This is a genomic window from Streptomyces flavidovirens DSM 40150 (assembly GCF_000429085.1).
In the GTDB taxonomy this organism is placed as follows: domain Bacteria; phylum Actinomycetota; class Actinomycetes; order Streptomycetales; family Streptomycetaceae; genus Streptomyces; species Streptomyces flavidovirens.
This window is the reverse complement of sequence record NZ_AUBE01000013.1, coordinates 115,343-208,071: the sequence shown is the minus strand read 5'-3', so window position 1 is coordinate 208,071 and position 92,729 is coordinate 115,343. Positions and strand designations below refer to the sequence as shown.

Below are 92,729 nucleotides of genomic sequence, written 5' to 3'. Positions count from 1 at the left end.
ACGGGGACGGTCACGACGTTGATCTCACTGCCGTCGCGCGGGCTGATCTCGAGCACCTGAACGAATAGTCGGTCGCGCTGAAAAGCTGCGCCACTTACGTTCACCTTGAGCTGGAACTGGCCGTGTTCGCCACTTCCGCCACCGACCACGAAGTGTCCGCTCACTTCGTCATGGCCCTCCCCGATCCGATAATTTAGGGTAGCCTCGAATCCAGTTCCGATACCTGCGATCAGAATGGGATTGCCGACCAGGTCGAGTAGTCGCGGCTGGTCGATGCGATTAGTCATGGAATCTCCCAAGCACCCAGGCATGGTGACACGCTGCCAGTTTCGACTGCTCCCCTTCAGTAGTCAAGAGCCACCGTGTGGATAGCGAAGGGCGAAAGCTAGGCACTGGTGCCCGTAAAGCTGTTCATCCAGTGGGCTACGTAGTTGCACAGGCCCCTGCGTCTCTGCGGATGAATAAGCCCGCTGCCGCATGCTCGAGCTGCTGCTAAAGGGCGTCCTACGATTCTAGACGTGGTGGCTCTGTACGTGTCGAGACCTCACGTTCAACGGTCAGCCGGAAACGTGCGGGCCGTTCACCGAGCGGGCCGCCGCAGCGCGGACAGCGGTGTCGGGCACGGGTCACTCCTCGGGCTGCTCGCGGGCAGACTTGAGGATCAGGTTCCAGGTCGGGCGGGAGTAGGTCCTCTCCGTCTGCTCTGGAGCTGCGGGATCAGCTCGGCGTTCGTCGCGCCAGGGTTCGCCGCGATGGCCTGGCGTGCAAGCGCCAGCCGCTCGTCTCCTTGGTAGGGGTAGGCCAGTCCGCGGCGGCCCTTGGGGCGTCCGCCGGCGTGACCGCGGCCTTTCCGGTCCGCGAGGTACTGCCACAGCCTCCAGCGCTTCCACTTCGGGCGCCGCCGGGTCGGAAGCTCGTCCCAGTCGTCCGGTGCCGGCCACCCCTCCGGCGGGTTCTTGACGTAGTGGGAGACGGTGGTGGAGCCGGCGAACTCGGGGAACGCCTCGGCGAGGATGGCGGCGTGCGGTTCACCTCCGCTCGCGCGGAGAGCACGTCCTTGTCGGGGGTTCCCATCACGCCACCGCCGGTTCACCTCCGCTCGCGCGGAGAGCACGCCTCGGTGGTGGCGTGAAGGGTCTGGCCCTTCGGTTCACCTCCGCTCGCGCGGAGAGCACCCCGGTTCGGTGTCGAGGCGCCGTCCGATGACCGGTTCACCTCCGCTCGCGCGGAGAGCACGCCCGTAGGGCCTGTTGCGAAAGTGAGTAGTGAGATTCTCCTGGCTACGGAGCTGGGTGAGCCTTCGTTGTTGGGCGCGCTCCTGCTGCGCTGAGGATTTCGGCAGTGTCGGGGTGGGGGCCATTGTCCGCCCAGTCCAGCGGGGACCAGCCTGCGCCGTGGTTTTCGCGGAGGGTGGGATCGGCGCCATGCGCCAACAGTTCCCGGACCGTTGCGGTGTGTCCCCAGCAAGCAGCTGCGCACAGCGGTGTGCCCTCCGAGCCGGGGCCGCTGCTTTCAGTGTCAGGGGAAGCCCCGGCCTCCATGAGCAAGCGGGCCACCTCGGCCTCTCCCTGCACCGAAGCCAGGTACAGAGGAGTAGTGCCGTCAGTGTTCCTTCTCTCCGGACTTGCTCCATTGCGCAGCAGGGTCTTTGCGCTCCTGGCGTCACCTGACAGGATTGCCTCGAAAAGGCGGTGGGAGAGCTTCTTCTGCTGTCGCTTCTTCATAGCCGGTGAGGCTAGCGATCATGGGTAGGCCAGACCCACTCATATCCATTCGTTGATCATTGCGACCAGCACAGTGGCCTCGTAGCGGACGGCGAGCTTGTCGTATCGCGTGGCCACGGCCCGATGGCGCTTGAGGCGATTGATGCCGCACTCGACGGCGTGCCGCTCGCGGTAGTCGCTCTTGTCGAACTTCGGAGGCCGACCGCCCCGGGAGCCGAGCTTGCGGCGGTTGCGGATCCGGTCCGCCGGGACCGGGATGGTCGCCTTGATCCCGCGTCTGCGCAGGTAGGTCCGGTTGCGGCGGGAGTCGTACGCTTTGTCGGCCCGCACCCGGTCCGGGCGCCTGCGAGGCCGCCCAGGGCCGAGTCGGGGCACCCGGATGGCGTCCAGGACCGGCTCGAACTGCGGGGAATCGCCCCGCTGACCGGCCGTGATCACGATCGAGAGCGGCTTCTGCCCCTGCTCGACAGCGAGGTGGATCTTTGTGGTCAGCCCGCCTCGGGAGCGTCCAAGACCGTGGCCCGCCGACTCGACGGCGATGCCGCCGGGCGGCTCCTTTTACAGGTCCCCCTTTTCGCCGCCCCGGCGGCGTGCTGGTGGGCCCGGCAGACGGGGGAGTCGACGTTCACGTCCCAGGTGATCAGGCCCTTTGCGTCGGCCTCGGCCTGGAGCCGGGTGACGATCCTGGCCCAGGCCCCATCGCGCTGCCAGCGTCGGAAGAGGTCGTAGACCCGGTCCCAGGGCCCGTAGCGTTCTGGCACATCACGCCAGGGGGCACCGGTCCTGGTCCGCCACCGTATGCCGTCTATCAGCTGCCGCCGCGTCCACACCGGAGGACGGCCCGGCCTGATGCCCTGCGGCAACAACGGCTCCAGGCGGGCCCACTGGCTGTTCGTCAGATCACTACGCCCCACAAGCGCGATCATCCACGACCAAGATCCACTTTCGCAACAGGTCCTAGTCGGGTGCTCTCCGCGCGGGCGGAGGTGAACCGCACGGGATCGAACTCACCATGCTGCGGCGGGTGTGCTCTCCGCGCGGGCGGAGGTGAACCGGCACTTGTCCAGCCTGGCCAGGCACTTGAATAGCGCTCTCCGCGCGGGCGAAGGTGAACCGCCGGATGGAGCGGGACTAGGACCTGTCCCGATTCGTAATTAATCTCCTGAATATACCTTCGTGGCATGGTCAGGTCCGATAGACCGCCTTATGTGACGCGTGTGCAGCTGACCGACCCGGAGTGGGAGTGCATCGAGCCATACCTGCCGATCAGCGACTACGGCCCGTGCCCCGAGCGGCTGGGCAGCAGTTCAAGGACGTGATCTGGCGGTTCAAGACGGGCAGGCAGTAGCGGGAGATGCCTACGGAGTTCGGCGCCTGGTCGACCGTGGCGCAGCCCCGTTGGCTGGGGCTCCCCGTGAAAATCAGGGATGGGCAGCAGTCAGGGACGCATGTCCCGTTGCTGCACTTCCTTGAGAACCGCCGCCACGGTGGCGAAGTCGTTGTCCACGTGGAGCACCGTGTGACCGTGATGGACCGCTGTTGCACACACCAGGAGGTCGATGGCTCCGGCGGCACGGTGCTGCGCTCGCTGGGTGAGCTTGTACTGCGCGGTGTCGACCCAGCGCCACGCGCTCTTGGGAACCGGCGAGAGATGGCAGAGATCATCCACCTCTTCGGCCAACTCGTCCCGATGGGCCGGGCTTGTGGCCGAGTAGAGGAACTCCGCCCTCGTGGGCTCGCAGATGTTGAACACGCCGGCGGCGATGTGCCCCTCCCAGGGCCGCAACGCTCCCGGTGTACGGAAGAGATACCAGAGGGCAGACGTGTCGAGAAGGTACGTGATCACTCGAAGGCTGCCCGCCGGGCACGCTTGGCCGCCGCATGCGCCGCAGCCGCAGCCTCGAACTCGCCCCGCTCACCCCGCGCGGCCAGCTTCTCGGCAGCCTCCAGCCGCTTGACGCGCGCCACGTAGTCCCGCAGAGCCCCGTTGACCGTCTCCTTCTTCGTCGAGGTACCCATGAGCCGCATCGCCTCGGCCAGCGCCTCGTCATCGAGATCGACCTGGGTCACAGACATACCAGCCACCCCTCACCACAAGTACATGATGTACATAGCTATGATACGTCACCAACATTCGCGGCGCCAGCTCATTGCGCACGAGACAGACCAGGTGCGGAGGGGGGCGATGTTGCGCCGATGCGGTGGGGTTGGGAAGGGAGTGCGACGTCTTCCTCAACGTCCGTGGGACCGTTCCACAACGCCGCCACAGAGACGTCACCGCAAAGCCCCAGGTCAAAGCCGTGCAGGGCTCGTCTTCGATGGGCGAGGACGCTCGTTCGCCGCACCTCCGTGAGGCGGACGCCACACGCCAAACGCCCCCGAAAAACGCGTTTCCCCAGGTCAGAACGTTTCTGCCCGGGGGCGCTGGGTGGGGCGGGTGGGACTCGAACCCACGGCCGACGGATTATGAGTCCGCTGCTCTAACCGGCTGAGCTACCGCCCCTTACGGCGCGTCGCGCACATTTGTGCGCGCCGTCTGCCGCAGCATAGCCGCTCATACGATCTCCTGCCTCGGGTGGTCGGCTACGCCTGCCCATGAGGACTGCGCTGCCGCCTGCGCGGTTGCAGCAGATACGAAAAAGGACCCCTGAGGGGCCCTTCTTCTTGCCGCTCCCCCGACTGGACTCGAACCAGTAACCCTCCGGTTAACAGCCGAATGCTCTGCCAATTGAGCTACAGGGGATCGCGCTCCCCCGACTGGACTCGAACCAGTAACCTGCCGGTTAACAGCCGGCTGCTCTGCCAATTGAGCTACAGGGGATTGCTGCGTTGCACCGAACGAACCCACCGGATGGCGTCCCGAGGGGCGTGTGCTCGCTGCGACACATACATTAGCGCAAGCAGGGGGGTGCTCCGCCAATCGGTATCGCCCCCGACTGATCAAGGGTGTCCGCGGGTAGGCGGCCAGCACAGCCCCACGGTCCCGAATCTTCCCCGGCACCAGGGGACCGCCGACGCAAGAGAAGGGTGACAGCCATGCGCTACCGGCTCACATTCATCGCCGGACTGGCCCTCGGGTACGTGCTCGGGACCCGCGCCGGGCGCGAGCGTTACGAGCAGTTGAAGAAGTCCGCACGCCAGGTCGCCCAGAACCCCGCCGTGCGCAACGCCGCCGAGTCCGCCGCCCACAACGGCCGCGACTTCGCGGGCAAGGCTCTCCATACGGTCAGCGACAAGGTCGGGGACCGGATGCCCGGCTCCGTGACCGAGCGCGTGCGCTCACTGCGCGAGCGCGGCCAGAGCGGCGAGGCCGACGACTGGGGTACGACCAACACCTAGCCGGCCCCGGCCCCCGGCCCAGCCCCGTACCCGGGCGCGGCACGTCCCCGGTCCCGGATGCGGCAGAATCTGGGGCATGGGGATAGTCGCCGGCTTGGACAGTTCGTCTGGTTCTACGCGCATCGTCGTGTGCGACGCGGATACGGGTGCCGTGCTGCGGCAGGGTTATGCCCCGCACCCCGTGGAGGCGAAATCGACCGAGGCCGATCCGCAGGTGTGGCTCCTCTCCCTGGGCGAGGCCGCTGCGGGCGGGTTGCTGGAGGGCGTGCAGGCCATCGGCGTATCCGCCCAGCAGCACGGCATGATCCCGCTCGACGCCCACGGTTCGGTGGTACGTCCCGCGCTGCTCGGCAATGACAAGCGGGCCCAGGTCGCGGCCGCCGATCTCGTCGACGCGCTCGGCGGGCGTCAGGCCTGGGCCGAGGCCGTCGGGTCCGTGCCGACGGCTCCGCAGCCGGTCGCGAAGCTGCGCTGGCTGGCGCGCAACGAGCCCGAGTCCGCGCAGCGCACCGCCGCCGTGATGCAGCCGCACGACTGGCTGGTCTGGCAGCTTCTCGGGCGGCCGGCTCGGCGGACCACCGACCGGGGCGCGGCGTCCGGGACGGGTTACTGGTCGGCCGTGACCGGGTCGTACCGGCCCGATCTGGTCGAGCTGGCGCTGGGGCACCATGCCGCACTCCCCGAGGTGCTCGGCCCCTCCGAGGCCGCCGGGACCACTCCCGAGGGGCTGCTGATCTCCGCCGGGACCGGCGAGACGATGGCTGCCGCCTTCGGGCTCGGGGTGGCGGCCGGGGACGCCGTGGTCTCGCTCGGGGCCTCGGGTTCCGTGATGGCCGTGCATCACGAAGGGCTGGCCGATTCGAGCGGGCTCATCACGTCGTTCGCCGACGCCACCGGGATGCATCTGCCGGTCGTGCACACGCTCAATGCCGTACGGGCGCTGCGCGGCACGGCCGATCTGCTGGGGACCGATCTCGACGGGCTTTCGGAGCTGGCGCTCAAGTCGTCGCCGGGCTCGTACGGGCTCGTACTGCTGCCGTATCTCGAAGGTGAGCGTACGCCGCAACTTCCGCACACCGCCGGGACGCTGAGCGGGCTGCGACGCGAGTCGATGAAGCCGGAGCATCTGGCGCGGGCGGCCTTCGAGGGCATGCTGTGCTCGCTGGCCGATGCCATGGACGTACTGCGGGCGCGGGGCGTGGAGGTGCGGCGGGTGTTCCTGCTGGGGGCGGCCGCCGAGCTGCCCGCCGTGCAGGCCGCGGCTCCCGCGATCTTCGGTACGCAGGTGGTCGTGCCGCAGCCCGCCGAGTACGCGGCACTCGGCGCGGCCCGGCAGGCGGCGTGGGCGCTCGGGGTGGCGCGGGGCACGCTGGCGCCGCACTCCCCGCCGGCCTGGCAGGGCGCGGCGGCGCAGGTACTGGAGCCGGGTGACGAGCTGGCGGTGGGGCAGGCGGTCCGGCAGCAGTACGGGGCGACGCGGGATCAGATCCATCCGGGAGCGTTCGGCGCCTGAGGCAGCGCGTCGCGGGGGGTGCCGGGCGAGCTGTGTGGGGAGCTTCGGGGCTTGACCCGGTGATGGGTTAATCCCTTGGAATTACCGGGGCCGGGTGTCGGAGGATGGGGCGGACCCCGATCTTGCCGACCCCGAGAGACTCCGCGTGCTCATAAGACTCCTACGGGCCCATCTCGGCCCGTACAAGAAACCCATCGCCCTGCTGGTGCTGCTGCAACTGCTGCAGACATCCGCCACGCTCTACCTGCCCACCCTCAACGCGGACATCATTGACAACGGTGTCGTGACCGGGGACACCGGCTACATCCTGGAGTTGGGCGGCATCATGATCGCCGTCAGCGTCGTCCAGGTGGTCTGCAACATCGGTGCCGTCCACTACGGCGCGCGGACCGCATCGGCGCTGGGGAGGGATGTGCGGGCGGCCGTCTTCGCGCGCGTGCAGAGCTTTTCGGCGCGGGAAGTCGGGCAGTTCGGAGCTCCCTCGCTCATTACGCGTACGACCAACGACGTCCAGCAGGTCCAGACGCTGGTGCTGATGGCGTTCACGCTGATGGTGTCGGCGCCGATCATGTGCGTGGGCGGCATCGTCATGGCGCTCGGGCAGGACGTGCCGCTGTCGGGTGTGCTGCTGGCGGTCGTGCCGGTACTCGGGATCTCGGTGAGCCTCATCGTGCGGCGCATGCGGCCACTGTTCCGGGCGATGCAGGAGCGGCTCGACACGGTCAATCAGGTGCTGCGCGAGCAGATCACCGGCAACCGCGTGATCAGGGCATTCGTACGGGACGAGTACGAGAAGGGCCGCTTCAGGGAGGCGAACACCGCACTGACGGACGTGTCGCTGTCCTCGGGTCGGCTGATGGCGCTGATGTTCCCCATCGTGATGACGGTCGTGAACGTCTCCAGCATCGCGGTGGTCTGGTTCGGCGCGCACCGGATCGACAGCGGCGGCATGGAGATCGGTGCGCTGACGGCGTTCCTCGCGTATCTCATGCAGATCGTGATGGCTGTGATGATGGCCACCTTCATGTTCATGATGGTGCCGCGCGCCGAGGTGTGCGCCGAGCGCATCCAGGAGGTGCTGGACACCGAGTCGAGCGTCGTACCGCCGGCCAGTCCGGTACGGGAACTGCGGCGGCACGGGCAACTGGAGCTGCGCGGCGCGGAGTTCCGCTATCCGGGCGCCGAGGAGCCGGTGATCAGGGACATCGACCTGGTGGCCCGCCCCGGTGAGACGACGGCGGTCATCGGGTCGACGGGCAGCGGGAAGTCGACGCTGCTCGGGCTCGTACCGCGGCTGTTCGACGCGACGGGCGGGGAGGTGCTGGTGGACGGGGTCGACGTTCGGACCCTCGATCCGGTGCTGATGGCGAAGACCGTCTCGCTGGTGCCGCAGAAGCCTTATCTGTTCTCCGGGACGGTCGCCACGAATCTGCGGTACGGGAAGCCGGACGCCACGGACGAGGAGTTGTGGCACGCGCTGGAAGTGGCGCAGGCGCGGGAGTTCGTGGAGGGGCTGGACGACGGGCTGGACGCGCCGGTCGCGCAGGGCGGTACGAACGTCTCGGGCGGCCAGCGGCAGCGGCTCGCGATCGCGCGGACGCTGGTGCGGCGGCCGGAGATCTACCTGTTCGACGATTCGTTCTCGGCGCTCGACTACACGACCGACGCGGCGCTGCGGGCCGCACTGGCGCGGGAGACGGCGGACGCGACGGTGGTGATCGTCGCCCAGCGGGTGTCGACCATCCGCGACGCCGACCGGATCGTGGTCCTGGACGAGGGCCGGGTGGTCGGTACGGGACGCCACCACGAGCTGATGGAAAACAATGCGACGTACCGGGAGATCGTGCTCTCCCAGCTGACGGAGGCTGAGGCGGCATGAGCGGGCCCGGTGGACGCATGATGGCCGGCGGCGGCCCGGCCGAGCGGTCGATGGACTTCAAGAGCTCGGGGAAGCGGCTGCTGCGGCAGTTCGCTCCCGAGCGGGTCACGTTGTGGTGGATGCTCGCGGCGTGCGTGCTGAGCGTCGCGCTTTCGGTGATCGGGCCGAAGATCCTGGGGCGGGCGACCGACCTGGTCTTCGCGGGGGTCGTCGGCCGGCAGATGGAGGACGGCGGCAGTAGAGGACAGGTCGTCGAGGGCCTGCGGGAGAAGGGCGACGACGGGCTCGCCGACATGCTCTCCGGGGTCGGCTTCACCCCCGGTCGGGGCATCGACTTCGGGGCGGTCGGCGACGTACTGCTGATGGCGCTCGCGGTGTATGTGGGCGCGGGGCTGCTGATGCTGGTGTCGACGCGGCTGTCGATCCGGGTCATCAACCGGACCGTGTTCCGGATGCGCGCGGACGTGCAGGCGAAGCTGTCGCGGCTGCCGCTGAGGTACTTCGACCGGCAGAAGCGCGGCGAGGTGCTCAGCCGGGCGACGAACGACATCGACAACATCTCGCAGACCATGCAGCAGACGATGGGCCAGCTCATCAACTCGCTGCTGACCATCGTGGGCGTACTGGCGATGATGTTCTGGATGTCGCCGCTGCTGGCGCTGGTCGCGCTGGTGACCGTACCGCTGTCGGTGGTGGTGGCGGCGAAGGTCGGCAAGCGGTCGCAGCCGCAGTTCGTGCAGCAGTGGAAGACCACGGGCAAGCTGAACGCACACATCGAGGAGATGTACTCCGGGCACGCGCTGGTGAAGGTCTTCGGGCGGCAGGAGGAGTCGGCGGAGGCCTTCCGCGAGCAGAACGACGCGCTGTACGAGGCCGGGTTCAAGGCGCAGTTCAACAGCGGGATCATGCAGCCGCTGATGTTCTTCGTGAGCAATGTGAACTACGTGCTGGTGGCGGTGGTGGGCGGGCTGCGGGTCGCGTCCGGCTCGCTGTCGATCGGTGACGTGCAGGCGTTCATCCAGTACTCGCGGCAGTTCTCGATGCCGCTGACGCAGGTCGCCTCGATGGCGAATCTGGTGCAGTCGGGCGTCGCCTCGGCCGAGCGGATCTTCGAGCTGCTCGACGCGCAGGAGCAGGAGCCCGATGGGGTGGGCGCGGAGGGTGCCGTAAGCGGGTCGTTGGATCCGCAGGGGCGGGTCGCACTGGAGAAGGTGTCTTTCCGGTACGAGCCGGACAAGCCACTCATCGAGAACCTCTCGGTCGTGGTCGAGCCGGGGCAGACGGTCGCGATCGTCGGGCCGACGGGTGCGGGCAAGACGACGTTGGTGAACCTGCTGATGCGGTTCTACGAGGTGACGGGCGGCCGGATCACTCTGGACGGTGTCGACATCGCGAAGATGAGGCGGGAGGACCTGCGTTCGGGCATCGGGATGGTCCTTCAGGACACCTGGCTGTTCGGCGGGACGATCGCCGACAACATCGCGTACGGCGCTTCGGCGGCGCGGCACGTCACGCGTGAGGAGATCGAGGAGGCGGCGCGGGCCGCCCATGCGGACCGTTTCGTACGGACGCTGCCGGACGGGTACGACACGGTGCTCGACGACGAGGGGTCGGGGGTCAGCGCGGGCGAGAAGCAGCTGATCACGATCGCGCGGGCGTTCCTGTCGGATCCGGTGATCCTGGTGCTCGACGAGGCGACGAGCTCGGTCGACACCCGGACGGAGGTGCTGATCCAGAAGGCGATGGCGCGGCTGGCTCACGGTCGTACGAGCTTCGTGATCGCGCACCGGCTGTCCACGATCCGGGACGCGGATGTGATCTTGGTGATGGAGAATGGGTCCATTGTTGAACAGGGGACGCATGACGAGCTGTTGGCCGCGGGGGGCGCGTACGCGCGTCTGTACGCGGCGCAGTTCGCTCAGGCGGTAGCGGAAGTGGACTGACTGATCATGACAGAGAACACGGGGAACACGGGGAAGCCGGACCCGGGCGCGGGCGCGGAGACGGGCTCGGGCTCGGGCTCGGGCTCGGGCGCGGCGGACTCTAAGGGGCACGTCTCGGGCGTCGCTCTCGGGCTGTCGCTCGGGATGACGTTCGGGGTGGCTTTCGGGATGCTGCTGCTCGACAACGTCGCGACCGGGATCGCGTGCGGCATGTGCATAGGCATGGGGATCGGAGCCACGGTCGACGCGCGCAGGAAGAAGGCGAAGGACGACGCGGCCCGCCTGGCCGACTGACCGGCCGGTGTGAGCGGACGGCGCCCGGCGCCCGGCCTGGTTGGTGGCCGGGCGCCGTTGTCAGTCCAGGTAGCCGCGGAGCTGGTCGGCGAAGGCGTGGTCGCGCAGTTTGTTGAGGGTTTTCGATTCGATCTGGCGGATGCGTTCGCGGGTCACGCCGAAGAGGCGGCCTATCTCCTCCAGCGTGCGTGGCCTGCCGTCGTCCAGGCCGTACCGGAGCTGAACGACCTTGCGTTCGCGCTCGCCCAGCGTGGAGAGCACGGCCTCCAGGTGCTCGCGCAGGAGGAGGAACGCGGCCGATTCGACGGGCGACGCGGCGTCGCCGTCCTCGATGAGGTCGCCGAGCGCCACCTCGTCCTCCTCGCCCACGGGCGCGTGCAGCGACACGGGTTCCTGTGCGAGGCGCAGGACTTCGCTGACGCGCTCCGGGGTGAGTTCCAGGTGGGCGGCGACCTCCTGCGGGGTCGGTTCGTAGCCGCGCTCCTGGAGCATCCTGCGCTGGACGCGGACGACACGGTTGATCAGCTCGACGACATGGACCGGGACGCGGATGGTGCGGGCCTGGTCGGCGAGCGCGCGGGACATGGCCTGGCGGATCCACCAGGTCGCGTACGTCGAGAACTTGAAGCCGCGGGCGTAGTCGAACTTCTCGACGGCGCGGATGAGGCCGAGGTTGCCCTCCTGGACCAGGTCGAGCATGGTCAGGCCGCGGCCGACGTAACGCTTGGCGACGGACACGACGAGGCGCAGGTTCGCCTCGATCAGGCGGCGTTTGGCCATCCGGCCCATGACCACGAGTCTGTCGAGGTCGACGGCGAGCTGGGAGTCCAGGTCGGGCGTGCTGCTGAGCTTGGCCTCGGCGAAGAGGCCGGCTTCGACCCGGCGGGCCAGGTCCACTTCTTCGGCCGCGGTGAGGAGGGGGATGCGGCCGATTTCGCGCAGGTACTGCCGGAAGAGGTCGGAGGACGGGCCCGCTGTGTCGGCGCGAGGGTTGCGGCGGCGCTCGGACGCGTCCGGTGTCTCGGGGGCGTCGGGCGGGTCCTCCACGAGGACTTCGACGTCGGCCTCGGCGTCGACGAGGACCTCGACGTCGACGCCGGTTTCGGCCTCGGCGTCGACGAGGACTTCGATGCCGGGCTCGGCCTCCGCCTCGGCTTCGCCGACGACGGCGGGTTCGGCCAACGTCTGCGTCTGGGTCTGGGTCTGCACGGGGGCGACCTCCAGGGTGATCGCTGCCGGTTCGGGGGCGTGCGGCAGCGGGACGGGAGCGGCGACCGGGCCGCCGTCCGTCCCGTACACGATGAGCGGATCCGCGGGTGTGTGAGGCCCACTGGGCGTGGGCCGGCCGCGCTCCGAGGACTCAGGCACCGCCACTCAGTGTGGGGTACGACACATCGCCGCCACGAGGGGCGTGCGGTGACTTTTTGAGTCCGGTCCGTTACCGGAGGGGGGCCGCTGCGCGCAGCTTTCCGCTCCCGCCCCTTCCCGACGTTGGGGCTCCGCCCGGACCCCGCTCCTCACCCGCAGGGCGTCAGAGTGCCGCCGCGCCGTGGTTGCGCAGGGACTGGGCGTACTGCTGGAGGACCCACAGCTCGTTCTGTACGGCGGCGAGTTGCTCCGGGTCCGCGTGCGGCCCGCCGAGGCGGGCCAGGGTGCCCTGGACGTCCAGGATGCGGCGGTCGACCGCGCGCAGGCGGACCCGGATCAGCTGCTCGCCTGCGTAGATCTCGTCGACGCTCTTGCGCATGATCGGCTCGACGGCCAGCTCGGTGACCAGCGCCCGCACCGTGTCGTTGGGCGCCGCCTCGCGGACCTGCGCCAGGTAGTCGGAGGCGTTCTGCGCGCCCTGCTCCGCGCCGCCCGCCTCCTCGATGACCTGGCGTACGGCCGCGTACGGCGGGGCGGTGAACTCGTCCGCGCCGTACGCGTCGAACGCCGGGGAGACCAGCTCGGGGCGCTGGAGCGCGAGCTTGAGCAGCTCGCGTTCGGTGCGGTGCGCGGGACTGCGCAGGTTCAGCGCGGGGCCGGAGGGGTGGGAGGGGGCCGCGTCGTACGAGGGCGTCGGGCGGCGGCCCGGCGGTGCGGCGGGGCCGCGGCCGCCCCGGTCGCGCGCCCAGCGGGCGAGCTGCGCGACGCGCTTGACCACGAACTGGGTGTCGAGGATGCCGAGGATGCCCGCGAGCTGAACCGCGGACTCGTGCTGGATCGCGACGTTCTTGATGTTGGCGACGATCGGCGCGGCCTCGTCGAGCGCGGCGGCCCGCCCCGCCGGGGTTTCGAGGTTGTGCCTCGACACGACATGGCGGATCGCGAACTCGAAGAGGGGCGTACGGGTCTCGACCAGGGACACCACCGCCGCGTCACCCTTGGCGAGGCGCAGATCGCAGGGGTCCATGCCGCCCGGCGTGATCGCGATGGAGGTCTCGGCGGCGAACTTCTGGTCGTCCTCGAACGCGCGCAGTGCCGCCTTCTGCCCCGCCGCGTCGCCGTCGAAGGTGAAGACGACCTCGGCGGAGGCGTTGTCCATGAGGAGCCGGCGGAGGATCTTGATGTGGTCGCCGCCGAACGACGTGCCGCAGGTGGCGATCGCGGTGGTGACGCCGGCCAGGTGGCAGGCCATGACGTCGGTGTAGCCCTCGACGACCACCGCCCTGCTGGTCTTCGCGATCTCCTTCTTGGCCAGGTCGATGCCGTACAGGACCTGGGATTTTTTGTAGATCGCCGTTTCGGGGGTGTTCAGGTACTTCGGGCCGTTGTCGTCGTCGCGCAGCTTGCGCGCGCCGAAGCCGACGACCTCGCCCGTGATGTCGCGGATCGGCCACATCAGGCGGCCGCGGAAGCGGTCGATGGGGCCGCGGCGGCCCTCCTGGGAGAGGCCGGAGAGGGTCAGCTCCTTGTCGGAGAAGCCCTTGCCGCGCAGATAGCGGGTGAGGTGGTCCCAGCCGGCCGGGCTGTAGCCGACGCCGAAGTGCTCGGCGGCGCTCTGGTCGAAGCCGCGCTCGGCCAGGAACTTGCGGCCGATCTCCGCCTCGGCCGAGTCGAGCTGCTCGACGTAGAACTGCGCGGCGGCCTTGTGCGCCTCGACGAGGCGGACGCGCTCGCCGCGCTGGTGCGTGGGGTTGTAGCCGCCTTCTTCGTACCGCAGGGTGATGCCCGCCAGGGCGGCGAGTCGCTCGACCGTCTCGGAGAAGGAGAGATGGTCGATCTTCATCACGAAGGCGATCGTGTCGCCGCCTTCCTGGCAGCCGAAGCAGTGGAAAAGACCCTTGCTCGGGCTGACCTGGAAGGACGGGGACTTCTCGTCGTGGAAGGGGCACAGGCCCTTCAGGTTGCCGCCGCCGGCGCTGCGGAGCTGGAGGTACTCGGAAACAACGGCGTCGATCGGGACCGCGTCCCGGACCGCCTTCACGTCGTCATCGTTGATCCTGCCTGCCACGCGTGAAGTGTACGGCGGTGCTCGGACACTCCCGTCAGCCCAGCAGGGAGGTCAGCTCCACGACGGGGTTGCCGAGGGCTTCGGGGTCCACCGGGGCCCCGGAGCGGATCAGCGCCTGCACGGTTTCGGTGACGTCCCACACATTCACGTTCATGCCGGCGAGCACCCGGTTGTCCTTCAGCCAGAAGGCGATGAACTCCCGCTTCCCCGCGACGTCGCCGCGGATGACGACCTGGTCGTACGTGCCGGGAGGCGCCCAGCCGGAGTACTCCATCCCCAGGTCGTACTGGTCGGAGAAGAAGTAGGGGATCCGGTCGTACGAGACGTCCTGGCCCAGCATCGCGCGGGCGGCGGCCGGGCCGCCGTTCAGCGCGTTGGCCCAGTGCTCGACGCGCAGCCGGGTGCCGGTGAGCGGGTGCTGGGCCGCGGCGACGTCGCCGGCCGCGTAGATGTCGGGGTCGGAGGTGCGCAGCGCCGCGTCCACGGCGATGCCCCCGCCGTGCGCGCGGTCGACGAGGGTGAGACCGGCGGCCTCGGCGAGCGCGGTGCGCGGGGCGGCTCCGATCGCGGCGAGGACGTCGTGGGCGAGGTGCTCCACGCCGTCGTCGGTGCGGGCGGCGAGGACCATGCCGTCCTGGCCGGTGATCTCGGTGAGGCGGGCGCCGAAGTGGAAGCGGACGCCGTGTTCGCTGTGCAGGTCGGTGAAGAGCTGGCCCAGTTCGGGGCCGACGACCTGGTGGAGGGGGGTCGGCTCGGGTTCGACGACGGTGACCTCGGCGCCGTAACCGCGCGCGGCGGCCGCGACCTCCAGGCCGATCCAGCCGGCCCCGGCGATGACGATGTGCCCGTTGTCGCGGCCGAGGGACGCCAGTACGCCGCGCAGCCGGTCGGCGTGGGCGAGGCGGCGCAGGTGGTGGACGCCGGCGAGGCCGGTGCCGGGGATGTCGAGGCGGCGCGGTTCGGCGCCGGTGGCGAGCAGCAGCTTGTCGTAACGGACGGCGGTGCCGTCGCCGAGGCCGACGGTCCTGGTCTCGCGGTCGAGGTACACGACGGACTGGCCGAGGTGCAGCTCGATGTCGGCCTGGGCGTACCAGCCGGGTTCGTGGACGAAGACGCTGTCGCGTTCCTCCTTGCCGGCCAGGAATCCCTTCGACAGGGGCGGGCGTTCGTAGGGGTGGTCGCGCTCGTCCCCGATGAGGATCACCCGGCCGGTGAACCCCTCACTGCGAAGGGTTTCGGCGGCTTTCGCCCCCGCCAGTCCCCCACCGACGATGACGAACGTCAGATCTGCGTCGACCACTTGGTGCCTCCTCTGTGCCTGCCCACACGCTACGTCGCCGTCTTCGAGCGTCCCGCACAGAGCGTGATGGGGGAAGAGGGGGTGTGCCGTGGGCGTGTCGCACCGGTGGCCCGGAGGTGGCGGGCGGGGGTGAGGAAGAGGTGGCCGCGGCCGTCTCCCCCGTTGACAGCCCGCAGCCACCACGGGACAAGGGTCACGCCGATGTGGACGTCAGGCGGGGCTTTCGTGCACAACGCAAAGGGACCGTGCGGTTCCGGTGACTGGTGACTACGCTCGCTTCTACGTACGCACGGGAGTTGCGACAGCGGACAGGGCGCTGGGCAGGGCGCTTGGCGCGGACAGGGCGCTGGGCCAGGGTGCTTGGCGCGGACAGGGCGCAGGACACGACGCGGCGTGGGGGGCGCATGCTACGCATCCACTTCACCACCGAGGATCTGAACCGGCTGCGGGTGGCCGCGCGGCCGGACCCGCTGTGGGAAATCGTGAACAGCCTTCACCTGCTGCAGAACCGGCAGGGTGCGCTGGTCTTCGACCCGTGGCGGCGGGAGGTCCGGGCGGCGATCGCCCGCGCGGGGCTTACCCGGACGGTGGCGTCGCTGAGCCGGCTGTGCCCGTGCGCGGCGTACCTCCCCGACTTCCTGACGCCGGGCCGGGGCATCCCCGACCTGGAGACCGGCCTGGACCAGGTCCTCTCCACTCCTGCCTCCAGGATGAGGGCGGAACTCGGGCAGCTCTTCGCGGGCGGCCCTGTGCCCCCGGTCGCCCGGCGGCTGGCGGACGGAGACGTGGAGGCGCTGGAGCGGCTGGGCGACGCGCTGCGCCGTTACTACGCGGTGGCGGTGGAGCCGTACCTGGACGTGATCAGGTCGGCGGTGGACGCCGAGCGTCCGGTGCGGGCCGAGGCGGCTCTGTCGCAGGGGCCGCAGGGGCTGCTGTCCACGTATCAGGATTTCGCCTGGCGGGACGACGGGGTGCTGGAGACCGGGTACCCGGTGGACAAGGAACTGGAGCTGCGCGGGCGGTCGTTGACGATGATCCCTTCGTTCTTCTGTATCCGGCACCCCGTCGCGCTGGCCGACGAGGAGCTGCCGCCTGTGCTGGTCCACCCGGTGACGCCGGATCCCGGATGGCTGGCCCTCGCCCGTGGGCAGGAGGCGGGGAACCCGGGTGTGCGGGCGGCCGGTCTGCCGGTGGCGCAGCTCATCGGCCACACCAGGGCGGCCGTGCTGGAGGTGCTGGGGCGGCCGATGACGACGACGCAGCTCGGCGGCGTCCTGCGGCTGGCGCTGTCCACGGCGAGCCGGCACGCCACGGTGCTGCGGGAGGCGGGGCTGGTCGTCTCGGAGCGGCGCGGCAGCCGCGTCCTGCACCGGCGGACCCCGCTCGGTGACGAAATCATGAACGGTGGCCCCTTGCGGCCGTGAGCCGGGCGTGCAGGGACCGGGCGGCGGCGTCCGTGAAGCACGCGATCTGGTCGACGATCACGCGTTTGCGGGCCCTGTCGTCCGGCGCGGCGGCGAAGAGTGCGCGGAACTGGGGATCGAGGCCCTCGGGGGCGCGGGCCGTGAGCGCCTCGGCGAGCTCCGCGATGACGATGCGCTGATCCGCGCGCAGCCGCTCCTGTTCGTCGCGCTGCATGACGTACCGGTCGGCGACGGCCTTGAGGACGGCGCACTCGTGGCGGACCTCGCGCGGAACGACCAGCTCGGCGGCGTACCTCGTGAGCCTGCCCGTTCCGTACGCCTGGCGGGTCGCCCCCTCGGCGGAGAGGCAGAAGCGGCCGATGAGCTGGCTGGTCGCGTCCTTCAGCCGGGCCTGGGCGACGGCCGACCCGTCGTAGCCGTGCGGCCACCACTCCTCGTCGAGGAGGCGGTCGAGGGCCGCCGCCAGCTCGTCCGGACTGGTCGTCTCCGGTACGTATCTGCCGATCGCCACCGCGAAGATCTCCTGGCGCTCGGGCTCGGCGAACAGGCAGTTGGGGTCGAGGTGGCCGGCGTGCAGGCCGTCCTCGAAGTCGTGCACCGAGTACGCCACGTCGTCGGACCAGTCCATGACCTGGGCCTCGAAGCACTGGCGGTGGGCGGGCGCGCCCTGGCGGACCCAGTCGAAGACGGGCAGGTCGTCCTCGTACACCCCGAACTTCACCGAGCCGGGGTCGGTGGGGTGCGCGCCGCGCGGCCAGGGGTATTTCGTGGCGGCGTCGAGGGCGGCGCGGGTGAGGTTGAGGCCGACGCTGACCATCTCGCCGCTCTCCGCGGAGGGTACGAAACGCTTGGGCTCCAGGCGGGTCAGGAGGCGGAGCGACTGGGCGTTGCCCTCGAAGCCGCCGCAATCCTTGGCGAAGTCGTTGAGTGCCTGCTCGCCGTTGTGCCCGAAGGGCGGGTGGCCCATGTCGTGGGAGAGGCAGGCGGCCTCGACGAGGTCCGGGTCGCAGCCGAGGGCCGCCCCCAGCTCGCGGCCGACCTGGGCGCATTCGAGGGAGTGGGTGAGGCGGGTACGCGGGCTGGCGTCCCAGACCTGGCTGCTGGAGCCGGGCGTGACCACCTGGGTCTTGCCAGCGAGGCGGCGCAGCGAGGCGGAGTGCAGCACGCGCGCGCGGTCGCGCTGGAAGGCGGTCCTGCCGGGCCGTTTGTCGGGCTCGGTGGCCCAGCGCTCGGTGGCGGCGCCGTCGTAGAGGGCGTCGGCGGGCTGGGGAGTGCTGTGCGGGGTGCTGTGCGGGTTGTTGGTGGACTGTGCGTTCGTGGGCTGTGCGTTCGTGTGCGGGGCTTCGTGCGCTGTGCCTTCCATGCACCGACAGTAAACGCAGGCAGTGACAGCCGGGGCTCAGGCGGAGGCCAGTTGACGCCGGGGCGCCGGGGATCGGGTGGCGAGAGCCTGGTCGTAACGGAGCAGGAGGAGCCGTGCCAGGGCCGGGTGGGTGCCGAGCGGCGCGGACGCGATCCAGGGCGCGGCGGCGGCGCTCTGCGCGGCGAAGCGGCCGGGCGCGGTGAAGTACGAGGCGACGGCTGTGCGGTGGCGGCCGCGCGCGGCGAGGGCGCGCAGGGCTTCGGGGACGGTCGGGGAGGCGGCGGACGCGTAGGCGGGGACGACGGGGACTCCGCCGAGGCGTTCGCTCAGCATCGCGGCGGTGCGGCGGGTGTCGGCGGCCGACTGCGGGTCGCGGGAGCCGGCGGCGGCGAGGACGACGCCGCTGCCCCGGTCGGTGGCGTCGGAGGTGCGCCAGCCGGCCTCGGTGAGGCGGGCGTACAGCGCCTCGACCAGGAGCGGGTGCGGGCCGAGCGGGGTCGCTATGCGGATGCGCAGGTGGGGGGCGGTAGCGGCGGCCTGCGGGAGGTCCTGCTTGACGTGGTAACCACGGCTGAGCAGCAGCGGTACGAGCACGGCCGCGCCCGGACCGATGTCCGCGAGCGTGTCGGGCAGCAGCGGCTCGTTGAGTTCGATGTGCCCGAGCCGTACGTCGAGACCCGGGCGCAGCTCGCGCACGCGTTCCAGCAGCGTGGTGACGGTGCGCAGCGCCATGGGGTCGCGGCTGCCGTGGGCGACGGCGACGAGGGCGGGCGGGGACGGAGGGCGGGGCGGGTGCGTGAGCGGGTGCGGGTGGGGGTGCGGGGGCGGTGTCATCGGACGGCGGGTTCCGTTCAGGGAGACGTGCCTCAGCTGCGTGCCGAGCTGGGTGGTGATGCGGGTGAGCAGTTGCGCCGTACTGTCGAGCGGAAGTGACTCGCGGTGTGCTGCCGACTCCGTCATGAACCGATACTGCCGGGCGCAGGTTGCAGCCTCGTTGCGCGAGCGTGACGGGTGTTTTCGGTGGCCTCACCGGGCGGATGGGGCCGGTGTCAGGCGGACCTTTCCTTCCCCACCCCGCCCCTTCCCGCAACCGGGGCCGAGAGCCGGCGCGCCCGGGGAAGGGGCCTGCGCCCCCGTCGCTACACCCCGAACAGCTCCCGGCACGGCTCCAGCCCCGCTACCTCCACCGGCACCCTTCGGTGCGTCTCCCAGTCCTCGCGGGTCAGGCGCAGCCGCAGCACCGTCCTGGCTTCGCCCCGTACCGACTCCACCAGCAGGCCGTCCGGCCGGTAGCCGAGCTTCTCCGACACCCGGAGGGAAGAGGCGTTGTCTGTCATCGCGCCGGACGTGACATGGCGCGCCCCAAGGCCCTCGAAGGCCAGGTGCAGCATGGCCGCCCGCATCTCCGTACCGATGCCGCGCCCCTGGTGTGCCAGCCCCAGCCAGGAGCCGGTCTCGCCTTCCCTGGTCACCGGGAAGTCGTCAGTCATCAAGTCCTGCCGTCCGACGGTCTTCCCCTCGCACCGTACGGCGAGGCTGAGTGTCCACTTCTCCGGCCGCCACTCGGCGATGGTGCCCAGTACGTGCTGGAAGGTCGCCCGCGCCCGGTCCTGCGGCGACCCGTCGGTCCACGGCACCGAGAACGGCATGGACGCCTCGTCGTGTACGCCGTCGGCCGCGACGCGGGCCAGCTCGTCGAGCACCTCGCCGTCCGGAAGCGTCAGTTCCAGGCGCGGAGTTGTGATCCGTAGTCCGTACAGGGGCCAGAATTGTCTCGACATGGCGAAAGCATTCCAGTCGGGGGCGGGCAACAGCATGCGAATTTCCTGGGGCAGTGCATGGAGTAAAGCGCGGGGCCGGGCACAGCGGTGGGCGGGCGGTCGGCTGAAACGCCCGCGCCTCATACCCCGCACCCGCCGCGCCCAACGGCGTACCGTCCAGGCCTTCATGCTCACCACCGTGTTCGCGCTCGCGCCCGCGACCTGGCTGCACGCCGTCGCCGACAGCCGGGTCAGGACGACGGCCGACGCCCCCGCCCGCGACGTGGTCGTCGTCTTCGGGGCGGGCCTCTGGCGGGGCGGCCCGTCGCCGTACCTGGCGAACCGCCTCGACACCGCCGCCGAGCTGTACCGGGCGGGCAAGGCGAAGGTCGTGCTCGTGACCGGGGACAACAGCCGGACGGAGTACGACGAACCGGACGCCATGCGCGCCTACCTCGTCGCGCGAGGCGTGCCCGACAAGCGCATCGTCAGCGACTTCGCCGGCTTCGACACCTGGGATTCGTGCGTACGGGCCAAGAAGATCTTCGGGGTGGACCGGGCCGTGCTGGTGAGCCAGGGATTCCACATCCGCCGGGCGATCGGGCTGTGCCGGGCGGCCGGCGTCGACGCGTACGGCGTCGGTGTCGACGCCCGGCGCGACGCCACCTGGTACTACGGCGGCGTACGGGAGATCCTCGCGGCCGGCAAGGCGGCGCTCGACGCCGCGACCGAACCGGATCCGCAGTTTCTGGGGCGCCAGGAACCCGGTGTGGCTGAAGCGCTGGCCGAGGCGTCGGCCGGCGCGTCGGCGCGCTGACAGACCGACGGCCGCCGGTGTGCCGAGAAGCGCTCAGCCGGCGGTGGACGGCCGGGACGGCCGGGACGGCCGGGATCACGGTCAGGCACCTCGCCGGCAGTAGCAGCCGTCGCCACCACCATTGGCACCTCACCGCACAGAGGGAGCGACGCGGAGCCAGGCGTACCGGAGGCGTAACACCGGGCGCCCGTCGCCGTAACACCGCCGCCGCATGCTGACGGCATGCCCCGCACCTCCCCCGCCCCGTCCCCCGCACCGCCGTCGACCCCCACCCCCACCCACTGCCCGTACTGCGCGCTCCAGTGCGGCATGAACCTGCGCGCCGCCGCCCAGGTCAGCGACGTGGTGGAAGTCGTCGAGCGTACGGACTTCCCGGTGAACCGGGGCGCGCTGTGCGGCAAGGGCCGTACGGCGCCCGCTGTGCTCTCCTCCCGGGTGCGCCTGACCGAGCCACTGGTCCGCCGCCCCGCCACAGGCAGGCTCGAACCGGCCACCTGGGAGGAGGCCCTTTCAAAGATCGCGGAGGGGCTCGGTCGTACACAAGAGGCGTACGGCCGCGACGCGGTCGGGGTCTTCGGAGGCGGCGGACTCACCAACGAGAAGGCGTACGCGCTCGGCAAGTTCGCCCGCGTAGTCCTGTCCACGTCGCAGATCGACTACAACGGCCGCTTCTGCATGTCGTCCGCCGCCGCCGCCCACCAGAAGGCCTTCGGTCTTGACCGGGGCCTGCCCTTCCCGCTGGAGGACATCCCGCGCACGGGCTGCGTGATCCTCGTCGGTTCGAACCTCGCGGAGACGATGCCGCCCGCGCTGCGCTACCTCACGGAGCTGAAGGAGAACGGCGGCAAGCTCATCGTCGTCGACCCCCGCCGCACCCGCACCGCCGAACAGGCCGACCTGCATCTCGCGCCGCGCCCGGGCACCGACCTGGCGCTCGCGCTCGGACTGCTGCACATCGTCGTGGCCGAAGGCCGTACGGACGACGCCTTCATCCGTGACCGTACGACCGGCTGGGAGGAGGCACGGTCGGCCGCGATGGGGCACTGGCCCGAACTCGTCGAACGCCTCACCGGCGTCCCGCTCCCCCAGCTCCGCGACGCGGTACGGATGTTCTGCGACGCCGGGACCGGCATGGTCCTCACCGCGCGCGGCCCCGAGCAGCAGTCCAAGGGCACGGACACGGTCGGCGCCTGGATCAACCTCTGCCTCGCCACGGGCCGCGCCGGCCGTCCCCATTCCGGTTACGGCTGTCTCACCGGCCAGGGCAACGGGCAGGGCGGCCGCGAGCACGGCCAGAAGGCCGACCAGCTGCCCGGCTACCGCAAGCTCACCGACCCGGCCGCGCGCGAGCACGTCGCGGGGGTGTGGGGCGTGGACCCGGACAGCCTGCCGGGACCGGGCCGCAGTGCGTACGAACTCCTCGACGCGCTCGGCGGTGACATCAAGTCCCTCCTGCTGATGGGCTCGAACCCGGTCGTCTCGGCGCCCCGCGCCGCCCACATCGAGGAGCGCCTGCGCGCGCTGGACTTCCTGGCGGTGGCGGACGTGGTCCTCTCCGAAACGGCGGCACTGGCGGACGTAGTCCTCCCCGTAACCCAATGGGCGGAGGAGACCGGCACCACGACGAACCTGGAGGGACGGGTCCTGCTGCGGCGCAAGGCGATCGACCCGCCGCCCGGTGTACGTACGGACCTGGAGGTCATGCACGCGCTCGCGGCGCTGCTGGGCCACGAGAAGGGTTTCCCCGTCGACCCCGAGGAAGTCTTCGACGAGCTGCGCCGCGCGTCGGCGGGCGGCCCGGCGGACTACTCGGGCATCTCGTACCGCCGGATCGCCGAGGAGGACGGCGTCTTCTGGCCGTGCCCGGAGGGGGGTGCGGGTACGACACACCCCACCGAGGACCACCCCGGTACGCCCCGGCTCTTCCTCGACCGCTTCGAGACTCCCGACGGGCGCGCCCGCTTCGTCCCCGTCGTACACCGCCCGGCGGCGGAGGAACCGGACGCCGAGTACCCGCTCCTCCTCACCACCGGCCGGGTCGTCGCCCAGTACCAGTCCGGCGCCCAGACCCGCCGCGTCGACGAACTCAACGCGGCCGCGCCCGGCCCGTTCGTGGAACTGCACCCACGGCTCGCGCAGCGCCTGGACGTGTCGGAGGGCGACCGGCTGGCGGTGGTGTCGCGGCGCGGGCGGGCGGTCGCGCCGGCCAGGATCACGGACTCCATCCGCTCGGACACGGTCTTCATGCCGTTCCACTGGCCGGGCGAGGGCCGGGTCAACACCCTGACGAACCCGGCGCTGGACCCGACGTCACGTATGCCGGAGTTCAAGGTGTGCGCGGTACGGGTCGAACGCGCGCAGAACTGACCGGGGTCACGGGCCGCTGTTCTCCGGAATGGCGGTCTCCTGCTCCACCCACGCCAGATACTCCGCGCTGCCGCGCACCACGGCCGTAGCGATGATCTCGGGCGTCTCGTAATCGTGCGCGTCCTTGAGGTGCGCCTCCAGATCGGCGTACCGCACGCCCGCCGTCTTGAACACCACCTGCCACTCCTCGGCGGTCTCCGTCGCGCCCTCCCACCAGTAGACGGAGGCCACCGGCCCGATGACCTGCGCACAGGCGGCCAACCTCGCGTCGACGGCATCGCGCGCGAGCACCAGCGCCTTCTCGCGGCTGTCGGTCATGGTCAGTACGGTCAGCCATTCGGCCACGGTCACTCCCTGCTCTCCATTGCTCATCACGCCGCGAAAGCGAATTCCACCTCGGGCCGCCCCAGCTCGAACCAGAGCAGTTTCCCGCCGAGCCCGGCCCCGACGGAAAAACCACCCCAATTGTCGGCACAGAGCTGCACGAGCAGCAGCCCCCGCCCACCGGTGGAACCGTCCGGCTCCGGAACGAGCGGCAACAGCCCCGGCGGTTTGTGGAAGGGGGCGGGGATCACGGGATTGGTTGACCCGCAGCCGCCGCCCCTTGTCCATGGACCGCATGCGCAGGGAGGCGGGGCCGTCGGAGTGGCGATAGGAATTGGTGACCACCTCAGAGGTCAACAGCTCTGCGGTGTCGAGCAGTCCGCTCATGCCGTGCCCGGCGAGAACGGCCCGCAGAGTCATCCGCGCGACGCGCGCAGCCCGCGGATCGTGCGGCAGGTGAAGGGCGTACGCCCAGGGCTCGGGCGAGGATACGGTGGCCATGGAAATCCCCTATGGAAGGACGGAGTTGACCCCACTCACACGCGGCACCACGCGGTGGCAATGCCGCCCTGGTCGGGGCGGTGCGCTTCCGGGATCGCGACGCCTGACGGCGAGTGGCTTGCGTCACACCATAGAGCGCCCAATGAGATAGTTCTCATCGATTCAAAGGAATGCTTGCCAACCTGCCCCTTGTGGGTGACACGGCAGCATGCGTGCACACGAAGAGGGGAGCCTCATGACACCCAGCACCGCACCAACTCTGCGCCAGCGGCGTCTTGGTGCCGAGCTGCGCAAACTGCGCGAGCACGCCGGCCTGACCGCCACCGCGGCCGCCACTCTCCTCGGCGTCAACCAAGCGCGAATCAGCAGCATCGAAGCCGGTCGCTACGCCGTCAGCGCCGACCGGGTTCGCGCCTTCGCCAGCGCCTACTCATGCGGAGACGACCAACTCGTCGAGGCTCTCGCCGCCATGACCGGCGGCCGCAAGCGCGGCTGGTGGGACGAGTACCGGGAGTACCTTCCTGCCGTATTTGCCGACCTTGCGGAGCTGGAGTGCTACGCAACCGAGTTGAGAGTGGGGCTGGTGATCCACATTCCGGCGCTGCTCCAGACGCCGGACCACGCCCGCGCACTGTTCAACACCGTCACGCCACCCCTGCGACCGTACGAAATGGAACACCGCATCTCCCACCGCATCAAGCGCCAGGAGATCATCTATCGGGACCCTCCGGTTCCGTACACCGCGAACATCCACGAAGCCGCCCTTCGCATGGGGTTCGGCGGCCCCACAACGGCACGAGCCCAACTCAACCACCTCATCGCGATGAGCGAGCGCGACAACATCACCATCAGAGTGATCCCCTTTGGCGAAGCGACCTTCCCGGGCAACGGCCAGTCCATCGACTACGTCGCCGGCCCCGTGCCGCAGCTCGACACTGTGCAACTCGACGTACACCACGGCTGCGACTTCCTCGACGCCGAGGCCAAGCTGGTGAAGTACCGCTCAGTTCTGGACCGCATGCAGCACAGCGCTTTGAAGCCGTCTGCGTCCCGCGATTTCATCCACCGCATCGCACAGGACATTTGAGGTGGGAGCCACCATGTCGACACCGCACTGGCAGAAGTCCTCCTACAGCGGGGACAGCTCCAACTGCCTCGAAATACGCGCCGATCGGCAAGGCGTCAAGCTGCGCGAGAGCGACGACCCGGCGGTCGTCCTCACCGCCACCACGCAAAGTGTGCGCCAGCTCGTACTGGGCCTGAAGACCCACGGGTTCAGCCCCCGTTCCGCCGACGCCTGAAAGGGGCCCGGCATGCCGACCGCTAGCGTATGGCAGAAGTCCTCCTACTGCGCGGAGGGCAACGCCTGCGTCAACATCGCCTCCGCCCCCGACGGAACCGTCCTCCTGCGCGAGAGCGACAACCCGGCGGTCGTCCTCACCGCCACCACCGAAGAGCTCCGGCATCTCATACTCCGTCTGCGGCCAAACCCCTCAGAGCTGTGACGATTCGGAGACGGATCAGCTTGGAATCCGTCGCTGGCGTCAGCCGGTGTACGGGCGGAGGGACTTGGCGTCTCGTAGGGCGTGTGCCCACCAGGTGAGCTGGTTCAGCAGGGCCTTGGCGGCGGTGTTGGGGGCGGACGGGTCCTTGTGCTCACCGTCCTCGTCGAAGTGGGTCCGGGCCCCGTGGAAGCTGACGGTTTCGCGGATGGTGGTGGCGTGCATCTCGGCGAAGACCTGGCGCAGTTGCTCGACCGCGCGCAGGCCGCCCGACATGCCGCCGTAGGAGACGAAGCCGACGGGCTTGGCGTGCCATTCGCTGCCGGTCCAGTCGATGAGGTTCTTGAGGGAGGCGGGGAAGGAGTGGTTGTACTCGGGGGTGAGGACGACGAACGCGTCGGCGGCGTCGAGGCGGGGGGAGACCTGTGCCAGGACCGCTTTGACCTCGTCCGACGGGTTGAAGGAGAGGGCGGTCGGCAGGTCGATGCCGGCCAGGTCGATCACATCGATGTCGAGGTCGTCGTGCCCGGCGGTCCTGGCGAGGAACCAGTCGGTGATGACGGGGGCGAAGCGGCCCTCGCGATTGCTGGCGACGATGACGGCGACCCGCAGCGGGGCGGGGGCGTCGGAAGGGGCGTTGACCTGGGCGGATACGTGCGTCGTAATGTCCATGCGGCAAGACTGGTACCTCAACCATGGTTGAGGTCAAGCTGTACGCGCGGGGACATCTCCCGACTCGCGTGCCGCCTCTACGGTGGTCGCATGACCACACCTCCCGCATCCGCCGCTCCCCACATCGAGGTCGACGGCCGCAGGGCCACCACGGCGGACGACCTGCTCGTCCCGGCCCTGTACGGCGGTTACGCCCACTTCACCGCGATGCAGGTCAGAGACCGTGCCGTGCGCGGACTGCGCCTGCACCTGGCGCGACTCGACGCCGCCACCCGCGAGGTGTTCGGCGCCGGACTCGACGGGGAGCTGGTGCGCGAGCGGGTGCGGCACGCGCTCGACGGGGCCGGGGTGCACGACGCCGCGGTGCGCGTGTACGTGTTCTGGGCGCCCGAGGCAGAGGCGGCCACCCTCATGGTCACCGTCCGCCCGCCCGCCACCATGCCGCCGACGCCGCGGGCCCTGATGTCGGTCCCGTACGAGCGTCCCTTCCCGCACCTCAAACACCTGGGCAGCTTCGCCCAGACCCACTACGGCCGGCTCGCGCGGAACGCGGGCTTCGACGACGCGCTGCTGACCGGTCCGGGCGGGGTCGTCACGGAGGGTGCGATCACCAACATCGCCTTCTACGACGGCACTTCGGTCGTCTGGCCCGACGCGCCGTCGCTGCACGGCGTCACCATGGCCCTGCTCGAAGCCCGCCTCCCGGAGTACGGCCTGATGTCGGTGCGGGGCCCGGTGACGCTGGACGGTCTCGGCGCGTACCGGGCCGCGTTCGTCACGAACGCGCAGGGCATCGCCCCGGTGCGGCGTATCGACGACACGGAGTTCGCGGTCGACGAGGAACTGATGAAGACGGTCATGTCGGTGTACGAGGCGACGCCCTGGGACCGCGTCTGAGGCGGCCCCGGACACCCCAACCGTCACCCATTCGGTGCGCAGCGCGGGGTGGACTGTCCAGCCTGCCGCCGTCCGGGTGCTGACCTGGGTGAACGCGGCTCGGGCCCGGCGTGGCGCCTGGTGGCGGCGGGCCATCTGAGCCGGCTTCAGCAGGCGCCGGGCGCGTACGGCCACTTATCTCGGGAGGGAGTGCCGTACCGACGCTTCCGGGAGGATCACCATGCGCCCTGCTTTTCTGCTGACCGGTACCGCGCTGGCGGCCGCCGTGATCGGCCTCGGCGCAGGTCCGGCGTACGCCGAGAACGACACGCCGCAGCACACGCTGGAGGTGTATCCGGCGACCGCGGGCCCCGGCGCGGCCGTCACGGTGAACACCACCGCCTGCGGCTCCGACAGCGGTGGCACGGGCGACGCCAACTCCGTCGGGGCGGGCGACTTTCCGCTGCGGCCCGGCACCGACAAAGAGGTCGTCACCGGGCAGTTCACGCTTCCCCCGGACGCCCCGGACGGAACCCACGACATCGTTGTGACCTGCGACAACGGCGACACCGCCGAGGGAACCCTCACCGTGACCGCCGGTCCAACGTCCGAGTCGACCCATCCTGAGTCCACCCATCGCGAGACGACCCGCCACGACCCGGCCCACCACGACCCGGCCCACAAGCCCACGCACCCCACGGGCCACGTCAAGACCGGTGTCGGCGGGTCCGCGGGCTCCGACACCACCCAGATCGCGGCGGGCGTGGCCGTACTGGCCGCGACCGCCGTCGGCGGTACCTGGCTCCTGCGTCGCCGGGCGAGCGGCACACGGGAGCGCTGACGGGGGCCGGCCGCTGCCGCCCCGTACCCGTACCGCCGGAAGTTCCCGTGCCTCCGCCCTGGCCCCGAGCCGGGCGGGGGCACGCGGGGCGTACGCCCCCGGAACGGGACGGAACCGGCTGGACTGAAGGGGATCAACGATGACGGACCGGCGTACGAAGGGCGGGCTCGTCGCCATCGCCGTCTGCACCGGCCTCTGGCTGATCCAGAACGGCGCCGCGGGCCAGGACCCGCCCCGGCCGTCGTCCGCCGAGGCGTTCGCCGCCGGTTCCGAGCACGTCCCGAGGAGCACGGTGCCGCCGGTGCCACCGCTGCGGCCCTCCGAGCCCGTACGGATCCGGATACCCGCCGTACACGTGGACGCACCCGTCATGCGGCTCGGCCTCGCCCCCGACGGAAGTCTCGACGTACCGCCGGCCGGGAACCGCAACCTCGCCGGCTGGTACGAGGACGGCACCCCGCCCGGCGCCGAGGGCACGTCGGTCATCGCCGGGCATGTCGACAACGCGCGGGGCCCGGCGGTCTTCTACCACCTCGGCGCGCTGAAGAAGGGCCACACCATCGAGGTGGTGCGCAAGGACAGGCGTACCGCCGTCTTCACCCTCGATGCCGTCGAGGTGTACGACAGCGAGGACTTCCCGGAAGAGCGGGTGTACGCCGCCTCCGGGCAGGCGGAGCTGCGGGTGATCACCTGCGGCGGAACGTTCTCCGAGAGGACCGGCTACCGGGGGAACGTGGTGGCGTACGCGCACCTCACGGCGGTGCGCTGAGCGGCTGGGGCGAAGTTCGTCGCTGCCGGCGATTCCTGGTGTCCTCTCGGCGGACGACCGTCCGCTGCCCGCGTTATCGGCGCCCTGCACGTGTGCGTCTGTCGACTCCCGCATTGTCTCCATACACTGACGCGCATGGCATGCCGCATCAGTGAGCTGGTCATCGACGCCGCCGACCCCGACCGGCTCGCCGCATTCTGGAGCGAGGTCCTCGGCTACGTCGAACTCGGCCGGGAAGACGACGGAAGCATCGAGATCGGGCCGCCCGACGCCGGTTTCGGCGGCCCGCAGCCCACCCTCATCCTCAACCCCAGCAGCGCCCCGCGGACCGGGAAGCTCCGACTGCACATCGACGTCAACGCCACCGACCGCGACCAGGACGCCGAGCTGAAGCGGCTGCTCGCGCTCGGCGCCCGGCCCGCCGACGTCGGCCAGACCGGCACCGAGAACTGGCACGTCCTGGCCGACCCGGAAGGCAACGAATTCTGCCTGCTGCACACCCGGCTCCAGCCCCTCTGACCACGTGCGCACCTGCGTGCGTCTGCCTCCGCCTCCGCCTACGCCGGCCTACGTCCACTGATCGAAGGCCAGCTTCGCGACCAGCGAGAAGACGACCACCAGCAGCACCCCGCGCACGAACTCGCTGCCCTTGCTGAGCGCCATCCGCGCGCCCGCCATCGCGCCCGCCAGGTTGAAGAGCGCCATGAGGGCGGCGAGCTGCCACAGCACCGTTCCCTGGTAGGCGAACATCGCGAGCGCACCGGCATTGGTGCAGACATTGACGATCTTGGCGTTGGCGGAGGCGGTGACCAGGTCGAGGTGGAGCACGGCGGTCAGCGCCAGGACGAGGAACGTGCCGGTGCCCGGTCCGAAGAGGCCGTCGTAGAAGCCGATGCCGCCGCCGACCAGGACGATCGCGGTGACCGTACGGGCCCGGGTGACCGGCGTCTTCGTGTCGGCGGCGGCGCGGCCGAAGGAGGGCCGCAGGAGCACGAAGGCCGCGACGGCGAGCAGCACCACCATGATCACCGGACGTAGTACGTCGCTGCTGATCCCGGCGGCGAAGAACGCGCCGGTCATGGAGCCGACGAGGGCCGCGAGGCCGATCCGTACCGCCGTCCCGACCTTCACCGGCGCCTTGCGCAGGTACGTCACCGCGGCGCCCGAGGTGCCGACGATCGCCACCGCCTTGTTGGTACCGAGGATGTGCGCGGCGGGCACGTGCGGCAGGCCCAGCAGCAGCGCCGGCAGGAGCAGCAGCCCTCCACCGCCCACCACCGCGTCGATCCATCCGGCCGCGGCGGCGGCGATGCACAGGACAACGAGCGCGGTCAGCGATATGTCGGGCATGATCGCGACCCTAGGGAGGGGATGGGTGTGGCGTCCATCGATCCCTGGAGAGTTGAGCGACATCTGAGGTTCCGGCGGCCGGCACCAGACCGGCTGAAGCACCCCCGGCCGGACAGGACCCGCAGCGCGGCCCCGGCCCCGGCCCCTCACAGCGCGGTACGCGTGACGCTGAGCGCAGTGTTCCCCGCGGGAAACAGACGGGATGCGGTCGGGTAACACCGCCCCCGCACGCTGCAGTCATGAGCAAGGACATCGTGGTGATCGGCGGCGGGACGGCGGGTGCCCGGCTGGCCCGGCAACTGACCCGCCGGACCACACCGGCGGCCGCGTCGTCGGTGCGGACGACGCCGGTGGCGACGCCGGCCGTCACCGTCATAGGTGAGGAGGAGCACGCGCCGTACAACAGGGTGCTGCTTGCCGAGGTCCTCGCCGGCCGTTACGGCCCCGAGGTCATCGCGCAGCCGCAGACGCCCGTGCGGCGCGGGGTGCGGGTGGTCCGTATCGACCGTGTCGAGCGGGTGGTGCAGTGCGACGACGGAAGCGTCGTCCCGTACGGCACGCTGGTCCTCGCGACCGGCTCCAACCCGGTCCTGCCGCCGCTGCGCGGCCTCGGCGCCGACCTCCCCGACGGCGTTCACCCCTTCCGCACGCTGGACGACTGCCTGGCACTGGCAGCCGCCGTACGCGAAGGCACCCGCGCCGTCGTCATCGGCGGCGGCCTCCTCGGCGTCTCGGCGGCCCGCGCGCTCGCGGAACGCGGCGCTCAGGTCGTGCTGGCCCAGCAGGGCGAATACCTCATGCAGCGCCAGCTCGACGCGGAGGCCGGCGAGTTGCTGCGCGGTCACCTGGAGACGCTCGGTGTCGAGGTCCACACGGAGTGCCGGGTACGTGGCCTGCGCTGCGAGGCCGGGGAGGGGGCCGCCGGGACCGTGCGGGCCGTCGAGCTCGCCGACGGCTACGCTCTCGACGCGGACCTGGTCGTCCTGGCCTGCGGTGTACGCCCCCGAGTCGGCCTCGCGCAGGCGGCGGGCCTGGAGGTGCGCCACGGCATCGTCGTGGACGACGAGCTGCGCACCTCGGACCCGCACATCCGCGCCATCGGTGACTGCGCCGAGCACAACGGCCGCGTATACGGTCTGGCGGGCCCCGCCCTGGAACAGGCCGACACCCTGGCGGCACTGCTGCTCACCCCGCCGCCGGCCGCCGCACTCGCAGGCCCGCCGTCGAGTCACGCCGACGCCACCGAAGCCGAGGCCGCCGCGGCTGCGGTGTCCGCCGGGCTCGTAGCGGCGGTCACCGGTCCCGCGAGTGCTTCCCTGCCCCGCTACACCGGCACCCGCGCCCTCACCCGTCTCACCCTCAACAGCCGCGGCACCGGCGTCGGCGCCGGGCCGCTCGACCTCGCCGCCTTCGGCGAGACCAATCCGCTCCCCGGCGACGACGTCGTCCGCCTCGCCGACGCCACCCGTGGCGCGTACCGCAAGGTCGTCGTGCGCGGGGACCGGCTGATCGGCGGCATCCTGCTGGGCGATCTCGGCGCCGTCGGCGAACTTGCCCGTACCTGGGAGGGCGACGAGCCGCTCCCCTCCACCCCGTTGTTCCACCTGCTTGGAGGCGCCTGAGATGTCCACACCACCCACGATCGTGGTCGTCGGCCACGGCATGGTCGGCCAGCGCTTCCTGGAGGCTCTCGCCGAGCGGGGCGTGACCGAGAAGGCGCGTGTCGTCGTCCTGTGCGAGGAGCCCCGGCCGGCGTACGACCGCGTGCAGCTGACCTCGTACTTCTCGGGCCGCACCCCGGACGAACTCGCTCTCGGCGAGCCCGGCTTCATGGAGCGGCACGGCATCGAGCTGCACCTCGACGACCCGGCGACGGCCATCGACCGCGAGGCGCGCACGGTCACTTCGCGCGCCGGCCGGACCTTCGCGTACGACGCGCTGGTGCTCGCCACGGGTTCGTATCCCTTCGTACCACCCGTTCCCGGGAAGGACGCGGAAGGCTGCTTCGTCTACCGCACCATTGAGGACCTCCTCGCGATCGAGGCGTACGCGAAAACAGCGCGTACGGGAGCGGTCGTGGGCGGCGGACTGCTCGGTCTGGAGGCGGCGGGCGCGCTGAGCGGTCTCGGACTCGCCACGCACGTCGTGGAGTTCGCGCCCCGCCTCATGCCCGTCCAGGTCGACGAGGGCGGCGGCGCGGCTCTGCTCCGTACGATCGAGGGCATGGGGCTGACGGTCCACACGGGCGTCGGCACGCAGGCCGTCACCACGGACGACGCCGGCGCGGTCAACGGCATGTCCCTGTCGGACGGGTCGACGATCGAAACCGACCTTGTCGTGTTCTCGGCCGGCGTACGGCCGCGCGACCAGCTCGCCCGCGACTGCGGTCTGCCGGTCGGCGAGCGGGGCGGCATCGCCGTCGACGAGCAGTGCCGTACGTCCGACCCCGCCGTCTTCGCGATAGGTGAGTGCGCCCTGGCGTCGGACGGCCGGGTGTACGGGCTCGTGGCGCCCGGTTACGAGATGGCGGAGACGGCCGCCGAAGCGATCACCGGGACGCTCGCGGGAGCGTTCGCGGGAACGGCCGAAAGCGCGAACCGGGCGTTCACCGGTGCGGACATGTCCACCAAGCTGAAGCTCCTCGGTGTGGACGTGGCGTCCTTCGGTGACGCGCACGGCCACGCGGAGGGCTGCCTGGACGTCACGTACTCCGACTCCCGTTCCGGCGTCTACAAGAAGCTGGTGGTGAGCCCGGACGGCACGCTGCTCGGCGGTGTACTGGTGGGCGACGCCGACGCGTACGCGATGCTGCGACCGCTCACCGGTTCCGTACCGCCCGTCGCACCGGAACAGCTGATCGCACCGGCCGGTGGCGGCCAGGTCACCCTCGGCCCGTCCGCCCTCCCCGACGACGCGGTGGTCTGCAACTGCCACAACGTCACCAAGGGTCAGGTGACCGCCTGCTCCACGCTCCCCGAGGTGAAGAAGTGCACCAAGGCGGGGACGGGCTGCGGAAGCTGCGTGAAGCTGATCGGCCAGCTCCTTCCGCAGTCGGGCGACAAGGGCCTGTGCGGCTGCTTCCCGCACACGCGCTCCGAGCTGTACGAGATCGTCCGCACCCTGCGCATCACGTCGTACGCCGCGCTCCTCGACTCGCACGGCCGTGAGGAGGCCCGCGGCGGCGACGGCTGCGAGGTCTGCAAGCCGACGGTCGGCTCGATCCTCGCCAGCCTGAGCAGCGGCTACATCCTCGACGGTGAACAGGCCGCCCTCCAGGACACCAACGACCACTTCCTCGCCAACATGCAGCGCAACGGTTCGTACTCGATCGTGCCGCGCATACCGGGCGGCGAGGTCACCCCCGAGAAACTGATCGTCATCGGCGAGGTGGCCCGCGACTTCGGGCTCTACACGAAGATCACCGGTGGCCAGCGCATCGACCTTTTCGGCGCCCGCGTCGACCAGCTCCCGCTGATCTGGACGCGCCTGGTGGACGCCGGCTTCGAGTCGGGCCACGCCTACGGCAAGGCCCTGCGGACGGTGAAGTCCTGTGTCGGACAGACGTGGTGCCGGTACGGCGTCCAGGACAGCGTCCGGATGGCCATCGACCTGGAGCTCCGCTACCGGGGCCTGCGCGCGCCGCACAAGCTGAAGTCGGCGGTCTCGGGATGCGCGCGGGAGTGCGCCGAGGCACAGTCCAAGGACTTCGGTGTCATCGCCACGGCGAACGGCTGGAACCTCTACGTCGGCGGCAACGGCGGCGCGACCCCCCGGCACGCCGATCTCCTCGCCCAGGACCTGTCGGACGCGGAACTCGTGCGGCTCATCGACCGGTTCCTGATGTTCTACATCCGCACCGCCGACCGCCTGGAGCGCACGTCCACCTGGCTGGAGCGGCTGGAGGGCGGCCTGGACCACCTCCGCGACGTAGTCGTCCACGACTCGCTGGGCATCTGCGAGCAGCTCGAAGCCATGATGGCCACCCACGTCTCCGGCTACCGCGACGAATGGGCCGAGACCATCAACGACCCCGAGCGGCTGTCCCGGTTCGTTTCGTTCGTCAACGCTCCCGACGCGCCGGACCCGTCCGTACGGTTCGTTCCCGAGCGCGACCAGATGAAGCCGGACCTGACCGTTCTCACCCTCGAAGGGACCCGTGCCGGATGACCCTGCAACTGCGCATCGACGACTCCTGGTTCACCGCCTGCGATCTGTCCGCCCTCACACCCGGGCGCGGTGTGGCGGCCCTGCTCCCCGACGGCCGCCAGGCGGCGCTGTTCACGGACCGCGCGGGGCGCCCGTACGCCATCGACAACCGTGACCCGTTCTCCGGCGCCCAGGTGCTCTCCCGTGGTCTGACCGGAACCGCGAACGGCCGTCCCTTCGTTGCGTCGCCGCTCCTCAAGCAGCGCTTCGACCTGGAAACGGGGCACTGTCTGGACGACGAGACGGTCACGGTGCAGACGTTCGCGGTACGCGTCGGAGCTAATTGACCAATCGTTCCAGAACGGCTAGCGTTCCGGACGTGGCCCGGACCAAGGAATTCGACCCCGACGCCGCACTGCAGGCAGCTCTGGAGCTGTTCTGGCGGCGCGGTTACGAAGCGACGACCATGGCGGACCTCGTCGACCACCTCGGCATCGGGCGCGCCAGCATCTACGCCACGTTCGGCAACAAGCACGAGCTCTACCTGAAGGCGCTCGACCGGTACGCCGACACCCGCAACCCGCGCCTGCTCGGCGAGCTCTCCCAGCCGGGCCCCGCACTGCCGGCCGTGCGCGCGGTGCTGCGGCGGTTCGCCGCCGAGGCGGCCTCCGACAAGGAACGGCTGACCGGCTGCTTCGTCACCAACACGGCCGCCGAGCTGGCCCCACACGACGACTCGGCGGCCCGCCGGGTGGAGGTCAACTGGGAGCACCTGGAGACCCTGCTGCACTCCGCGCTCGTACGGGCCCAGGCGCAGGGCGAGCTGCCCGAGGACCGTGATCCGCGGGCGCTCGCCCGCATGCTGCTCGTGCTGATGCAGGGCCTGCGGGTCGTCGGCAAGGCCTCCAGCGACCCGGCCCGCGTGCGGGACGCGGCCGAACAGGCACTGACGCTTCTCGACTGACCGGCCCAACGACACCACTGACCACTTTGAAGGCGCCCTCAGGGCGTCTCTTTTACGCCCGAATAACAGAACGATCGTTCAAGTAAAGGACGAACCTCATGACTGCTCGCTTCTCCGGCAAGACCGCCCTCGTCACCGGCGCTGGCTCCGGCCTCGGTCGCGCCATCGCTCTCGCGCTCGCCGCCGAGGGCGCGAACGTCGTCGTAGCGGGACGCCGCGCCGCGCCCCTCGACGAGACGGTCGCCCTGGCAGGGCAGGCGGGCGGCACCGGCACCACGGTCGCGGTCACCGCCGACGTCAGCCGTTCCGAGGACGTGAGGGCGCTCGTTCGCGAGAGCGTCGAGCGCTTCGGCAGCCTCGACGTCGCGGTGAACAACGCCGGCGTGTTCCGGGGAGGCGGCCCCGTCGCCGAGCTGTCCGAGAGCGACTGGCGCACGCTCCTCGACATCAACGTCACGGGCGTACTGCTGTCCATGCAGGCCGAGATCGACGCGATGCGCTCCCAGGAGGACGGCGGCGTGATCGTCAACATCTCCTCCAACCTCGGCGCGCACCGGCGCATCCCCGGCGCCGCCGGCTACATCGCCTCCAAGGCCGCCGTATCCGCCCTCACCCGCGCAGCCGCCATCGACCACATCCAGGACGGCGTCCGGATCAACGCGGTCAGCCCCGGCGCCTCCGCCACCACCATGTCGCTGCGCCCCGGCGAGAGCGACGCCGAGCGAGCCGTCCGCATGAAGGACGAGTCTCCGCTCGGCCGGATATCGACGACCGGTGAGGTTGCCGCCGCCGTGCTGTATCTGGCTTCCGCCGACGCCGCGTCCGTCGTCGGAAGTGAACTGGTCATCGACGGAGGCGCCTCCGCCTGACGCGTTGTCCGGTCGTACGCTGACCCCATGACGACTGGCTGGAAAGCGAGCGACATCCCCGACCAGAGCGGTCGTACGGCCGTGGTCACCGGGGCCAACAGCGGCACCGGACTCGTCACGGCGCGCGAACTCGCCCGCCGCGGCGCGCGGGTGGTTCTCGCGTGCCGCAGCGAGCAACGCGGCAAAGAGGCCGCAGCGCGGATCACCCGCGAACTGCCCGAAGCACTGGTCGTTTTCACGCCACTCGACCTGGCCGACCTGTCCTCCATACGGGACTTCGCGAGTTCGTACGCGTACGACCGCCTCGACCTGCTCATCAACAGCGAGCGCGGGTACCGGCGCTGGATCGCCTACGGCCGGTCCAAGACCGCCCACCTGCTCTTCACCCACGAGCTGGCCGGGCGGCTCGCCACGGCAGGCTCCGACGTCATCGCGGCAGCGGCCCACCCCGGCTACGCCGGCACCAACCTCCCGACTCGTTCACGGGGCCGAAGTTCCAGGGCTGGCGGGGCGCGCCCACGAAGTCGTGGCGCGCGACGTGGACGACAAACGATGTGGCGAGCGAACGGCTGTGGGTGGCTTCGGAGCAGCTCACGGGCGTGACGTACGAGGGCCTCACCTCATGAGGCCCTCCTCGTCACTTCGCCTGCCGCTCCTCCTGCTCCTGCTGCTCCTGCCGCCCGGTGTCAGCCCTGCTGACCCTCGACGGCCGACGGGTCCATCCAGATGACCTCCCACGTGTGACCGTCGGGGTCCTGGAAGGAACGGCCGTACATGAAGCCGTGGTCCTGGGGCTCGTTCGCGGGGGAACCGCCGGACGCGAGGGCGGTGTCCGCCATCTCGTCGACCTTCTCCCGGCTCTCGGCGCTGAGGGCGAGCAGCACCTCTGTGGTCCTGCTCGTGTCGGCGATCTCCTTCTTGGTGAACTCCTTGAAGCGCGGCTCGGTGAGCAGCATGGCGAAGATGGTGTCGCTGATCACCAGACAGGCCGTCTTGTCGTCGCTGAACTGCGGGTTGAACGAGAACCCGAGCTTGCCGAAGAAGGCCTTCGTGGTGTCGAGGTCCTTGACCGGCAGGTTCACAAAGATCATCTGAGGCATGAGCTGTGTCTCTCTTCTGTCGTCTCTCGTCGTTGCCATGCGCAGGGGTAGACCCGGAGGCCACACGAAACTCATCGCTCGAACAGAAAATCGCAGAAAGTTTCCGTCTTGCGGGTGCGCCACGCCCGTCCTAGCGTCGGCGCCATGACCAGCTCCGCCGGTTCGGCCGGTTCCGCCGGCAAGAAGATCACCGAGAAGCTGTCGGCCGATGCGCTGAAGGCGTCCACCGGCCGGGACTGGGACGCCTGGTTCGCGCTCCTCGACGCGTGGGGCGCCACCGGGCGCGGCCACACGGAGATCGCCCGCCACCTCACCGAAGATCTCGCGGTGGACGGCTGGTACGCCCAGTCGATCACGGTCGGGTACGAACAGGAACGCGGCCTGCGCCAGGTCGGCCAGTCCTCGGCCGGTGACTGGCAGACGAGCGGCAGCAGAACGGTCGAAGCGCCGGTCGCGCGCTGCGAGGCCGCCTTCACCGATGAGGATGTACGCCGCCGATGGCTTCCCGGCAGCGAGTTCTCGCTGCGTACGCACCGCGCGGGCAAGACCCTGTCCGCCGACTGCGCGAGCGGCCGGCTCTCCGTCTACTTCACGCCGAAGGGCGAGTCGAAGACGCAGGTGTCACTCGTCCACACCAAGCTCGCGGACGCGGCGGAAGTGGCGGCGTACAAGGCCTTCTGGAAGGAGCGTCTGGCCGCGCTCAAGGAGCTTGTGGAGAGCTGAACGTTCCCCGGAACGCCCGCGGGCTCAGCCCCGGAGTTCCTCCGCCGCGTCCGCGACCCGCCCGATCAGGCGCAGCAGCGTCTCCTGCTCCCCCTCGTCGAGGGGGGCGAGGAACACCCGGTTCATCCGCGTCGTCCGGGTGACCAGCTTGCGGTGCACCGCCGCGCCCTCGTCCGTGAGCTTGAGTACGTTGCGCCGGCCGTCGTGCGGGTCGCGCACCCGCTCCAGCAGACCGCGCCTGCCGAGGCGCGCCACCAGGTCCGCGATGGTCGAGCGGTCGAGGTGGACATGTTCGCTCAGGGTGCGCTGGTCGATGTCCGGTTTCTCGGTCAGCGCGTTGAGGACGGCGAACTGCGGCGATGTCGTCTCCTCCGAGACCATCGTGGTCCACAGCAGGGTGTGCGCCTGTTGCAGCCGCCGGGCGAGATGCCCCGGGTGGGTGCTCAGATCGACCGCGGTCATGCGGGCCTCCTGGAATGATCGGGTCGATGCTCTGTGCACTGAGTCATTGACGCCAGCCACACTCAATGGAAGTGTACGGCCTCGACGAGATTTTAGTCAGTACACTGAGCAACTCGCGGAGTGACGATGGCCGACATACGCAGCCTGCACGACGCCGTGGCGGACCTCGTCCACGACGGGGACACCCTCGCCATGGAGGGCTTCACCCACCTGATCCCCTACGCCGCGGCGCACGAGATCATCCGCCAGGGCATCACCGACCTGACCCTCGCCAGGATGACCCCGGACGTCATCTACGACCAGCTCATCGGCACCGGTCTGGTCAAGAAGCTGATCTTCTCCTGGGGCGGCAACCCGGGCGTCGGCTCCCTCCACCGCTTCCGCGACGCCGTCGAGAACGGCTGGCCGCGCCCCCTGGAGCTCGACGAGCACAGCCACGCCGGCATGGCCAACCGTTACGTCGCGGGTGCGTCGCGCCTGCCGTTCGCCGTACTGCGCGGCTACCGCGGTTCCGACCTCGCGACCCGTACGGACACGGTCTCCTCCGTCACCTGCCCGTTCACCGGTGAGGAGCTGGCCGCCGTCGCCGCGCTCAACCCGGACGTCACCGTCATCCACGCCCAGCAGGCCGACCGGGACGGCAACGTCCAGCTGTGGGGCCTGACCGGCGTCCAGAAGGAGGCCGCGCTCGCCGCCGGCCGGGTGCTGGTGACCGTCGAGGAGGTCGTCGACGAACTGACGCCCCGGCCCGGCGGCGTGGTCCTGCCGACCTGGGTCATCGACGCGGTCGCCGTGGTGCCGGGTGGCGCGCATCCGTCGTACGCCACCGGCTACACGGTGCGCGACAACGCCTTCTACCAGGCCTGGGACCCGATCGCCCGGAACCGCGACACCTTCACCCGCTGGATCAACGAGAACGTACGCACCGAAGGGCCTGCCGTCCGATGACGACCACCGAGGACTTCACCCGCGACGAGCTGATGGAGGTGAACGCGGCCCGCGCGCTGGCCGGGGCGCGCACCTGCTTCGTCGGCATCGGCCTGCCGTCCACCGCCGCCAACCTCGCCCGCAACACCGTCAATCCTGAGCTCGTACTCATCTACGAGTCCGGCACGATCGGCTCCAAGCCGACCCGCCTCCCGCTGTCCATCGGTGACGGCGAGCTGGCCGAGACCGCCGACGCGGTGGTGCCCGTACCGGAGATGTTCAACTACTGGCTCCAGGGCGGCCGGATCGACGTCGGGTTCCTCGGCGCCGCCCAGGTCGACCGTTTCGCCAACATCAACACGACGGTCGTCGACCGGGGCCCCGACAAGCCGGAGGGCCGCCTTCCCGGCGCGGGCGGCGCACCCGAGATCGCGTCGAACTGCGGCAAGGTGCTCATGGTGCTGCGCCACTCCACCCGCAACTTCGTGCGGAAGCTGGACTTCGTCACGACGCTCGGCCACGGCTCGGGCCCCGGCGACCGCAAGGAGCTGGGCATGCCCGGCGCGGGCCCGGTCGCCGTCATCACCGACCTCGGCATCCTGCGCCCCGACCCGGCCACCGCGGAGCTGGTTCTCACCGAACTCCACCCCGGCGTCACCGTCGAGCAAGTACGGGCCGCCACCGGCTGGGAGCTGAAGAGCGCGGACACGGTCGGGGTCACCGAGCCCCCGACGCCCGCCGAACTGGCCGCGCTGCGCGCCCTGAAGTCGGCAGGAAGGGACAAGGCCTGATGACGCTCACCCAGTCCGACATCGACGGCGAACTCGCCGAGATCCGCGCCGGTTACGCGAAGGCCCGTGCGGCAGGCGCCCCGGCCGCACACCATCCGCCGCGCGACTTCCCGCCGTACCGCAGCAGCCTCCTGCGCCACCCCAAGCAGCCCCTGGTGGCCGTCGACGCGGACCCCGAGACCGTCGAGCTGTCCGGCCCCGTCTTCGGCCACACCGACGTCACCGAGCTCGACCACGACCTGACCCGGCAGCACGCGGGCGAGCCGCTCGGCGAGCGCATCACCGTCTCCGGGCGGCTGCTCGACAGCGCGGGCCGGCCGGTGCGCGGCCAGCTCGTCGAGCTGTGGCAGGCCAACGCCTCCGGCCGGTACGCCCACCAGCGCGACCAGCACCCGGCCCCCCTGGACCCCAACTTCACGGGCGTGGGGCGGGTCCTGACCGGTGACGACGGCTCGTACAGCTTCACCACCATCAAGCCGGGCGCCTACCCGTGGCGCAACCACGAGAACGCGTGGCGCCCCGCCCACATCCACTTCTCGCTCTTCGGCTCGGCTTTCACGCAGCGCCTGGTCACGCAGATGTACTTCCCCGGTGACCCGCTCTTCGCGTACGACCCGATCCTCCAGTCGGTGACGGACGACGCGGCGCGCGCCCGGCTCGTCGCCGCGTACGACCACTCCCTCTCCCGCCCCGAATGGTCGCTGGGCTACCGCTGGGACATCGTCCTGGACGGCCCGTCCGCCACCTGGATCGAGGAAGGCCGCTGATGACGTATCTGCCGCCCACCCCTTCGCACACGGTCGGCCCCTTCTACGGGTACGCCCTGCCGTTCCCGGGCGGCGGCGACATCGCCCCCGTGGAGCATCCCGGCACGGTCACGCTGCACGGGTACGTGTACGACGGCGCCGGGGAACCGGTCCCGGACGCGATCGTCGAGTTCTGGCAGGCGGGACCGGACGGTTCACTGGCGGGCGCGCCGGGGTCGATGCGCCGCGATCCCGTGACCGGCGGGTTCCTCGGCCGCGACGGCGTCCGCTTCACGGGCTTCGGCCGGGTGCCGACGGACGCGGACGGCCACTACACGGTCCGTACGCTGCCGCCGGGTGCCCCTTTGGTCCCGTACATCAGCGTGTGCGTGTTCGCGCGCGGCCTGACGCACCACCTCTTCACGCGCGCGTACCTCGCGGAGGGCCCGGACGCGCTGCTCGCCTCGCTGACTCCCGAGCGCCGCGCGACACTGATCGCCCGGCCCGAACCGAACCGCGACCGCACCCACCGCTTCGACATCCGCCTCCAGGGCGAGGAAGAGACGGTCTTCCTTGACTTCGGCTGACCACGGACTGCTCACTCCCGTACACGCCGGAACCGCGGCGGAAGCGGCGACCGGCGATGTGGCCCTCCTCCAGGCGATGCTGGACGCGGAGGCGGCCCTGACCCGGGCGCAGGGGCCCGCCTGGGCGGGCGAGGTGGTCACGGCGGCGGCGAAGGCCGACCGCTTCGACGTACGCGACCTGGCCCTGCGCGCGAGGTCCGGCGGCAACCCGGTGATCCCGCTGGTGGCCGGCCTCACGGCGGCGGTGGGCCCGGAAGCGGCGCCGTACGTGCACCGGGGAGCCACCAGCCAGGACATCGTCGACACGGCGATGATGCTGGTGGCCACCCGCACGCTCCCCCTGATCACAGCGGACCTGATCCGTACGGCGGCGGCTCTCGCCACCCTGGCGGCGGAACACCGGGGCACCCCCATGCCGGGCCGCACCCTGACCCAGCACGCGGTCCCCACGACGTTCGGCCTGAAGGCAGCGGGCTGGCGAAGCCTCGCCCTCGACGCCCACGCCCGCCTGCGGGCCCTCTCCCTGCCCGCACAGCTCGGCGGAGCGGCGGGCACGCTGGCCGCCTTCGGCCGGACGGCCCCCGATGACGCCTTCACGGTGCCGGGAGGGGACGTGCCGGGGCGCTCCCCGCAGGGCGTCGAACGCAACCACCCCGAAGCTCACGCCGTACCCGAACGTTCGGCGCCCGAGGAGACGCCACGGCGCGGCACCGACCCCGACGCCCCCGCACCCGCCAGCCCCGCCCGTATCCCCGACCCCGGTATCGCACTCCTGGAGGCCTACGCCGCCGAGCTCAACCTCGCGGCGCCCAGCCTCCCCTGGCACACCCTCCGCACCCCCACCGCCGACCTGGCCGCCGCGCTCGCCTTCACCTGCGCCGCCCTCGGCAAACTGGCAACGGACGTCCTGACGCTCTCCCGCACCGAGATCGCCGAGCTCTCCGAAGGCACCGGCGGCAGTTCCTCCGCCATGCCCCACAAGGCGAACCCCGTCCACGCCACCCTGATCACCTCCGCCGCCCACCAGGCCCCCGCCCTGGCGTCCGTACTCGTCGCCTCGCTCGCCTCCGCCGGGGACGAACGCCCCGCAGGTGCCTGGCACGCCGAATGGCAGCCCCTGCGTGAGCTGCTGCGGCTGGCCGGCGGCGCGGCGGCCCACGCGGCCGAGCTGGTCCACAGCCTCCGCGTCCACCCCGAGCGCATGCGCGAGAACCTCGGCCTCACCCGCGGTCTGATCGTCAGCGAACGCCTCGCCGCGGCCCTGTCCCCCGCCCTGGGCCGGGCTCGTGCCAAGGAACTCCTCACCGCCGCCTCCCGGCGCACCGCCACCGAAGGCATCCCCCTGGCCGAGGCACTCGCGGACGCGCTCCCCCCGGACCAGCTCGCCGAACTCACCGAACTCACCGAACTCACCGACGCCACGCGCTACACCGGTTCCGCAGCGGCTCTCGTAGACCGCGCCCTGGACCGAAAGCCGGAGTACCCCCATGCCTGACGCCGACCACCTCCCCCACCTCCCCCACCTCCGCCTCGACGGCCCCGAATCCGGCACTCCGCTGATCCTCGGCCCCTCCGTAGGCACCTCCCTCACCGTCTGGGAGCCCCAGCTCGCCGCCCTCGCCCGCGTCCACCGCGTCCTGCGCTGGGACCTTCCCGGCCACGGCGGCACCCCCGCCGCACTGATGCCGCTGGACGGCACCGCGACCGTCGCCGACCTGGCGGCGCTCGTACTGCGGGCCGCCGACGCGCAGGGCTGGGAGCGCTTCTCGTACGCCGGTATCTCGATCGGCGGCGCCGTAGGACTCCACCTGGCGACGCACTTCCCCGAACGCGTCACCGCCCTCGCCGTGATCTGCTCGTCGGCCCGCTTCGGGGACCCGGCCACCTGGCGCGAGCGCGCCGCTCTCGTACGGGCGCAGGGCACCGAGGCGATGGTGTCGAGCCGGCCGGGCACCTGGTTCGCGCCCGCGTTCGCCTCGACGCCCCTCGGCCACGCGCTCATCGAAGACCTGCGCGCCACCGACCCGGCCGGCTACGCCGCCTGCTGCGACGCCCTCGCGGCGTACGACCTGCGCGGCGCGCTCCCCTCCGTGGCCGCACCGACCCTCGTCGTCGCCGGCCGCGACGACCCGGCGACGCCGCCCGCGCACGCCCGCGAGATCGCCGACGCGATTCCGGGTTCGAGCCTGCTGGAGATCGCGGGCGCGGCGCACCTCGCGGGGGTGGAGAAGCCCGAGACGGTGACCGCCGCGCTGCTCGCCCACTTCGCCCCGCCGCCCGCCCACACCGACGCGTCCCGCCACGCGGCAGGCATGCGCGTGCGCAGGGCGGTCCTCGGCCCGGCCCACGTGGACCGCGCGATCGGCCGTACGACGCCGTTCACGGCCCGCTTCCAGGACTTCATCACGCGGTACGCCTGGGGTGAGATCTGGACCGACGAGACCCTGGACCGGCGCATCCGCAGCGCCGTCACCCTCACCGCGCTCGTCGCCCACGGCCACGAGGCGGAGCTCGCGCTGCATGTGCGGGCGGCGCTGACCAACGGCCTGAGCAGGCAGGAGATCGGCGCGGTCCTGCTCCAGACGGCGGTGTACTGCGGAGTCCCGGCGGCGAACTCGGCGTTCACCGTGGCGCAGGACGTCTTCGACGACCTGGACCGCGTCGACTATCAGGAAGACCCCGACGCCCAGCGATACGACTGATCACCTTCCGCTCACCGGTTGTTGATGCACTGTCAATTCGAGACTCTTAGGTTGCGAGGTCACAGTCCCCCACCCTGGAGTGACACATGGAACGTCGTAGCTTCCTGCGCGGCGCTGTCATCGGCACCTCCGTCACCGTCTTCGGCGGCACCCTCTGGCGCGGCGCGGCCCACGCCGGCCCCGCACAGCCCGGCGCCGGCCCCTACGGGGCCCTGCGCACCGCCGACGCCAACGGCATACGCCTGCCGTCCGGCTTCAGCAGCCGCGTCATAGCCCGCACGGGCCAGAAGGTCGGCTCCACCGCGTACACCTGGCACAAGGCGCCGGACGGCGGCGCCTGTTACGCGGACGGCACCGGCTGGATCTACGTCTCGAACTCGGAGATCAACCCCTCCGGCGGCGCGGGCGCGGTCCGCTTCTCCTCGACGGGCGCGATCACCGGCGCGTACCGCATCCTGTCCTCCACCCGCCAGAACTGCGCGGGCGGCAAGACTCCGTGGAACACCTGGCTGTCCTGTGAGGAGGTCGACCGCGGCTACGTCTACGAGACCGACCCGTGGGGCGTGAAGGCCGCCGTACGGCGCGACGCGATGGGCCGCTTCAAGCACGAGGCCGCCGCCGCGGACCCGGTGCGCAGGACGATCTACCTCACCGAGGACGTCACCGACGGCTGCTTCTACCGCTTCACGCCCACCACCTGGGGCGATCTGTCGGCGGGCAGGCTGGAGGTGCTGAAGATGGGTTCGGGTACGTCGGGACCTGTCACCTGGGCCACCGTCCCGGACCCGAGCGGTGCCTCGACCGCCACCCGCAACCAGGTCTCGGGCGCCAAGCGCTTCACGGGCGGCGAAGGCTGCTACTACGCCGACGACACGTGCTGGTTCACCACCAAGGGCGACAACCGCGTCTGGCAGTACAACGCGGCCGCGCAGACCATCGAGCTCGCCTACGACGACTCACTGGTGAGCGGCACCGCCCCGCTGACCGGCGTGGACAACGTCACGGGCACGTCGTCCGGTGACCTCTTCGTCGCCGAGGACGGCGGCAACATGGAGATCTGCGTGATCACGCCGGACGACGTGGTGGCTCCCTTCCTGCGGATCGACGGTCAGTCGGGCTCGGAGATCACCGGCCCGGCGTTCTCACCGGACGGCAGGCGCCTGTACTTCTCCAGCCAGCGCGGTACGAGCGGCAGCTCGTCCGGCGGCATCACCTACGAGGTGACGGGCCCCTTCCGGAGCTGACGGCCCGCCGCCCCCGTCTCTTCCGGCGACGGTACGAGGGCTTCCGCTGTGGCGCCGCCCCGCAGGAGGGCGGCGCCCAGTGGCGTCAGGGTGTGGAGCACCGCGTTGCCGTGCCGCAGGGTGACGACCAGGCCGGCCTCGCGCAGTACGCACGCGTGCTGGCTCGCCGACGCGAGCGACACCCCTGCCCTGCGGGCGAGTTCGCTCGTCGTACAGCCGCTGCCGATCGCCCCGAGGACCGTGGAGCGGGTCTGGCCGACCAGGCGGCCCAGGGGTGGTCCGGGGTCGTCGGCGGGGGCCGGGGCGGCGTCGGCGTGGGTCACGGGGTAGACCAGGACGGGCGGCAGTTGCGGGTCGCGGTAGACGACCGGCGTGCCGCGGCAGAAGAACGACGGCTGGAGCAGCAGGCCCCGGCCGCGCAGGTACAGATCCCGGTCGACCGGGTAGTCGGCCTCCAGGACCGGCGGGCGCCAGCGCAGCATCGGCGGGAGCGAGGCGAGGAGTTCGTCCGCGCCGCCGTCCAGCAGGGCGCGGCCCCTGGCCGCCCTGTCGGCTTCGATACGGGCCTGGATGTGCGGCCAGTACGGCTCGACGGCGGCCCGGTGGTAGCCGCGCAGGGCGCCGGTGAGGCGGGCCAGGGGCTCGCCCCGGCCGGCCAGTGGAGCGAGGCGCTGCTGCGTCGATGCCGCGTGGTTCTGCGGAGCCGTCATACGGTCCGGCCGGTGCGAGGCGACGAGCAGCGCCAGCTCGGCGCGCAGCCGCTCGGGTGCGGTCGCCCGTACCGCTTCGAGTGCCGTGTCCATGCCGCGCGTCCCCTCACGGGGTGTCAGGAAATCGGGAAAATAGCCCCTCGTCGGTATCACGGACGACAGCAGTCGTGTTTCACCATTCAACCGAGCACGGGATTCCCGGCGCCATTCTCCGAACACCTTGGCGCCGCGCCGGTCTCGCAATCTGTGAAAGCTGAGCACCGTTTCCCACAACGCGTCCGGCCGGTCGGAGAGCCGAATCCGCGACAGGTCAACACCGGAGAAATGAACACGTAGCACCGAAGCCCCATCTGTTGCATCCGCAATCGTCCCCGCAGCCGAGTATGCACGCAATCACACGCCGTCACCACGGCCTTTCAGCCACAGTTGAAACGCATCGCGCGTCCCCTGTGCCGAACGAAATGCTGTTCCACGTCGGGCACGACACCGGAGTCACCGGAAAGACGCAGCGAAGGCCGTGGGGGGCTTTGCTGGGTCTGGCGGCGGTCGGCGAAGGTAGCGGCTCAGTGTCCGTCGAGGTATCAGGATGCGGTCGTCGGGTGGGGATCCGGCGACCGCATCCTGCCGCCGCTTTCAGGGGAAAATGGCGTAATTGAACTGCTGTTGCTTTCTGTTGTTTCCTGAACTTCTCCGCGCTCCTAATCACGGCACAACGAAGCGGCGGCGCCTGCGAGAGGCGCCGCCGCTTCCTATGCGGCCGGTCTAGCGCGAGTCGCTTCCCGCGGACTGCGCCGCCGCGCGGCCCGCCTCCAGGCGCGCCACCGGGATCCGGAACGGCGAGCAGGACACGTAGTCCAGCCCCACCTCGTGGAAGAAGTGCACCGACTCCGGGTCACCGCCGTGCTCGCCGCAGACGCCGAGCTTCAGGTCGGGGCGCGTGGCGCGTCCCGCCTCGACGGCCGAGCGGACGAGCGAGCCGACGCCGTCCCGGTCGATCGTCTCGAACGGGGAGACCCCGAAGATGCCCTTCTCCAGGTACGCCGTGAAGAAGCTCGCCTCGACGTCGTCGCGGGAGAAGCCCCACACGGTCTGGGTGAGGTCGTTCGTACCGAAGGAGAAGAACTGCGCGGCCTCGGCGATCTGACCGGCGGTCAGAGCGGCACGCGGCAGCTCGATCATCGTGCCGATGGTCAGCTTCAGGTTCGTGCCGGTGGCGGCCTGGACCTCGGCGATGACCTGGTCGGCCTCCTCGCGGACGATCTCCAGCTCCTGGACGGTGCCGACGAGCGGAATCATGATCTCCGCACGCGGGTCGCCCTTGGCGTTCTTGCGGTGGGCGGCCGCCTCGGCGATGGCGCGGACCTGCATCGCGAAGAGACCCGGAATGACGAGGCCCAGACGTACACCGCGCAGACCCAGCATCGGGTTCTGCTCGTGCAGCTTGTGCACGGCCTGGAGCAGGCGCAGGTCGTTCTCGTTCGCGTCCTTGCGGGCCTCGGCGAGCGCGACGCGCACCGACAGCTCGGTGATGTCGGGGAGGAACTCGTGCAGCGGCGGGTCGAGCAGCCGCACCGTCACCGGCAGCCCGTCCATCGACTCGAAGAGCTCGATGAAGTCGGCCTTCTGGAGCGGCAGCAGCGCGCCCAGCGCCTGCTCGCGCTCGTCGTCCGTGTCGGCCAGGATCAGCCGCTCGACGAGCTCGCGGCGCTCACCCAGGAACATGTGCTCGGTGCGGCACAGGCCGATGCCCTGGGCGCCGAAGCGGCGGGCCCGCAGGGCGTCCTCGGCGTTGTCCGCGTTGGCGCGTACACGAAGACGACGTACCCGGTCGGCGTACGCCATGATCCGGTGCACGGCGGCGACCAGCTCGTCGGCGTCGTCGGCGCCGGCGTGCATGCGGCCCTCGAAGTACTCGACGACCGGGGACGGTACGACGGGCACCTCACCGAGGTACACCTTGCCGGTGGAGCCGTCGATGGAGACGACGTCACCCTCCTCGACGACGATCCCGCCGGGCGCGGTCATGCGGCGGCGCTTGGTGTCGACCTCGATCTCCTCGGCGCCGCAGACACAGGTCTTGCCCATGCCGCGCGCCACGACGGCGGCGTGCGAGGTCTTGCCGCCGCGCGAGGTCAGGATGCCCTCGGCGGCGATCATGCCGTCGAGGTCGTCCGGGTTCGTCTCACGGCGGATGAGGATGACCTTCTCGCCGGAGCGCGACCACTTGACGGCCGTGTACGAGTCGAAGACGGCCTTGCCGACCGCCGCACCTGGCGAGGCGGCGATGCCGCGGCCGAGCTTCTCGGTCTTCGCCTCCTCGTCGAAGCGCGGGAACATCAGCTGCGCGAGCTGCGCGCCGTTCACGCGCTGGAGCGCCTCGGCCTCGTCGATGAGGCCCTGGTCGACGAGCTGCGTGGCGATGCGGAAGGCGGCGCCGGCGGTGCGCTTGCCGACGCGGGTCTGGAGCATCCACAACTGGCCGCGCTCGATGGTGAACTCGATGTCGCAGAGATCCTTGTAGTGGGTCTCCAGCGTCTCCATGATCTGCATGAGCTGGTCGTACGACGCCTTGTCGATCTGCTCCAGATCGGCGAGCGGCACGGTGTTGCGGATACCGGCGACGACGTCCTCGCCCTGCGCGTTCTGCAGGTAGTCGCCGTACACGCCCTGGTGGCCGCTGGCGGGGTCGCGGGTGAAGGCGACACCGGTGCCGGAGTCGGGGCCGAGGTTGCCGAAGACCATGGAGCACACGTTGACGGCCGTGCCGAGGTCGCCGGGGATGCGCTCCTGGCGGCGGTACAGCTTGGCGCGGTCGGTGTTCCACGAGTCGAAGACCGCGTTTATGGCGAGGTCCATCTGCTCGCGCGGGTCCTGCGGGAAGTCGCGTCCGGCCTGGTCGGACACGATCTTCTTGAACTTGCGGACCAGCTTCTTGAGGTCGGCCGCCTCCAGGTCGGTGTCGACCGTGACCTTCTTGGCGTGCTTGGCCTGCTCCAGCGCCTCCTCGAAGAGTTCGCCGTCGACGCCGAGGACGGTCTTGCCGAACATCTGGATGAGACGGCGGTACGAGTCCCACGCGAAGCGCTCGTCGCCACCGGCCTGCTTGGCGAGGCCGGTGACCGACTTGTCGGAGAGCCCGATGTTCAGGACGGTGTCCATCATGCCGGGCATGGAGAACTTGGCGCCCGAGCGGACGGAGACGAGCAGCGGGTTGTCGGCCTGGCCGAGCTTCTTGCCCATCTTCTGCTCAAGGGCGTCGAGGTGCGCGCTGACCTCGGCGCGCAGCGCCTCCGGCGCCTCGCCGCTGTCGAGGTAGACCTTGCACGCCTCGGTGGTGATGGTGAAGCCCGGAGGGACGGGCAGCCCGAGGTTGGTCATCTCGGCGAGGTTGGCACCCTTGCCGCCCAGCAGGTCCTTGAGGTTCCTGTTGCCTTCGGTGAAGTCATAAACGAACTTCTGACCCTGGGGCTCGGTGGCTACCTGGGGTTCTTTGTTTTCCGACACGGGTCTCGACTCCTCGAGGACGCGGTGGCTGCCCTGACGGCCAGGAACATACCCAGATCGAAGGTGTCTGGGTACGTCCACCTGACTGTCATGCGGCCTTAACCACTCGTCCGCCAGCAGATCGAAAGTGATCAACTGCGGGGGACCGATGGGCGGTTTCGTTCAAGTGTTTAACGCATAACTACACAACGCAGCGATCTTTCGTCTAACGGCAAACGGAGAGTGACAGTTGATTTGATCGATCAAAACAAAAGGAGGTGGCACCCAGTGCCACCTTTTGAGAGGTGCAGCCCCGCCTGATGTGCTCATCTGAGCAATGACCACATCAGGCGTGGCGAGGATCACGTCACAGATGAGACCCTTCCGAGACCCGAATCTCAGCCTCCGGACGTGTCCAGCTCCGCCTCCGTACTCACGGCGGAGCAGTCATACGGGTCCTTCAACCAGCCATCCGGCAGGACAACTCGCCCATTGCCGGACGAACGACCCCGCGGCCCGTCCGCCCCCACGGGCCACTCCTGGTCCAGATTGAGCTCGCTCAAGTGAGCGTCCATTTCATCCAGAGATGAGGAGATTGCGAGCTTCTTTCGCATCTCCGAGCCGACCGAGAACCCCTTCAAGTACCAGGCGACGTGCTTACGGAAGTCAATGACCCCGCGTGCCTCGTCCCCGATCCACTCCCCGAGCAGTTCCGCGTGCCTGCGCATCACCGCGGCGACTTCGCGCAGCGTCGGTGCGGCGTACGCGTCCGTCCCCTCGAAGCCCGCCACGAGGTCACCGAACAGCCACGGCCGCCCCAGGCACCCGCGCCCCACGACCACACCGTCACAGCCGGTCTCGCGCATCATCCGCAGCGCGTCGTCGGCGGACCAGATGTCGCCGTTGCCGAGGACCGGGATCTCCGGCACGTGCTCCTTGAGGCGCGCGATGGCGTCCCAGTCGGCCGTACCGCCGTAGTGCTGCGCCGCGGTCCTCCCGTGCAGGGCGATCGCCGTGACGCCCTCCTCGACCGCTATCCGCCCGGCGTCGAGGTAGGTGAGGTGGTCGTCGTTGATGCCCTTGCGCATCTTCATCGTCACCGGCAGCTCGCCCGCGTTGGAGACGGCCTCGTTGAGGATGGCCCGCAGCAGCGGCCGCTTGTACGGAAGCGCCGAGCCGCCGCCCTTGCGCGTCACCTTCGGCACCGGGCAGCCGAAGTTCAGGTCGATGTGATCGGCCAGGTCCTCGTCCACGATCATGCGGACCGCCTTGCCGACGGTGACCGGGTCCACTCCGTACAGCTGGATGGAGCGAGGCGTCTCGGCCTCGTCGAAGTGGACCAGCTGCATGGTCTTCTCATTGCGCTCGACCAGCGCCCTCGTGGTGATCATCTCGCTCACGAACAGCCCTTTGCCGCCCGAAAACTCGCGGCACAGGGTGCGGAACGGGGCGTTGGTGATGCCGGCCATGGGCGCGAGCACCACCGGGGGCTGCACGGAGTGCGGGCCGATGGAGAGCATGGGGAGCGCGGTGGTCATGGCCCCATTGTCCCGTACGGCGAGAGTCGTTAGTAAGCCGTACTATCCGCGTATGCCCGAGCTCGGTCACCGGCGGCGGTTGCTGGTGCTGGCGATCTGCTGCATGAGCCTGCTGATCGTGAGCCTCGACAACACCGTCCTCAACGTCGCTCTCCCCTCCATGCGCGAGGAGCTCGGCGCGACGGTAGCCGGGATGCAGTGGACGATCGACGCGTACACGCTGGTCCTCGCCTCGCTGCTGATGCTCGCGGGGTCCACCGCCGACCGGATCGGGCGGCGCAGGGTCTTCAAGGCCGGGCTCGTGCTCTTCACCCTCGGCTCGCTGCTGTGCTCCCTCGCGCCGAACCTCGAATCGCTCGTCGCCTTCCGCATGGTCCAGGCCGTCGGCGGCTCGATGCTCAACCCCGTCGCGATGTCGATCATCACCAACACCTTCACCGAGCCGCGCGACCGTGCCCGCGCGATCGGGGTGTGGGGCGGTGTGGTCGGGATCTCCATGGCCGCGGGCCCCCTGATCGGCGGGCTGCTGGTGGACTCGGTGAGCTGGCGGGCGATCTTCTGGGTCAATCTGCCGGTCGGACTCGCCGCACTGCTGCTGACCATCCGGTACGTACCCGAGTCGCGCGCCCCCAAGGCGCGCCGCCCGGACCCCGTCGGCCAGCTCCTGGTCATCGCACTGCTCGGATCGCTCACGTACGCGATCATCGAGGCCCCCGTCGCGGGCTGGACGTCGGCGCCGATTCTGCTGTTCGCGGGAACGGCCGCGACGGCGCTCGTGGGCCTTGTCCTGTACGAGCGGAGGCGGACGGAGCCACTGATCGATCCCCGGTTCTTCCGCAGCGCGCCGTTCAGCGGGGCGACGGTCATCGCGGTGTGCGCGTTCGCGGCGCTCGGCGGCTTCCTCTTCGTGAACACCCTGTACCTCCAGGACGTACGCGGTTTCTCAGCCCTGCACGCCGGGCTCTACATGCTGCCCATGGCAGGGCTGACGCTGGTCTGCGCACCGCTCTCCGGTCGTCTGGTCGGCAGCCGGGGACCACGGCTCCCGCTGCTCGTGGCCGGTGTCACGATGACGGCGAGCGGGGTGCTGTTCGCGGCGTTCGAGGCGGAGACATCCACGCCCATGCTGTTCACCGGGTACGTACTGTTCGGCCTCGGCTTCGGCGTGGTGAACGCACCGATCACCAACACCGCCGTGTCCGGCATGCCGCGCGCCCAGGCGGGCGTCGCCGCCGCGATCGCCTCGACCAGCAGGCAGGTCGGCCAGACGCTGGGCGTCGCCGTCATCGGCGCGGTCCTGGCCGCCGGGGTGCACGGCCGGCCGTACGACGCCACCTTCGTCGCGGCGAGCAGGCCGGCCTGGTGGATCATCGCCGGCTGCGGACTGTGCGTACTGCTGGTGGGAGCGCTGACCAGCGGCCCCCGGGCCCAGAGGTCGGCCGCCCGGACGGCCGCCCGGCTTGAGGAGTCCGCGCCCGGCCGGGCTTCGACGGGCGCGGTGCGCTGAGGCCGGACCGCTGAGGCCGGACAAAGGCGCGGGCCCGGACCGCTGTGTGCGGTCCGGGCCCACTGCTGTACTGCCCGTACGTCAGCTCTGGGCGTCCGGGGCGTCCTGACCGCCGTCGGCGGCCGCCTCGCCGCCCTCTGCACCGGCGGCGCGCTCACGCATCTTGCGCAGCAGCTCCTCCTTGTGGTCGGACGCCAGCTTGCGGTCGGCGTTGCGCGTGGGACCGTTGTCCGCGAGTTCGGCGCGGGACATCCTCTTGCGCTGCCCGCCTACGCCGAGAAGGTTGTTGCGGCTCTTTGCCACGGGGTTCTCCCGAAGTGATGAGAAGTGATCTGCGGATTCGTCTGGTGGGGGGCGGACAGGGGATCCGCCGCGCGCTCACTCGTAGATCTGGAAGAACATGCATGCGACATTACCGGGCCGTGGGGCCGCCGGGCACCAGATTTTTTGCCGGACGGCCCGTCGGCTCAGGTCCGGGAGCCCGCCGGGTCCACCGTCGCCTGGTGAGCCTCGGCAAGATGCTCCTGGGCCTTGAGCCAGGGCAGGAACTGCACCCCCTTGCGCCAGCCGCACGTACCGCAGTGCAACGCGCGCTGTATGCCGGTCCGTTGGACCCGCACCACGTGCTCGCGGCCGTGCTGATCCCATCTGCGGACCTTGCTGCCGGTCGTCGACGGCATCACGCCTCCTTGAGGTGGTGAGTCGGGCCCCGTGTGAGTCGGGCCCAGTGTGCCCGAAGGCCCCGGCTCCGCTGGGCGGAACCGGGGCCTTCGGGACGTACGAGCAGGTCAGCAGCCGATGAGGCGGCCGCCCAGGTACGACTGGATCTGGTCCAGCGAGACGCGCTCCTGCTTCATGGTGTCGCGCTCGCGCACCGTCACCGCGTTGTCGTCGAGGGTGTCGAAGTCGACGGTCACGCAGAACGGCGTACCGATCTCGTCCTGACGGCGGTAGCGGCGGCCGATGGCGCCCGCGTCGTCGAACTCGATGTTCCAGTTCTTGCGCAGGTCGGCCGCCAGGCCCTTGGCCTTCGGCGAAAGCTGCGGGTTGCGGGACAGCGGCAGGACGGCGACCTTGACCGGCGCCAGGCGCGGGTCGAGGCGCATCACGGTGCGCTTCTCCATGACGCCCTTGGCGTTCGGCGCCTCGTCCTCGATGTACGCGTCGAGCATGAAGGCGAGCATGGCGCGGTTCACGCCGGCCGCCGGCTCGATGACGTACGGAGTCCAGCGCTCGCCGGCCTCCTGGTCGAAGAACGACAGGTCCTGGCCGGAAGCCTTGGAGTGGGCCTTGAGGTCGAAGTCGGTGCGGTTGGCCACACCCTCCAGCTCGGAGAACTCGCTGCCGCCGAAGTTGAAGCGGTACTCGATGTCGGCGGTGCGCTTCGAGTAGTGGGAGAGCTTCTCCGCGGGGTGCTCGAACCAGCGCATGTTCTCCTCACGGAGACCAAGCTCGCGGTACCAGCTCCAGCGCTGCTCCATCCAGTATTCCTGCCACTGCTCGTCCTCGCCCGGCTTGACGAAGAACTCCATCTCCATCTGCTCGAACTCGCGCGTGCGGAAGATGAAGTTGCCCGGAGTGATCTCGTTCCGGAAGGACTTGCCCATCTGCGCGATGCCGAACGGCGGCTTCTTGCGCGAAGTCTGCTGCACCTGGGCGAAGTTGGTGAAGATGCCCTGCGCGGTCTCGGGGCGCAGGAAGGCGCGCGAGCCGGTGTCCTGGGTGGGGCCGAGGTGCGTCTCCAGCATGCCGGAGAACTGCTTGGGCTCGGTGAACTGGCCCTTGGTGCCGCAGTTCGGGCAGTTGATGTCGGCAAGACCGTTCTCGGGCGCGCGGCCGTTGTGCTTGGCCTCGTACGCCTCGATCAGGTGATCCGCGCGGTGGCGCTTGTGACAGGCGGTGCACTCGGTGAGCGGGTCGGAGAACGTCGCCACGTGACCGGACGCCTCCCACACCTCGGGAGCCAGGATCACGGACGAGTCGAGACCGACCACGTCCTCGCGCGCGATGACCATGGAGCGCCACCACTGGCGCTTGATGTTCTCCTTGAGCTCGACACCCAGCGGCCCGTAGTCCCAGGCGGCCCGGGAACCGCCGTAGATCTCACTGCACGGGTAGACGAAGCCACGGCGCTTGCTCAGGCTGACGATGGTGTCGATCTTGTCGGCGGCCACGGTGCTCTCTTCATTACGACGACGACGAACGCGAATGATTCAGATTACCGGCGCTCGTAGCTCCACGTCACACCCGTCATTATTGACAATCGTTTCCAATTTTGTTGAAAATGGGTGTCATGAACGTACGACGACGCCTCATACCCACCGCCGCTGCCGCCGGAGCCGTAGCGCTCGGCCTGATGGCCGTCAGTGCCTGCTCTTCCTCCTCCGGCGCCGCCGACAAGAACGGCGAGGGCAAACTCGACGTGGTGGCGTCGTTCTACCCGATGCAGTACCTGGCCGAGGAGATAGGCGGCGAGCACGTCGCCGTATCGACCCTCACCAAGCCCGGCGTGGAGCCGCACGATCTGGAGCTCAGCCCGAAGCAGACCGCCGGGCTCGGCGAAGCGGACTTCATCCTCTACCTCAAGGGCCTCCAGCCCGCCGTCGACGAGGCGGTCGCGCAGTCCGGTGTGAAGAACACCGTCGACGCCGCCGGCCTCACCCACCTCGAAGAACACGGCACCGAGGTCGGCCACGACGAGCACGCGGGCGACAAGCACGCGGACGAGCACGCCGAAGAAGAAGGCCACGACCACGCCGAAGCCGCCGGCGACCCCCACATCTGGCTCGACCCCGTGAAGTACTCCGAGGTCGCCAAGGGCGTCGGCAAGGCCCTGGAGAAGGCCGACCCCGACAACGCCGCGGCGTACAAGAAGAACACCGACGTCCTGGCCACCAAGCTCGACGGCCTGCACACGAAGTTCGAGAAGGGTCTGAAGAACACCGACACCCGGACGTTCATCACCACCCACGCCGCCTTCGGCTACCTCGCCGAGCGCTACGACCTCAAGCAGGAGGGCATCAGCGGCCTCGACCCCGACTCCGAGCCCAGCCTCTCCCGCATGAAGGACCTCCAGAAGATCGCCAAGGACGACAAGGTCACCACGGTCTTCTTCGAGACGCTCGTCAGCGACAAGACCGCCAGGACCCTCGCGGGCGACACCGGCCTCAAGACCGATGTCCTGGACCCGCTGGAGGGAATCACGGACAAGTCGAAGGGCGATAACTACATCGAGGTCATGGAGTCCAACCTCGCCGCGCTGGAGAAGGCCCTCGGCGCCAAGTGAACCTGATCACCCCGGCACCATCGGAGGCGCGAGCCATGAAGCCAGAGCCAGAGCAGCCCGTCATATCCCTGCGCGGTGCCACGGCCACGCTCGGCTCGCGCCCCGTACTGCGCGGCATCGACCTCACCGTGCACCACGGTGAGGTCGTTTCGCTGCTCGGCGCCAACGGTTCCGGAAAGTCGACGGCCGTACGTTCCGTGATCGGCCAGGTGCCGCTCACCGGCGGCTCCGTCGACCTGTTCGGTACGCCGCTGCGCCGCTTCCGCGACTGGTCGCGCGTCGGGTACGTACCGCAGCGCACCACGGCCGCGAGCGGCGTTCCCGCGACCGTGTACGAGGTCGTCTCCTCCGGCCGCCTCTCCCGTACGAAGCTCCGCTGGCCCTCGAAGGCCGACCGCGCCGCCGTGCACCGCGCCATAGAGCTCGTCGGGCTCGCGGACCGCACCAAGGACTCCGTGAACGCCCTCTCCGGCGGCCAGCACCAGCGCGTCCTCATAGCGCGCGCGCTCGCCTCCGAGCCCGAGCTGCTGATCATGGACGAGCCGATGGCGGGTGTGGACCTGACCAGCCAGGAGATCCTCGCCTCGACGCTGCGCGAGCAGGTCGTGGCCGGTACGACCGTGCTCCTCGTACTCCACGAACTCGGCGCCCTGGAACCCCTGATCGACCGCGCGGTCGTCCTGCGCGACGGCTGCGTCACCCACGACGGGCCGCCCCCGGAGTCGCTGGGCCAGCACGCGCTGCCCGGCCACGACCACGTACACCCGCACTCGGATTCCGAGCCCGTCCGGACGGGACTGCTGACCTGATCATGGAAATCCTCGAAACAGCCTTCATGCAGCGGGCCTTGCTCGCCGCCGTCCTCGTCGGCATCACCGCCCCCGCCGTCGGCATCTACCTCGTACAGCGCCGCCAGGCCCTGATGGGCGACGGCATCGGCCATGTCGCGATGACCGGAGTCGGCCTCGGCTTCCTTCTCAGCGCCAATCCGGTGTGGATGGCCGCCCTCGTCTCGATCGTCGGCGCCGTCGCGATGGAACTGATCCGCTGGTACGGGCGCATGCGCGGCGACATGGCGCTGGCGATGCTCTTCTACGGCGGCATGGCGGGCGGCGTCATGCTGATGCACCTCTCGCCGAACGGCTCCAACTCCAACCTCACCTCGTACCTCTTCGGCTCGCTCGCGACCGTCTCGGACGAGGACGTCACCGCGATCTGCCTGCTCGCCGGCTTTGTGATGCTCGTCACCATCGGTCTGCGACGTCATCTCTTCGCGGTCAGCCAGGACGAGGAGTTCGCCCGCGTGACCGGGTTGCCGGTGCGCGCCCTGAACCTGCTGATCGCCGTCACCGCGGCCGTCACGGTCACCGTGGCGATGCGCGTCGTCGGACTGCTGCTGGTCAGCGCGCTGATGGTGGTGCCAGTGGCGGCGGCGCAGCAGATCACCCGGTCGTTCAAGGTCACGTTCACAGTGGCCGTGATCATCGGCACGGCGGTGACGCTGGCGGGCACGGTGACCTCGTACGAGTACGAAGTGCCGCCGGGCGCGACGATCGTGCTGCTGGCCATCGCTGTCTTCTTCGTACTGACCGCGCTGGCCACACCGCTCGCCAGGCGCCGGGCACGGGCGCTGAGGGACGCGGAGGCCGGGTCGGGGCCGGGATGTAGCGTGGAGGCGGGCGGACTGCCGCAGGGCACCAGCTCCGCCAACGGCGCCAAGGTCTGACCGGCACTCGGCGGCGACCTGGCAGAATGGCCCGACATACGTACGGGCGACCAGAGGAGGCACCTGTGACGACTGCGGGAACCCCATCCCCGGTGCGTGGCCGGTCCACCCGGCAGCGGGCCGCCGTCGCGGCGGCGCTCGACGAGGTGGACGAGTTCCGCAGCGCGCAGGAGCTTCACGACATGCTCAAGCACCGGGGCGACTCGGTCGGGCTGACGACGGTCTACCGCACCTTGCAGTCCCTCGCCGACGCCGGCGAGGTCGACGTACTGCGCACCAGCGAGGGCGAGGCGGTGTACCGGCGCTGCTCCAGCGGCGAGCACCACCACCACCTGGTGTGCCGGGTCTGCGGCAAGGCCGTCGAGGTCGAGGGCCCCGCGGTGGAGAAGTGGGCCGAGGCCATCGCGGCCCAGCACGGCTACGTCAACGTGGCCCACACCGTGGAGATCTTCGGCACGTGCGTGGAGTGCGCGGCAAGCGTCTGAGGCGGTACGAGAGCGGGCCCGCACCGGTTTTTGAACCGGTGCGGGCCCGCTGTCGTACGCCGGGCGATGCCGCCGGGATCGCCTGAGCGCCCCGCTACATGCTGCCCGCGGCGAGCTGCTCCTCGTTCGGGACGGCGCCGCCGAAGCGGCGGTCGCGGGAGGCGTACTCGACGCAGGCGCGCCACAGGTCGCGGCGGTCGAAGTCGGGCCACAGGACGTCCTGGAAGACCATCTCGGCGTACGCGCTCTGCCAGATCAGGTAGTTGGAGGTGCGCTGCTCGCCACTGGGGCGTACGAAGAGGTCCACATCCGGCATGTCCGGGTAGTACATGTACTTCGCGAAGGTCTTCTCGTTGACCTTCGACGGGTCGAGCTTGCCCGCCGCGACATCGCGCGCGATGGCCTGCGCCGCGTCGGCGATCTCCGCGCGCCCGCCGTAGTTGACGCAGAAGTACAGCGTCATCGCGTCGTTGTCCTTGGTCTGCTCCTGGGCGACCTGGAGCTCCTGGACAACGGACTTCCACATCTTCGGCATCCGCCCGGTCCAGCGGATACGGATGCCCAGCTCGTCCATCTCGTCGCGGCGGCGGCGGATGACGTCCCGGTTGAAGTTCATCAGGAAGCGCACCTCCTCGGGGGAGCGCTTCCAGTTCTCGGTGGAGAAGGCGTACAGGGAGAGGTTCTTGACGCCCATCTCGAGGCAGCCCTTGAGTACGTCAAGGACGACGCCCTCGCCGACCTTGTGGCCCTCGGTGCGCGGCAGCCCGCGCTCCTTCGCCCAGCGGCCGTTGCCGTCCATGACGACCGCCACATGCTCCGGGACCAGCTCGCCGGGGATCTTCGGCGGCCGCGCGCCGGACGGGTGCGGTTCCGGCGTCTTGTACTCGCGCCGGTTACGGCCCAGAATCCCGCGTCGTGCCATGAGCTTCTCTCTCCCTCAATTCACTTTTCCACATACCGCAGCGAGCGTAGTCCGCGCTCCAAGTGCCAGTGCAGATACGCCGACACCAGTCCGCTGCCCTCCCGGACGTGCCGTGGCTCGCAGCTGTCCGCCGTCTCCCAGTCCCCCGTCAGCAGCGCGCTGAGCAGTCCGACGGCCTCCGCCGAGGGTACGACGCTTCCGGGCACCCGGCAGTCGCCGCATATGACGCCGCCCGCGGCGACCGAGAAGAACCGGTTCGGCCCGTGCAGTCCGCATCTCGCGCAGTCGTTGAAGCTGGGCGCGTAGCCGTTGACGGCCAGGGAGCGCAGCAGGAAGGCGTCGAGGATGAGGTTCGGCGCGTGCTCGCCGCGGGCGAGGGTGCGCAGGCCGCCGACGAGGAGCAGGTACTGCTGTACGGCGGGCTCGCCCTCGTGGTCGGTGAACCGCTCGGCGGTCTCCAGCATCGCCGTACCGGCGGTGTAGCGGCCGTAGTCCGTGACGATTCCGCCGCCGTACGGAGCGATCGTCTCGCTCTGGGTGCACAGCGGCAGGCCGCGCCCGACGAGCTCGCTGCCGCGTGAGAAGAACTGCACGTCGACGTGCGAGAAGGGTTCCAGCCGGGCCCCGAACTTCGACTTGGTGCGCCGCACTCCGCGCGCGACGGCACGTACGCGGCCGTGACCGCGCGTGAGCAACGTGATGATGCGGTCCGCCTCACCCAGTTTCTGGGTGCGCAGCACGATGCCGTCGTCGCGGAACAGGGTCATGCGCCCATTCTCGCCCAGGCTCGGTCATCAAGGCGGCCTTTGGGTACTCATAAGAGCTGCTTATGGGGTCATAGGGAGGGGTCAAGTACCTGACCCGGCATTTCGTTGCCTAGGGTGACGCACGAGACAGTTGTCGCCACCCGAAGGGAAACCCCCCAATGCCCCGCCCCCTGAGGGTCGCGATCGTCGGCGCCGGTCCCGCCGGCATTTACGCCGCAGACGCCCTGCTGAAGTCCGACGCCGCCGCCGACCCCGGCGTGTCCATCGACCTCTTCGAGCGGATGCCGGCGCCCTTCGGGCTGATCCGTTATGGCGTCGCCCCGGACCACCCCCGGATCAAGGGCATCATCACCGCCCTGCACCAGGTCCTGGACAAGCCGCAGATCCGGCTCTTCGGCAACGTCGACTACCCGTCCGACATCGGTCTGGACGACCTGCGCGCGTTCTACGACGCGGTGATCTTCTCCACCGGCGCGAGCGCCGACCGGGCGATGGACATACCCGGCATCGAGCTCGACGGCTCCTACGGCGCCGCGGACTTCGTGTCCTGGTACGACGGCCACCCGGACGTGCCGCGCACCTGGCCGCTCGACGCGGAGAAGGTCGCCGTCCTCGGGGTCGGCAATGTCGCCCTGGACGTGGCCCGCATCCTCGCGAAGACCGCCGGCGAACTGCTGCCGACCGAGATCCCGCCGAACGTCTTCGACGGTCTCGCGGCCAACAAGGCCCGCGAGATCCACGTCTTCGGACGGCGCGGACCGGCCCAGGCGAAGTTCAGCCCGATGGAGCTGCGCGAGCTCGACCACTCCCCCACCATCGAAGTCATCGTCAACCCCGAGGACATCGATTACGACGACGGCAGCATCGCCACCCGCCGCGCCAACAAGCAGGCGGACATGGTCGCCAAGACGCTGGAGAACTGGGCGATCCGGGACATCGGCGACCGCCCCCACAAGCTCTTCCTGCACTTCTTCGAGTCGCCCACCGAGGTCGTCGGCGAGGACGGCAGGGTCGTCGGCCTGCGCACCGAGCGGACCCGGCTCGACGGTACGGGCAACGTCACCGGCACGGGCGAGACGCAGATCTGGGACGTGCAGTCCGTCTACCGGGCGGTCGGCTACCTCTCCGACGAACTCCCCAAGCTGCCCTTCGACTTCACCACCGGTACGGTCCCGCACGAGGGCGGCCGCGTCATCGAGGCGGGCGAGCACCTTCAGTCGACGTACGTCACCGGGTGGATCAAGCGCGGTCCCGTCGGCCTCATCGGCCACACCAAGGGCGACGCCAACGAGACGGTGGCGAACCTCCTGGAGGACCACCGCGCCGGCCGTCTGTCCGCTCCCGCCGCGCCCGGCGAGGACGCCGTGGTGGACTTCCTCGCGGGCAAGGACGTCCCGTACACGACCTGGGAGGGCTGGCACCGCCTCGACAGCGCGGAGCGCGCGCTGGGCGCCGCCGAGGGCCGCGAGCGCGTGAAGATCGTCGAGCGTGAGGCGATGCTGCGGGCGAGCGCGGCGCCTCAGGACTGAGCCGGGCGGACGTTCAGGACGGCGTACGGGCCGCCGCCAGCAGCCGGGCCGTGTCGTCCGGGCAGATCAGCAGCGCCCCGCCGACGATCGTCAGCACCTCGCGCTCGGCGGGGCTGTACGGGCCGTCGGCGAGGGCGATCCGGGCGCCCTGGAGCAGGATCGATTCGCGGCCGGCGGGGGCGAGGTGCGGGGCCAGCGGTTCGAGTGCCTCGTGCAGTTCGATGGCGAGCGCGGCGCCGCAGGGCTCGGGGGTCCCCTCGTACGCTCCGGGAAGGCGTCCGGTGTCGGCGGCGAGGGCGTCGATGAGGGTGGTGAGCTGGTCCTCGGTGCAGTCGTCGAACCCGGCGGCACGGACGGCCGCGACGGCGGTGACTCTGACCGTACGGGAGGACGTGCCGCCCGCGGCGAGGACGGCGAGGGCGACGGTGTGGACGGCGTCGCGCAGCATCGCGGAGAAGCGGACGGTGGTGGGGTGGTCGAGTGCCTCGGTGCCGAAGTGGGTCTGGCAGGCGGCGCATTCGATGACCGGGCCGACGTAACCGCGCGGCAGCAGCGGAATGCCGAGAACGGTGAAGCGCCTGCGGCCCGTACGGCGCCGGTAGTTGCGGTCGCCGCCGCAGTCCGGGCAGAAGAAGTCACCGTCGCCGACGGTGTTCCACGCGGTGCGAATGCCCCATACGCATTGTTTCCGCCCTCGAACCAGCAGCACGTCGCACCTCCGAAACGCTCCGGCAACTCTGCCGCGTTGCCGTGATGTTAGCCACATCCGTGATGTCCCGTCAGCACCCTGTCGGCGCGAGAGGCAGGCAGAAACGCCGGGCGTGGCCGAAAAACAGCCCGCCCGGCGTTCGGGAACCTCCCGGAACCGGAGAACCGAGTGCTAGCGCGTGGCCCTGTTCACGGCCGAAACGACTGCCTTCAGCGACGCGCGCGTGGTGTTGGCGTCGATGCCGATGCCCCACAGCACCTTGCCGTCGATGGCGCACTCGATGTACGACGCGGCCTGGGCGCTCGCGCCCTCGCTCATCGTGTGCTCCTGGTAGTCCAGCAGCCTGGCGTCCACGCCGATCGCGCCCAGCGCCTCGAAGAAGGCCGAGATCGGGCCGTTGCCGGTGCCGGTCAGCACCGTGTCGACGCCGTCCACGACCGCCTCGACGGTCAGCGTGTCCTGGCCGTCCGTGTCGGTCGTCGTCTGGCCGGAACGCAGCTGGATGCGCCCCCACGCGTTCTCGGAGTTCGGCAGGTACTCGTCCTGGAAGACCGACCAGATCGCCTTCGGCGTGACCTCGCCGCCCTCGGCGTCCGTCTTGGCCTGGATGATCCGCGAGAACTCGATCTGCATGCGGCGCGGCAGGTCCAGCTTGTGGTCGTTCTTCAGGACGTACGCGATACCGCCCTTGCCGGACTGCGAGTTGACCCGGATGACCGCCTCGTACGAACGGCCCACGTCCTTCGGGTCGATCGGCAGGTACGGCACGGCCCACTCGATGTCGTCGACCGTCTTGCCGGCGGCGGCCGCCTCGGCCTCCATCGCGTCGAAGCCCTTCTTGATGGCGTCCTGGTGGGAGCCGGAGAAGGCGGTGTAGACCAGGTCGCCCGCGTAGGGGTGGCGCGGGTGGACCTCCATCTGGTTGCAGTACTCGCTGGTGCGGCGGATGTCGTCGATCTGCGAGAAGTCGATCTGCGGGTCGACGCCCTGGGAGAACAGGTTCATGCCCAGGGTGACCAGGTCGACGTTGCCGGTGCGCTCGCCCTGCCCGAACAGGCAGCCCTCGATACGGTCGGCGCCCGCCATGATCGCCAGCTCGGCGGCGGCGACGGCGGTGCCCCGGTCGTTGTGCGGGTGCACGGACAGGCAGACGTACTCGCGCCGGGTCAGGTTCCGCGACATCCATTCGAAGCGGTCCGCGTGCGTGGACGGCGTGGAGCGCTCCACGGTGGCGGGCAGGTTGAGGATGATCTCCCGGCCCTCCTCCGGCTGCCACACGTCACACACCGCCTCGCAGACCTCCAGGGCGAAGTCCAGCTCGGTGTCGGTGAAGATCTCCGGGCTGTACTGGTACCCAAAGATCGTCTCCGGGCCCAGCAGCTTGTCGGCGTACTCCATGACCAGCCGCGTGCCGTCCACGGCGATCTGCTTGACCTGCTCCTTGGAGCCGCGGAAGACGACGCGCCGGAACGTCGGCGCGGTGGCGTTGTACAGGTGCACGGTGGCGCGCCGGGCGCCGACCAGCGACTCGACGGTCCGCTCGATCAGCTCTTCGCGCGCCTGGGTCAGGACGGAGATCGTCACGTCCTCGGGGATCGCGCCCTCTTCGATGATGGAGCGTACGAAGGCGAAGTCGGTCTCGCCGGACGACGGGAAGCCGACCTCGATCTCCTTGTAGCCCATGCGTACGAGCAGGTCGAACATCTCGCGCTTGCGGGCGGGGGACATGGGGTCGATCAGGGCCTGGTTGCCGTCGCGCAGGTCGGTGGACAGCCAGCGGGGCGCCTTGGTGATCCGGTGGTCGGGCCAGGTGCGGTCGGGGATGTCGACGGCCTCGTACTGGCCGTACTTGTGGATCGGCATCCCGGACGGCTTCTGCAGCTGCGTCGCGTTGGTGATCGGCGTGGGGCGGCCAACAGGGGCGTTCATCGCGTAGGGCTCCTCGGTGTCCTGCAAAGGGGACGGCCGACGGTGTCGCTGCAGCACCAGACTCCGCGGGGAGGGGGTCGGCCTATAACTACAGACCCTCGCCGCGGCAGCTAAGGAGGAGCAGCCCGTAACGCATGATGTGCCGCAGCCTAGCCGAGGGGAGCCGGTTTCGCCGGTCCCGTATCAGTATGCGGGACCACCCCATCAGTAACGGGCGGGTAACGGGCGAAAGTGATCCATCACTCGATTTCGTCAATCATGGTCGCAAGTAGTGACAGCGCGATGACGCAGTGCGACATTGCGGCCATGAAGGCCACCCATCCCGTGTTCTGCACCATCGTGCCGCCCCACGTCCTCGACAAGCTGGCCCAGGCCGACGACCCGGCGCTCGCGGGCCCCGCCCGCCGGACCCTCGAAGCGGATGCCGCCCAGCGCACCCACCGCCGGCTGACCACGGTCCTCGGCGCCCCGCCGGCCGCCCCGCCGGCGGACGCGGCCGGCGACAAACCGCACCGCACCCTCTACGACGCGCAGCACCGCCAGGAACTGCCGGGCGTCAAAGTGCGCGGCGAGGGCGACGAACCCGGCCAGGACGCGACCGTGAACCGGGCGTACGCGGGCCTCGGCGCGACCTTCGATCTCCTCCTCAAGGCCTTCGGGCGCAGGTCCGTCGACGGCAACGGTCTGCCGCTCGTCGCGAGCGTGCACTACGGCGAGAACTACGGGAACGCCTTCTGGGACGGCCGGCAGATGGTCTTCGGCGACGGCGACGAGATCTTCCGCGACTTCACGCTGCCGGTGGACGTCATCGCCCACGAGCTGGCCCACGGCCTGACGCAGTACACGGCGAACTTCACGTACTTCGGCCAGCCCGGCGCGCTCAACGAGTCCGTGTCCGACGTCTTCGGCTCCCTGGTCAAGCAGTACGTCAACGACCAGACCGCCGAGCAGGCCGACTGGCTGATCGGCGCGGGCCTGCTGGCCGAGCGCGTCACCGGGGTGGCCCTGCGCTCCATGAAGGCGCCCGGTACGGCGTACGACGACGACGTACTCGGCAAGGACCCGCAGCCGGCGACGATGGCCGACTACGTCCGTACCGGCAGGGACAACGGCGGTGTCCACATCAACTCCGGCATCCCCAACCGTGCCTTCTACCTGCTCGCCACCGCCCTCGGCGGCAAGGCGTGGGAAGGGGCGGGACAGATCTGGTACGACACCCTGACCGGCGGGGGTCTCCAGGTCGACGCGAGCTTCACAGACTTCGCGCGGGCCACCGTGGCGGCCGCGCACGCCCGTTTCGGTGACGGCGAGGAGCAGGAGGCTCTGCTGAAAGCGTGGTCCCAGGTCGGGGTGCCTACCGGCTGAGCCGTATCCGTACTAGAACGGGACCCATGCGAATTGGGGTAAGGCGTACGGGCGGATTCGCCGGGATCGAGCGATACGCGGAGGTGGACACCTCCGGACGGCCCGACGCGAGCGAGTGGCAGGCCCTGGCCGAGGAGGCGGTCGCCGCCGGCCGGGGCACGCCGCCGATCGGCGTGCCGGACGGCTTCAGCTACCAGATCACGGTCGACGGGAAGACCGTCTACTGCGCGGACCCACGGCTGACCGAGGCTCAGAGCAAGCTCATCTCCCAGGTCTTGACGGAAGGTGCCTGAACGCCCGGAACTGAAGGCCCGGAACCGAACGCCTGGAAAAGAAGGGGCGCGCGGGGTCCACCGGATGATGGGATGCGCGGATGACTTCCGCCACCACTGACATCCTCACCCGCCTCGAGCGCTACTACGACGCCGTACCGCGTGCCGGCGCCCGCGCCGAGGACTTCGGCCCGCTGACCCTCTTCGCGCGGACCGGCTCGGGCCACCCCTACTACGCCCGACCGACGTCGAGGTGGTCCGGCGCCCCGGCGACCGCCGCCGATGTGGAGCGGGTCAGGGCGCGGCAGCGGGAGCTGGGGGTGCCGGAGGCGTTCGAGTGGGTGCCGGAGACGACGCCGGGCCTGCGGCGGACGCTGGAGGAGACGGGGATGACGACGCGGGAGCGTCCGCTGATGCTCCTGGAGGACGACGGACTCGCCCCGCCCCCGAACTCCCTGGTACGCCTCCTCACCGCCGACGATCCGGCGCTGCCCGGCGCCCTCGCCGTCCCGTACCTCGCCTTCGCCGACCCGGGTACGGCGGTGGGCCGGGCCGGACCCACCGAACTCGCCGCCGTGATCGAGGCCCGGAAGGCCGAGGACGACGGCTCGGTGGAAAACGTCGCGGACCGGATCCGGGCCGGCCGGTCCGTCGTCGCGGCAGCCGTGGAGGACGGCGTGGTGCTCTGCGCGGGCCAGCACCTGCCGGTGGGCACGGCCACCGAGATAGTCGGCGTAGGCACCCTGCCGTCGGCCCGCCGCCGGGGCCTGGCGGTAGCGGTCACGGCGGAACTGGCCGCGGACGCACGCGCCCACGGCATCACCACGGTGTTCCTCACCGCGACGGACGACGCGGTCGCGCGCGTCTACGCCCGCGCGGGCTTCCGGCGCATCGGAACGGCCATGGAGGCGGCCACGGAATAGGACCGGCGGCGGCCATACCCCACGGCGCGTTCACCGACGACTGCCGGCGTGGGAACCGGCGGCGTCGGCCGCCGCGCTCAGGATTCGACGGGTCCGGCTCAGAAGCCGAGCTTGCGCAGCTGCTTCGGGTCGCGCTGCCAGTCCTTCGCGACCTTCACGTGCAGGTCCAGGAAGACCGGCGTGCCCAGCAGCGCCTCGATGTGCTTGCGCGACTTCGTGCCGACGTCCTTCAGGCGCTGCCCCTTGGGGCCGATGATGATGCCCTTCTGGCTGGGGCGCTCGATGTAGACGTTCGCGTGGATGTCGAGCAGCGGCTTGTCCGCCGGGCGGTCCTCGCGCGGCAGCATCTCCTCGACGACGACCGCGATGGAGTGCGGCAGCTCGTCCCGTACGCCTTCGAGCGCGGCCTCGCGGATCAGCTCCGCCACCATCACCATCTCGGGCTCGTCCGTGAGGTCACCCTCGGGGTAGAGCGGCGGGCTCTCCGGGAGCAACGGGATCAGCAGGTCCGCGAGGAGCGAGACCTGCTTGTCGCCGACGGCGGACACCGGGACGATCTCCTGCCACTCGAAGCCGAGCTCCTTGGAGAGCTGGTCGATGGCGATGAGCTGCTCGGCGAGCTGCTTGGAGTCGACGAGGTCGGTCTTGGTGACGATCGCGACCTTCGGCGTCTTCTTGATTCCCGCGAGTTCCTTGGCGATGAACTTGTCGCCGGGGCCGAGCTTCTGGTCGGCGGGCAGGCAGAAGCCGATCACGTCGACCTCGGCCCAGGTGGTGCGTACGACGTCGTTGAGACGCTCGCCCAGCAGCGTGCGCGGCTTGTGGAGGCCGGGGGTGTCCACCAGGATCAGCTGCGCGTCGGGGCGGTGCACGATGCCGCGCACGGTGTGGCGCGTGGTCTGCGGCCGGCTGGAGGTGATGGCGACCTTCTGGCCGACCAGAGCGTTCGTCAGGGTGGACTTGCCCGCGTTGGGGCGGCCGACGAAGCAGGCGAAGCCGGCCCGGTGGGGGGCCTCGGAAGACTGGGTGCGAGCGCTCATGCGTGCCATTCTCCCCGATGTACGCCGCCGGGCCGACCAGTGCCGGCCCGGACGTCACGCGGGGAGAGCGGGAGGGGCCGCGGCTGTCAGAGTCCGGCCTTGGCGCCGCACACCGGCCAGGCGCCGATGCCCTGGCCCTGGAGGACCTTGTCGGCGACCGCGGCCTGCTGCTGCGGGGTGGCCTGGTGGGCGCTGGGTGCGTACTGGGTGCCGCCGTACGCGCTCCAGGTGGACTGGGTGAACTGCAGACCGCCGGAGAAGCCGTTGCCGGTGTTCGCGTGCCAGTCGCCGCCGGACTCGCACTCCGCGACCGCGGACCAGTCGGCGGCCGGGGCGGCGGACGCGTTGCCGGTACCGGCGAGAACCAGCATGCCGGTGGCTCCCGCGGCGACGAAGGAACCGGTGACGCGGCGGCGGAGGGCGGTGCGGGTCAGGGAGGAGAACACGTGGGGTGACCTTTCTTCGGGGGCGGGAGGGCTGCCCCGGGGAGTGGGGCTCCCTGCTGGGCATGTCCTCCACCGTGGCAGCGCGGGGCGCCCGGATCCACGGTCCTTCGGGACGGTCCGGGGGCCTTCCGGCCCACCCCCTTGACGCCTTCCGCGCGGGCCGCAAGCCCCGGCCGAAGGTCCCCCGGCTGCGGCGGGGCGGCCATCCGCGCCGGGTCCACCCCACCCGCTCCGGGGGGCCACCTGACCCGCCACCCCCTTGGCGTGTCCCCCATCACACGAGACCAGCGTCACGCCGCTCCGGGCCCTGCGGCCGGGGCCGCGAGTTCTCGCCGCTGCCCGGCACCCATCCAGCCCGTCCGGCGTTTGAGGAGCGGGGTCTGGGGCGGAGCCCCGGTTCGGGAAGGGGCGGGTCGGGGAGAGTCCCGCGCAGCGGTCCACCCCGCAACGCCCGCGCTCAGCCCCCCGCCGGCACGCTCAGCCGCAGCGCACCGTCCGGCCCCGCCACCAGGACCGGCGTCGCGGGACCCCCCAGGTCGCGGACGGCCGCGCGGTCCTCGGCGGAGGCGGAATCCGCCGCCGTCACCACCGCCGCCGCCTCCAGCGACTTCGCACCGCTCGCGACCGCCATCGCCACCGCCGTGCGGAGCGCGCTCAGCTTCAGCGAGTCGAGTTCCACCGTGCCGGCGACGTACGTCCGGCCTGTCTCGTCCCGCACGGCCGCCCCCTCCGGCACCCCATTGCGCGCACGCGCACTGCGCGCCAGCGTGATGATCTTGCGGTCCTCGGGGTCGAGTTCGGTGCTCGGCGTGGTCTCAGTCATGCCCAGAGCATAGGGAGCGCACCAGGGTCAGCCCGCGACCGGGTACATCGAGCCGCGCCGCCCCTCCGGCGAGGCCAGCCACTCCAGCTTCGCCGCCGTGTCCGCTTCCGGCAGCGCCGTGTGCAGCACGATCGTCAGGTCGGGGCGGGCCGGGACCCGCAGCTGGGTCGACTCCACGACGAGCGTGCCGACGACCGGGTGCTCCATCTCCTTACGCACCTGACCGCCGGGCGCGATGTCCCGCCGCTCCCACAGTTCGGCGAACTCCGGGGAGAGTTCCGTCAGTTCGCCGACGACCGCGCGGAACCCCTCGTCGTCCGGCCGCTCGGAGCACGCGGCCCGGTACTGGGCGACGACATTCGCAGCGTTCTGCTCCCAGCTCTTCGCCCTGGAGCGGTAGATGGGGTCGGTGAAGAAGGTGATCAGACAGTTCTGGGTGATCTCGGGCCGCATGCCCAGGACCGCCCCCGCCGCGTCGTTGTAGACGACCGTGTTCCAGTACGCGTCCATGATGTGCGCGGGATACGGCATCCACGCGTCGATCAGCCGGCGCAGCCCCTCGCACATGTCGGCGTAGGGCGGATCGACCTCCGGCGCGGGCGGGTTGAGCCCGGCCAGGACGTACAGATGGCGGCGCTCCACGCTGCTCAGCCGCAGCACCCGCCCCACGGAGTCGAGCACCTGCGGCGAGACGGTGATGTCCCTGCCCTGCTCCAGCCACTGGTACCAGGAGACGCCGACGCCCGCGAGCACCGCGACCTCCTCCCGGCGCAGGCCCGGCGTACGCCGCCGAGCGCCGCCGTCCGGGAGTCCCGCCTCGGCGGGGCTGACCCGGGCGCGTCTGCTCATGAGGAACTCGCGCAGTTCGCCGAGGCGGTGCGCCTTGAGATCGACCGGTGCGGCCACACGCTCCACGTATTCCCCCTGTTCGGCTGCCTGGTGGTGGCGCCAACAGGATAAGTTCCCGCTCCCCACGGCTATTCCGGCGGCCGCAGGGTGGCGACCATGGCAATCGACACCTCCGTCCCCTCCATACCCTCCGCCCCCACCGCCGCACCGCCCGGAACGACGGCGCCCGCGAAGCTCTCCGGCCGCGCCAAGCTGATTCTCTTCGTACTGTGCGCCGCCCAGTTCATGGTGGCCCTCGACTTCTCCGTACTGAACGTGGCGCTGCCCGTCCTCGGCAGGGACCTCGGCATGAGCCAGTCCGCGCTGCAGTGGGCGGTCACCGCGTTCGCCCTGCCCTCCGGCGGATTCCTGCTGCTCTTCGGCCGGATCGCCGATCTGTTCGGCCGCAGGAAGCTGTTCCTCACCGGGCTCGCCGTCTTCGGTACGGCCTCCCTCCTCGCCACCTTCGCCTGGGACCCGGCGTCCTTCCTGGCCGGGCGCGCGCTCCAGGGGCTCGGCGCGGCCGCGATCGTGCCGACCGGCATGTCGCTGCTGACCACGACGTTCCCCGAAGGCCCGCAGCGCGACCGGGCGCTGGGCATCAGCGGCACACTGCTCTCGCTCGGCTTCACCGTGGGCATGCTCCTCGGCGGTGTCATGACCGACACCCTGGGCTGGCGCTCCACGATGGGCCTGCTGGCCGTCGCCGCGGCCATCGTGCTCGTACTGGCGCCGGGGCTGCTGTCGGAGTCCCGCCACCCCGAGCGCCCGCGCCTCGACATCCCCGGCGCGGTCACCGTCACCGGCGGTCTGCTCGCCCTGATCTACGCCCTGTCGACGGCGGCCGAGCGCGGTTTCGGCGGCGCCGACGTGCTGACCACGCTGGTCGCGGGCGTCGCCCTGCTCGCCGCCTTCGGGTACGTCGAGTCCCGTGCCGCCGCGCCGCTGGTCTCGCTGCCGATGCTGCGGCGCCGGACCGTGGCTTGGGGCAACCTCGGCGGTCTGGTGACCTTCTCGATGATGAGCACGGTCGTCTTCGTACTCACCCTCTATCTCCAGGAAGTGCTCAGGCTCTCCGCCTTGCAGACCGGTCTGGTCTTCGGCGTCCAGGGTGCGCTGTCGGCCGTCGCCGGTACGTACGCCCCGAAGCTCATCGGCCGCGTCGGCGCCCGCCGCACCCTCGTCGGCTCGCTGCTCGGCCAGGGCCTGTTCATCGCCGCCCTGCTGGGCATCGGCACCGGGTCGGGCGCTCTGCTGGCGACCGCCGCCGTCTCGCTGGCCAGCATGTGCCACCTGGGGGCGATCATCTCGTACGGACTCGTCGTGACGTCGGGTGTACCGGACGGGGAGCAGGGGCTGGCGACCGGTCTGGTCACCACGACGCAGCAGGTCGGCCTCACCGTGGGCATTCCGCTGCTCGGTGTGCTGGCGACGACGCAGGGCGCGCTCTTCGACGGCGTACGGACCGTGCTCGCCGTGGACGCGGTGCTCGTGGTGGTGGCGGCGGTCCTGGTGGGTGTGGGCCTGCGGATCCGGCGCGGCGTCTGAGCCCCGCGTCGTACGATTCCTCGGTCAGCTCCCGGACCATGCGGTCCGGGAGCTTCCCGGCGGCGGCGTCATGCCGCCTGCTTCTCCTCCGGCTCCACCAGTACCGTGACGATCTTGTTCCGGCGGCCGGCCGGGGATTCCGCGGTCAGCCGCAGCGAGCGCCCGTCGGGCAGGTCCACCGTCGCGGACGCGCCCGCGATCGGCACGCGGCCGAGCGCCTTGGCGAGCAGGCCGCCGACCGTTTCCACGTCCTCGTCGTCGAACTCGTCGAAGCCGAAGAGCTGGCCGAGGTCACCGATGTCGAGCCGGGCGGTCACGCGGTAACAGCCGTCGTCGAGCCGCTCGACGGGCGGCAGTTCACGGTCGTACTCGTCCGTGATCTCGCCGACGATCTCTTCGAGGATGTCCTCGATGGTGACGATGCCGGCGGTGCCGCCGTACTCGTCGATGACGACGGCGACGTGGTTGCGCTCCTGCTGCATCTCGCGCAGCAGGTCGCCCGCGTTCTTCGTGTCGGGTACGAAGACGGCGGGGCGCATCGCGGTGGAGACCAGGTCGGCCTCGGAGTCGCGGTTGATGTGGGTCTTCCTGACGAGGTCCTTGAGGTAGACGATGCCGACGATGTCGTCCTCGTTCTCGCCGGTCACCGGGATACGGGAGAAACCGGAGCGCAGGGCGAGCGTGAGGGCCTGGCGGATCGTCTTGAAGCGCTCGATGGAGACCAGGTCGGTCCTGGGGACCATGACTTCGCGTACGAGCGTGTCGCCCAGCTCGAAGACGGAGTGCACCATGCGGCGCTCGTCGTCCTCGATCAGGGACTCCTGCTCGGCCAGGTCGACCATGGCGCGCAGCTCGGCCTCGCTGGCGAAGGGGCCCTTGCGGAAGCCCTTGCCGGGGGTGAGCGCGTTGCCGAGGAGGATGAGCAGCTGCGGGACGGGTCCCATGACGCGGGCGAGCGGCAGCAGGACGTACGCGGACGCGGTCGCCGTGTTCAGCGGGTGCTGGCGGCCGATGGTGCGCGGCGACACGCCGACGGCGACGTACGAGACGAGGACCATCACGCCGATGGCGATGGTCAGCGCCTCCCAGGTCTCGTCGAACTCGCGCAGACAGGCGTACGTGACGAGGACGCCTGCGGCCATCTCGCAGGACACCCGTATCAGCAGGGCGACGTTCAGGTAGCGGACCGGGTCGGAGGCGACCTGGACCAGCTTGGCACTGCCGCGCCGGCCGGCCCGCAGGGACTCGGCGGCCCGGAAGCTGGAGACGCGGGCGATGCCCGCTTCCGCGCAGGCCGCCAGCCACGCGACGACGACCAGCAGGACCGCGCCCGTGATCAGTTGGGCGGTCATGAAACGGTCGGCGCGGGGGACGGACCGGTCAGGCCCTTCTCCGACCGCCAGCCGTCGACGATCGCCGCCTGGAGGCCGAACATCTCGGCCTTCTCGTCCGGCTCCTCGTGGTCGTAGCCGAGCAGGTGCAGCACGCCGTGGACGGTGAGGAGCTGAAGCTCCTCGTCCATGGAGTGCTGCGTCGGGGCTTCCTCGCCCTGCCTCTTCGCGACCTCGGGGCAGAGCACGATGTCACCGAGGAGCCCCTGCGGGGGCTCCTCGTCGTCCTTGGACGGCGGACGCAGTTCGTCCATCGGGAAGGACATGACATCGGTCGGTCCGGGGAGGTCCATCCACTGGATGTGGAGCTGCTCCATGGCGGCCGTGTCCACGACGATCACCGAGAGTTCGGAGAGCGGGTGGATCCGCATCCGGGTGAGCGCGTAACGGGCGACGTCGAGAATCGCCTGCTCGTCGACCTCGGTGCCGGATTCGTTGTTGACGTCGATCGACATGGTGCTGGATCTACCCCTGCTTCAAAGTCACAGCCCGTTTTGGCTGTCGTCGTACTTCTGGTACGCGTCGACGATACGGCCGACCAGCTTGTGCCGGACGACATCCTCCGACGTGAGGAGCGAGAAGTGCACGTCGTCGACGCCCTCCAGGATCCCCTTGACCTGGCGCAGACCGCTTTGTGTCCCGCCCGGCAGGTCGACCTGGGTGATGTCACCCGTGACGACGATCTTCGAGTCGAAGCCGAGCCTCGTCAGGAACATCTTCATCTGCTCGGCGCTGGTGTTCTGCGCCTCGTCCAGGATGATGAACGCGTCATTCAGCGTACGGCCTCGCATGTAGGCCAGCGGGGCGACCTCGATCGTGCCCGCGGCCATCAGGCGCGGGATCGAGGCGGGGTCGAGCATGTCGTGCAGGGCGTCGTAGAGCGGGCGCAGGTACGGGTCGATCTTCTCGTAGAGCGTGCCGGGCAGGAAGCCGAGCCGCTCGCCCGCCTCGACGGCGGGCCTGGTGAGGATGATCCGGGTGACCTGCTTGGACTGCAGGGCCTGGACCGCCTTGGCCATGGCGAGGTACGTCTTGCCCGTACCGGCGGGGCCGATGCCGAAGACGATGGTGTGCTTGTCGATGGCGTCGACGTACCGCTTCTGGTTGAGCGTCTTGGGGCGGATGGTGCGACCGCGGCTGGAGAGGATGTTCTGCGTGAGCACCTCGGCCGGGGTCTCGGTGACGGCTTCCGCGCCACCGCCGTTCCCGTTCGCTCTGAGCATGGCGATCGAGCGTTCCAAGGCGTCCTCCGTCATCGGCAGTCCGGTGCGGAGCACCAGCATCATCTCGGCCAGCAGGCGCTGGATCAGGGCGACCTCTGTCGGGTCGCCGACCGCGCTGACCTCATTGCCCCGGACGTGGATGTCCACGTCGGGGAAGGCGTTCTCGATCACGCGCAACAGGGAATCGCTGGATCCCAGAACCGTCACCATCGGGTGTCTGTCCGGCACGGTGAACTGGGCGCGGGCCTGCGGCTGTGTGGGTGTCTGAGTCATGGGCCGGCACTGTGGCCTGCACATACCTCCTGTTGCAGGGTTCTCGCTGCTCGACAACCTCTTGGCTCCAAGCCTACGTCGGTGCACTGACAAGGCCGAAGGCTTTTCGCGCACCGCCGCGCACTCCGTTGCCGAGCGGTTACGCCGGCCTGCGGAAGCCGATCGTCGGCACCGCCCGGCGCAGCGGCCACACGCGGGCCGCCTTCGGCAGCAGCCCGTCGAGGAAGGCGTACCGGCGCAGCGCCTGCGGGTCCTGCCCGTCGACGGCCTGCACCTGCTGCCACCAGGCCGCGATCTCCGACCAGCCGGGCGCCGAGAGAGACCCGCCGAACTCCTGCACCGACAGGGCGGCGGTCAGCCCGGCGAAGGCCAGGCGGTCCGCGAGTGGCCAGCCCGCGAGCGTACCGGTGACGAATCCGGCGACGAAGACGTCACCCGCGCCGGTGGGGTCGAGCGCCTCGACGGCGATGGCGGGGACCTCGGCGGTCTCCCCGGTGGAGCCGTCCACGGCGTACGCGCCCTCCGAGCCCAGCGTGACGACCGCGACGGGGACCTTGTCCGCCAGGGCGCGGGCGGCGGCGCGCGGGCAGTCGGTGCGGGTGTAGCGCATCGCCTCTTCGGCGTTGGGCAGGAACGCCTCGCAGTGTTCCAGGTCGGCGAGGCCCGCCAGATCCCACTGGCCGGTCTCGTCCCAGCCCACGTCGGCGAAGATCTTGGCGCCGCGGCGGGCGGCGGAGGCGATCCACTCCTCGGTCCGGCCGGGGGTGAGGGCGGCGATGGCGGCCCGCGCGCGGGGCGGGCAGTCGGGGAAGGGGCCGGGTTCGGCGGGCGGTGGGGCCTCGTGGCCGTGGGACACCATCGTCCGCTCGCCCTCGTACGCCATGGAGACGGTGACGGGCGAGTGCCAGCCGGGGACCGTGCGTGACATCTTCAGGTCGATGCCCTCGCCGTCGGCGAGCGCGTCCCAGCAGTACTCGCCGTAGTGGTCGTCACCGAAGGCGGCGGCCAGGGACGTACGCAGGCCGAGGCGGGCGAGGGCGGTGGCCATGTTGGCGACGCCGCCGGGGCTGGAACCCATGCCGCGCGCCCAGGACTCGGTGCCGCGCACCGGGGCGCTGTCGAGGCCGGTGAAGATGATGTCGAGGAAGACGGTGCCGGTGAGGAACACGTCGCAGCAGGGGCCGTCGGCGGCGCGCAGCCCGTCCAGGGGGTCGAGGTGCGTGGCCTCGTCCGGCTGACCGTTGTTGCCGATGACCGCCGGCGTGGCCGCCGACGTGGCCGCTGCGTGCTTTCTCACCGTGCTCACCCTGCGCTCCTGTGGTGTGGTGCGGATTCAGGCCAGTGTGCCCGATACGCGCCCACAGGGAAGATCCCCCGATTTGGACGAGCCCTGGATATGCGCTGGATGTCTGCTGTACGGGGCTTAACCCGCGTCGCGACAGGGTGGAACCGCTCCCGCAGGACAGGGGGGCACCACCCTAGTGCTGGAGAATTGATGAAGCGTCAGATACGTGTACGCGCCGGCATCGTCACCGCCGCCGCCGTGGCCATCGCGGGCACCGTCACCGTGGGGATCAGCACCGCCTCGCCCGAGGACCGGCCGAAGACCACCCAGACCACCAGGACCGCCAAGGTGACCCGGGCCGACGAGGCGCGGATGGAAGCGCTCTTCGATCAGTGGAACGCGGCCCTGCAGACCGGCGACCCGGAGAAAGTGGCGGCTCGGTACGCGTTCGACGCGGTGCTGCTGCCCACCGCGTCGCCCCGGATCCGTACCAATCGCGCGGAGATCGTGGACTATTTCGAGCACTTCCTGCAGAACAAGCCGGTGGGCAAGAAGGTCAAGTCGGTGATCAACGTCCTCGACCACAACTCCGCGATCGACTCCGGCCTCTACCAGTTCACGCTCACCGACCCGAAGACCGGCGAGAAGCGGGCGGTCGACGCACGTTACACGTACGAGTACGAGAAGCGCGGCGGCGCCTGGCTGATCGTCAACCACCACTCCTCGGTGCTGCCGTCCGAAGGCTGACCCGTACGCACAGCCCGCCCGCATCCCCCGGCGCGTCCCGCAGGGTCACGCTGCCGCCGTCGTCCGTCACCAGTTGCTTGACGATGGCCAGTCCCAGGCCCGAGCCCGAGCGGCCCGTCAGACCCTGACCGCGCCAGAACCGGTCGAAGGCGCGGGACTGTTCGGCGGCGGACATGCCGGGGCCCTGGTCGAGGATCTCCAGGACCACCTCGTCGCCGTGCGGATCCATCCGTACGGTGATCGTGCCGCCGTCCGGTGAGACCTCCAGGGCGTTGGAGAGCACGTTGTCCAGTACCTGGTCCAGATGACCGGGGCAGGCCAGCACCCACAGCCGGCCGCCGGCATCCCCTTCGAGCGCGATGGTGACTCCGCGCTCGTCGGCGGCCGGCCTCCACACCGCGAGCCGCTGCCCGACCAGCTCCCGCAGCGCCAGCGGCTCCGCCGGTGACACCTTGGCCTCCGCGCGGGCCAGCACCAGCAGGCCGTTGACCAGGCGGCTCATCCGGACCACCTCGGCGGTGGCCTGTTCCACGTCCTCGCGTACGAACTCGTCGTCGACACCGTCAGCGATGTTGTCCAGCGACAGCCGCAGCGCGGTGAGAGGGGTGCGAAGCTGATGCGAGGCGTCCGCCACGAAGATCCGCTGCGAGTCGATCAAGGTGTCCAGCCGCTCGGCACCCGAATTGAGGGTGCGCGCCAGTTTCTGCGTCTCCGGTGGGCCTGTGACGGGCGATCGGGCGGCCAGGTCGCCGTCGCTGAACCGGCTCGCCATGTCGTTGAGCTGGCGCAGCGGCCGGGTCAGCCTACGAGCTGCCAGGGCGCCGAGCCCGGCCGCGACCGCGAGCACACCGACGGCCAGGATCGCCCGGAAGCCCCAGATCCGCCACAGGCGGTCGGTGAGGTCGTCGGTCGCGTAACGGATCCGCACCGCGCCCACGATCGGGGCTCCGCCGCTCCGCACGTCACCGGTCGCGTCCACAGTCCTGACATCACCGGTCGCGTCCACAGTCCTGTCGACGGCCGCGTCCTGCCGCTGCGCGCGCGCCGGTACGGTGATCACCAACTGCGGGCCCCACACCAGGGTCGAGCCCCAGTCGACCGTGGTCCGGCCCTCTCGCAGCGCCCGGCTGAAGGCGGCGTTGTCCGGGTCGGCCGGCGCGGGCAGAGACGGTACGGCGCTGCCGTCGGCGGCGACCACCTCGGCGGTGCCGGGCGTCTCGTCCGCGTACGCCTGTGCCATCCGCGCCAGGGCCTGCCGCGCCGGGGCGTCGCCGTCCGCAAGCAGCAGCGCCATCGTGGTCGCCTCACGGCGTACGGCCTGCTCCGTGTCCCCGCGCAGCTGCCCGGTCAGCGTGAACGCCACCGGCACCGTGAACGCCGTCAGGGCGACCGCGACCAGCAGCACATAGCTGACGATCAACTGCCGGATCACGACGCACCCTCGACGACGAGACGGAATCCGACGCCGCGCACCGCCTCGATGGTGACCACCCCGGCGAGCTTGCGGCGCAGTGCCGCCACGTGCACGTCCAGGGTCTTCGTCGGCCCGAACCAGTTGGCGTCCCAGACCGCTTCCATGATCTGCTCACGCGACATGAGCGCGCCGGGCTCCTCGGTGAGGAAGGCCAGCAGGTCGTACTCCTTGGGCGTGAGCACCACATCGGCGCCGTCCAGCCGCACCCGTGCCGCCTTGCGGTCGACGGCGAGCCGCGCCCCGTACCGGTCGGGCCCGCTCTCGGCCTGCTGGGTCCGGGGCCGCACGCGCCGCATCACCGCCCTTATACGGGCAATGACCTCGCGTACGCCGAAGGGTTTGGAGACGTAATCGTCGGCTCCGATCTCCAGCCCCACCACGCGGTCCGTCTCGTCGCTGCGGGCGCTGATCACGATGATCGGCACCGTCCCGCGCTCCCGCAGGGCCCGGCACACATCAAGCCCGTCGGTGTCGGGCAGGCCGAGGTCCAGCAGGACCAGGTCGTACGGGGCCGTGACCGCCAGGGCCTCCTGCCCCGTGGTGACCCACTCCACCGCGAATCCGTAGCGCAGCAGACCGCGCCGCAGCGATTCGGCGACCGGTTCATCGTCTTCCACGAGTAGTAGGCGCACGAGCGCACCCTATTACTTGAATATTAACCGATCACCGATCAGTCGCATATGACGAGGAGGAGGTCCTCAGAAGACGTACGCGTCGACCTCGGCGAGATACGCCTGCCTGCGCTTCTCGTCGTGATCGAGGAAGGCCGCGAGGAAGGAGTTGCGGGCGAGCTCGCGCAGTTGCTCCTGCCCGAGCCCCAGCGCCTCGCGCACGGCGTGGAAGGTGTCGCCGACGTACCCGCCGAAATAGGCCGGGTCGTCGGAGTTCACCGTGACCAGCAGCCCGGCGTCCATCATCTCGCGCAGCGGGTGTTCCTCCAGGACGTCGATGGCCCGCAGCCGGACGTTCGACAGGGGGCACAGCGTCAGCGGCACGCGGTCCCGCACGAGCCGCTTCACGAGCTCCGGGTCCTCCATGGAGCGCAGCCCGTGGTCGACGCGCTCGACGCCGAGGATGTCGAGCGCCTCCCAGATGTACGCCGGCGGCCCCTCCTCCCCCGCGTGCGCGACCCTGCGCAGCCCCAGGGCCGCGGCCGCCTCGTACACCTCACGGAACTTCGACGGCGGGTGTCCGACCTCCGCCGAGTCCAGGCCGACGGCCGCGATCCGGTGCAGATACGGCTTGGCGGCCTCCAGCGTCTCCAGCGCGGACTCGGCGGACTGGTCGCGCAGGAAGCACATGATGAGCTGCGTGGAGATCCCGTGCCGCTCCTCGCTGCGGTCCAGGGCGCGGGCGAGGCCCTCGATGACCGTGCCGATCGCGACTCCACGCGCGGTGTGCGCCTGCGGGTCGAAGAAGATCTCGGCGTGCCGTACGCCCTGCGCGGCCGCCCGCGCCAGGTAGGCGTCGGCGAGCCGGTCGAAGTCGTCCTCGGTGCACAGGACCGCCATCAGCGCGTAGTACAGGTCGAGGAACGACTGGAGGTCGTCGAAGAGGTAGGCGCGGCGGAGCTCTTCGGTGGTGGAGTGGGGCAGGACCACGGCGTTGCGCGCGGCGAGCTCGAAGGCCAGCTCGGGTTCGAGGGTGCCTTCGATGTGGAGGTGGAGTTCGGCCTTGGGGAGCTGCATGGGGGGGTCTTCTCGTCGGGGACTTGCGGGGGGGTTCGGGGCGGCGGCGCTCAGGGTTTCAGGGGGTGGCGCTTGGGGAGAGGCACCCGCAGCAGGTCGGCGGCGACGGTCAGCTCGCCGTCGAAACCGGCGTCGCGGGCCTGGCGTTCGAAGGCCTCGGGATCGTTGTAGCGCTGCGAGAAGTGGGTGAGGACCAGGTGGCGTACGCCCGCTTCGTACGCGGCACGGGCTGCCTGACCGGCCGTCAGGTGACCGTGCTCGGCGGCCAGCAGCGCCTCCTCGTCAAGGAAGGTCGACTCGATGACGAGCATGTCGCAGCCCTCGGCGAGTGCGTACACCCCGTCGCACAGCCTGGTGTCCATGACGAAGGCGAAACGCTGCCCGCGACGTTCCTCGCTGACCTGGTCGAGCGTGACCCCGCCGAGCTGCCCGTCGCGCTGGATGCGGCCGACGTCAGGACCCTTGATCCCGTGCGCGGCGAGCAGCTCGGGCAGCATGCGGCGTCCGTCGGGCTCGGTGAGCCGGTAGCCGTACGACTCGACGGGGTGCGACAGCCTGACCGCGTCGAGGGAGTACGACGGCCCGGTGGCCAGCGGCCCGTCGGCGGCGACCGGTGCTTCGGTCAGCCGGACCGTCTCGCGGTAGGCCGTGGCGTACCGCAGCCGGTCGAAGAAGCGCTGACCGCTCGCCGGGTAGTGGGCGGTGACGGGGTGCGGGACGCGGTCGAGGTTGATGCGCTGGATCACCCCGGCGAGGCCCAGTGAGTGGTCACCGTGGAAGTGGGTGACGCAGATCCGGTTGATGTCGTGCGCGGCCACGCCGGCCCGCAGCATCTGGCGCTGGGTGCCCTCGCCGGGATCGAAGAGGATGCCCTCGCCGTCCCAGCGCAGGAGGTAGCCGTTGTGGTTGCGGTGCCGGGTGGGGACCTGGCTCGCTGTGCCGAGGACCACCAGTTCTCGTGCGGACACGGTCGCTGCCTTCTGCCTTATCCGGGGGGCCAGTTGAGGCCGCGTCCGCCGAGGACGTGGGCGTGCGCGTGGAAGACGGTCTGCCCGGCGCCCGTACCCGTGTTGAAGACGACGCGGTAGCCCGTGCCGTCGACCTTTTCGTCAGCGGCGACCCTGCCGGTCTCGGCGAGTACGTCAGCGAGGATCTGCGGCTCGGCGACGGCGAGCGCTGCGGCGTCCCGGTGGTGTGCCTTGGGGATGACCAGGACGTGCGTCGGCGCCTGGGGGTTGATGTCGCGGAACGCGACGGTCGTCTCCGTCTCACGGACGATCGTCGCCGGCACCTCCCCCGCGACGATCTTGCAGAACAGGCAGTCTGCCTGGGGTTCACCCGCCATGGTCCTGGCTCCTCAGTTCCGGCTGATCAGCTGATCAGGCCGATCAAGCTGATCAAGCTGATCAAGCTGATCAAGCTGATCAAGCTGATCAGGATGTACCGATCAAGTATGGCCGCATGCTATCCGCCTCCCGGCCCGCGCCCCTTGACCACGTACGTCTCCGGCGCCGCCCTCACTTGGAGGGCGGGCAGCTACAGCTCGGGCCGGGATCGGGGCCGGGGTCCGGCGCGGCGGTGACGGTGACGGTGGCCGTGACGGTCGCCGTCGGCCGGTAGGTGGCGGAAGGCGTGGGGTTGCCGCTGGTGGTGGCGGTGCGGGTGGGCGCGGCGTCGCAGTCGCCGAGCACGTCGGCCCGGAACACGGTCCGCTCGCCCACCCTGGCCGTCAGGTCACCGCGCACGCACCGCCCGTCGCGCTCCTCGGTCACCTTGCCGTCGATACGGATGTCCTGCCGGTCCGTTGTCTCGCCCTCGCACTCGACGGAGGCGACGTCGCGGCTCGGTGCGGGCGCCGCGGCGGGGCCGGTGCCGCCGGTGGCCTTGCCGCCCTCGCCGACCGTCGACGTACAGCTCATCCACCGCACGTCGACGCCCGCACGCTCAAGGGCGCGCGTGCCGGTCTGGTCGGTGGTCATGGCCACGGCCACCGAACTCATCCCGCCGGCCCCTGGTTCGCAGGCCGAGACGCCCACAATCGCCGTACCGGCGAGGCCGATCGCCGCCACGGTCCGCCTGAACGCAACCACCATGGGCGCAGCCTCCCACCGGAGGCGGCAGGCGGAAAAGACGAGTTGCGGTCACGCTTGCGGCGCGCACGCGGCGGGAAAGGGCGGCCCAGAAAGGTCAGCCGCCCAGCAGCAGCCACTCCTGGAGCTCCACGAGGTTGCCCTCGGGGTCCTTGAGGTGCGCTGCCCGCATCCGTTCCGTCATCAGCGCGGGCCCGTGCTCCAGCACCGCTCCCCGCCCGGTGATCTCCTCGCAGTACCGGTCGAGGTCGTCGACCCGCAGCACCACGAGCGAGCGGTGGCCGTCCGGCTCGCCGGCGAGCTCGCCGAGCACCTCCGCCATCATGGCGCGGTCCTGGAGAGCGATGCCGGCCGACCCGAGAGCCGGTGAGAACTTCTCGTACGGCCCGTTCTCGAACCCCGACTGGGGCTTCAGGCCCAGCACTTCGCCGTAGAAGCGGTAACAGGCGGGGAAGTCGGAGACGAGGAGACGAACCTGGGCGAGTTCCATCGAAATGCCCTTTCCGGGAAACAGCTCGGGGCGGGTGGGTCCGGGTCGGTCGCGTCGGGTGGGTCGGGCCGGGCAGGTCAGGACCAGCGGCCCGTACGGCCCAGCAGCAACGCCGCCGCCGCCGTCCCGGCAGTCGACGTACGCAGAACACTGCGCCCCAGCCGGTACGGTTTCGCCCCCGCCTCGCCGAAGACCGCCAGCTCCTCCGGCGACACGCCCCCCTCCGGCCCCACGACCAGCACGATCGAGCCCGTCTGCGGCAGCCCGGCGGTGGCGAGCGCCTCGCTGCCCACCGACGGGTCCTCGTGCAGTACGGCCGCGAAGTCCGCCGTGGCCAGCAGCGCACCGACCTGCTTCGTCGTCAGCGCGTCCGCGACCTCGGGGAAGCGCAGCCTGCGCGACTGCTTGCCCGCCTCGCGCGCCGTGGCCCGCCACTTGGCGAGAGACTTCGCGCCCCGGTCTCCGCGCCACTGTGTGATGCAGCGGGACGCCTGCCACGGCACGATCACGTCGACGCCGGTCTCCGTCATCGTCTCGACGGCCACCTCGCCCCGGTCGCCCTTGGGAAGCGCCTGTACGACGGTGATGCGCGGCGCCGGCTCCGGCTCCACCGTCAGATCCGTCACCTCGACGACGAGCCGGTCCTTGCCCTCGGCCGCCAGCACCACGGCCGCCGCGCCCGCGCCGCGCCCGTCCGTCAGTACGACGTGCTCCCCCGTGTGCAGCCGCCGCACCGAGACGGCGTGCCGCCCCTCGGGGCCTTCGAGTACGAACTGTCCCTTCCCCGGCACGGCGTCGACGACGAACACCGGCGCCGTCACGCGGCACCACCCGCGCCGCGCAGGGCCAGCGCCGCGAGCGCCGCGTCGGTCTCGGCCGCCAGGACCTCGACGAGCTGCCCGGCCGGCATCTCGCGCGCCATCCGGTGCCCCTGCCCGGCCCACAGCGCCATGCCCTGGGCGTCGCCCGCCTTGGCCGCGGCCTTGCGCAGGCCGGAGGTGATGTGGTGCACCTGGGGGTAGGCGGCGGGGGCGTACGGGCCGTGCTCGCGCATGAAGCGGTTGACGAGGCCGCGGGCGGGACGTCCGGAGAACGCGCGGGTGAGTTCCGTGCGTACGAACAGCGGATTGGTCATGGCCTGCTTGTGCAGGGCGTTCGCACCGGACTCGGGGCACACCAGGAACGCCGTGCCGAGCTGCGCCGCGGACGCGCCGAGCGCGAGGAGCGCGGCGATCTGCGCGCCGCGCATCACACCGCCCGCCGCGACGATCGGCAGTTGCACGGTCTCGCGCACCTGCGCGACGAGGGACAGCAGGCCGATGCCGGCGCCGTCGTTCTTGGGATCGTCACGGTGCGTTCCCTGGTGGCCGCCGGCCTCTACGCCCTGTACGCACACGACGTCGGCGCCGGTCCACTGCGCGACCTGGGCCTCTTCGGGCGTGGTGACGGTCACGACGGTGAGGGTGCCGGCCTTCGCGAACGCGTCGAGCACGGGCCGGGTGGGGCAGCCGAAGGTGAAGGAGACGACCGGGACAGGGTCGTCGATGAGGATGGCCAGCTTGGCTTCGTAGCCATCGTCGGAGCAGTTGTCGGGCTCACCGAGGGGGGTGTCGTACCAGTCCGCCTCACCGGCGAGCTGGTGACGGTAGACCTCCACGGAGGCCGGGTCGGCGTGGCTCGGCTGCGGCATGAAGAGATTGACGCCGAACGGCCGGCTCGTCAGCCCCCGCAGCTGCTTGATCTCCTCGTACATGCCGTCAGCGGTCTTGTAACCGGCGGCAAGAAACCCGAGACCACCCGCTTCGGAGACGGCAGCGACGAGCTGAGGGCTGGAGGCGCCACCCGCCATGGGGGCCTGCACGATCGGATAACGGCAAAGATCGGTCAGTGCGGAGGACATGAACGCATAGTTTCATGCCCTCCGCACTGCGCCGAATCGAGGCTTCCGCCTCCCCGCAGGCGTGCGCCTACCGCCCGTTGAAGGCGTCCTTCAGACGCGAGAACAGACCCTGCTGCCCCGGCTGGAACTGCCCCGTCGGGCGTTCCTCGCCGCGCAGCTTCGCGAGCTGGCGCAGCAGGTCCTCCTGCTGCGGGTCCATCTTCGACGGGGTCAGCACCTCGACGTGCACGATCAGGTCCCCGCGGCCGCCGCCCCGCAGGTGCGTGACACCGCGCCCGTGCAGCGGGATCGACTGCCCGGACTGCGTGCCGGGCCGTACGTCGATCTCCTCCACCCCGTCGAGCGTCTCCAGCGGACACTTCGTGCCCAGCGCAGCCGCCGTCATCGGGATGGTGACCGTGCAGTGCAGGTCGTCGCCGCGCCGCTGGAACACCGCGTGCGGCAGCTCGTGGATCTCGACGTACAGGTCACCGGCGGGGCCGCCGCCGGGACCGACCTCGCCCTCGCCCGCGAGCTGGATCCGGGTGCCGTTGTCGACACCGGCCGGGATCTTGACCGTCAGCGTCCGGCGCGAGCGCACGCGCCCGTCACCGGCGCACTCCGGGCACGGCGTCGGTACGACGGTGCCGAAGCCCTGGCACTGCGGGCACGGGCGGGAGGTCATGACCTGGCCCAGGAAGGACCGGGTGACCTGGGAGACCTCGCCACGGCCGCGGCACATGTCACAGGTCTGCGCGGAGGTGCCGGGGGCGGCGCCCTCGCCCGAACACGTCGTACACACGACGGCCGTGTCGACCTGGATGTCCTTGGTCGTGCCGAAGGCCGCCTCGTTGAGGTCGATCTCCAGCCGGATCATCGCGTCCTGGCCGCGCCGCGTGCGCGACCTCGGGCCGCGCTGCGACGCCGTACCGAAGAACGCGTCCATGATGTCCGAGAAGTTGCCGAAGCCGCCCTGGCCGAAGCCGCCGGCTCCGCCGCCCGCCTGCGAGAGGGGGTCGCCGCCGAGGTCGTAGACCTGCTTCTTCTGCGGGTCCGACAACACCTCGTACGCGGCGTTGATCTCCTTGAAGCGCTCTTGCGTCTTGGGATCGGGATTCACGTCCGGGTGGAGCTCGCGCGCCAGCCGCCGGAATGCCTTCTTGATCTCGTCCTGGGAAGCGTCGCGGCGTACGCCTAGTACGGCGTAATAGTCGGTGGCCACTTACGACTCCGCCAGGATCTGTCCGACGTAACGTGCCACTGCGCGTACCGCTCCCATCGTTCCGGGGTAGTCCATGCGGGTCGGTCCGACCACGCCGAGTTTCGCGACTGCTTCGTCGCCCGAACCGTAGCCGACTGCGACGACGGACGTAGAGCTGAGCCCTTCATGGGCGTTCTCGTGCCCGATTCGTACGGTCATGCCCGAGTCCGTTGCCTCACCGAGCAGCTTGAGGAGCACGACCTGCTCCTCCAGCGCCTCCAGCACCGGCCGGATGGTGAGGGGGAAATCATGCCCGAAGCGGGTCAGATTGGCGGTGCCGCCGATCATCAGCCGCTCCTCGGTCTCCTCGACCAGAGTCTCCAGCAGGGTGGACAGAACCGTCGAAACGGTTCCCCGGTCCTCCTTGTCGAAGGATTCGGGGAGATCCTGCACCAGTTGCGGTACGTCCGTGAAGCGGCGCCCCACGACCCGGCTGTTGAGCCGGGCACGCAGGTCCGCCAGGGACGTCTCGCCGAAGGGCGCGGGGCAGTCGACCATGCGCTGCTCGACCCGTCCGGTGTCCGTGATGAGCACGAGCATCAGCCGGGCGGGAGCCAGCGAGAGAAGTTCCACATGCCGGACCGTCGACCGGGTCAGCGAGGGGTACTGCACGACGGCGACCTGCCGGGTGAGCTGGGCGAGCAGCCGCACCGTACGGGCCACGACGTCGTCGAGGTCGACCGCCCCGTCCATGAAGTTCTGGATGGCGCGGCGCTCGGGCGACGACAGGGGCTTGACGCCCGCGAGCTTGTCGACGAACAGGCGGTAGCCCTTGTCCGTCGGGATGCGCCCGGCGCTCGTGTGGGGCTGGGCGATGAAGCCCTCGTCCTCCAGGGCGGCCATGTCGTTGCGGACGGTGGCCGGTGAGACGCCGAGCTTGTGCCGCTCGGTGAGCGCCTTGGAGCCGACAGGCTCCTCCGTGCCCACATAGTCCTGAACGATGGCGCGCAGCACCTCAAGTCTGCGTTCGCTGAGCATCGCGCACCACCTCCAGCTGGTCGGTCTTCCGGCTTCTGCCCGGCACTCGCCCTGGCACTCACCGCGGGGGAGTGCCAGCAGTCCCCGGCCCAGTGTACGGCGGGCGGGTACGCCACTAGCAAGGGCGGCCGGTCACGTTGTCGCACCAGTCGCCGCGCGACGGCCCTGTTCAGCGGGCGGGAGCGCGGCGGATGGGACTAGCGTCGCGGTATGAACGTCAGTTGGGAAGAGGCAGGCTGGGAGCGGCTCGCACCGGGGGTGGGGCGGCGTCGTATGCCGGTCTGGGACGCGACGGTGGGCCTGGTGGCGGGGGGCGACGGCAGGGCGCTGATGATCGACACGGGGGCGACGCTGCGCGAGGGAGCGGAGCTGCGGACGCAGGCGCAGCGCCTCCTCGGCCCCGGCCGGAGAGTGACGCACATCGCCCTCACCCACCCCCATTTCGATCACGTGATGGGTACGGCGGCGTTCGCGGGCACCGAGGTCTACGGGGCGGTCGGCATCGACACCGTGCTGCGGCGGGACCGCGACGCGCTGCGGGACGACGCGGTGCGGCACGGGGTGGAGCGGGGCGCGGCGGAGGAGGCGGCGGACGTGCTGGTCGCGCCGCACCACCTGGTGTGCGGCGAGTGGACGCTGGACCTGGGCGGCGGCCGCCAGGTGCTGCTCGCGAACGTCGGCCCCGGCCACAGTGGCCACGACCTGGCGGTGCTGGTGCCGGGCAGCCCCGAGGTCGTCTTCTGCGGCGACCTGGTGGAGGAGTCGGGCACCCCCCAGGCCGGCCCGGACGCCCACCCGTCCGGCTGGCCGGCGGCCCTGGACCGGCTGCTGGCGCTGGGCGGCGAGAACGCGGCGTACGTGCCGGGGCACGGGGCGGTGGTGGACGCAGCGTACGTCCGGGCGCAGCGGGACGCTCTGGCGGCGCGGTTCGACGTGTGAGAAGGCTCGCTTGAGTAGCGCCGTGCGACGGAGCGTCGTGTGACGAAGCGTCGTGTGACGAAGCGTCGTGTGACGCGGCGCACCGGACTATCGTCAGCCGAATGCGCAGCCGACAGTACGGGCCCGATCTCACCCCGCCCTGGAAGAAGACCGCCCCCGTTCCCGAAGTTCCCGCCGAGACCGATCTGGTCGTGGAGGAGGTCACCACCGGTTTCTGCGGTGCGGTGATCCGGTGCGAGAAGACGGCGCAGGGGCCGGTCGTGACCCTGGAGGACCGCTTCGGCAAGCAGCGGGTGTTCCCGATGGAGCCGCGCGGCTTCCTCCTGGAGGGCCGCGTCGTCACGCTCGTACGGCCGTCTTCCGCCCCGGCGCCGCGTCCCGCCCGTACGGCGTCGGGCTCGGTGGCCGTGCCGGGGGCGCGGGCGCGGGTCGCGCGGGCCGGGCGGATTTACGTCGAGGGGCGCCACGACGCGGAACTGGTCGAGCGGGTGTGGGGCGACGACCTCCGTATCGAGGGCGTGGTCGTCGAATACCTGGAGGGCATCGACGACCTCCCGTCGATCGTCGCGGACTTCGCCCCGGCCCCGGACGCGCGCCTGGGCGTCCTGGTCGACCACCTGGTCCCGGGCTCGAAGGAGTCCCGCATCGCCGCACAGGTCACGGACGCGAGCGTGCTGGTCGTCGGCCACCCGTACATCGACGTATGGGAAGCGGTGAAGCCGTCCGCGGTGGGTATCCGCGCCTGGCCGAGGGTGCCGCATGGCCAGGACTGGAAGACGGGCGTGTGCCGGGCGCTCGGCTGGCCGGAGAACACGGGCGCGGCGTGGCAAACGATCCTGGGATCGGTCCGCTCGTACAAGGACCTGGAGCCGGCGCTGCTGGGGCGGGTGGAGGAGCTGATCGACTTCGTTACGGCCAGCGGTGAGGCCTGACACCGGGGAAGGTGCCGAACTCGCTGGTGTCCAGTTCAAGTCCCAGCACGTCCAACGGCACCGGCTCGCCGAACTTCGTCACCTGCTGCACCTGGTAGTCGGCGCCCTCCCCCTCCCCCACAGGCCTGGTCAGCAGGACGCACTGCCCCATGATCGGGTCGACGATGAGGTAGGCGGGCACCTTGCCGGCGGCATAGATCGACCGCTTGACGTCGTAGTCGCGGGCAACACTGGTCTTGGAGACGACCTCGCAAACCATCGTGACCAACCGGCACGGCAGCAGTCGGCCCGCGTCAGGGACGGCGTCGCGCGGCAGGACCACCAGATCCGGTACCGGCTCGCTGGCCTCGCCGAGGATGTCGACGTCCTGTGTCTGGAGGCGGGACCACCGCGTGCGCGGGATCTGGTCCTGCACATCCGCAACGATCAAGTTGTGCACCAGATCAGGGCTTGCCATCATCACGATTTCCCCCCGGAGAAGCTCGGCTTTGGCGCCCTCCGGAGGCTCGAACTCCTCGAAGAACTTAGCCATCCCGTACTCGTCCACAGCGGTCATCTCCGTGGCCTCCACATCCGCCGCGTACTTTTAGCGGCAGCCTACGAACCAGGTTAGGGACCGCGTCCTCTTTCCGCTGCCATTCACCTGCCCGAGTGATCAATCCACCAGGTCCCGGACCACCGCGTCCGCCAGCAGCCGCCCCCGCAGCGTCAGAACCGCCCGCCCGGCGGCGAACGGCTCGCCCGCCAGCAGACCGTCCGCCAGCGCACGCTCCGCCGCCGCCCGGCCCGCGGGGGCCAGCAGCGACAGCGGGCAGCCGTCCGCGAGCCGCAGCTCCAGCAGGATGCGCTCCACGCGCCGGTCCTCCGCCGGGAGCACCTCGCGCCCGGCCCCGGGCGAGCGCCCGTCCCCCAGCGCCTGCGCGTACGCACCCGGATGCTTGACGTTCCACCACCGGACCCCGCCCACGTGGCTGTGGGCACCGGGACCCGCGCCCCACCAGTCCGCCCCGCGCCAGTACAGCTCGTTGTGCAGGCACCGCGCCGCGTCCGAAGTCGCCCAGTTCGACACCTCGTACCACTCGAAACCCGCCGCCGACAGCGCGGACTCCGTCATCAGGTACCGGTCGGCGTGCACGTCGTCGTCCGTCATCGGCACCTCGCCCCGCCGGATCCGCCGCGCCAGTTGCGTCCCCTCCTCCACGATCAGGGCATAGGCGCTCACGTGGTCGGGGCCGGCCCCGATCGCCGCGTCCAGCGACGCCTGCCAGTCCGCGTCGGACTCCCCCGGCGTGCCGTAGATCAAGTCGAGGTTTACGTGCTCGAAGCCCGCCGCCCGCGCCTCCGCGACGCACGCCTCCGGCCGCCCGGGCGTGTGCGTACGGTCCAGGATCTTCAGCACGTGCTGCTTCGCGCTCTGCATCCCGAACGACACCCGGTTGAATCCCCCGGCCCGCAGCTCCTCCAAATACGCCGGATTCACCGACTCCGGATTCGCCTCGGTCGTGACCTCCGCGTCGTCCGCGATCCCGAACTCGTCCCGGATCGCCCCCAGCATCCGTACGAGATCAGCCGCCGCCAGCAGCGTCGGCGTACCGCCGCCCACGAAGACCGTCCGTACCGGGCGGGGGTCGTCGCCGAGGACCTTGCGGGCCAGGCGGATCTCCTCCATGAGCGTGTCCGCGTAGTTGTCGCGCGAGGCCAGCGCACCGCCCGAGCCGCGCAGCTCGGTCGCCGTGTAGGTGTTGAAGTCGCAGTAGCCGCAGCGCGTCGCGCAGTACGGAACGTGCAGGTAGAAGCCGAGCGGCCGCTCCGCCGCGCCGGCCAGGGCATGCGCGGGCAGCGCCCCGTCGTGGGGCATGGGCTCACCGTCGGGCAGTACTGAAGGCATAGACCTATTGTCACAGCTCCGGTCGGATCGCTCAGATCGCCTGGAGGACAAGCAGCGCCAGGTCGTCGTCGGGGGGCGTCGGCGAGAAGTCGTGCACCTCGCGCATGATCCGTTCGGCGACCCCCTGCGCGCTCAGCCCCACGCACCGCCCGAGCGCCGCCGTGAGCCCGTCGGCGTCGTCGAACATGCGCCGCCCCGAGCGCCGCTCGGTCACGCCGTCCGTGACGCACAGCAGGGTGTCGCCCGCCTGGAGGACGAAGGTCTCGCTCTCGTACGTCACGTCGTCGAGGACGCCCAGCAGCATCTGGGAGCCGGCGGCCGGACGTACGCTGCCGTCGGGCCGCAGGAGGAGAGGCAGCGGATGGCCCGCGCAGGCGAGCGTGCAGCGCACCCCGCCGCCCTCCTCGGGCGGGAGCGGCACGAGTTCGCCGTACAGGAGCGAGAGGAAGCGGGGCTGCGGCGCCGCGTCCCGCAGGGCGAGCGGGCCCACCGGAGCGCCAGGCGCTCCCGAAGCCCCCGCCGACACCACCGCCATCCTGGCCGTCGCCTCCGCCGCTTCCACCGCGTCGTCGAGCAGCAGCCCGTTGAGCCGGCCCAGGACCTCGCCGACCGCCCGGCCCTCGCGCGCGAGCAGCCGCAGCCACGGCCGGACGAGACCGGTGACGACCGCCGCCTCGGGTCCGTTGCCCTGGACGTCACCGAGCGAGAAGGACCAGCTGCCGGGCGCGCCGGGGAAGACGTCGTAGAAGTCGCCGCCCGCGACGCCCTGCCCGCGCGGTTCGTACACGAGGGCCTTCGCGACGCCCGGGATCTCGGCCATCTGGCCCGGCAGCAGAGCCCGCTGGAGGACGTGGCTGATGTTTGCCTGCCGGGTGTACTGGCGGGCGGCGGCTACGGCCAGCGCGACGCGGCGTACGAAGTCCTCGACCAGGCCGGTGACTTCGTCGGGGAACCGCGTCAGCGCCGCCCGCCCCAGCATCAGCGTCCCGAGCCCGCGCCCGCCCGCGATCAGCCGGTAGGCGACCGCGGCACCGGCGGTGCGGTCGGCGCCGTCGGGGCTGCCGGTGCCGTCGGGGCCTTCGCTGCCGTCGGGGCCGGCGGCGCTATCGGTGCCGTCGGTACCTTCGGTGCGGTCAGTGCCATCAGTGACGTCAGGGCCAGCGGTGACGTGAGGGGCGTCGGTACCGTCGATGCCACCCATACCGCCCATGTCGCTGATGCCCTCGGCAGAGTCCGTACCGTCGAGGCCGTCAGCCCCCTCGGGACCCGCCACGCCCGGCCACCGCACCGGCACGGGGCCGCCGCGCGCGGACTCCGGCAGTGTGGGCGGCGGCTCCTTCTCCAGGTGCCTGCCCAGTTCCTCGACGCTGGACTCGCGCTGGTGCCAGACGCGGGCGAGGCGCGGCGCCGCACCTTCCTCCTCCAGCCACACCGCGCACCAGTCCGCCAGCCTCGGCACCAGCAACTGCGCGGCGAGCGCCGCGATCATGTCCTCGTCGAACTGGCCCGTCAGCAGGTCCGACGCCTCGGCGAGGAAGGACAGCGCGCCCCGGTTGATCCAGTCGCTGTCGTACTCGCGCGCGCTCCGCCGGGGCACGGGCGCGAGGATCTCGGCGGCGCGCAGCCCGCGCTGCAGCGCCTGCTCGGCGTCGGCGGCCGGCCCCGGGGACACGGCCGGCAGTACGCCTTCGACCGCGATCCGGGCCCAGACGGTCTTGAGGCCGGTGCGGTAGGTGACGCCCCAGCACGCGGAGAGGGCGGCGACGAGGTGCAGGCCGCGCCCGAACTCGTGGCCGCCGACCGCGGCCGATCCGCCGGGTTCGTTGCGTACGACGCGGGCGGGGTGGTGGTCGGAGACCTCGACGACGAGGGCGGCCGGGTCGTCCTCCGTGGCCTCCTCCAGGTGGCACACCAGCTCGACGTTGGTGCCCGCGTGGACGACCGCGTTGGTCACCAGTTCGTTGACCAGGATTACGGCGTCGTCCGCGACCCGGTCGGTGAAGCCGTCGGCGCCCGGCAGCCCGAGCCCGGTCCATTCGGCGAGCGCAGCCCGGACGAAGCGCCGTGCGGCGGCCGGCGCGAGAGGGTTTCCGGGCAGGCTGGTCCACGCGGCCGAGTGCGGGTCAGGCAGCACGCCCGGCAGGTGAGTTGAGCGGAAAGTAGCCTTCCGCTGCCTCGGAATGGACCCCATGGTGCGGCTCCCCGTCCGTCTCTGCTTACGCCGCCGGCGACATGGAACAGAGTGACAGACGGAGGCCGCCCATAAGCGCGGAGTCACCGAAGTGGTCGTAACGAGTCCTGGAGTGCCCGGTGGTGGCAGAGATGCCTGGAGTGCCTGAAGTGCCGTGCGGGCGGAGCCGGTTCAGGCCCCGCCCGCGAACTCGCTTCCTACGCCTCGCGTGATCCCGCGTACATCTCCTCGATGAGGTGCTTGTACTCGCGCTCGACGACGGGCCGCTTGAGCTTGAGGCTCGGCGTCAGCTCACCGTGCTCGATGTCCAGGTCGCGTGGCAGCAGCCGGAACTTCTTGATCGTCTGCCAGCGCTGCAGCCCCTCGTTGAGCCGCTTCACATAGCCCTCGATGAGTTCCTCTGTCTTCTTGGACGCGACGACCTCGGCGTACGACTTGCCCTCAAGCCCGTTGTCCTTGGCCCAGCCGAGGATCGTCGGCTCGTCGAGCGCGATCAGCGCGGTGCAGAAGTTACGGTCCGCGCCGTGCACCAGGATGTTGGAGACGAACGGGCACACGGCCTTGAACTGGCCCTCGACCTCGGCCGGTGCGATGTACTTGCCGCCCGACGTCTTGATCAGGTCCTTCTTGCGGTCCGTGATGCGCAGGTAGCCGTCCACCGACAGCTCACCGATGTCGCCGGTGTGCAACCAGCCGTCCGGCTCCAGCACTTCGGCGGTCTTCTCGGGCAGCCCGTGGTAGCCCTGCATGATGCCGGGGCCGCGCAGCAGGATCTCGCCGTCGTCCGCGATGCGCACCTCGGTGCCGGGGAGCGGCTTGCCGACCGTGCCGGTGCGGTACGCCTCGCCG

Annotated in this window: 91 protein-coding genes, 3 tRNA genes and 2 pseudogenes (1 of these 96 cut by a window edge); 42 read left to right on the top strand and 54 right to left on the bottom strand. The window is 70.5% G+C overall.

Annotated features, from left to right (window positions below):
* The 9 genes from G412_RS38290 to G412_RS0119655 all read right to left on the bottom strand — a co-directional run.
* The coding region (locus G412_RS38290) for a Gmad2 immunoglobulin-like domain-containing protein (protein WP_208857907.1) at nucleotides 1-287 on the bottom strand (287 nt) is incomplete at its 3' end.
* Between the two features lie 374 nt (nucleotides 288-661).
* Nucleotides 662-1,114: a hypothetical protein gene (locus tag G412_RS41795; protein ID WP_425274493.1), complete on the bottom strand. Its 453-nt coding sequence runs from the start codon at nucleotides 1,112-1,114 to the stop codon at nucleotides 662-664.
* Between the two features lie 166 nt (nucleotides 1,115-1,280).
* Nucleotides 1,281-1,724, bottom strand: a complete 444-nt coding sequence (locus G412_RS38280) for an ankyrin repeat domain-containing protein (protein WP_078607159.1) — start codon at nucleotides 1,722-1,724, stop codon at nucleotides 1,281-1,283.
* Nucleotides 1,725-1,763: 39 nt separating this feature from the next.
* A protein-coding gene (locus tag G412_RS38275; RefSeq protein WP_425274492.1) for an IS5 family transposase occupies nucleotides 1,764-2,650 on the bottom strand; the annotation gives its coding sequence in 2 pieces (ribosomal slippage) (nucleotides 1,764-2,281 and nucleotides 2,281-2,650; 888 coding nt in all).
* A gap of 512 nt (nucleotides 2,651-3,162) precedes the next feature.
* Nucleotides 3,163-3,570, bottom strand: a complete 408-nt coding sequence (locus G412_RS0119675) for a PIN domain nuclease (RefSeq protein ID WP_028813573.1) — start codon at nucleotides 3,568-3,570, stop codon at nucleotides 3,163-3,165.
* Complete coding sequence (locus tag G412_RS0119670; protein WP_028813572.1) at nucleotides 3,567-3,800, bottom strand: type II toxin-antitoxin system VapB family antitoxin; 234 nt, start codon at nucleotides 3,798-3,800, stop codon at nucleotides 3,567-3,569. Before G412_RS0119670 ends, G412_RS0119675 begins: the two co-directional genes overlap by 4 nt.
* Nucleotides 3,801-4,153: 353 nt before the next feature.
* Nucleotides 4,154-4,227 (bottom strand) — tRNA-Ile (locus G412_RS0119665).
* A 167-nt stretch (nucleotides 4,228-4,394) separates the two neighbouring features.
* Nucleotides 4,395-4,467: transfer RNA gene (locus tag G412_RS0119660), tRNA-Asn, on the bottom strand.
* Between the two features lie 5 nt (nucleotides 4,468-4,472).
* Nucleotides 4,473-4,545, bottom strand: a tRNA-Asn gene (locus tag G412_RS0119655).
* Nucleotides 4,546-4,760: 215 nt separating this feature from the next.
* On the opposite strand from G412_RS0119655, the gene G412_RS0119650 reads away from it, so the two are divergent.
* From G412_RS0119650 to G412_RS40540, 5 genes are all read left to right on the top strand, one after another.
* Nucleotides 4,761-5,063, top strand: a complete 303-nt coding sequence (locus G412_RS0119650; protein ID WP_028813571.1) for a hypothetical protein — start codon at nucleotides 4,761-4,763, stop codon at nucleotides 5,061-5,063.
* Between the two features lie 76 nt (nucleotides 5,064-5,139).
* A complete protein-coding gene (locus G412_RS0119645; protein WP_028813570.1) occupies nucleotides 5,140-6,576 on the top strand; it encodes an FGGY family carbohydrate kinase in 1,437 nt (478 codons plus the stop codon).
* 145 nt (nucleotides 6,577-6,721) lie between these two features.
* Nucleotides 6,722-8,455 (top strand): ABC transporter ATP-binding protein, encoded by a 1,734-nt coding sequence (locus tag G412_RS0119640; RefSeq protein ID WP_028813569.1) that lies wholly within the window; start codon nucleotides 6,722-6,724, stop codon nucleotides 8,453-8,455.
* Nucleotides 8,452-10,398, top strand: a complete 1,947-nt coding sequence (locus G412_RS0119635; RefSeq protein WP_028813568.1) for an ABC transporter ATP-binding protein — start codon at nucleotides 8,452-8,454, stop codon at nucleotides 10,396-10,398. Before G412_RS0119640 ends, G412_RS0119635 begins: the two co-directional genes overlap by 4 nt.
* 6 nt (nucleotides 10,399-10,404) lie before the next feature.
* A complete protein-coding gene (locus G412_RS40540) occupies nucleotides 10,405-10,692 on the top strand; it encodes a glycine zipper domain-containing protein (protein ID WP_037649264.1) in 288 nt (95 codons plus the stop codon).
* Between the two features lie 60 nt (nucleotides 10,693-10,752).
* On the opposite strand, the gene G412_RS0119625 is transcribed toward G412_RS40540, so the two are convergent.
* From G412_RS0119625 to G412_RS0119615, 3 genes are all read right to left on the bottom strand, one after another.
* Nucleotides 10,753-12,060, bottom strand: coding sequence for an RNA polymerase sigma factor (locus G412_RS0119625; RefSeq protein WP_028813567.1), 1,308 nt, complete (start codon nucleotides 12,058-12,060; stop codon nucleotides 10,753-10,755).
* A 163-nt stretch (nucleotides 12,061-12,223) separates the two neighbouring features.
* Complete coding sequence (gene dnaG, locus G412_RS0119620; RefSeq protein WP_028813566.1) at nucleotides 12,224-14,128, bottom strand: DNA primase; 1,905 nt, start codon at nucleotides 14,126-14,128, stop codon at nucleotides 12,224-12,226.
* A 34-nt stretch (nucleotides 14,129-14,162) separates the two neighbouring features.
* Nucleotides 14,163-15,428 (bottom strand): NAD(P)/FAD-dependent oxidoreductase, encoded by a 1,266-nt coding sequence (locus G412_RS0119615; RefSeq protein WP_028813565.1) that lies wholly within the window; start codon nucleotides 15,426-15,428, stop codon nucleotides 14,163-14,165.
* Between the two features lie 404 nt (nucleotides 15,429-15,832).
* Between G412_RS0119615 and G412_RS0119610 the strand changes: the two genes are divergently transcribed.
* A complete protein-coding gene (locus tag G412_RS0119610; RefSeq protein ID WP_028813564.1) occupies nucleotides 15,833-16,852 on the top strand; it encodes an ArsR/SmtB family transcription factor in 1,020 nt (339 codons plus the stop codon).
* On the opposite strand, the gene G412_RS35220 is transcribed toward G412_RS0119610, so the two are convergent.
* From G412_RS35220 to G412_RS0119595, 3 genes are all read right to left on the bottom strand, one after another.
* Nucleotides 16,824-18,215 carry a deoxyguanosinetriphosphate triphosphohydrolase gene (locus tag G412_RS35220; RefSeq protein WP_078607158.1) on the bottom strand — a complete coding sequence of 464 codons (1,392 nt, stop codon included), beginning with the start codon at nucleotides 18,213-18,215 and terminating at the stop codon, nucleotides 16,824-16,826. The genes G412_RS0119610 and G412_RS35220 overlap by 29 nt on opposite strands.
* 36 nt (nucleotides 18,216-18,251) lie before the next feature.
* Nucleotides 18,252-19,175 (bottom strand): sirohydrochlorin chelatase, encoded by a 924-nt coding sequence (locus G412_RS0119600; RefSeq protein WP_028813563.1) that lies wholly within the window; start codon nucleotides 19,173-19,175, stop codon nucleotides 18,252-18,254.
* A gap of 179 nt (nucleotides 19,176-19,354) precedes the next feature.
* Nucleotides 19,355-19,996: a GNAT family N-acetyltransferase gene (locus G412_RS0119595; protein WP_028813562.1), complete on the bottom strand. Its 642-nt coding sequence runs from the start codon at nucleotides 19,994-19,996 to the stop codon at nucleotides 19,355-19,357.
* A 34-nt stretch (nucleotides 19,997-20,030) separates the two neighbouring features.
* Here G412_RS0119595 and G412_RS0119590 point away from each other — a divergent pair, with 34 nt between their 5' ends.
* Both G412_RS0119590 and G412_RS0119585 read left to right on the top strand, forming a co-directional pair.
* On the top strand, nucleotides 20,031-20,792 hold the full coding sequence (locus tag G412_RS0119590; RefSeq protein ID WP_028813561.1) for a SanA/YdcF family protein: 762 nt from the start codon (nucleotides 20,031-20,033) through the stop codon (nucleotides 20,790-20,792).
* Between the two features lie 222 nt (nucleotides 20,793-21,014).
* Complete coding sequence (locus G412_RS0119585) at nucleotides 21,015-23,159, top strand: molybdopterin oxidoreductase family protein (RefSeq protein ID WP_028813560.1); 2,145 nt, start codon at nucleotides 21,015-21,017, stop codon at nucleotides 23,157-23,159.
* A gap of 6 nt (nucleotides 23,160-23,165) precedes the next feature.
* Here the strand turns inward: G412_RS0119585 and cutA are convergent, their stop codons facing one another.
* Together cutA and G412_RS41645 are read right to left on the bottom strand one after the other, a co-directional pair.
* Nucleotides 23,166-23,531, bottom strand: a complete 366-nt coding sequence (gene cutA / locus G412_RS0119580; RefSeq protein WP_167546475.1) for a divalent-cation tolerance protein CutA — start codon at nucleotides 23,529-23,531, stop codon at nucleotides 23,166-23,168.
* Nucleotides 23,531-23,734 carry an ATP-binding protein gene (locus tag G412_RS41645; protein ID WP_341860594.1) on the bottom strand — a complete coding sequence of 68 codons (204 nt, stop codon included), beginning with the start codon at nucleotides 23,732-23,734 and terminating at the stop codon, nucleotides 23,531-23,533. Before G412_RS41645 ends, cutA begins: the two co-directional genes overlap by 1 nt.
* A 485-nt stretch (nucleotides 23,735-24,219) precedes the next feature.
* Here G412_RS41645 and G412_RS0119570 point away from each other — a divergent pair, with 485 nt between their 5' ends.
* From G412_RS0119570 to G412_RS0119560, 3 genes are read left to right on the top strand one after another with little or no spacing between them, the layout of a single operon-like run.
* The gene (locus G412_RS0119570) at nucleotides 24,220-25,071 is read left to right on the top strand and encodes a DUF5753 domain-containing protein (protein WP_028813558.1); all 852 of its coding nucleotides are present in this window, start codon (nucleotides 24,220-24,222) and stop codon (nucleotides 25,069-25,071) included.
* A 13-nt stretch (nucleotides 25,072-25,084) separates the two neighbouring features.
* The gene (locus G412_RS0119565) at nucleotides 25,085-25,285 is read left to right on the top strand and encodes a DUF397 domain-containing protein (protein WP_028813557.1); all 201 of its coding nucleotides are present in this window, start codon (nucleotides 25,085-25,087) and stop codon (nucleotides 25,283-25,285) included.
* A 12-nt stretch (nucleotides 25,286-25,297) separates the two neighbouring features.
* Nucleotides 25,298-25,489 carry a DUF397 domain-containing protein gene (locus tag G412_RS0119560; protein ID WP_028813556.1) on the top strand — a complete coding sequence of 64 codons (192 nt, stop codon included), beginning with the start codon at nucleotides 25,298-25,300 and terminating at the stop codon, nucleotides 25,487-25,489.
* Between the two features lie 39 nt (nucleotides 25,490-25,528).
* Here G412_RS0119560 and G412_RS0119555 read toward each other — a convergent pair whose 3' ends face one another.
* Nucleotides 25,529-26,158 (bottom strand): NADPH-dependent FMN reductase, encoded by a 630-nt coding sequence (locus G412_RS0119555; RefSeq protein ID WP_028813555.1) that lies wholly within the window; start codon nucleotides 26,156-26,158, stop codon nucleotides 25,529-25,531.
* Between the two features lie 90 nt (nucleotides 26,159-26,248).
* Between G412_RS0119555 and G412_RS0119550 the strand changes: the two genes are divergently transcribed.
* The 4 genes from G412_RS0119550 (at nucleotide 26,249) to G412_RS0119535 (ending at nucleotide 29,163) form a co-directional block, all read left to right on the top strand.
* Nucleotides 26,249-27,055, top strand: coding sequence for an aminotransferase class IV family protein (locus G412_RS0119550; RefSeq protein WP_028813554.1), 807 nt, complete (start codon nucleotides 26,249-26,251; stop codon nucleotides 27,053-27,055).
* Between the two features lie 220 nt (nucleotides 27,056-27,275).
* Nucleotides 27,276-27,875 (top strand): hypothetical protein, encoded by a 600-nt coding sequence (locus G412_RS0119545; RefSeq protein ID WP_028813553.1) that lies wholly within the window; start codon nucleotides 27,276-27,278, stop codon nucleotides 27,873-27,875.
* Nucleotides 27,876-28,014: 139 nt separating this feature from the next.
* Nucleotides 28,015-28,644: a class F sortase gene (locus G412_RS0119540; RefSeq protein ID WP_028813552.1), complete on the top strand. Its 630-nt coding sequence runs from the start codon at nucleotides 28,015-28,017 to the stop codon at nucleotides 28,642-28,644.
* Nucleotides 28,645-28,779: 135 nt separating this feature from the next.
* On the top strand, nucleotides 28,780-29,163 hold the full coding sequence (locus tag G412_RS0119535) for a VOC family protein (RefSeq protein WP_028813551.1): 384 nt from the start codon (nucleotides 28,780-28,782) through the stop codon (nucleotides 29,161-29,163).
* Nucleotides 29,164-29,211: 48 nt separating this feature from the next.
* Here G412_RS0119535 and G412_RS0119530 read toward each other — a convergent pair whose 3' ends face one another.
* On the bottom strand, nucleotides 29,212-29,994 hold the full coding sequence (locus tag G412_RS0119530; RefSeq protein ID WP_028813550.1) for a sulfite exporter TauE/SafE family protein: 783 nt from the start codon (nucleotides 29,992-29,994) through the stop codon (nucleotides 29,212-29,214).
* Nucleotides 29,995-30,233: 239 nt separating this feature from the next.
* Between G412_RS0119530 and G412_RS0119525 the strand changes: the two genes are divergently transcribed.
* The 6 genes and pseudogenes from G412_RS0119525 to G412_RS35210 all read left to right on the top strand — a co-directional run bounded on the left by G412_RS0119525 (nucleotide 30,234) and on the right by G412_RS35210 (nucleotide 36,599).
* A complete protein-coding gene (locus G412_RS0119525; protein ID WP_028813549.1) occupies nucleotides 30,234-31,616 on the top strand; it encodes an NAD(P)/FAD-dependent oxidoreductase in 1,383 nt (460 codons plus the stop codon).
* 1 nt (nucleotide 31,617) lies between these two features.
* Entirely contained in the window at nucleotides 31,618-34,161 is a 2,544-nt protein-coding gene (gene nirB, locus G412_RS0119520) for a nitrite reductase large subunit NirB (RefSeq protein WP_028813548.1), read from the top strand.
* Nucleotides 34,158-34,487, top strand: a complete 330-nt coding sequence (nirD, locus tag G412_RS0119515; RefSeq protein ID WP_028813547.1) for a nitrite reductase small subunit NirD — start codon at nucleotides 34,158-34,160, stop codon at nucleotides 34,485-34,487. The genes nirB and nirD overlap by 4 nt, the downstream gene beginning before the upstream one ends.
* A 32-nt stretch (nucleotides 34,488-34,519) precedes the next feature.
* Nucleotides 34,520-35,104: a TetR/AcrR family transcriptional regulator gene (locus G412_RS0119510; RefSeq protein WP_028813546.1), complete on the top strand. Its 585-nt coding sequence runs from the start codon at nucleotides 34,520-34,522 to the stop codon at nucleotides 35,102-35,104.
* A 98-nt stretch (nucleotides 35,105-35,202) separates the two neighbouring features.
* Nucleotides 35,203-35,973 (top strand): SDR family NAD(P)-dependent oxidoreductase, encoded by a 771-nt coding sequence (locus G412_RS0119505; RefSeq protein ID WP_028813545.1) that lies wholly within the window; start codon nucleotides 35,203-35,205, stop codon nucleotides 35,971-35,973.
* Between the two features lie 27 nt (nucleotides 35,974-36,000).
* Nucleotides 36,001-36,599: pseudogene (locus G412_RS35210) on the top strand (SDR family NAD(P)-dependent oxidoreductase).
* Nucleotides 36,600-36,659: 60 nt separating this feature from the next.
* Here the strand turns inward: G412_RS35210 and G412_RS0119495 are convergent.
* On the bottom strand, nucleotides 36,660-37,073 hold the full coding sequence (locus tag G412_RS0119495) for a VOC family protein (RefSeq protein WP_028813544.1): 414 nt from the start codon (nucleotides 37,071-37,073) through the stop codon (nucleotides 36,660-36,662).
* A 144-nt stretch (nucleotides 37,074-37,217) separates the two neighbouring features.
* On the opposite strand from G412_RS0119495, the gene G412_RS0119490 reads away from it, so the two are divergent.
* Entirely contained in the window at nucleotides 37,218-37,796 is a 579-nt protein-coding gene (locus G412_RS0119490) for an SRPBCC family protein (RefSeq protein WP_051338478.1), read from the top strand.
* A gap of 24 nt (nucleotides 37,797-37,820) precedes the next feature.
* Here the strand turns inward: G412_RS0119490 and G412_RS0119485 are convergent, their stop codons facing one another.
* Nucleotides 37,821-38,258 (bottom strand): MarR family winged helix-turn-helix transcriptional regulator, encoded by a 438-nt coding sequence (locus tag G412_RS0119485; protein ID WP_028813542.1) that lies wholly within the window; start codon nucleotides 38,256-38,258, stop codon nucleotides 37,821-37,823.
* A 126-nt stretch (nucleotides 38,259-38,384) separates the two neighbouring features.
* Between G412_RS0119485 and G412_RS0119480 the strand changes: the two genes are divergently transcribed.
* The 7 genes from G412_RS0119480 to G412_RS0119450 all read left to right on the top strand — a co-directional run bounded on the left by G412_RS0119480 (nucleotide 38,385) and on the right by G412_RS0119450 (nucleotide 45,255).
* Entirely contained in the window at nucleotides 38,385-39,206 is an 822-nt protein-coding gene (locus G412_RS0119480; protein ID WP_028813541.1) for a CoA transferase subunit A, read from the top strand.
* Nucleotides 39,203-39,976, top strand: coding sequence for a CoA-transferase subunit beta (locus G412_RS0119475; protein WP_028813540.1), 774 nt, complete (start codon nucleotides 39,203-39,205; stop codon nucleotides 39,974-39,976). Before G412_RS0119480 ends, G412_RS0119475 begins: the two co-directional genes overlap by 4 nt.
* Nucleotides 39,976-40,743, top strand: a complete 768-nt coding sequence (gene pcaH / locus G412_RS0119470; RefSeq protein WP_028813539.1) for a protocatechuate 3,4-dioxygenase subunit beta — start codon at nucleotides 39,976-39,978, stop codon at nucleotides 40,741-40,743. The genes G412_RS0119475 and pcaH overlap by 1 nt, the downstream gene beginning before the upstream one ends.
* Nucleotides 40,743-41,309 carry a protocatechuate 3,4-dioxygenase subunit alpha gene (pcaG, locus tag G412_RS0119465; RefSeq protein WP_028813538.1) on the top strand — a complete coding sequence of 189 codons (567 nt, stop codon included), beginning with the start codon at nucleotides 40,743-40,745 and terminating at the stop codon, nucleotides 41,307-41,309. Before pcaH ends, pcaG begins: the two co-directional genes overlap by 1 nt.
* A complete protein-coding gene (locus tag G412_RS0119460) occupies nucleotides 41,296-42,804 on the top strand; it encodes a lyase family protein (protein WP_028813537.1) in 1,509 nt (502 codons plus the stop codon). Before pcaG ends, G412_RS0119460 begins: the two co-directional genes overlap by 14 nt.
* A complete protein-coding gene (gene pcaDC / locus G412_RS0119455; protein WP_028813536.1) occupies nucleotides 42,797-44,011 on the top strand; it encodes a bifunctional 3-oxoadipate enol-lactonase/4-carboxymuconolactone decarboxylase PcaDC in 1,215 nt (404 codons plus the stop codon). The genes G412_RS0119460 and pcaDC overlap by 8 nt, the downstream gene beginning before the upstream one ends.
* A gap of 86 nt (nucleotides 44,012-44,097) precedes the next feature.
* On the top strand, nucleotides 44,098-45,255 hold the full coding sequence (locus G412_RS0119450) for an alkaline phosphatase PhoX (protein WP_028813535.1): 1,158 nt from the start codon (nucleotides 44,098-44,100) through the stop codon (nucleotides 45,253-45,255).
* On the opposite strand, the gene G412_RS35205 is transcribed toward G412_RS0119450, so the two are convergent.
* The 3 genes from G412_RS35205 to dusB all read right to left on the bottom strand — a co-directional run bounded on the left by G412_RS35205 (nucleotide 45,225) and on the right by dusB (nucleotide 50,986).
* Nucleotides 45,225-46,304: an ArsR/SmtB family transcription factor gene (locus tag G412_RS35205; protein ID WP_078607156.1), complete on the bottom strand. Its 1,080-nt coding sequence runs from the start codon at nucleotides 46,302-46,304 to the stop codon at nucleotides 45,225-45,227. The two genes, G412_RS0119450 and G412_RS35205, sit on opposite strands and share 31 nt — an antisense overlap.
* Nucleotides 46,305-46,727: 423 nt before the next feature.
* On the bottom strand, nucleotides 46,728-49,469 hold the full coding sequence (gene ppdK / locus G412_RS0119440) for a pyruvate, phosphate dikinase (protein WP_028813534.1): 2,742 nt from the start codon (nucleotides 49,467-49,469) through the stop codon (nucleotides 46,728-46,730).
* A 377-nt stretch (nucleotides 49,470-49,846) separates the two neighbouring features.
* The gene (gene dusB, locus G412_RS0119435; protein ID WP_028813533.1) at nucleotides 49,847-50,986 is read right to left on the bottom strand and encodes a tRNA dihydrouridine synthase DusB; all 1,140 of its coding nucleotides are present in this window, start codon (nucleotides 50,984-50,986) and stop codon (nucleotides 49,847-49,849) included.
* Between the two features lie 52 nt (nucleotides 50,987-51,038).
* Here dusB and G412_RS0119430 point away from each other — a divergent pair, with 52 nt between their 5' ends.
* Nucleotides 51,039-52,493, top strand: coding sequence for an MFS transporter (locus tag G412_RS0119430; protein ID WP_028813532.1), 1,455 nt, complete (start codon nucleotides 51,039-51,041; stop codon nucleotides 52,491-52,493).
* Between the two features lie 81 nt (nucleotides 52,494-52,574).
* Here the strand turns inward: G412_RS0119430 and G412_RS0119425 are convergent, their stop codons facing one another.
* The 3 genes from G412_RS0119425 to G412_RS0119415 form a co-directional block, all read right to left on the bottom strand.
* A complete protein-coding gene (locus G412_RS0119425) occupies nucleotides 52,575-52,796 on the bottom strand; it encodes a DUF6243 family protein (protein WP_028813531.1) in 222 nt (73 codons plus the stop codon).
* 164 nt (nucleotides 52,797-52,960) lie between these two features.
* The gene (locus G412_RS0119420) at nucleotides 52,961-53,173 is read right to left on the bottom strand and encodes a hypothetical protein (protein ID WP_028813530.1); all 213 of its coding nucleotides are present in this window, start codon (nucleotides 53,171-53,173) and stop codon (nucleotides 52,961-52,963) included.
* A 108-nt stretch (nucleotides 53,174-53,281) separates the two neighbouring features.
* Nucleotides 53,282-54,667 (bottom strand): glycine--tRNA ligase, encoded by a 1,386-nt coding sequence (locus tag G412_RS0119415; RefSeq protein WP_028813529.1) that lies wholly within the window; start codon nucleotides 54,665-54,667, stop codon nucleotides 53,282-53,284.
* A gap of 119 nt (nucleotides 54,668-54,786) precedes the next feature.
* On the opposite strand from G412_RS0119415, the gene G412_RS0119410 reads away from it, so the two are divergent.
* The 4 genes from G412_RS0119410 (at nucleotide 54,787) to G412_RS0119395 (ending at nucleotide 57,990) form a co-directional block, all read left to right on the top strand.
* Nucleotides 54,787-55,779 (top strand): metal ABC transporter substrate-binding protein, encoded by a 993-nt coding sequence (locus G412_RS0119410; RefSeq protein ID WP_028813528.1) that lies wholly within the window; start codon nucleotides 54,787-54,789, stop codon nucleotides 55,777-55,779.
* Between the two features lie 35 nt (nucleotides 55,780-55,814).
* The gene (locus G412_RS0119405; RefSeq protein ID WP_028813527.1) at nucleotides 55,815-56,588 is read left to right on the top strand and encodes a metal ABC transporter ATP-binding protein; all 774 of its coding nucleotides are present in this window, start codon (nucleotides 55,815-55,817) and stop codon (nucleotides 56,586-56,588) included.
* Nucleotides 56,589-56,590: 2 nt separating this feature from the next.
* Nucleotides 56,591-57,505 carry a metal ABC transporter permease gene (locus tag G412_RS0119400; RefSeq protein WP_028813526.1) on the top strand — a complete coding sequence of 305 codons (915 nt, stop codon included), beginning with the start codon at nucleotides 56,591-56,593 and terminating at the stop codon, nucleotides 57,503-57,505.
* 65 nt (nucleotides 57,506-57,570) lie between these two features.
* Entirely contained in the window at nucleotides 57,571-57,990 is a 420-nt protein-coding gene (locus G412_RS0119395; protein WP_028813525.1) for a Fur family transcriptional regulator, read from the top strand.
* A gap of 94 nt (nucleotides 57,991-58,084) precedes the next feature.
* Here G412_RS0119395 and G412_RS0119390 read toward each other — a convergent pair whose 3' ends face one another.
* Nucleotides 58,085-58,912: an isoprenyl transferase gene (locus G412_RS0119390; RefSeq protein ID WP_028813524.1), complete on the bottom strand. Its 828-nt coding sequence runs from the start codon at nucleotides 58,910-58,912 to the stop codon at nucleotides 58,085-58,087.
* A gap of 20 nt (nucleotides 58,913-58,932) precedes the next feature.
* A complete protein-coding gene (recO, locus tag G412_RS0119385; RefSeq protein WP_028813523.1) occupies nucleotides 58,933-59,679 on the bottom strand; it encodes a DNA repair protein RecO in 747 nt (248 codons plus the stop codon).
* 158 nt (nucleotides 59,680-59,837) lie between these two features.
* Between recO and G412_RS0119380 the strand changes: the two genes are divergently transcribed.
* Nucleotides 59,838-61,208, top strand: coding sequence for an FAD-dependent oxidoreductase (locus tag G412_RS0119380; RefSeq protein WP_028813522.1), 1,371 nt, complete (start codon nucleotides 59,838-59,840; stop codon nucleotides 61,206-61,208).
* A gap of 13 nt (nucleotides 61,209-61,221) precedes the next feature.
* On the opposite strand, the gene G412_RS0119375 is transcribed toward G412_RS0119380, so the two are convergent.
* Nucleotides 61,222-61,917: a TerB family tellurite resistance protein gene (locus G412_RS0119375; RefSeq protein WP_028813521.1), complete on the bottom strand. Its 696-nt coding sequence runs from the start codon at nucleotides 61,915-61,917 to the stop codon at nucleotides 61,222-61,224.
* A 171-nt stretch (nucleotides 61,918-62,088) separates the two neighbouring features.
* Complete coding sequence (leuA, locus tag G412_RS0119370) at nucleotides 62,089-63,846, bottom strand: 2-isopropylmalate synthase (RefSeq protein ID WP_037649287.1); 1,758 nt, start codon at nucleotides 63,844-63,846, stop codon at nucleotides 62,089-62,091.
* Between the two features lie 306 nt (nucleotides 63,847-64,152).
* Between leuA and G412_RS0119365 the strand changes: the two genes are divergently transcribed.
* The 3 genes from G412_RS0119365 to G412_RS0119355 all read left to right on the top strand — a co-directional run bounded on the left by G412_RS0119365 (nucleotide 64,153) and on the right by G412_RS0119355 (nucleotide 66,406).
* On the top strand, nucleotides 64,153-65,211 hold the full coding sequence (locus G412_RS0119365) for a M4 family metallopeptidase (protein ID WP_037649285.1): 1,059 nt from the start codon (nucleotides 64,153-64,155) through the stop codon (nucleotides 65,209-65,211).
* Between the two features lie 26 nt (nucleotides 65,212-65,237).
* Nucleotides 65,238-65,504 carry a protealysin inhibitor emfourin gene (locus tag G412_RS0119360; RefSeq protein ID WP_028813518.1) on the top strand — a complete coding sequence of 89 codons (267 nt, stop codon included), beginning with the start codon at nucleotides 65,238-65,240 and terminating at the stop codon, nucleotides 65,502-65,504.
* A gap of 80 nt (nucleotides 65,505-65,584) precedes the next feature.
* Nucleotides 65,585-66,406: a GNAT family N-acetyltransferase gene (locus G412_RS0119355; RefSeq protein WP_028813517.1), complete on the top strand. Its 822-nt coding sequence runs from the start codon at nucleotides 65,585-65,587 to the stop codon at nucleotides 66,404-66,406.
* Nucleotides 66,407-66,504: 98 nt separating this feature from the next.
* Here G412_RS0119355 and era read toward each other — a convergent pair whose 3' ends face one another.
* The 4 genes and pseudogenes from era to G412_RS0119335 form a co-directional block, all read right to left on the bottom strand.
* A complete protein-coding gene (gene era / locus G412_RS0119350; protein ID WP_028813516.1) occupies nucleotides 66,505-67,446 on the bottom strand; it encodes a GTPase Era in 942 nt (313 codons plus the stop codon).
* Between the two features lie 104 nt (nucleotides 67,447-67,550).
* Nucleotides 67,551-67,892, bottom strand: a pseudogene (locus G412_RS0119345) (transglycosylase family protein); the annotation flags it as partial.
* A 457-nt stretch (nucleotides 67,893-68,349) separates the two neighbouring features.
* A complete protein-coding gene (locus G412_RS0119340; RefSeq protein ID WP_028813514.1) occupies nucleotides 68,350-68,715 on the bottom strand; it encodes a cytidine/deoxycytidylate deaminase family protein in 366 nt (121 codons plus the stop codon).
* A gap of 27 nt (nucleotides 68,716-68,742) precedes the next feature.
* Entirely contained in the window at nucleotides 68,743-69,564 is an 822-nt protein-coding gene (locus tag G412_RS0119335; RefSeq protein ID WP_051338483.1) for a helix-turn-helix transcriptional regulator, read from the bottom strand.
* A gap of 156 nt (nucleotides 69,565-69,720) precedes the next feature.
* Between G412_RS0119335 and G412_RS0119330 the strand changes: the two genes are divergently transcribed.
* Nucleotides 69,721-71,151 carry an MFS transporter gene (locus G412_RS0119330; RefSeq protein WP_028813512.1) on the top strand — a complete coding sequence of 477 codons (1,431 nt, stop codon included), beginning with the start codon at nucleotides 69,721-69,723 and terminating at the stop codon, nucleotides 71,149-71,151.
* Between the two features lie 68 nt (nucleotides 71,152-71,219).
* Here G412_RS0119330 and G412_RS0119325 read toward each other — a convergent pair whose 3' ends face one another.
* The 4 genes from G412_RS0119325 to G412_RS0119310 all read right to left on the bottom strand — a co-directional run bounded on the left by G412_RS0119325 (nucleotide 71,220) and on the right by G412_RS0119310 (nucleotide 75,290).
* Nucleotides 71,220-72,503 carry a hemolysin family protein gene (locus G412_RS0119325; RefSeq protein ID WP_028813511.1) on the bottom strand — a complete coding sequence of 428 codons (1,284 nt, stop codon included), beginning with the start codon at nucleotides 72,501-72,503 and terminating at the stop codon, nucleotides 71,220-71,222.
* The gene (ybeY, locus tag G412_RS0119320) at nucleotides 72,500-72,997 is read right to left on the bottom strand and encodes an rRNA maturation RNase YbeY (RefSeq protein WP_028813510.1); all 498 of its coding nucleotides are present in this window, start codon (nucleotides 72,995-72,997) and stop codon (nucleotides 72,500-72,502) included. Before ybeY ends, G412_RS0119325 begins: the two co-directional genes overlap by 4 nt.
* Nucleotides 72,998-73,024: 27 nt before the next feature.
* Entirely contained in the window at nucleotides 73,025-74,038 is a 1,014-nt protein-coding gene (locus tag G412_RS0119315) for a PhoH family protein (protein WP_028813509.1), read from the bottom strand.
* A gap of 139 nt (nucleotides 74,039-74,177) precedes the next feature.
* Entirely contained in the window at nucleotides 74,178-75,290 is a 1,113-nt protein-coding gene (locus G412_RS0119310; protein ID WP_051338482.1) for a carbohydrate kinase family protein, read from the bottom strand.
* Between the two features lie 240 nt (nucleotides 75,291-75,530).
* On the opposite strand from G412_RS0119310, the gene G412_RS0119305 reads away from it, so the two are divergent.
* The gene (locus tag G412_RS0119305; protein WP_425274490.1) at nucleotides 75,531-76,070 is read left to right on the top strand and encodes an SgcJ/EcaC family oxidoreductase; all 540 of its coding nucleotides are present in this window, start codon (nucleotides 75,531-75,533) and stop codon (nucleotides 76,068-76,070) included.
* On the opposite strand, the gene G412_RS0119300 is transcribed toward G412_RS0119305, so the two are convergent.
* The 11 genes from G412_RS0119300 to hrcA all read right to left on the bottom strand — a co-directional run bounded on the left by G412_RS0119300 (nucleotide 76,033) and on the right by hrcA (nucleotide 85,930).
* A complete protein-coding gene (locus G412_RS0119300) occupies nucleotides 76,033-77,502 on the bottom strand; it encodes a sensor histidine kinase (RefSeq protein ID WP_028813506.1) in 1,470 nt (489 codons plus the stop codon). The genes G412_RS0119305 and G412_RS0119300 overlap by 38 nt on opposite strands.
* The gene (locus G412_RS0119295) at nucleotides 77,499-78,176 is read right to left on the bottom strand and encodes a response regulator transcription factor (protein ID WP_028813505.1); all 678 of its coding nucleotides are present in this window, start codon (nucleotides 78,174-78,176) and stop codon (nucleotides 77,499-77,501) included. The genes G412_RS0119300 and G412_RS0119295 overlap by 4 nt, the downstream gene beginning before the upstream one ends.
* A gap of 66 nt (nucleotides 78,177-78,242) precedes the next feature.
* Nucleotides 78,243-79,232 (bottom strand): adenosine deaminase, encoded by a 990-nt coding sequence (locus G412_RS0119290; protein WP_028813504.1) that lies wholly within the window; start codon nucleotides 79,230-79,232, stop codon nucleotides 78,243-78,245.
* 50 nt (nucleotides 79,233-79,282) lie between these two features.
* Nucleotides 79,283-80,200 (bottom strand): ribonuclease Z, encoded by a 918-nt coding sequence (locus G412_RS0119285; protein ID WP_028813503.1) that lies wholly within the window; start codon nucleotides 80,198-80,200, stop codon nucleotides 79,283-79,285.
* A 17-nt stretch (nucleotides 80,201-80,217) separates the two neighbouring features.
* On the bottom strand, nucleotides 80,218-80,577 hold the full coding sequence (locus G412_RS0119280) for a histidine triad nucleotide-binding protein (RefSeq protein WP_028813502.1): 360 nt from the start codon (nucleotides 80,575-80,577) through the stop codon (nucleotides 80,218-80,220).
* A gap of 172 nt (nucleotides 80,578-80,749) precedes the next feature.
* Nucleotides 80,750-81,325, bottom strand: a complete 576-nt coding sequence (locus tag G412_RS35200; RefSeq protein WP_078607152.1) for a hypothetical protein — start codon at nucleotides 81,323-81,325, stop codon at nucleotides 80,750-80,752.
* Between the two features lie 94 nt (nucleotides 81,326-81,419).
* Nucleotides 81,420-81,812, bottom strand: a complete 393-nt coding sequence (locus G412_RS0119270; RefSeq protein WP_028813501.1) for a VOC family protein — start codon at nucleotides 81,810-81,812, stop codon at nucleotides 81,420-81,422.
* Nucleotides 81,813-81,889: 77 nt separating this feature from the next.
* Nucleotides 81,890-82,633 carry a 16S rRNA (uracil(1498)-N(3))-methyltransferase gene (locus G412_RS0119265; protein WP_028813500.1) on the bottom strand — a complete coding sequence of 248 codons (744 nt, stop codon included), beginning with the start codon at nucleotides 82,631-82,633 and terminating at the stop codon, nucleotides 81,890-81,892.
* Nucleotides 82,630-83,712, bottom strand: a complete 1,083-nt coding sequence (locus G412_RS0119260; RefSeq protein WP_028813499.1) for a nitronate monooxygenase — start codon at nucleotides 83,710-83,712, stop codon at nucleotides 82,630-82,632. The genes G412_RS0119265 and G412_RS0119260 overlap by 4 nt, the downstream gene beginning before the upstream one ends.
* Before the next feature lie 67 nt (nucleotides 83,713-83,779).
* Nucleotides 83,780-84,913, bottom strand: a complete 1,134-nt coding sequence (dnaJ, locus tag G412_RS0119255) for a molecular chaperone DnaJ (RefSeq protein WP_028813498.1) — start codon at nucleotides 84,911-84,913, stop codon at nucleotides 83,780-83,782.
* The gene (hrcA, locus tag G412_RS0119250; protein ID WP_028813497.1) at nucleotides 84,914-85,930 is read right to left on the bottom strand and encodes a heat-inducible transcriptional repressor HrcA; all 1,017 of its coding nucleotides are present in this window, start codon (nucleotides 85,928-85,930) and stop codon (nucleotides 84,914-84,916) included. It lies immediately after the preceding gene.
* 210 nt (nucleotides 85,931-86,140) lie between these two features.
* Here hrcA and G412_RS0119245 point away from each other — a divergent pair, with 210 nt between their 5' ends.
* Complete coding sequence (locus tag G412_RS0119245) at nucleotides 86,141-86,869, top strand: MBL fold metallo-hydrolase (RefSeq protein ID WP_028813496.1); 729 nt, start codon at nucleotides 86,141-86,143, stop codon at nucleotides 86,867-86,869.
* A gap of 101 nt (nucleotides 86,870-86,970) precedes the next feature.
* Nucleotides 86,971-87,801, top strand: a complete 831-nt coding sequence (locus tag G412_RS0119240; RefSeq protein ID WP_028813495.1) for a DUF3097 domain-containing protein — start codon at nucleotides 86,971-86,973, stop codon at nucleotides 87,799-87,801.
* On the opposite strand, the gene G412_RS0119235 is transcribed toward G412_RS0119240, so the two are convergent.
* From G412_RS0119235 to G412_RS0119220, 4 genes are all read right to left on the bottom strand, one after another.
* Complete coding sequence (locus tag G412_RS0119235; protein WP_028813494.1) at nucleotides 87,779-88,357, bottom strand: Uma2 family endonuclease; 579 nt, start codon at nucleotides 88,355-88,357, stop codon at nucleotides 87,779-87,781. The two genes, G412_RS0119240 and G412_RS0119235, sit on opposite strands and share 23 nt — an antisense overlap.
* A 99-nt stretch (nucleotides 88,358-88,456) precedes the next feature.
* Nucleotides 88,457-89,689, bottom strand: a complete 1,233-nt coding sequence (gene hemW, locus G412_RS0119230) for a radical SAM family heme chaperone HemW (protein ID WP_028813493.1) — start codon at nucleotides 89,687-89,689, stop codon at nucleotides 88,457-88,459.
* A 31-nt stretch (nucleotides 89,690-89,720) separates the two neighbouring features.
* On the bottom strand, nucleotides 89,721-91,880 hold the full coding sequence (locus G412_RS0119225) for an ATP-binding SpoIIE family protein phosphatase (protein WP_028813492.1): 2,160 nt from the start codon (nucleotides 91,878-91,880) through the stop codon (nucleotides 89,721-89,723).
* Nucleotides 91,881-92,077: 197 nt separating this feature from the next.
* Nucleotides 92,078-92,729, bottom strand: partial view of an AMP-dependent synthetase/ligase gene (locus G412_RS0119220; RefSeq protein ID WP_028813491.1) — the end only. Its footprint extends 1,238 nt past the window's final position; only the last 652 of its 1,890 coding nucleotides appear in the window; its start codon lies beyond the right edge, outside the window; it ends in the stop codon at nucleotides 92,078-92,080.

Excerpts from the sequence above, each read along its gene's own strand:
- G412_RS0119560 (WP_028813556.1), top strand. The coding sequence starts at position 25,298 with ATGCCGACCGCTAGCGTATGGCAGAAGTCCTCCTACTGCGCGGAGGGC.
- G412_RS0119650 (WP_028813571.1), top strand. The coding sequence starts at position 4,761 with ATGCGCTACCGGCTCACATTCATCGCCGGACTGGCCCTCGGGTACGTG.
- G412_RS0119430 (WP_028813532.1), top strand. The coding sequence starts at position 51,039 with ATGCCCGAGCTCGGTCACCGGCGGCGGTTGCTGGTGCTGGCGATCTGC.
- G412_RS0119245 (WP_028813496.1), top strand. The coding sequence starts at position 86,141 with ATGAACGTCAGTTGGGAAGAGGCAGGCTGGGAGCGGCTCGCACCGGGG.
- G412_RS0119405 (WP_028813527.1), top strand. The coding sequence starts at position 55,815 with ATGAAGCCAGAGCCAGAGCAGCCCGTCATATCCCTGCGCGGTGCCACG.
- G412_RS35200 (WP_078607152.1), bottom strand. The coding sequence starts at position 81,325 with ATGGTGGTTGCGTTCAGGCGGACCGTGGCGGCGATCGGCCTCGCCGGT.
- G412_RS0119390 (WP_028813524.1), bottom strand. The coding sequence starts at position 58,912 with ATGGCACGACGCGGGATTCTGGGCCGTAACCGGCGCGAGTACAAGACG.
- G412_RS38280 (WP_078607159.1), bottom strand. The coding sequence starts at position 1,724 with ATGAAGAAGCGACAGCAGAAGAAGCTCTCCCACCGCCTTTTCGAGGCA.
- nirB (WP_028813548.1), top strand. The coding sequence starts at position 31,618 with ATGTCCACACCACCCACGATCGTGGTCGTCGGCCACGGCATGGTCGGC.
- G412_RS0119260 (WP_028813499.1), bottom strand. The coding sequence starts at position 83,712 with ATGTCCTCCGCACTGACCGATCTTTGCCGTTATCCGATCGTGCAGGCC.
- cutA (WP_167546475.1), bottom strand. The coding sequence starts at position 23,531 with ATGAGCAATGGAGAGCAGGGAGTGACCGTGGCCGAATGGCTGACCGTA.
- G412_RS0119525 (WP_028813549.1), top strand. The coding sequence starts at position 30,234 with ATGAGCAAGGACATCGTGGTGATCGGCGGCGGGACGGCGGGTGCCCGG.
- G412_RS0119600 (WP_028813563.1), bottom strand. The coding sequence starts at position 19,175 with ATGACGGAGTCGGCAGCACACCGCGAGTCACTTCCGCTCGACAGTACG.
- pcaH (WP_028813539.1), top strand. The coding sequence starts at position 39,976 with ATGACGCTCACCCAGTCCGACATCGACGGCGAACTCGCCGAGATCCGC.
- G412_RS0119495 (WP_028813544.1), bottom strand. The coding sequence starts at position 37,073 with ATGCCTCAGATGATCTTTGTGAACCTGCCGGTCAAGGACCTCGACACC.
- ybeY (WP_028813510.1), bottom strand. The coding sequence starts at position 72,997 with ATGTCGATCGACGTCAACAACGAATCCGGCACCGAGGTCGACGAGCAG.
- G412_RS0119315 (WP_028813509.1), bottom strand. The coding sequence starts at position 74,038 with ATGACTCAGACACCCACACAGCCGCAGGCCCGCGCCCAGTTCACCGTG.
- G412_RS0119400 (WP_028813526.1), top strand. The coding sequence starts at position 56,591 with ATGGAAATCCTCGAAACAGCCTTCATGCAGCGGGCCTTGCTCGCCGCC.
- G412_RS0119335 (WP_051338483.1), bottom strand. The coding sequence starts at position 69,564 with ATGAGCAGACGCGCCCGGGTCAGCCCCGCCGAGGCGGGACTCCCGGAC.
- G412_RS0119325 (WP_028813511.1), bottom strand. The coding sequence starts at position 72,503 with ATGACCGCCCAACTGATCACGGGCGCGGTCCTGCTGGTCGTCGTCGCG.
- G412_RS0119490 (WP_051338478.1), top strand. The coding sequence starts at position 37,218 with ATGACCAGCTCCGCCGGTTCGGCCGGTTCCGCCGGCAAGAAGATCACC.
- G412_RS0119270 (WP_028813501.1), bottom strand. The coding sequence starts at position 81,812 with ATGGAACTCGCCCAGGTTCGTCTCCTCGTCTCCGACTTCCCCGCCTGT.
- G412_RS0119545 (WP_028813553.1), top strand. The coding sequence starts at position 27,276 with ATGCGCCCTGCTTTTCTGCTGACCGGTACCGCGCTGGCGGCCGCCGTG.
- G412_RS0119635 (WP_028813568.1), top strand. The coding sequence starts at position 8,452 with ATGAGCGGGCCCGGTGGACGCATGATGGCCGGCGGCGGCCCGGCCGAG.
- dusB (WP_028813533.1), bottom strand. The coding sequence starts at position 50,986 with ATGACCACCGCGCTCCCCATGCTCTCCATCGGCCCGCACTCCGTGCAG.
- G412_RS0119280 (WP_028813502.1), bottom strand. The coding sequence starts at position 80,577 with ATGGCGGGTGAACCCCAGGCAGACTGCCTGTTCTGCAAGATCGTCGCG.
- G412_RS0119410 (WP_028813528.1), top strand. The coding sequence starts at position 54,787 with ATGAACGTACGACGACGCCTCATACCCACCGCCGCTGCCGCCGGAGCC.
- G412_RS0119225 (WP_028813492.1), bottom strand. The coding sequence starts at position 91,880 with ATGGGGTCCATTCCGAGGCAGCGGAAGGCTACTTTCCGCTCAACTCAC.
- G412_RS0119450 (WP_028813535.1), top strand. The coding sequence starts at position 44,098 with ATGGAACGTCGTAGCTTCCTGCGCGGCGCTGTCATCGGCACCTCCGTC.
- leuA (WP_037649287.1), bottom strand. The coding sequence starts at position 63,846 with ATGAACGCCCCTGTTGGCCGCCCCACGCCGATCACCAACGCGACGCAG.
- G412_RS0119565 (WP_028813557.1), top strand. The coding sequence starts at position 25,085 with ATGTCGACACCGCACTGGCAGAAGTCCTCCTACAGCGGGGACAGCTCC.
- G412_RS0119555 (WP_028813555.1), bottom strand. The coding sequence starts at position 26,158 with ATGGACATTACGACGCACGTATCCGCCCAGGTCAACGCCCCTTCCGAC.
- G412_RS0119360 (WP_028813518.1), top strand. The coding sequence starts at position 65,238 with ATGCGAATTGGGGTAAGGCGTACGGGCGGATTCGCCGGGATCGAGCGA.
- G412_RS0119550 (WP_028813554.1), top strand. The coding sequence starts at position 26,249 with ATGACCACACCTCCCGCATCCGCCGCTCCCCACATCGAGGTCGACGGC.
- G412_RS0119540 (WP_028813552.1), top strand. The coding sequence starts at position 28,015 with ATGACGGACCGGCGTACGAAGGGCGGGCTCGTCGCCATCGCCGTCTGC.
- G412_RS0119340 (WP_028813514.1), bottom strand. The coding sequence starts at position 68,715 with ATGACTGAGACCACGCCGAGCACCGAACTCGACCCCGAGGACCGCAAG.
- G412_RS0119485 (WP_028813542.1), bottom strand. The coding sequence starts at position 38,258 with ATGACCGCGGTCGATCTGAGCACCCACCCGGGGCATCTCGCCCGGCGG.
- G412_RS40540 (WP_037649264.1), top strand. The coding sequence starts at position 10,405 with ATGACAGAGAACACGGGGAACACGGGGAAGCCGGACCCGGGCGCGGGC.
- pcaDC (WP_028813536.1), top strand. The coding sequence starts at position 42,797 with ATGCCTGACGCCGACCACCTCCCCCACCTCCCCCACCTCCGCCTCGAC.
- G412_RS0119670 (WP_028813572.1), bottom strand. The coding sequence starts at position 3,800 with ATGTCTGTGACCCAGGTCGATCTCGATGACGAGGCGCTGGCCGAGGCG.
- hemW (WP_028813493.1), bottom strand. The coding sequence starts at position 89,689 with ATGCCTTCAGTACTGCCCGACGGTGAGCCCATGCCCCACGACGGGGCG.
- G412_RS0119530 (WP_028813550.1), bottom strand. The coding sequence starts at position 29,994 with ATGCCCGACATATCGCTGACCGCGCTCGTTGTCCTGTGCATCGCCGCC.
- G412_RS0119610 (WP_028813564.1), top strand. The coding sequence starts at position 15,833 with ATGCTACGCATCCACTTCACCACCGAGGATCTGAACCGGCTGCGGGTG.
- G412_RS0119290 (WP_028813504.1), bottom strand. The coding sequence starts at position 79,232 with ATGCAGCTCCCCAAGGCCGAACTCCACCTCCACATCGAAGGCACCCTC.
- G412_RS0119570 (WP_028813558.1), top strand. The coding sequence starts at position 24,220 with ATGACACCCAGCACCGCACCAACTCTGCGCCAGCGGCGTCTTGGTGCC.
- G412_RS0119505 (WP_028813545.1), top strand. The coding sequence starts at position 35,203 with ATGACTGCTCGCTTCTCCGGCAAGACCGCCCTCGTCACCGGCGCTGGC.
- G412_RS0119420 (WP_028813530.1), bottom strand. The coding sequence starts at position 53,173 with ATGCCGTCGACGACCGGCAGCAAGGTCCGCAGATGGGATCAGCACGGC.
- G412_RS0119355 (WP_028813517.1), top strand. The coding sequence starts at position 65,585 with ATGACTTCCGCCACCACTGACATCCTCACCCGCCTCGAGCGCTACTAC.
- G412_RS0119330 (WP_028813512.1), top strand. The coding sequence starts at position 69,721 with ATGGCAATCGACACCTCCGTCCCCTCCATACCCTCCGCCCCCACCGCC.
- recO (WP_028813523.1), bottom strand. The coding sequence starts at position 59,679 with ATGACCCTGTTCCGCGACGACGGCATCGTGCTGCGCACCCAGAAACTG.
- G412_RS0119645 (WP_028813570.1), top strand. The coding sequence starts at position 5,140 with ATGGGGATAGTCGCCGGCTTGGACAGTTCGTCTGGTTCTACGCGCATC.
- G412_RS0119365 (WP_037649285.1), top strand. The coding sequence starts at position 64,153 with ATGAAGGCCACCCATCCCGTGTTCTGCACCATCGTGCCGCCCCACGTC.
- G412_RS0119595 (WP_028813562.1), bottom strand. The coding sequence starts at position 19,996 with ATGTCGAGACAATTCTGGCCCCTGTACGGACTACGGATCACAACTCCG.
- G412_RS0119380 (WP_028813522.1), top strand. The coding sequence starts at position 59,838 with ATGCCCCGCCCCCTGAGGGTCGCGATCGTCGGCGCCGGTCCCGCCGGC.
- nirD (WP_028813547.1), top strand. The coding sequence starts at position 34,158 with ATGACCCTGCAACTGCGCATCGACGACTCCTGGTTCACCGCCTGCGAT.
- G412_RS0119240 (WP_028813495.1), top strand. The coding sequence starts at position 86,971 with ATGCGCAGCCGACAGTACGGGCCCGATCTCACCCCGCCCTGGAAGAAG.
- G412_RS0119235 (WP_028813494.1), bottom strand. The coding sequence starts at position 88,357 with ATGACCGCTGTGGACGAGTACGGGATGGCTAAGTTCTTCGAGGAGTTC.
- G412_RS0119585 (WP_028813560.1), top strand. The coding sequence starts at position 21,015 with ATGCCCCGCACCTCCCCCGCCCCGTCCCCCGCACCGCCGTCGACCCCC.
- G412_RS0119475 (WP_028813540.1), top strand. The coding sequence starts at position 39,203 with ATGACGACCACCGAGGACTTCACCCGCGACGAGCTGATGGAGGTGAAC.
- G412_RS0119590 (WP_028813561.1), top strand. The coding sequence starts at position 20,031 with ATGCGAATTTCCTGGGGCAGTGCATGGAGTAAAGCGCGGGGCCGGGCA.
- G412_RS0119535 (WP_028813551.1), top strand. The coding sequence starts at position 28,780 with ATGGCATGCCGCATCAGTGAGCTGGTCATCGACGCCGCCGACCCCGAC.
- pcaG (WP_028813538.1), top strand. The coding sequence starts at position 40,743 with ATGACGTATCTGCCGCCCACCCCTTCGCACACGGTCGGCCCCTTCTAC.
- hrcA (WP_028813497.1), bottom strand. The coding sequence starts at position 85,930 with ATGCTCAGCGAACGCAGACTTGAGGTGCTGCGCGCCATCGTTCAGGAC.
- G412_RS0119480 (WP_028813541.1), top strand. The coding sequence starts at position 38,385 with ATGGCCGACATACGCAGCCTGCACGACGCCGTGGCGGACCTCGTCCAC.
- G412_RS35220 (WP_078607158.1), bottom strand. The coding sequence starts at position 18,215 with ATGGAAGGCACAGCGCACGAAGCCCCGCACACGAACGCACAGCCCACG.
- era (WP_028813516.1), bottom strand. The coding sequence starts at position 67,446 with ATGAGCGCTCGCACCCAGTCTTCCGAGGCCCCCCACCGGGCCGGCTTC.